We start from the raw sequence: 83,361 nt of genomic DNA, 5'->3' as shown, positions 1-83,361 counted from the left end.
TGGGGGTCCCGGGGGTGGGATCGGGGCGCGGGGGGCCCTGGCGCTTCGACAGCTCGGACGCGAGACGGGCCACGAACGGCGCTCGTAAGACTCGCGCTGTGGTGGCCAGGCTTGTTACGGGAGGTCGCGGGCACAGGCTAGCCGCTAGTCACTCCGCAGTTCGTCCCGTGCGCGGTCGGCGCCGAGTTTCGGCGGGCGAGTCCGGATATGACCTATGACGTCGTGTGCCATCGGCCTGATCCCGAACTGGACGCAGCTTGCCTCGTCCTGCACGGACCCTACGGTTCGTGCAGGACCATCATGCAGGCTAGCCGCGACCAGTGTAGTTAGGGGCCTCGACGGTCATCGTGATGTCGTGCGGGTGACTCTCCTTGAGACCGGCCGCGGTGATCTGCACGAACTGCGCGTCCTGCAGGTGCGCGATGGACTGCGAGCCGGTGTAGCCCATGGCCGCGCGCAGGCCGCCGACGAGCTGGTGGATGACCTGATTGACCGGGCCGCGGAACGGCACCCGGCCCTCGATGCCCTCGGGGACCAGCTTGTCCTCGGCGAGCACGTCGTCCTGGAAGTAGCGGTCCTTGGAGAAGGACTTGGCCTGGCCTCGGCCCTGCATCGCGCCGAGCGAACCCATGCCGCGATAGCTCTTGAACTGCTTGCCGCCCACCAGGATCAACTCGCCCGGCGATTCGGCGGTGCCCGCCAGCAGCGAGCCGAGCATCACGGTGGACGCGCCTGCCGCGATCGCCTTGGCGATATCGCCGGAGAACTGGATGCCGCCGTCGGCGATCACCGGAACACCGTGCGGCTTGCAGGCGGCGACGGCCTCGAGGATCGCGGTGATCTGCGGCGCGCCGACACCGGCGACCACGCGGGTGGTGCAGATGGAGCCGGGACCGACGCCGACCTTCACCGCGTCGGCGCCCGCCTCGACGAGCGCGAGAGAGCCTGCCCTGGTCGCGACGTTGCCGCCGACGATCTGGATCCGGTCGCCGACCTCGGCCTTGATCTTGGTGACCATCTGCAGCACCTGGGCCTGGTGGCCGTGCGCGGTATCCACGATGAGCACGTCGACGCCGGCGTCGGACAGCGTCATAGCGCGCGACCAGGCGTCGTCGCCGACACCGACCGCGGCACCGACCAGCAGGCGGCCGTCGCGGTCCTTGGTGGCGTTCGGGTACTGATCGGTTTTGACGAAGTCCTTGACCGTGATGAGCCCGCGCAGCTTGCCGTTGCCGTCGACGATCGGCAGCTTCTCGATCTTGTGCCTGCGCAGCAGGCCGAGCGCGGCCTCGGCGGTGACGCCCTCCTGCGCGGTGATCAACGGCGCCTTGGTCATCACCTCTTCGACCCTGCGGTTCTGGTCGACCTCGAAACGCATGTCGCGGTTGGTGATGATGCCGACAAGGCTGCCGACCTCGTCCACCACGGGCAGGCCCGAGATGCGGAACCGGGCGCACATGGCGTCGACCTCGGCGAGGGTGTCGGACGGTCGGCAAGTGACCGGGTCGGTCACCATGCCCGCCTCGGACCGCTTCACGGTCTCCACCTGGGCGGCCTGATCGGCGCCGGACAGGTTGCGATGCAGCACACCCATGCCACCCGCCCTGGCCATCGAGATGGCCATCCTGGCCTCGGTCACCGTGTCCATCGCGGAACTGACCAGCGGGGTCCGCAGGCGGATATCCCTGGTCAGTTGGCTGGAGGTCTCCACAGAGCTGGGGATGAGATCCGAGGCGGCGGGCAGCAACAGCACATCGTCGAATGTGAGGCCGAGCATGGCGATCTTGTTCGGATCGTCACCACCCGTAGATGGGCGGACAGTATTCACCCACCCCGCCGGCTCCGCCGGCTGCCGTCCCCTAGCGGTGCGTTCGCCCGATACGGGATTACTCATTCGGATCGACTCCTCCTGGACGTCGACAGCGACCGGCGCCGGTGTCACCGGCGCCGCGCGCAGCTGATGGGATGGACTGGTAGCTCCGGGAATAGTGTCGGGTGCTCGCCGGGGCCTGACACCATGGTATCTGTCCCGCAAACTCGTCGGCGCAGTGAGCCCACCGGGGGATGGCAGGGAGGCGGAGCCGACCGGGGGCGGGTAAGCACCGGGGGATGGCAGGGAGGCGGAGCCGACCGGGGCGGGTAAGCACCGGGAGATGACGGGGAGACGAAGCCGACCCGGGGGTAAGGACCGGGCGATCGTGAAGGGGCGGAGCGTACCGGGGGCGGGTAAGTACGGGGGACGGCAGGGAGGCGGAGCCGACCGGGGACGGGCAAGCGCCGACGAAACTTGCGGCCGACATAGCTGGCGCAGACCACCCTGTTCTGCGTACCGTGGGGATGTGCGTGACCATCTACCACCTGGCTTGCCGCCGGATCCGTTCGCCGGAGACCCCTCCGACCCGTCCGCCGCGCTCGACGCCATCGAGCCCGGTGAGCCGCTGGATCCCCATGAGCGCCTTGCGGTCGAGGAAGATCTCGCCGATTTGGCCGTCTACGAGGCGCTACTAGCGCACCGCGGCATCCGCGGACTAGTGGTGAGCTGCGAAGACTGTCGGCAGGATCACTACCACGACTGGGACATGTTGCGCGCCAACCTACTTCAACTGTTGGTGGACGGCACCGTGCGCCCGCACGAGCCCGCCTACGATCCGACGCCGGAAGCCTACGTCACCTGGGATTACTGCCGGGGATACGCGGACGCCTCGATGAACGAGGCCTTCCACGGCGACGGATTCGACGGATTCGACAACTGAGGTTCGCAGTACCGGACCGATGACGCGTCCCCATGGGGAGCGCGCGTGCAGTGGCATTCAGCGCTGTGATCTTCGACGCACTCGCCGATGGATTTCAGATGCCTGGCCGCCGGAGCACAACACCTCCAACGACAGAAAACCGACCGCCGCTAGGCAATCGGTTCTTGTCTTGTTCGAGATTCTCTCGCGGGTTGCTAGCGCCGCTTGTTACGTCGGAGTCGCCGCGCCGCCGGCGCCGGGCGGTATGACGAACGTGGTGCCCGGATTGCCTTGCGTCGGTACCCGAGTCGGCGGCTGCTGGGTCTGGCCACCGCTGTCCCCGGTCGGCTCGACCACCGTCGGCTTGGACACGGTGGTCGGCGTCGCCTGCGGTGGTGTGGTGGTCGGCTCCACCGTCGGCGGCGGCGTGGTCACCGTCGGCGGAGTCGGCTTGTCCTCACTCGGGGGTGTGGTCGGTTCGGTGGGTTCGGTCGGCTTGTCGCTCGGCTGCGCCGGCTTCGTCTGCAGAATCGTCACCGAGGGATCGACCGGCGGGATCGGCTTCGTCGACGGGCCGGGGCTCGTCGACGGGTCGGTTGGCTTACCCGAGGTGCCCTGATCCAGCTGATCGGCCAAGTCGCCGTAGCCCGCGTCACGCAACTGGTTGACGAGGCGTTGCCACTCCGTCATCAGCTCGTCGTGCCTACCGGCGTTGTCGACCTTGTCGGCGTTCGCCTTCGCCTGCTCCAAGCGCTCCTTGGCCTGCACCGGGTTCTGGCTGATCAGCTTCCCCGCTTCAGTCAGATCGGTGCCTGCCCGTTGCGCCACGGTGCTCTGCGCCGCCTGATTGAAGACGACTTCCTTGAGATTCCACAGCGGATCGCCGGGCTCGGAGTTATACGAGAACGCCGTCATGCCGCCGAAAACCAGTGCCAGTGCCGCCGCGGCCCCGAGGAGCGGGCGAACAAGCCTTAGCCGGTTGCTGCCTTGTGCCCCGTTCCGGAACTGCCGGGCGCCGATCTCCTGGTTGACCGCGGCAACGATCGCATCCAGATCCGGCGCCGCGGTCATCGGCGGAGCGATGAGCTCCGCTCGCCAGTCCGCGAGTAACGTCGCGAGCTGATATTCCTCCGCGCTGTCGGTCCGTACCGGGCCATCGCTGCCGATGGCGTCGATCAACGCGTCGTCGCGGCGTACCGCGGCGATGTCGACCGGACCGGTGTCTCCGGACGCGTCGGCGTAGGGACCGCTGTTTCGCGATCCAAGCCGCGCTTTCCAGTCACCCCGACCGCGCTCGCCATCCCTAGCCATACATTTCACCTGCCCTCGCCACTTGAGACTTCAGTTTCGCGAGCGCCCTGTGCTGGGCCACTCGTATCGCCCCCGCCGTACTGCCCACGGCGACTGCGGTTTCTTCGGCTGACAAACCCATGACCAATCGCAGGATCAGGATCTCTCGATGTTTCTCGGGGAGTGTCGCGAGCAGACGGTTCATCTGCCTGCTCGTCTCCGATTCGAGAGCTCGTTGTTCCGGACCATGGTCGGTGGATATGACATCTGGTACTTCGGCCATTGCCTCCGCCTTGTTACGGGCGGCGTTGCGATGGGCGTCGGCGACCTTGTGCGAAGCGATTCCGTAAACGAAGGCCATGAAGGGCCTGCCCTGGTCTTGATACCTGGGCAAGGCGGTCATCACGGCCAAACAGACCTCCTGCGCAACGTCATCCGCGGAGAGCTGCCCACGCTCCGCGGCTCCGATCCGCGCGCGGCAATAACGCACCACGAGCGGGCGGATCATCTCCAGCACCTGAGCTAAAGCGGATCTGTCGCCCTGCGCAGCCGCAGTGACGGCGAGGTCCAACTCTTCGCCCATGTTCGTCATCGTCAGAGAGATTCCCGGCGTTACAAGTGGCACGGTCGGTGATGACCAGTGCTTCCGCCGAAGCGGCGGAACGGATCTAACAATAGCGATACAGCGCGCGGAACAAGGCAACACGGTCGCCCTTCTACGCACAGGCCCCGCGCAACCTGATGTAGTCCCACTTAAAAGCTTTGCGACGGCTAGGCGCTCGGTTGCACCGCGGTCGCCGGACGAAACCGACCGCCACGTCGGACGATGGTCGCGGCGCAGTCCTCGGCCTCGGCCCCGGCACCCGCGACGCCGAGCCCGTCCCGCAGCATCGCGCTCGCCCAGCGCAACGGCAGCAGGCCGTGTTCACGGCACTGCTCGGCCACCTGCTCGGCGAGCGCGCGCGACCGGTCGTGCTCCCCCGCCACCGCGACCGCCGCGGCGACCAGTAGCCGCGATTTGACCTGATGCCGCACCGACGGCGCACGCTCGGCGAGCTCGAGCGCCGCGGCCGCGTACGTCACGGCAGGCTCGACAGTGCCTGCGGCGAGCGAGGTTTCGGCACAGACCCACTGCCTGCGGATGGCGGGCCGCCAGCCGAGCCGGTCGTCCGGCACCACCTCGGCGGCGCGGCCGAGCAGCCGCCAGGCCAGCGCGACCCGGCCGATGCCGAGCGCGTCGGCCGCGAGACCGGTCAGCGCGTCACAGATCGCGTCGGCGCGGTCGAACGGAAAGCCGGGCCCGGAGTCCACCGTGCGGTCGCCCATCGATCGCACGGAGAGCAGTGCGGCGGCCTGTCCGTCGAAGACTGCGGCGCGGGCGTGCCAGCCGAGCTGGCGCAGCAGCGAACCCTCGGTGCTCGCGGCCAGCGAAAGCACCGTCGGATCGGTGCTGCGGGCGCGGGCAATTCGCAATTCGGCGCGGGCCGCGGCATATCGGCCCTGACCGCCGAGAATCACCGCTCGATACCAGGAACTCAGCGCGTCGGGCGCGGTCGGCAACTCGGCAGCGGCACGCCCGGGGTGCGCGCCGAAGGCGCTCTCGGCGAGTATCTCGAATGCGGTATCTCCGAGCGGAGCAGGTGCGAACACGGCCGAAACTGTATACCGGGCCGGTTCGAGATGGCCGGGAGAAAGACCGGGCCCGACCAACCGGCAACCACTCAGCATTTCTGATCACTATGCGATGTTTCCATCAGGTAAAACTCGTACCGGCAATCACCGAGCGCCCGCGTTCGGAATTCACACGCGTTTCGCGCAATTAACCCCAGCGCCCCGTTTCCGCCATCTCGGATCTGCTCGCCGTACCCGCCGCCGAGCGGGGCTGTGACCGCGCCCACCCGGCCCCCGCCGGGCTCTGATCGGCCCGCTGCCCCCAAAAATGGGATCTACCAGCGGAAATAGGTCTCGAATCGAAGCAGCGGCGAGCCACGTACCACTGGTCAACCGATCAGTATCGCCGGAACCAATGCAAAAAGTAAACAGCTCAAAGGTTAAATTTGGCAGCCTAAGATTTGGGAAACTGCTGCGCCGAACTATTGACGGAATTTCGCGGCTGGACCTAACGTAGCTCATCGCCACGGTCGGCGCCGCGCGAAATTGCAGCGACCGCAACGGGCGAGCACAGGGGCACCCGCCGACACAGCGCAGTGGCCTACCACACTTTTGCAGAACAACTGCTCGACAACGCTGACGAGCTCGCACCACGAGGAGTTCACACAATGCCCATGCCGACCCACCTCCCCGGGCCGAACGCCGATGTCTGGGATTGGCAGATGCGAGGGTCCTGCCGCGGGCAGGACTCCGCCGTGTTCTTCCATCCCGACGGCGAACGTGGCCGAGCCCGTACCGCGCGCGAGATGCGCGCCAAAGAGATCTGCCGGGCCTGCCCGGTACTGATGCAGTGCCGCAGCCACGCCCTCAAAGTCAGCGAGCCTTACGGCATCTGGGGCGGCATGTCCGAGACCGAACGCGAGATGCACGCCCGCCGTAATCGGCGGCGCATGGCGGTGTAGTTGAAATTGTTCCCATCCGCGGGGTGCAGCGCGCCGAATCCCTAGCAAACAACCGGCAGGCAATACGCGGTCACCACCGCTACGCCTGCGGCGGCTACGACCCGAAGCCGCACACCCTGTCGAGCCCTGCGTTTCGCGGTTAGCTTTCGGCGTGTCACGGCGTGTCTCTAGTTAGAGCCACCCGGCGTGTCGAAGTTTTCCGCAAAGTCGCTGGGCCACAGGTGGTTTGCCGACACCCCCAGCCGATGGGATGTCATAGCGACCCGCTACGGTGGTGACCGATGACACAGAATGGAGCGTTGTGACAACGCGGCAGCCGGCCGCAGAGGGCGACTCGTTCCGAAGAGATGCCTTCTTACCCGGTGTGGATTCTGCGGTTACGGCCCGCGCCGCCGAGAGCATCGAACTCGCCGACCTGCTACATCGTTGCGGCGAGTCCGACCAGGAAGCCTTTGCCGAGCTATACGACCGGACGTCCGCGCGCGTCTTCGGTCTGGTGCTGCGCGTCCTGCACGACCCCGGCTACGCCGAGGAGACGACGCAGGAGGTCTACCTGCAGATCTGGCGCACCGCAGCCAGTTTCGACGCCGACAAGGGGTCGGCCGTGACGTGGTTGATGACGCTTGCGCACCGGCGGGCCGTCGACCGGGTGCGCGCCGAGCAGGCACACACCCAACGCGAGGTCGCCTACGGAATCCGAGTCCTCGGTAACGAATTCGACGAAGTGACCGAAGAAGTAGAGCGAAGGCTCGAACAGCAGGCCGTCCTCGATGGACTCGCGACCTTGACCGAGACCCAGCGAGAGGCCATCTCGCTCGCCTACTACGGCGGGCGGACCTACGCGGAGGTCGCGCTGTACCTCGGAGTAGGGTTACCGACCGTTAAGTCCCGAATTCGGGACGGATTGACACGACTCAAAAAAAGTTTGGGGGTGACGTGAGATGAATGAACGCCAGGTCGATCTCGCGCACACCGTCGCGCTCGGATCGATCGACGACGTAGATCACCATGAGGTGCAGGAACTGCTCGACACCGAGGACCCCGCCCTACGCGCGGAGTTCATCACCGAGATCGGGCAGACGAGAGAAGCGCTCGCCATGCTGGCCAGCGCGACAGCGACACCACCGCCCGCCACGCTGCGCACCCGATTGCTCGCCGCCATAGCCGCGGAGCAACCCCCCGTAGCCTCTTGATTTCGTAAAAACGAAGGCCCCCGGACTCGATGTCCGAGGGCCTTCTCTGGTTTCAGCTCAGTGGCTGTGACCGTGGTGGCTGTGGTCGGCCGCCTCTTCGGCGGGCTTTTCCACGATCGCGCTCTCGGTGGTGAGGATCATCCGCGCCACCGACGCCGCGTTCACGACGGCCGAGCGGGTCACCTTCACCGGATCGACGACGCCGTCGGTCAGCAGGTCACCGTAGGTGAGGGTGGCGGCGTTGAAGCCCTCCTTGCCCTCGGCGACCTTGCTGACCACCACGGAGCCGTCGACGCCCGCGTTGGTGGCGATCCAGAACAGCGGCGCCGACAGTGCGGTCCGCACCACCTCGACGCCGGTGGCCTCGTCACCGGACAGCGAGTCGCGCAGCTCGATCAGCGTGGCGGCCGCCTGCACCAGCGCGGAGCCGCCACCGGGCACGATGCCCTCCTCGACGGCGGCCTTGGCCGCGCTCACCGCGTCCTCGACCCGGTACTTGCGCTCCTTGAGCGCGGTCTCGGTGGCCGCGCCCACCTTGATCACCGCGACGCCGCCGGACAGCTTCGCCAGCCGCTCCTCGAGCTTCTCGCGATCCCAGTCGGAGTCGGTGGCCTCGATCTCGCGGCGCAGCTGCGCGCCACGGGCCGCGATGTCTTCCTTGGTGCCGACGCCGTCGACGATGGTGGTGTCGTCCTTGGTGACGACGATGCGCCGCGCCTGGCCCAGTACGTCCAGGCCCGCCTCGCGCAGGTTGATGCCGAGGTCAGGGTTGATCACGGTGCCCGCGGTGACCACGGCCAGGTCGTCGAGGAACGCCTTGCGCCGGTCACCGAAGAACGGCGCCTTGACCGCGACGGCCTTGATCGTCTTGCGGATCGAGTTGACCACCAGAGTGGACAGCGCCTCGCCCTCGACGTCCTCGGCGATGATCAGCACCGGCTTGCCGGATTCGGCGATCTTCTCCAGCAGCGGCAGGAAGTCGGGCAGCGAGCTGATCTTCTCGCGGTGCAGCAGGATGAGCGCATCCTCGAGCACGGCCTGCTGGCTGTCGGTGTCGGTGACGAAGTAGGGCGAGAGGTAGCCCTTGTCGAACTGAACGCCTTCGGTGACAACGAGTTCGGTCTGCGTCGTCGAGGATTCCTCGACGGTGACCACGCCGTCCTTGCCGACGACGGTCAGCGCCTTGCCGACCATCTCGCCGATCTCCTCGTCGCGCGAGGACACGGTGGCGACCTGTGCGATCGCCTTCTCGCCGGACACCGGGGTGGCCGCGGCGAGCAGCGCGGCCGAGACCGCGTCGGCGGCCTTGGCGATGCCGTAGCCGAGCGAGATCGGATTCGCGCCTGCGGCAACGTTCTTCAGGCCGGCCCGCACCAGCGCCTGGGCCAGCACGGTCGCGGTGGTTGTGCCGTCGCCCGCAACATCGTTGGTCTTGGTGGCGACGCTCTTGACCAGCTGCGCGCCGAGGTTCTCGAACGGATCTTCCAGGTCGATCTCGCGCGCGATGGTGACACCGTCGTTGGTCACGGTCGGGCCGCCGAAGGCCTTCGCGAGCACCACGTGGCGACCGCGCGGGCCGAGGGTGACCTTGACGGCGTCGGCGAGCTTGTCGACTCCGCGTTCCAGAGCCCGGCGAGCCTTCTCGTCGAACTCGATCTGCTTTGCCATAAGTCCTATTCCTTGGATTCCAGGGCCGGCCTCGAGCATTCGCTCTCAGCTGAGATGAGACTGCCCCGGTCCCCGCTCAGGGGAACCGGGGCAGCATCATGACGACTCGATCCCGGCGGTCGGGTGAGCATGGAACGTCACCACTCGATCCCGGCTCTCGCCGGAACGACCGCGCGGGGCGCGGGTCACTTGGTGACGACGGCCAGCACGTCGCGCGCCGACAGGATGAGGTATTCCTCGCCCTGGTACTTGATCTCGGTGCCGCCGTACTTGCTGTAGATAACGGTGTCACCCTCCTTGACGTCGACCGGGATGCGGTCACCCTTGTCGGTGACGCGTCCTTCGCCGACGGCGATGACGGTGCCCTCCTGCGGCTTTTCCTTCGCCGTGTCGGGGATGACCAGGCCGGAGGCCGTCGTCGTCTCGGCCTCGTTGGCCTGGACGAGGATCTTGTCCTCGAGCGGCTTGATGTTCACGCTCGCCACGTTGAGCCCTCCACTTTCAGGGGATGTCGTCCGGAACTGTTGTTCCGGACCATCGGTATCAGGTTTTGGTGCTGACCCTGTCGCATAGCCCCGTCGTCGCGGGTGCCGGGACCCCTGCTCAGTAGTCAAAATGCCTGGCAACGCACCGTGCATCGGATGGACGGAAGTCCGGCCGCGCACATCAGCAGTGCCGACTAGCACTCTATACATGAGAGTGCCAGCGCTCAAGGCCGGGATGTGCCAATTTCAGATCGCCACGAACCTCAGTGTTCGCCGACACGCCCGACGCACGCCGGGAGGGGTTTTCAAGCGATCCAGAAAACTGTAACGTTCGGATAACGGATTGTGACACTATTGACGACGGTCGCTGTCCGACCGCTGTGTTCGTCACGAACCGGTGCCGTCGGAGACCAGGGGTTGTCACAGAACGTACGTCGCTACACCGCTCGGCGTCACCGAATACCTCAGCGTGAACCGAAGTTCCGGCGTCATCGAACACCAAGCGTCATAGAAGACACCAGCGCCATCAGAGCTGCACCAGAGAGCTAGCCACACGTGATCCATCGCCGGTCCCCACGACCCATCCGGATAACGGGACCGAACGGGTTTCGAGTCCTGATCGTCCGTCGGCACGCGGCGATCGGGCAGTCCAATCGAGATGGTCGGCGCCACAAGACCATCCGCTCGAAGGGAGGTGAATGAACATGCGAACATCCCTCGGTATCTCGGCCGGGTCCGAGGTCGTGTGCTCGGCGCTGGTCGCCACCGCGTCGAACGGCGCGCAGAGCTTCGACTACCGCGTCGTATCCGCCGACGCGGCCCACTCCGACCTCGGCGATCTCGTCGCGTCCTCGATCGAGCTGATGACCACCCAGCTACCCACGACGCAGCTCGCGCACGACACGGGCTATCCGGTCGGCGCGCGCTTCGCGGGCGCGCAGCCGCGCAATCTGGAATCGCCGACAAGTCGCCCGCCGACCAGCGTCGCCGTCGCCTACCGCAGCAAGGAGCAGGCGCAGGCGATCCGCTCGGCCACCGGCAAGCAGCGCGAACTACGTCTGGTCCCGGAGGGCTCCGCGGCACTCACCTTCCTGCGGCACACCGGCCTGCTCGACCGCTACGAGACCGTGGCCATCGTCGACCTCGGCGCCACCGGGCTCAGCGTCACCGTCGCCGACCAGGCCGACGGCACCGTGCTCCGGTCCGAGCGCACCATCGCGATCAGCGGCAACGCCATCGACGACCTCATCTACCACCACCTGGTCGACCTGCACTACGCCCGGCGCGGCACCCGCCCGAACCGCGGCATGCTGACCAACCGCGGCCGCGCCGCCAAGGAACACCTGTCCATCGCGCCCGCCGTCACCATCGACCACGTCGCGGGCAGGCCGCTCAAACTGAGCAGGGCCGATTTCGAGGAGCTGATCGCCGATTTGCTGCGCGAGACGGCGGTGTTCGCCGCCGCGGTGTTCGCGCGGGCGCCCAAGTTCCCGGAGGCGGTGACGGTGATCGGCGGCGGAGCCAACATCCCCGCCGTGGTCGACACGCTCGCCGGGCAGCTGGACATCCCGGTGTTCACCGTGGAGGATCCCGACGCGGTGATCGCCAAAGGCGCCGCGCTGGTTGCCGATTCGGTGCAGCCGTCGGTGTTCCCGGTGGCCGCGCTCGGCTCCGACGCGCCGGTCGGCACGTTCACCAAGGTGGTCGGCACGCTGGCCGGGGCGATCGTGGTGGTCGGGCTGATCATCGGCTACGGCGTGAAGACCTTCGCACCCACCTCGGACGACGAGATCTCCCCCGCGGGCACCACGAGCAGCGTGTCGCAGCTGCCGCCGTCGCCGGGCAGCATCGTGCCGCCGACCGGAGCGGGCACCGCGACCAGCGGACGGAACCAGGAAAGCACCAATCGTCCACCGGGCGGCAACATTCCGTCGATCACCCAGGACCGAGGCCAGCCGTCGAGCACGCAGACCTCGGCGCCCGTCATCCCGCCGACCCAGCCGACGCTGCGCCCCGACCCGAACCTCCCGGTGATCCCGTTCCCGGAACTGCTCGGCCCGCTGTTCGGCAACACCACCGGCCCGCAGCCGGGTTCGGGCAGCCCGGACAAAAACCGGCCCACCACGCCCACCCCGAAATCGGCACCCACCCAGGCCCCTGCGCAGACATACCTGCCGATGCCGCCCCGGCATAACTCAGACTCGGTCGCCCCCGGCGTCGGAAACCCGTGGCAGCCCGGCGAGACTGACTAACCCGCTCAGCAGCCGCAGCACGTACTTATCCGGCGAGTACGACGAAGGACGGCCCAAGGTAAGCAGCCCCGAAAGCTGAAGACTGTCCAGGTTTTTCCGTGAGTAGTGTGGTCGAGTCGTGTGCCGTACCCGGCTTTAGGTGCACGTCAGGTGCGAGATGTTGCGTTCCGGCGTGGTCCTCTGGCTGTGGTGGCGTTATAGAGATTTTCAAGATCAAGTGAGTCAAATGGTTGCTGCCAGAGATCATTTAGCGACCATTTGACTCACCTCGATGAGCGAGTACCACCTTTTGGCTCCCCTCGATGCACGCCACATGTACTGCACCGGGTTGTTGCCTCCGGGCGCGTGTGCGGTATCGGGTTTCGGCTGATTATCTTGCGGTGACGCCCTGCCAGGCGCTTTCAAACCGGTATCGCAACAAATCCGCACCCTCACTCGGGATCCACACTCGGAGTAGGGCCCTAAAGTCGGTGCGTATCCCGAGTAAGGGTGCGGATTGTGTTGCATGCGTGGGGGTTTGGGGGCCGCACACCGGTTGTGCGACCTGCACACCAGGTGTACTGGGGGTGCGGCTCACACAAAGGGTGAGCGGTTGAGCGTCGACGGTGTTGCGGGGTGGTTCAAGGTTGAGGGGAGTCAAATGGTTGCTGTTGGAGATCAAATGGCGACCATTTGACTCACCTCGAGGGGCTGGGGGCCACCGCCGGAGGTTCAGGTGACTCGGCTGACTGAGACCGGCAGGCCTGGGTCGGTTGCCACTGTGAGCGGGGATGGCTTGGCGCCGCCTGCGATCACGTGGGCGCCGAGTGCGGCGATCATTACTCCGTTGTCTGTGCACAGGCGGGGCTTGGGTACGCGTAACGTCAATCCGGCTGCGGCGCAACGCTCCTCGGCCATTGAGCGGATTCGGGAGTTGGCGGTTGCGCCGCCGCCGAGTACCAGTGTGTCCACGCCGACGTCCTGCGCCGCGCGCACTGCCTTCATGGTGAGCACGTCGGCGACCGCCTCTTGGAAGGAAGCGGCGATGTCGGGGATCGGCAGGTCCTCGGCGGTCAGTCCGCTGCGTTGCGCCGACTCGACGTAGCGGGCGACGGCCGTTTTCAGCCCGGAGAACGAGAAGTCGTAGCGGGCGTCTCGCGGGCCGGTCATGCCGCGTGGAAACGCGATCGCGCGCGAATCCCCACGCGTCGCAGCGGCATCGAGCGCGGGACCGCCGGGGAAGCCGAGACCGAGCAGCCGCGCCACCTTGTCGAACGCCTCGCCCGCCGCATCGTCGACGGTGCTACCCAGCTCGGTGATCGGCTCGGCCAGATCGGTGACCTTCAGTAGATGGGTGTGGCCGCCGGAGACGAGCAGCGCGACGCACGGCGGCATCGGGCCGTGCTCCAGGGTGTCCACCGCGACATGGCCGCCGAGATGGTTCAGCGCGTAGAACGGCACATCCCACGCCGCCGCATAGGCTTTCGCGGCCGCGACACCGACCAGCAGCGCACCGGCCAGGCCGGGGCCGATGGTCACGGCCAAGGCGTCCGGCTTGGCGATGCCCGCCGTGGCGAGCGCCCGGCGCATGGCGGGCACGATCGCCTCGAGATGGGCACGCGACGCGATCTCGGGCACCACGCCGCCGAACCGTGCGTGCTGGTCGACGCTGGAGGCGACCTCGTCGGCGAGCAGTTCACAACTGCCGTCGGCGTGCCTGCGCACGACGCCGACTCCGGTTTCGTCGCAGGAACTTTCGATGCCCATGATGATCACGAGAGGACCTCGTCCGGGAGGGGCAGCGCGCTCAACGCGGGCCTGCGCATGGTGTAGGCGTCGGCGCCACTGGGATGGTAGTAGTTCTTGCGCAACCCGATGATGTGGAAGCCGTGCTTGGCGTACAGCGCGATCGCGGGGGTGTTGTCGGTGCGTACCTCGAGGAACATCGGCCCGCCGCGCTTGGCCGCCTCGGCGAGCAGCGCCTCGAGCAGCAAGGTCCCGATGCCGGCTCGCAGGCAGGCGGGGTCGACGCCGATGGTGTGCACCTCGGCCTCGGGGTGTTCGTCATCACCGAGCAGCGCGACGCCGGCGTAGCCGACCATTCGCCCGTCGTCGTCGCGCGCGGTGATGTAGCGATTGTGCGGTGCGGCGAGCTCCGATTGGAACGCCACCGCGTGCCAGGGATCGTCCTCGGGAAACAGCAGCTGCTCGAGTTCGACGCAACGCTCGATGTCCGCGGTGACCATCGGCTCGATTCGGATAGCCACCGCGGTCACGCTCCCGTCCGGTCGAGGGCGCGGTAGCTCTTCTCGACGGCGTCGGGCCTGCGCAGGTACAGCGGCACCAGCGCGGCGGGCACCGCGCGCCCGAGCAGGTCCGCCGCCGCGGCCTGAACCAGCCCGGCGGGCGAGGGCGTCTCCACCGGAAGCACGGGTAGGTCGAAGAAGTCGACGTGCGAGGCGGATCCGGCGATCACCGTGGCCTGCGCCATATCCACCTCGCTCGGCTTGGCCACGTCCGGCCCCGCGACGCGCATGCCGTCGCGGTAGCGCGCCCAGTACACCTCCCTGCGGCGCGCGTCGGTCACCACGAGCAGTTCGCTGCCCGCTGTGAGGTCGGACACCGCGTCGGCGGCGATCCCGTCGAGGCTGCACACGCCGTACACCGGAATGCCCAGCGCGTCACCGAAGGCCGCGGCCGTCGCCATGCCGACGCGCAACCCGGTGAACGGGCCCGGCCCGATGCCGACCACGACCGCGTCGATGTCGGACCTGGAACGGCCTGCCTCGCTGAGACATTCGAGAATCTGCGGGGTGAGGACCTCGGCATGGGCGCGCGGATCGACGCGCACACGGGCGGCGAGGGTGCGGGTGTCATATCGAGCGACCGATAAGCGTTCGCCTGCGCTGCCCCGTGGCGCGACCGGCATCCGGTCGCCACCGACGGTGGCCGCGCCCGGTGCGGCCTGCTCCAGTTCCACCAATCCCGCTGTCACGGCGGGTGTCGCGGTGTCGACGCTTAATACCAGCATGATTGATCCAACGATACCGGTTGGTAGCTGCCGTCGGTGCGGAGCTACCGGGTAGTTAATCGACCCATTCCCATTCGGCGGTGCGCACGTCCGACTCCGGTTCGCGCGAAAGCAGCACCCGCAGGTGCCGATCGGTCAGATGTTCCACGACGCCACGGCCCCACTCCACCACGACCACCGCCTGATGCAGGTCGGTGTCGAGGTCGAGGGCGTCCAGCTCGTCCAGGTCGCCGCCGAGCCGATAGGCGTCCACGTGCACCAGCGGCACCGCGCCGTCGCGCTCGCCGGCCCGATGCTGGCGGGCGATGATGAAGGTCGGCGAGCTGACCCGGCCCTGCACGCCGAGACCCGCGGCGATGCCCCTGGTGAGCGCGGTCTTGCCCGCGCCGAGCGGGCCGTCGAGCACCACCAGGTCACCCGCGCCGAGGCCGGCCGCCAGCTCCCGGCCGAGCGCCTCGGTGTCGGCGACGGTGGGCAGGGTCCGCTGCTGCCGGTCAGCCACTGGTCGCCTCCGAGGCCTGGGTCGGTTCGCGCACGCCCGCGCGGACGAGCAATCGATCGAGTGCGTCGTTGACGATATCCGGGTACTGCAGGTGCGCCATGTGCGCGGCGCCGATGAGGCGGATCACTTCACTGCTCGGCAGCTCGTGCGACAGCGCAAGCGAGTTGCGGAACGGGATCACCAGGTCGTTGGTGCCGCCGAGGACAAGGACCGGCAGGTGCGCGAGGGTGGGCAGCGCGGCCGATTCGTCGTGCAACTCGATGGCTTTCAGGAATTTCACGATGGTCTCGACCGGCGTCCGATCGATCATCATGGTGGTGAATCGGGACAGGGTGGGACTCACCTCGCCGTGATACGAGCTGACGTGCAGGATCGGCGCGATCACATGTCGCGCCGTGGAACGGCCCGCCTGGACCAGCGCGGGCGCGGTGGTCACGGCCATCCGGAAGCCGTCGATCGCCGGGTTGCGCAGCAGCTGGGTGATGCCCGCCGCGGTGACCTCGGCGGCGGCCGTGGAGAGCAGCGCTACCCCGATCACCCTGGCCTCGAACAGCTCCGGGAATTGCGCGGCGGCGGCCAGCACTGCCATCCCGCCCATCGAATGGCCGACCAGCACCACCCGTCCGGTCGGCGCGCTCGCCGTGATCACCGCGGCGAGGTCGCGGCCGAGTTGGGCGACGGTGCAGCTCGCCGTCTCCGGCGTGCCGGAGCGCCCGTGCCCGCGCAGGTCGAACAGGACGAGGCGCGCGCTTGCGCCCCACCGCTTTTCGAGGTCGCGGCGCTGAAAGTGGAAGGACTCCATGGTGTTGCAGAAGCCGTGCACGAAAATGACCGTGACCGGCGCGTCCGCGGGACCGCATTCGCGGGTGGCCAGGCGAACGCCGTCGTCGGTGAGCACCGCGCCGGAGCGGTCCTCGTCGATGAGATCGAAGTTCTCGTCCCGGTATTCGTCGCGACGGGCAGGCCACAGCACCCTGGCACCAGCCCGGCGCAGCGCGTGTGCCCCGGCCAGCGCGCCGATCACTCCCGCGGTGGCCAAGCCGCCGCGAACCGGGGTGATCCGGGGGCGTCTCACCGGGCACCGCCCACGTAGCGGCGGACAGCTCTGCCGCGCGGGGCGCAGACCACCTCGTAGTTGAGGGTGTCGAGCTGGTTCGCCCAGTCCTCGGCCCGCGGTTGACCCTGACCGCCGCCGAACATGATCGCGACCTCACCCTCGCGGATGTTCGCGGCGTTGTCGCCGAGGTCGACGACGAACTGATCCATACAGACCCGACCGACGTTCGGGTACCGCGCGCCGCCGATCCAAACCTCGAAACGTCCACTCAGCGGCCGGAATACACCGTCGGCGTAGCCGGCGGGGATGAGTGCGACCGTGGTATCGTGCGGGGCGATCCAGGTGTGCCCATAGGAAACGCCCGCCCCGGCGGCGATCTGCTTCACCTGAACGACGCGCGCTTGGAAGGTCATCGCGGGACGCAATCCGAAATCGCCGAGGTCGGGGACCGGCGAGTGACCGTACATCGCGATGCCGGGGCGGACCAGGTCGAAGGCGAGGTCGGGGCGGGTCAGCGTGGCAGGTGTGTTGGCCAGGTGCACCAGTTCCGGTTCCAGGCCGTGTTCCTTGGCGACGGCGATGGCCTCCAGGAAGCGGTCACGCTGCAGGTCATTGGTCGGGTGCTCGGGTTCGTCGCCGCGGGCGAGGTGGGAGAAGATCGCCCGGAAGCGCACCGCCTGCTCGTCGACGAGGGTCCGCAGTTCCGCGAGGGCCTGCGGGTATTCGAACGTCGACAAGCCGTTGCGATTGAGTCCGGTATCCACCTTGAGGGTGACCGTCGGGGCGCGGCCCGTGCTCCTGGCCGCCGCTTCCACCGCACGCAGCTGGCTGAGCGAGGAGACGCCGATCTCGATGTCGGCGCCGATCGCGGCGGCATAGTCCGCGTCGGAGTCGTTGAGCCAGCTCAGGATCGGCGCCGTGATGCCGGCCTCGCGCAGCTGGACGGCCTCGTCGATCGTGGTGACACCCAGTTCGGCGGCACCCGCGGCCAACGCCGCCTTGCCGACCTCGACGGCACCGTGGTTGTATCCGTCGGCCTTGACCACGGCCATCACGGCGGCATCGCCCGCGAGTTCGCGCAGGACGCGCACGTTGTGTGCGATGGCATCCAGATCGACGACAGTCTCCACCTGCGCGTTCACGCTTGTCCGCCTCTCCGGGATTCAGGCCAGACGCGGCGGCCACGGCGGTGGCCTCGGCGGCTAGCGGTGACGCGGCGGGCTGTGGTCAGCCCGTACCCGACGAGTTACCCATGTGCTGTCGAAGTCAGTCGTCACGATTGTTCTTGCTGAAGTCTATTGGGGCGGGGATATCTGGTTGCGGCGAGTTGCCCCGGCCGTGTTCTGCGGCACAGTGGGGCGGACGGTCCTATCACTGAACTCCGCGGAGTAGCGGGCAAGCGGCGAACCTCGAGTCAGACGTCCGAACGGGCCAGGGCGCGAAGGGTGCGGATGGCCGGGCGGATGTGGTCCAGCAGCGGGGTTGCCGAGATGGGCGCGGCGTCGGGGTGGCCTTCGTGCGCGGCGAGGTTGGCGGCAAGAGAGTGCACCCGTGCTGCTGCCGCGGCGGCCCGGCTCGGGCGGTGACCCGCGGCGAGGAGCGCGCCGATGATGCCGGAAAGGACATCACCCGCGCCCGCGGTGGCAGCCCAGGACGCGCCTGCCTCGTTGACCAGAACCGGAGCGCCCGGGGTGGCGACAAGGGTGGCTCGCCCCTTCAGCAGCACGGTGAGCTGCCATTCTTCGGCGAGCGAGCGCACCGCGCTCACCCGATCGTCACCGACCTCCGCCCTGGTTAGTCGCGCGAATTCGCCTGCGTGCGGGGTCAATACGGTCGGGGCCGAGCGGCCGCGAACCAGGTCGGGTTCGGCGGCGAGCATGGTGAGGCCGTCGGCGTCCACCACCACCGGCAGGTCGGTAGCGAGGATCTCGACGAGCCGCTTGTGCGCGTCGGCGTCGGTGCTGGCACCGGGTCCGAACACCCAGGCCTGTACTCGGCCGACCTGCGAGACATGCTCGGTGGCAATGACTTCCGGGAAATGGGCGAGGATATCGGCGGCGCCGGTTCCGGCATAGCGGACCAGGCCGGAGGTCGCCGCGACGACGGCACCGGTGCACAACACCCCCGCACCCGGATACTCGGCACTGCCCGCGCAGACGCCGGTGACGCCCTGGGAGTACTTGTCGTCGGCCGCATCCGGTACCGGCCAGCCCGCGCCGATCGAAGCGGGTTCCAGCGCCGCCAGATTCGGCTCGGGTAAGCGTAACCCGATGGGCACCAGCTCGATTCGCCCGCAGTGCGGTGCAGCCAGCACATGCACCGGCTTGTACGCGCCGAACGCGACGGTGACATCGGCCCGGACGGCAGGGCCGGTGATCGCGCCGGTATCCGGATCCACGCCGCTCGGCAAATCCGCGGCAATGATCGGGACACGCAGCGCCGCAACGAGTTCCGCGGCATTCGGGCGCAGCGCGCCGTGGCCGGAGATGCCGACTATGCCGTCGATCACCAGATCCGGCTCGCCGATCTCGTCGCGTACCCGGCCGCCCGCCTTACGCAGCGCCGCAAGACCTTTCGCATGGGCACGGGCCGGATTCAACAGCACCGCGGTGACCGCGACACCGCGGCGGCGCAGCATCGACCCGGCCCACAGCGCGTCGCCGCCGTTGTCACCGGAACCGACGAGCAGGGTCACCGAGCGTCCGGCGACACCGCCGGTGCGTGCCCGCAACTCGCCTGCGACGACGGTGGCCAGGCCGTACGCCGCACGTTGCATCGGGACGCCGTCCGGAACTCTGGTGAACAGCTCGGCCTCGGCCTCGCGTACTTCGTCGGCGGTGTAATAACCCCGCTGCGTGGACATGGGCGATCCTCCACTTCAGTACCGTCTGTTACGCACCGCACGGCACCGAGAGCGCCGCACAAGCCCGCAACGACAGCAGACTACGCTTGGCGATCATGCCTATGGTCAAGCCCCGTGCAAGGTCTACACAGGTTGTTACCGGTTTCGTGCTGGCAGCGGCGTTGCTGGTCGCCGGGTGCGGCGGTAGCGACTCCGGCGCGGTCGCGACGACCACGAAGCGATCACATCCGACCACCACGACATCGCAGCCCTCGGGCGATACGAAGCCCGCGGCCAGCACGGTCGAGGTGAACGACATGAAGTTCGCCCCCGCCGAAGTCACCGTCAAGACCGGCGACACGGTCACCTGGCACTTCGCTGATAAGGCCCCGCACACCGTGCAGGGCATCGGCGACAAGGCGATGGGCCTCAACAGCCCCATCATCGACAAGGGCGACTGGAGCTACACCTTCACCGTGCCCGGCACCTACCGGTACCTCTGCTCGCTGCACCCGGAAATGCGCGGCACCGTCACCGTGCAGTAGCCGGCCTGCTAGACCGGCCGATAGTGGCGGGCGCGCGGGCCGCGCACGGAACTGGTGTTGAGTGCTTCGACGGCCGCAACCAAAGGTGCCAGCTCGGGGTCGGCAGCGGCTTGACCCAACGCGCTGGAGAGGGCGGCGTCGTGGGTGGGCCTGGCCTGTTCCAGGAGGGTCAGGCCAGGCGGGGTGACGTCTGTGTAGATGCCGCGACGGTCGTCGGGGCACAGATAGCGCTGGAGTAGGCCGCGATCCTCTAGGCGGGTCACCAGCCGCGTCGTTGCGCTCTGACTCAACACGACGGCCTCGGCGACCTGGTTCATCCGCAGGTGACCGCCCGTCCCATCGTGCTGGCGGCTGAGCACCACCAGCAGCGAGTACTCGCGAACGCTCAGGTCGTGGCCGCCCTGTAGGGCCCGTTCGATGTGCGCCTCGATCCGATCGTGCAGCAGCGACAGTGCGTACCAGCCATCGGCCAGGCCGGTCAGGGCGGCATCCGCGGTCATCGCGTTCCTTCCGCGTAGAGGTTGTCCCTCCAGGATAGATGAATACCGCAATAGCCCGCGCTTGCGATTATCACGCGTCTGCAATTATTGTTGACGCCTGTAAGAAACAGGCGCAACTATCGTGGAGGCTCCCGCTCATGCCGCTCGCACTCCTCGCCCTGACGCTCGGGGCCTTCGGAATCGGCACCACCGAATTCGTCGTCGTCGGGTTACTCCCCGACATCGCCGCCACCTACGCGGTATCCATCCCCACCGCAGGGCTACTGGTCACCGGGTACGCGCTCGGCGTCGTGGTCGGCGCGCCGCTGATGACCGGGCTCGGCACCCGGGTCTCGCGCAAGCGGATGCTGCTCGGCATGCTGCTGCTTCTGGTGGCCGGCAACGTATTGTCCGCTGTCGCACCCACGTTCGGCCTGATGCTGACCGGACGGATCGTGGCCGCACTGGCACACGGCGCGTTCTTCGGCATCGGCGCGGTCGTCGCCGGTGCCGTGGTTCGCCCGGACAAGCGCGCCGGGGCGATCGCGATCATGTTCACCGGACTGACCGTCGCCACCATGGTCGGCGTGCCGTTGGGCACCCTGCTCGGCCAGCAATTCGGCTGGCGGCTCACCTTCCTGATCGTCGCGCTGGTCGGCCTGATCGGCCTGGCCGGTATCGCCCTGCTGGTGCCGGAACAGCCCGCCCCGCAGGACGCGCGGCTGCGCACCGAACTCGCCGTCTTCCGCAACCCGCAGGTGCTGCTCGCGATGGCGATGACCGTGCTCGGCTTCGGCGGTGTCTTCGCCGCGATCACCTATCTCGCACCGATGATGACCGAGGTCACCGGTTTCGCGGAAAGCTCGGTCACCTGGCTGCTCGTGCTGTTCGGCTTCGGCTTCTTCCTCGGCAACCTGATCGGCGGCAAGTTCGCCGACCGCCACCTGATGCCGATGCTCTACCTGTCCCTCGGCGGGCTGGCCGTGGTGCTCGCCCTGTTCACCCTCACCGCACACAACAAGATCGCCGCCGCGATCACCGTCGTGCTGATCGGCGCCCTCGGCTTCGCCACCGTCCCGCCCCTGCAGAAGCGCGTGCTCGACCAGGCTTCCGGCGCACCGACTTTGGCGTCGGCCGTCAATATCGGCGCCTTCAACCTCGGCAACGCTATCTCCGCCTGGCTCGGCGGCCTGGTCATCGCCGCGGGTCTCGGCTACACCGCCCCCAATTGGGTCGGCGTCGTCCTGGTCGTCATCGCCCTGGCTCTGGCCGTGTGGTCCGGCGCCTTGGAACGCCGCCCGACCAGCCGAATCCACCCTGCCGCAACCGATTCCCTGGTCCTTGCCTCCCACCCGTGACTCACGCACGAGTGTTCCTGACCCTATGAACAAACGCACCCGAATCGCTGAGCGGTTCGGGGTGCGTCGGTTGAAACGGTTGGGACCGTGGGTTATTCGACGGTGACGGACTTGGCCAGGTTGCGCGGCTTGTCCACGTCGTAGCCGCGGGCCTGGGCTACTTCGGCGGCGAAGATCTGCAGCGGAACCGTCGACAGCAGCGGCTGGAACAGCGTGGGGGCCGTCGGGATCTCGATGAGGTCGTCGGCGAACGGGCGGACCGTGTCGTCGCCCTCCTCGGCGATCACGATGGTGCGCGCGCCGCGGGCCTGGATCTCGCGAATGTTGCTGAGCAGCTTGGAGTGCAGTACCGCGCGCCCCTTCGGAGACGGCATCACCACGATCACCGGCAGGCCCTCTTCGATCAGCGCGATCGGGCCGTGCTTGAGCTCGCCCGCCGCGAAACCCTCGGCGTGCATGTACGCCAACTCTTTGAGCTTGAGCGCACCCTCCAGCGCCACCGGGTACCCGACGTGGCGGCCGAGGAACAGCACCGTCGACACGTGTGCCAGCTCGCGCGCGATCGCCCGCACCTGCGGCGCCGTCTCCAACACCCGCTCCACCAGCTTCGGCATCGCCTCGAGTTCGGCGAACTCGCGGGCCACCTCGTCCGGGTACTTGGTGCCGCGCGCCTGCGCCAAGGCCAGCCCCACCAGGTAATTCGCGGTCACCTGAGCCAGGAACGCCTTGGTCGAGGCGACGCCGATCTCCGGTCCGGCCCTGGTGTAGAGCACCGCGTCGGACTCGCGCGGGATCTGCGCGCCATTGGTATTGCAGATCGCGAGCACGCGCGCCTTCTGCTCCTTGGCGTGGCGCACCGCCTCGAGCGTGTCGGCCGTCTCCCCTGACTGCGAGATCGCCACCACCAGCGTGGAACGATCCAGCACCGGGTCGCGGTAACGGAATTCGCTGGCCAGCTCCACCTCGACGGGCAGCCTGGTCCAGTGCTCGATCGCATACTTGGCCAGCAGCCCGGAGTGGTAGGCGCTACCGCAGGCGACCACGAAGACCTTGTCGAAGTCGCGCAGTTCCTGATCGGCGAGCCGCTGTTCGTCCAGCACGATCCGGCCCGCGCCGTCGGAGTCCACGCTGAAATGCCCGATCAGCGTGTCCGCGACGGCGGCGGGCTGCTCCTCGATCTCCTTGAGCATGAAATAGTCGTGGCCACCCTTCTCGGCGGCGGCCAGATCCCAGTCGATGGTGAACGGCCGAGTACGCGCGGCCGCGTCGTCGCCGGCGAAATCGGTGACCGTGTAGCCGTCGGCGGTGATCACCACGGCCTGGTCCTGACCGAGCTCGACCGCCTCGCGGGTGTGCTCGATGAACGCCGTGACGTCCGAGGCGATGAACATCTCGCCCTTGCCGACACCGACGACCAGCGGCGTCGAGCGCCGCGCCGCGAAGATCAGGTCCGGGTGGTCGGCATGGGTGAAGACCAGCGTGAACGCGCCCTCCAACCGGCGAACCACCGCGAGCGCGCTGGCCGCGAAGTCGCCCGCCGTCGGACCGTCGGCGTAGGCCCTGGCCACCAGGTGCACGGCGACCTCGGTGTCGGTGTCGCTGCGCAGCTCGACGCCCGCGTCCTCCAGTTCCCGGCGCAGCGGGGCGAAGTTTTCGATGATCCCGTTGTGCACGACGGCGACCTTGCCGCTGTCGTCCCGATGCGGGTGCGCGTTGCGGTCGGTCGGCGCGCCGTGCGTTGCCCAGCGCGTATGTCCCATTCCGGTGCTGCCCGCGAACCGCGCCACCCCGATTTCGGCGAGTTCGGCCTCGAGATTCGCCAGCTTGCCCGCCTTGCGTTCCACTGCCAACGCACCGGCACCGTCGACGATCGCCACACCCGCGGAGTCGTAGCCGCGATATTCCATGCGGCGCAACGCGTCAACGACAACGCCGAGCGCGTCCCGGTATCCGACGTACCCCACGATTCCGCACATGGCTCACCAGAGTACTTATCGGATAACGTTCTCGTCGTGTCGGCGTCTGTGAAATCACTCCTGAGCACCCTGACCAGCCGCGGCCCCCATCGGGTGCTGCGCGGCAATTTGGCCATCGCCGGGCAGCCGGGGGTGGTATTCACGCCCGAATCCGGGCTCAACCTGCCCGCCGTCGCGTTCGGGCACGGCTGGCTGACCGGCGCCGCCAACTACCGGCAGCTACTCGAGCACCTCGCGTCCTGGGGTTTCGTGGCCGCCGCCCCCGACACCGAGCGCGGGCCGATCCCGTCACATCTCGGCCTGGCCACCGACCTGCTCACCACCTTGGACATCTGCACCGGTGTGCGACTCGGCGACGGCACCATCAGCGTGCACCCCGACCGGCTCGCCCTGGTCGGCCACGGCATGGGCGCCGGCGCCGCCGTCATCGCCGCCGCCCAGCGCCAGGTAGCCGCGGTCGCCGCACTGTTCCCGGCCCCCACCGCACCGTCCGCGGAAACCCTCGCCCCCGACCTCGACACGCCCGCCCTGATCCTGGCCGGCGCCACCGACCTCGCCTCGGTCAGCTCCAACGCCATCCCCCTCGCCACCGCATGGGGCGGCCCCTCGGTCTTCCGCGCGATCGACGGCGCCTCCCACAACGGCATCATCGAGGGCCGCCGCATGCTAGCCGCCGTCGGCGCAGGCAAACACGAATCCAAAACCGCCCGCACCACCCGAGCCCTACTCACCGGCTACCTACTCGCCACCGTCGCCCGCGACAAGACCTACCACCCCTTCGCCGATCCCGAAGCAGACATCCCCCACACAGCCGTCGTCGACCCCGAAGCCAAAGAAGACAAGCCCGCCCCCAAACTCAAGATCACCCAACTCGCCGGCCTACTCCGCCGATAACACCCACTGCACACCGGTTGTGTGAGCCGCACCCCCAGTACACCTGGTGTGCAGGTCACACAACCGGTGTTCGGCACTCAACTGCCCACGCATGCACCAGAATCCGCACCCTCACTCGGATACGCACCGACTTCAGGGCCCTATTCCGAGTGCGGATCCCCAAGTGAGGGTGCGGATTTGTTGCGATCGGTTTGGGAGCGCCTGACAGGGCGTCGCAACCAGATGATCAGGGCGAAACACGACACCGCACTTCCGGCCCGAGGCAACTACCCGGTGCAGTACACGTGGCGTGCATCGAGGTGAGGCAAATGGTGGTACTCGCTCGTCGAGGTGAGTCAAATGGTCGCTAAATGATCTCTGGCAGCAACCATTTGACTCACTTGATCTTGAAAATCTCTATAACGTCACCACAGCCAGAGGACCACGCTGGAACGCAACATCTCGCACCTGACGTGCACCTAAAGCCGGGTACGGCACACGACCCGACCACACTACTCACGGGAAAACCTGGACAGGTCTTCAGCTTCAGGGCTGCTCACCTTGGGTCGTCCTTAGCCGTACCCATCCGGATAAGTACACCCATCGAGTCCTTCGGTGTGCTGCTCCGATAGGTGCACATATCCCAGGGAATGATCGAGCAATGCTGGGCACGTCGCCTGCCCTCCCCGGCTTTCTCTTCCGCAGCCAGTAATGGGCAACGCTCAAGTCCCAGCGTGAGAACTGGCTGTGGTCCCGTTGAGGGACCTTCCGCAATCGAGGTGAGCCAAATGGTCGTTCTCGCTCATCGAGGTGAGTCATATGGTCGCTTTACAAGATCTTTAAGCGACCATATGACTCACCTCGATGTTGGGTGGCTGTGCGGTGCTGAGCCCGGAGCCAGCAGCGGTCAGATCAGCCAGGTTTCACGCTGATAAAAGGCGGCTTCCTCATCCTCCTGGTCTACCGGGAGGACATCTCGGCTCGCTTTGCGCGCGGCAATCGAGCGGGCAATGGCTTCGCGTTGTTCGCGGGCCGCTGTCTCCAGTCGTTCCCGTTCTTCGACCTCGGCGCGGGCTTTGTCCAGTTCGTCCGAGTGTGCCGAACAGAACTCGCGCATTTCGGCGGCGGCGGCAGCGGTGAGTTCGCGGCTGGTGTCCGCGGTCTTGCGGTTGATCTGCTCGAGCTCGTCCAGCAGTAGGGCCGAGCGGCGACGGCATTCCTCGGCGACACGCTCGATCTCCTCGGCGTAACTCACGATGTCGATTCTCCCCGATCCGCAAGTGGACATCAGCGAGCGGCTCCGTGCCGCCGCTCGACTCCGCTCGGTGAGCGCGGCGCGCACTCCCGCCGCATCCGCACCTAGGCTACCGGCTCACCAACGCACTGCGCCGGGCTCACAACGGACCCGCTTCGGCCAGATCTCCCATCGGGCCCGCCTCCGCCAATTCCGCGCCGCTGTCGAACGGTGCGTCCGGATTCTGTTCGCCCGGCATGCGTTTGGGCTTGTGTTCGCCGTCTTCGCCGCGCCGCATAGGTGGCGGAGTGCCGACCCGGGCGTTCGGTTGGTCGGAGTTCTCCGCAGGGGCATGCGACGGCTTGTCCGGTGCAGGCGCGGTCGGGGTCGAGTCCGTCGGCGCCGACTTTTCTCCTGGCGACGCCGGCGCCGGGCTTTCACCGGGTGACGGCTTTTCCCCAGGCGACCCAGGCGACGGCTGCTGCTCCGCCGGCGCGGACGGCTGCTTTTCCCCGGGCCCCGCCTCATCCTTCGGCTCGTGCACCTCGATGACCGGCATCCCGTGTTCGTCGAGCCGGACGCTGAACTCCTGCGCCTTGCCGTCGGCTTCGGACATCATCAGTTTCAGCTGACCGTCCGGACTCATCTCGAACTTGAGATGCTTACCGGCAACGTCGAATTCGGCCGCGGGCTTGCCGTCCGGCTTTCCGTCGCCGTCCTTGTCGACCTGCGTCGGATCGATAATGCCCTCGACCATCTTCACCGCGTTGTCGACGCCGTCGCTGACCATCCCGGACAGCGAGCTGATCCCAGATTCGACCAGGTGACCGATGCCAGATGTCAACGGTGACAACTGACTCGCCACCTGACTGAGCGCCGGTAGCCCCTCCAACGACGACGTATTGGGAACCGTCGGCGCAGTAGGTGTCGCGGGCGTGCTCGGCGCCGAAGGTATCCCCGTGCTCGCCGGAACTGTGGGCGACGCCGGTGTAGACGGCGACGCAGGTGTAGACGGCGACGCAGGTGTAGATGGCACGCTAGGCGTCGACGGCGAAGGCGCCGTACTCGCGGGAACGACTGGCGCAGCGGGATTTCCGGGCTGAGCGGTCGGCGCGTCATCATCCTTCGGCTGCTGTGGCACCGCCGCCGCCGGACGCGGATAAGCCGTATCGGGAACCTCATTCAGCGCACCGATGAGCGGCTCATAGACGTTCTTCACCGCTTGGTCGGTCAGGTCGCAGGCTGTGCTGAACTTCTGCACCTTGGCCGTGTAGTCGGGTTGAAAAACCTTGTCGAGCCAGTCGCGACACCGCTGCTTGATCCGGTCCTGGTACCCGGTGCCGGGAACCAGCAACACGAGATCGCCCGAGGGCCCGTCCTCGTCGAGTTCCGGGAAGAGGCGGCGCAGCTTGCTGAGCAGGCTGTTCTCGGTGATGTTGCTCCAGGCGATCGACGTGCCCGAGATGATGTCGTCGACATCCTCCGGCGTCTTCCCGTCGATCTTCACCCCTTCGCCGTTTTCCAGAATGTGCAGCACGACATCGGCTTTGATCTTCACGGCGGTCCGCAACGCGGCGATCGAACCGGCCAGTGCTTCCCATGCCGTTTCGGCCGTCTTCCAGTCCGCATCGGCCTGCCCGACCTGCTGATTCAGCATGCGGATCGCGGCGTCGGCGGCCTGTCCCTGCCACAGCGAAGGCAGCGCCTGTGCGGCGACGCGATGGTTGTCCACGTGCGTTCCGGCGTTGTGCAGCACCTCCTGCAGCCGGACCGAGGCGTTATACAGCTTGTCCTCGTTCAGCCCGTTCTGTTCGTAGAAGCGCTTGTGCAACTGCTCGTAACTGGCCAAGGCGGCGGAAGGCGCAGGAAAGGCGCGGTGAAAGCGCGGCTCGAAATACTCGAAGTACAAAAGACTTCGAGACCCGATGTCGAGGTACTCCTTGATCCGCGCGTGTGCGGGAACGGTGAAAACCACGGCTAACCCCTTGCCGTCGACATGCGGGCGTCCGGAAGCTCAGCTCTGGATCTCACGGCCGACCTTCGCGATGTCTCCGGCGGTCTCCTTGACGGTGTCCGAATACCGCACCACCGACGCACCGAGCGCGTCCGCCGTGGTGATCGTCGCCTCGGCCCAGTTCTCCATCCAGTGGGTGATCCGCTCGAAGCCCTGCTGGATCCGCTTGCCGTGCTCGGCGTAGTGCTCGCCTGCATCGGCGGGACCGAACTCGTTCTCGGTCACTTCCCGCGAGAGCTTGGCCACCGCCTGCCCGGATATCCGGAGATCGTTGGCTAGCCGACCCAACTCCCCCGTCTGGACGCCGACCATGCTGTTCGGATCGCCGGTCATCTACGCCCCTCCGTGTTCGCCGAGTGCCGCCATACTTCCTTCGACGCGCCTCGCCGACGTTCGGTTCCATCGAATCCGCGGCGGTCGTGCCGACCCACCGCGGCGACGGACCTACGAGCCGATCTTCCCGTGGTCGGTGCGTACCCACTCCGAGGACCCGTCGGGATGCCGGTGGAATTCCCACGCCGCGTAGTCGCCGTCGTTTTCCACGACCGTGACGTGGTCCGCCAGTCCGTCGTGGTCGTAATCGGTCCAGACCTGCATCGCGTCGCCACCGTTGGTGGTGATGGTGTCGAGCGTGCCGTCACCGTCGATGTCCTGGGTGGGGTGGTGCAATTCGACCGCACCCAGGCCGTCCAGTGACGAGGACGCGTCGATGCCGGGTAGTTCCAAACCCGGCAATTCACCCGAGGTGATCATTACTCCTCCTCAGCGGGACTCGTGGTGCTGTCATCCAATGACCCGACAACAACGCTATCGCTCCATCCTGACATCCACAGGAGCCCGACGCAGCCCCCTGGCCTCACTTCTTCGGCATAAGCAGCCACAGCACCAGGTAGATGATGAACTGCGGGCCGGGCAGCAGGCAGGAAAGCACGAACAGCAGGCGCACGACATTGGCATTCCAGCCGAGGTATTCGGCGATGCCGCCACAGACTCCGGCGATCCACTTGTCGTGGGTGGAGCGGGTGAAACGGCGGGCAGGTGCGGTCATGGTCTTCCCTCTCTGATGATGATCTCTTCGAACTCCACTCTGCCGAGCCGGACGCCGTGCCACATCGGTCCATGGAGCTATGCCGACCCTGATTTCCTACCACCCTGGTTCAGGGTGTTACCCCGAGTAGCCGACCGGTGCGGGATGGGTCGCGCGAACACGGCAGACTTAGGACAGTGAGGAAGCGTCAGCGAGTGAACCAGAGACACAGCGTGCCTGTGCGCACGACGGAGCCGAGCGCCGGCGAGGCGCGGTCGTGAGTACCACTCTGCACGCGCGCGGGCTGTCCGCGGGACACGGCGAACGCACCCTGTTCGACGACCTCGATCTCACCCTGGCACCGGGTGACGTGATCGGCTTGGTCGGCGCGAACGGCGCGGGCAAGTCGACGCTGCTGCGCATGCTCGCGGACCGGCGCACCCCGACCGGCAGCATCACGCTGAGCCCACCCGATGCCACCGTCGGCTATCTCGCGCAGGAGCCCGAGCGGGTGCCCGGCGAGTCGGTGCTCGAATTCCTCGGTCGCCGAACCGGTGTCGCCGAGGCACAGCGGACAATGGACGCCGCCGCGGCGAATATCGCCGACAGCGGCGAAGACGAGTATTCGCCCGCACTGGAGCGCTGGCTCGCACTGGGCGGCGCGGATCTGGACCAGCGCGCTGCCGAGGTAGCCGCCGATCTCGGCCTGATCGCCAGCCTGCCCAACGGCCTCGACACCCCGATGACGGTCCTGTCCGGCGGCCAGGCCGCGCGCGCGGGTCTGGCCTCGGTGTTGTTGTCCCGCTTCGACATTCTGCTGCTCGACGAGCCGACCAACGACCTCGACCTGGACGGCCTCGCCCGCTTGGAGCAGTTCGTCACCGGCGTCCGGGTGCCGCTGGTAGTCATCAGCCACGACCGAGAGTTCTTGGCGCGGACCGTCAATCGGATCGTCGAACTCGATCTGGCACAGCAGCAGGTCGGCAGCTACGACGGCGGCTACGAGGCGTATCTGATGGAACGCGAGATCGCCCGCCAGCACGCGCGTGAGGCCTACGAGGAGTTCGCCGACACCAAGGCGGGCCTGGAGGCGCGGGCGCAGATGCAGCGCAACTGGCTCGAACACGGCGTGCGCAACGCCCGCCGCAAGGCGCGCGACCCGAAGAAGGTCGACTCGGACAAGGCCGGCCGCAAGATGCGTGCCGAGTCCACCGAGAAACAGGCGGCCAAGGCCCGCCAGACGCAACGCCGCATCGAACGCCTCGACGTGGTCGAGGAGCCGCGCAAGGAGTGGGAGCTGCGGATGACCATCGGTGCCGCGCCGCGCAGCGGATCGGTGGTGGCCACGCTGTCCGACGCGACGGTCACCCAGGGCGATTTCACCCTCGGCCCGATCACCACCCAGGTCGACTGGGCCGACCGGATCGTGCTCACCGGCGCGAACGGCTCCGGCAAATCCACCCTGCTGGCGCTGCTGCTCGGAAAGATCAAGCCGCACAGCGGATCCGCCACGCTCGGCGCAGGCGTAGAGATCGGCGAGGTCGATCAGGCGCGCGGCCTGTTCCGCGGGACGCCTTCGCTGGCCGACACTTTCGGCGCGCAGCTGCCGGACTGGCCGGACGCCGAAGTCCGCACCCTGCTCGCCAAGTTCGGCCTGCGCGGCTCAGTCGCGTTGCGCGCCTGCGAAACCCTGTCCCCCGGCGAACGCACCCGCGCCGCCCTCGCGCTGTTGCAGGCCCGCGGCGTGAACCTGCTCGTCCTCGACGAACCGACCAACCATCTGGACCTGCCCGCCATCGAACAACTAGAGCAGGCCGTCGAATCCTTCACCGGCACACTGCTGCTGGTCACCCACGACCGCCGGATGCTGGACACCATCCAGGCCACCCGCCGCTGGCAGATGGACTTCGGCAAACTCACCGAAACCACCTGACGGGCAGGGTCCTTCGGATCAGACCGACGCGACGCGCTTGGCGAGGTCGTCGGCCAGCTGCCTGGCCTGCGCGGGATCGGTGGCTTCCACCATGACGCGCACCAGTTGCTCGGTGCCGCTGGGGCGCAGCAGGACTCGGCCGGTGTCGCCGAGGATGCGTTCGGCTTCCAGCACCGCGTCCCGCACCTCAGGCGCCGCCGCGACCAGCGATTTGTCGCTGACCGGCACGTTCACCAATACCTGTGGCACCGTGTGCAATACGGCCGACAGATCGGCGAGGCTACGCCGGGTTCGCGCCATCCTGGCCATGAGTTTCAGGCCGGTGAGCACACCGTCGCCGGTGGTGCCGAACTGGGGGAAGATGACGTGCCCGGACTGTTCACCGCCCAGCGTGTAACCGCCGCGGCGAAGTTCCTCCAGCACATAGCGGTCACCAACGGCGGTGGTGAGCAAGGTGATTCCGGCTTCGCGCATCGCGATGTGCAGGCCTAGATTGGCCATCACGGTACCGACCAGGGTCTGCTTCGCCAGCTCGCCGGCCTCGTGCATGTCGAGGGCGAGAATCGCCAGAATCGCGTCGCCGTCGACGACTTTGCCGTCGGCATCGGCCGCGAGGCACCGGTCTGCGTCACCGTCGAGCGCCAGCCCCAGATCGGCGCCATGCTCGCGCACCGCCCGCTGCACCGTTTCCAAATGCGTTGAGCCGCAACCATCGTTGATATTGAGGCCGTCCGGCTCGGCATTGATCGCGATCACCGTCGCACCCGCCTCGCGGAAGGCGGCGGGCCCCACTTCGGATGCCGCGCCGTGCGCGCAATCGACCACCACGGTCAGTCCGGACAGGTCCTGTCCGGTCGCCTCGACCAGATGCTCGACATACCGCTCATGGGTGCCCGCGACGCTGTACTGGTCCGGCACGACCTGTCCGTGGTCGCGCGCGCCGGACGCGTTGACCACCCGCCCGATGCCGCGTCCGGTCGGCCGCAGCGCGTTGTCCTCGGCGAGCAGCGCCTCGATGCGATCCTCGATGGCGTCGTCGAGCTTGTGCCCGCCGGCCGCGAAGATCTTGATGCCGTTGTCCGGCATGGGATTGTGCGAGGCCGAGATCATCACGCCGAAGCACGCGTCATAGAGCCCGGTGAGATAGGCGACGGCGGGTGTCGGCAGCACGCCGACCTGCAGCACGTTCACCCCGGCGGCGGTGAGCCCCGCGGTGACCGCGGCCTCCAGCATCTCACCACTTGCCCTCGGGTCGCGGCCGACGACCGCGAGGGGACGCTTCTTGCCACTGCTCAAAATCTGGGCGGCCGCACCCGAAACGCGCAGCGCCAGTTCCGGACTCAACGACTCGTTGGCCAGCCCACGGATTCCGTCGGTGCCGAACAAACGTCCCATACCTCAGCCCCTCATCGGTGGATCCGCAGCGCGCCCGAAGAGGACAGCCCGAGCCACGAAGGGCCTCGAAACGCCGCGGCTTGATCTGCGGCGTACGCGTCAGGCCCGGAGAAGGCAGCCTGGGTAACCGCGCAGGGCTCGCGAACGTCGCCAATTCTATACAGCACGAGAGCAGGCGACCAGCCGTTGCTGGAAGCCTGCTCTCGTACAGGTTGCCCGCCGACCGTACCGCCCCCCGCACCTCCAGGGTGCCGGATGACGGTGGTCGGCGAGGCCAAAATCAGCGCTTCGAGTACTGCGGCGCCTTACGGGCCTTCTTCAGACCGTACTTCTTACGCTCCACGGCACGCGGGTCACGCGTCAGGAAGCCGGCCCGCTTCAGGGCGGGACGGTCGTCCGGGGTGACCTCGATCAGCGCGCGGGCAATGGCCAGACGCAGGGCGCCCGCCTGTCCCGACGGGCCGCCGCCGTGCAGCAGGGCGATGATGTCGAAGCTCTCGGCCCGCTCGACGGTGACCAGCGGCGACTTGACCAGCTGCTGGTGCACCTTGTTCGGGAAGTAGTCCTCGATGGTGCGGCCGTTGAGCACGAAGTTGCCGGAGCCCGGCACCATGCGCACGCGAACGACGGCTTCCTTACGACGGCCGACGGTCTGCACCGGGCGGTCGATCACGATCGGGGCGAAGGTCTCGACTGCGACCTCGGCCTCTTCGTAGCCTTCGCCGTCCTCGACAACCTCGGCGGCGTCGAATTCCTCGACGACGGCTTCTTCGTTGAATTCCTCAGGAGCGGTCACTGGGCCACCTGCTTGATCTCGAACGGAATGGGCTGCTGAGCGGCGTGCGGGTGGTTCGGGCCTGCGTAGACCTTCAGCTTGCCCGCGATCGCGTTGCCGAGCTTGTTCTTCGGGATCATGCCCTTGACGGCCTTCTCCACGAGCCGGTCCGGACGGCTCTCCAACACCTGACCGACAGTGCGCGACTTGAGGCCGCCCGGGTGCCCGCTGTGGTGGTGGATCAGCTTGTCCGCCTTCTTGTTGCCGCTGATGGCAACCTTCTCGGCGTTGATGATGATGACGAAATCGCCACCGTCGAAGTTCGGTGCGTAGGTCGGCTTCGTCTTGCCACGCAGCAGGTTCGCTGCTTGGACGGCGAGACGGCCGAGAACTACGTCAGTGGCGTCGATGACGTACCACTGACGGGTGACGTCACCAGCCTTGGGGCTGTACGTAGGCACAGTGCTTCCCTGTCTGTAGTCGGTGTTGCCGGCCAGGCATGTGGTCGAAGCTCCCGGCGGCCGGTGGAGACCCGGGGTTCGATTGCACGACCGGTTGCCCGGCCGTCCATACGCCAACGAGCCACAATACCAGCCAGGATCCGGCGATCGAAATCGCGTCAGATCTCGATCGGCGGCCCTGGATCGATGGCCCGGCGCGGGCCGGGCAGCAGGAAGCGCAGGGTGTCCACGCCCGGCTGCTTGCAGTCCTGATCCGCGGTCTCCCGGCCGTCGCGCAGACCGCCCGAGTGGCCGCGCGTGGCCGAGATGCCTGGACTGACCTCGTTGGTCACATACGGGGCCAGCGGGCACACGATCGGATCGGCGGCGGCAGGCGCCGGTGCCGCGGTCAAGGTCATCGTCGCCGAGGTCAGCTCGATGCGATCACCGCCGGACGGCAGCGCGACCACCGCGAGCGCGAGCGCGCCGACTACCGTGTGCGCGCCGAACAGGTTGTCCCTCATCTTGTTCCACAGCTTCGGCTTGCGGGGCCGGTCCTCGTCGTCGTCCTCGGACTCCGGCTCCCGCCATTGTCCGTGCCGCCCCTGCTCGGCAGCATCGGACTGCGGCGCCTGATACGACCGCGCACCGGATGTCTGGCCGGGCGGCGGCCCACCCTGCGGCGGACGTCCCTGCTGCTCCTCGGGGTACTGCCCCGGCGGGCGGGTGAAACGACTGCCGAGCTCGGCGAGATTCGGTGGCAGCCGGGGCACCTCGTCGCGGGTGATCCTGGTCGTCGGTTCCTCGCCCTGCGTCGGATAGCCGGGCCCGTACTGCACGGGTGGCACCGTTCGCGGCGGAGACGGATCCATGTGGGGTTGTGGCACGTCCGTTCGGCGCTGTGACGACTCCGCTTGGCGCTGCGCCGACTCGGCCTGCCGATGTGCGGCACCGGCTTGACGCTGCCCGGGGGCGGCCTGCTGCGGTGCGGATTCCGCCCGGTAGTGCCCGGCCGGATCGCGGTACTGCGGTCCCGGATCCTGGAACTGAGTGGGGTCGACCGGTGGCGGTGCGGGTTCGGCATGCCGGCCCGACGGTTCCGGCTCGTCCGCTTCGGTATCGGTCACCAGCAGGTGCGCCGCACCGAGCACGAGCGCGTGCATCGGATGATCGGCGACCTGCAATCGGTGGCCGAGATGGTTCTGGAAGGCCAGCCGCAGCGCGTCGTTGAAGCAGACATTGCCGGACAGCAACACCGTCGAGGTGTCCGCGCCGATCGAACGGGCCGCGGCCATCACCTCGATCACCACGTTGTCCGCGGACCTGGCATCGCGCATCGACTCCATGGTCACCGGCACATCGACCGATTCGGTCGGCTGTTCGTCGTCGCCGTGCACCGCGACGACCAGCACGGTCCGGCCGTCGGAGTACACACCGGTCGCGCCGATGCCGTGCGGCCTGGCCTGGTCCGGCGGATGCACCAGCCCGAGCGCGCGCACATAACCGGACAACGCGACGCTTTCCGGCAGCGGCTCAACGGTCACGTCGAGCTGTTCCACCAGCCCGGCGTACACCTCGACCTTCTCGTCCGGCCAGCTGTCCGGGAACGGCAGCGCCACCAGGTCCGGCTTGCCGCGCAGATGTTTACCGATCGCGGCCAGCGGGTTGTACATCCTGGCCCGGAACACCAGCTCCGCTGGCCAGGTCGCCCCGGCCACCACGATCTGCGGATGCCCGAGGATGTCACGCACGTCGGCGATCGCCATGCCGAGGTCCGGCCGCTGCCGGTCCACGCCGGCGGTGTGCAACCGACCCGACGAATCAGCCAGCAGATACGCCGGCGGTGTCCACATACCTTCCACCTGGACCGGGCGGATCGGTGTGCCACCGCCACCCGCGGCCACGGACACCACATCCCAGCCGAGATGTACCGCCCCTACTCGCACCGTCACAGGCATAAGTGTGCCTGGTGTGCGGCCGAGATGCTTGCCGTTGTCCGGAGCCCCCGGTAGTGGCCGGAAAATCGCTCGCCCGTCACGCCGCCGACGCCTTCAGTCGCAGCCGCCGCCAGGTGAGGACGGCGAGCGCCAGGGTGATCAGCAGCAGCACGCCGACGTCCAAGGCCCAGATGCCCGGCGTGTGCTGCCACAACGTGTCCGGTTGCGCGCTGAGGAACACCTCACGAATGTTCACTGTCGAGGCACCGGCCGCATACCCCCAGCGCGCCGGGAACAACCAGGACACCTGCTCGAGCACCACCCGGCCGGTGACCGGGATCAGTCCGCCCGCCATCACCAGCTGCACCATGATCGCCACCACCAGCAGCGGCATCACCTGCTCGTTCGACTTGGCCAGCGACGAAAGCAGCAGGCCGACAACGACACAGCACACCGCGGTCAACGCGATATCGATATACAGCTCCCCGCTGCCGGAGGACAGCACCGCTCCTTCGCCCGGCCGTTTCTTGCCCGCGAGCACGATGCCGACCAGCACGGCCGACTGCAGCAGCGCGGTGAAACTGAACACCGCGATCTTCGCCGACAGATACGCCGACGGCAGCAATCCGACCGCGCGTTCGCGCTGGAAGATGGTGCGCTCGCCGACCAGGTCACGCACGGTGAGCGTGGATCCCATGAAGCAGGCGCCGAGGATCAGCACGACGAGCAACTGCTGGGTCTCGCCGCCGCCGGTGGGCACAAAGGTGCCGTCCGGCAACGCCTTCAGCGCGCCGCGCTGGAAACCGTCCTTGCCGGGCACCACCAGCGACAGCGCGCCGAGGATGAACGGCAGGATCACCAGGAACGATAGATAGCCGCGGTCGGCCAGGATCAGCCGGATCTGTCTGCGCGACAGCGTCGAGAACTGTTTGCCGCCACTGGATTGCGGTGGTGAGCCCGCAGACCCGTATTGCTGGGGTGGCGGCGGTGGCGGCGGCGCGAACGCCTGCCTGGATCGATAAGCGGCGAACGCCTGATCCGGATTCGCGGCCACATTGGCGAAGATCTCCGCCCAGTCCGTGGTGCCGAGCGCGGCGCCGACACCGGCCGGGTTGCCGCAGTAGGCGGTCTTGCCGCCGGGCGCCAGCAGCAGCACCTGATCGCACATGTCCAGGTGGGCGATGGAGTGGGTGACCACGATCACCACGCGGCCCGCGTCGGCCAGCTCGCGCAGCATCACCATCACCTGCCGGTCCAGCGCCGGGTCGAGGCCCGAGGTCGGCTCGTCCAGGATCAGCAGCGAGGGACCGGTGAGCAGTTCCAGCGCGACCGACGCGCGCTTGCGCTGACCACCGGAAAGCCGGTCCACCCTGGTGTCGGCGTGCTCGGTCAGCGAAAGCTCTTTCAGCACACCATCGATCACCTGTTGCCGGTCGGCCCTGCTGTTATCCGGCGGCAGCCGCAGCTCGGCCGCGTAGCCGAGCGCCTGGCGCACGGTGAGCTGCCGGTGCAGCACGTCGTCCTGCGGCACCATGCCGATCCGGGAGCGCAGCGCCTCGTACTCCGCGTGCAGATTGCGGCCCTCGAAGGTGACCACGCCGCCGGACGGCCGGGTGGTGCCCGCGATCAACCTGGACAGCGTCGACTTGCCCGCGCCGGACGGACCGATGAGCGCGGTCAGCGTGCCCCGGCTGGCCTGCATATTCACATCGACCAGCAGCTGCTTGTTGCCCTCGACGGTGAACGCGACCCCGTGCACCGCGAGCCCCTGCTCGGCCACCGGCTTCTGCCGTAGCACCAAAGTGCCCTGCTGGACAACGAAGTCGATGTTGCCGATGGTGATGATGTCGCGCTCGCGCAGCACCGCCTGCTGCTGGCGGTGGCCGTTGACGAAGGTGCCGTTCGCCGAGCCGAGGTCCTCGATGGTCAGCCCGTCGGAGGCGGCCAGCAGGCGCGCGTGCTTGCGCGAGGCCAGCGGATCGTTGACGACGATCTGGTTGTCGGTGGTGCGCCCGATCGTCAGGCCACCCGCGGGCAGGCGGTCGGCCCTGGCGATCGCCGCGGTCGAGGCCCTTGCCCGCACCGGCGGCATGTTCGAGGTGTCGGCGCGGGTGGTCAGATTGACGTTCACCTGCGGCTGCGCGTCCTGCGGCGGCTGATAGGCCGGGCGCTGGAACTGCTGGGCGGGCCGCTGACCCGACTGCGGCTGGCCCGGCATCGGCTGCTGACCCGACTGCGGCGGCCGCACCGAAGGGCGCTGCGGGGGTAGTGGATTGGCGGGCAATAGATGGAGTAGCGGGCCACTGATCGCATCACCGAGCCGCACCTGCGTCGGCCGATCGATCGACACCGGTTGCGCGAGTCTGCGGGCATCGACGAACACGCCATTGGTGCTTCCGTTATCGGACAGCACCCAGGCGCTACCCTGCCAAGTGAGCGTCGCGTGTACCCGCGAAACCAGCGGGCTGTCGACGAAAAGCGTCACCTCCGGCGCACGGCCCATGGTGACCTGCTGGTTCGAATCGAAGACTCGTTCGTTTCCATCATGGCGCACGGTGATGGTCTGCGCCCCCGGTGAAGACATGCAGCGGATACTATTCCATCACCCGGACATCGGCGGTGCCCCCGACGCGCCTTTTGCCCCGATCCGGCGACCGATGAGAACGTGATACCGGCCGATTTAGGGGGAGCTTTGCCGAAAGTCCGTGCGACGGCGATCATTACCGCCGCGCTGATCGTTGTGGTGCTGGTCGCGGGCTGCACCCGGCTGGTGGACGGCCGTGCCGTCTCCATTTACGACGACCCGTTCAAGGTGGCAGGACTGCCGACCACCAGCGGTCCGAGCGGCCCGCGAGAAGGTGTGCCGGACAGCTCGCTCAAGGCCACCAATGGCGACGGCAGCCCCGAAGACACTCTCGCCCTCAACGCGGTCGACGACATCCAGAGCTACTGGCACGCCGAATTCGGCAAGGAATTCCAGAGCGGCGATTTCAAGCCGGTCGACACGCTGCTGTCCTGGAGCGCGAAGTCGCCGCGCGGCGATGCCCGCGAATTCTGCAAGGAGACCACCTTTCACCTGGTGAACGCCGCGTACTGCCGGTTGGACAACTCCATCGGCTGGGACCGCTCCGTGCTGCTGCCCGCGATGATCGACACCTTCGGCAAGATGGCGGTGGTCATGGTGCTCGCGCACGAATACGGGCACGCGGTGCAGACCATGGCCAGGCTCGTCGGCGCCAAAGATCCGGTGATCGTGAAGGAACAGCAGGCCGACTGCTTCGCGGGGGCGTTCATGCGCTCGGTCGCCGAGGGCAAGTCCAAGCACTTCACCATCAACACCTCCGACGGCCTCAACTCCGTTCTCGCCGCCACCGTGGCCATCCGCGACTCCGACCCGAGCGACCCGGAGAGCGTGCACGGCTCGGCCTTCGAACGCGTCACCGCCGTGCAGATCGGATTCACCGACGGGGCGAAGGGCTGCAAGCGCATCGACATGGACGAGATCAACCAGCGGCGCGGCAACCTGCCGAAGGACTTCGGCAACGACACCGGTCGCGGCGAATATGCCATCGAAAAGAAAAACCTCGTCGAGCTCACCAAAGCTCTCGGCGCCGTCCTCCCCACCAAGCCCTCGCCGACCTACGACTACTCCGGTGCGAAGATCGACTGCACCAACGGTGCCGTCACCGAGCCGGTGTCCTATTGTCCCGCCACCAACACGATCGCCACCAATATTCCCGCCCTCGCCGAGCGAGGGGCCTCCAACTGGGACGTCGATGATCCGCTACCGCTCAAGGTAACCGGCGATTACAACGGGTACATCGTCTTCATTTCCCGATACACCCTCGCGGTACAGCGGAACCATGGCCAGCAACTCGTAGGAGCTAAAGCCGGTCTACGGGCCGCGTGTTTGTCGGGCGTGATCACCGGCAAACTCGCACAACCAGGCCGCCCGGTGTCGCAGGGCGACATCGCGCTCTCCGCAGGCGATCTCGACGAGGCGGTGTCCGGTCTACTCACCGATGGACTGGCCGCCAGCGACGTGGACGGACAAACCGTCCAAAGCGGATTCTCCAGGGTCGACGCATTCCGGGCAGGTGTGCTGAACGGCGAGAACACCTGCATGTCGCGTTACTCGTAGCTACGCTGGATTCATCAGCGCCGATCAGGGGGTACGCAGATGAAATCGACGTTAGCCAAACTACTTTCACTCACGGGCATTGTCATCGCGATCGCAGGCATCGAAGCCGTACCTGCCCAAGCGATCGCACTGGTCTTCGACACCGAAGCTGAATGCGAGCAGTTTCGTGCCGACCATCGAGACACATACCCAGACGGATGGTGCAAGCATCACGCATGGCCGGACGATGCCTACTATCCGAAATGGCAGTTCAATCCGCACTAAAATCGCACCGGGACCTCAGCCGCCGAAGGGTGGCGGCGCGGTGTGTTCGAAGCGCAGGACGCGGTTGCCGAGCATCACCTCGGCGCCGGGGACCAGGACCATGGATTGGTTGGGGGCCAGGCGAATCCAGTCGCGGTAGCCGGGCAGCCGGGTGCGGGTGCCGTTGGTGGAACCGCGATCCACCACGGTGACATCCCAATTCAAGAGGTGGATCTCGGCGTGGGCCCGGGACATGCCGCCGGAGGAGTCGTCCACCCGCAGCGGGACCAGGCCGCGCTGCGCGGCGTCGGAATGTTCTGGGTCGCGGCCGATCACGGCGTCGGCGGCGAGCACGTAGGTCATGCCGTCGTCGAGGATCAGCATGCCGAGCGGCGGGCGAATCACCTCGATCAGCGCCTGGGTCTGGTCCACCGGCATGCCGCACACCGTGCAGAACGCCGCGCGCGGATCGCTGGGATGCGCTCTGGCGCACTTGAATCCCATCACCTTGACGGTGAGTGCGGTGGCCTTCGCCGTCGCCTCCAACCGCCGCTGCAGTTCGGGATCGGGCGGCGGCGCCGGGCTCGTGCCGCGCACCTCGGTATGCGCCTGATGCGCGTCCTGGCCGGGCCTGTGCGCGTCGGTCGATGGGTGACTTCCGGTGTGCGGCCGCGCTTCTTGCTGACCTTGGGTCGGCGGGTCCTGGTCGATACGCGCGGTCGGCAGCCGCTCCTCGTCGTCGCGCCGATGCGTTCCTTCGCGCGACAGTCCCGACAGCGCCCTGGTCTTCACCTCGCCGGACCAGATGATCGCGCCGCCCGCCTGCGCGATGCCCTCGACCAGCCAGCCGATGCCGCGCTGCGCGGGCAGTTCCGGGATGCGGCCCTTCGCGTCGTCGACGAACAACGCGACGGCCCGCGCGGGCACCCCGGCCACCCGGTCCACCGTGAATGCCGCGTCGCTGCCCCGATGCCGCTCGACCGTGCCGTCCCCGGCAAGCACCGCGGTCACCGCACCGTGCAGAAATATCGCCACCCCACCGTTTTCCGCGGTGGACAGGATGCCGAAATCGATCGGCTCCCCCGGACTGATCTGCTCGGCGTCCTTCATCAGCCACCGGGTGGCCTGGCGTGCGATCAGCGCCCCCGGCCCATTCGGCTCGTGCCCGGTCGCCTCGCGCACCAGTTCGGCCAACGATTCCAGGGCAAGCGCGGCGGGTGAATCCTGCGTCAACCTGCCCTGTCCGCGATGCCCGACCACCACCACCGCCCCGGCGACACGGACCACCGCGTGACCACCGACGACGACCTCGACCTGCCGATCCATCAGAGGTATCGGCCTGTACCGAGCACGCGGTCCGGGGTCGTCGTCACACGAACCAGGGTATTGCAATCCCACAACTATCGACCCCCCTCCCAGGCGTCCGTCCGGTAACTTCAGTGGCAGCACGTGAAGAAACGAGGACCCGTCATGGTTCGGACATCGCGAATCGCGCTTGCCGCGTCGTGTATCGCATTGACTGGTCTGCTGGCCGGGTGCGGCGGCGTGCGGGGCGCCGCTACCGCGGGCGAAATCGACGTACGCCAACTGGAAGTCGGCAGCTATGCGGTCGACCACCACCAGTACAACCAGGACCCCGGCGACAAGGCCGCGGTCTGCTGGAAAGCGAAGGCGCACACTACGACACGCTCGGCGCACCGAAGGACGTGCCGGGCGCGAAATGCCTGCAGCTCAATAGCAAAGGCAATCCCGATCGCGAATACAAGTTCCGGTGCTACGTCTCCTACAAGCGTTATGTGGGTGTCGTGACCAGCGACAAGGAGCCGGACGTCCGGCAGAAAGTGGCCGCGGAGTACGCGCTGCTGGCGAACAGTCTGTGAGACGGACCCTGAACGTTGTGGCCGGGTGTCGCGCCACCTGGTGACGTAGGATTCCGCGGGAACCACAGTCGTTAGGGGAGGATGTTGCAACTCAGCGCGAGGACGACGCCGCACAGAACGGCGTATGCCCTGGTCATGGCGGCAGCATTGGCGTTCGTCAGCGGTGGGTGCGAGTCTGCTGAGCAGCCTGCGGACCACCCGGCACCTTCCGTTGATCTCGGTAAGCTCGACGTCGGGAATTACGACACGAATCCGCGTCAATTGGGGGTGGTGAAAAGTCTCGAGCAGGCTCGGATAATCGAAGCGGAGCGGCTGGGCAATTTCGTGCCTGCGCCGCGAGACATCGACCCCCGGTTCGTGCACAGCAATCCGTTCGTCGCAACGGTCTTCACCGACCCGAAGTTCGCCCTGGGCAGGATCATGGCTATCGACCGGTTCGCCGAAGCTGCACCGGACTTCGTCGCAGGTTTCCAAGCCTTCGGCCGAACCGCCGAAGGTCCCCGTGGCGTCGATTTGATGAACGCGGTCATGATCTTTCCGGACGAACAGAAGGCCGCGGACGCCGCTGTGGCACTGGAGCGGGTCGATCACGAGGCCAGCGATCGCAATACCACCGTAGCCATACCGAAATACCCTGCGGCGCGTGCGCACTGGCAACCGAACCAGCAGTCGATCGGATCCTGGTATGCCACCGGCAAATTCGTCGTCTACACCTGGATCTACGACTACCTGAAGATCTTTCTGGAAAAGGTCGACCTGCCCGCATTGCTTGCGCTGGTGGAGAAGAGCCTCGACACGGTGGTTCCGTCCATCAGCAAGTTCAACCCGACCCCGCCCGACAAACTCATGAGCCTGCCGATCGACCTGGACGGCATGCTCAACCGCACCATCGCGCGGCCGACGGAAGATGCGTGGCTCAATCCACCCGGCGCGTACCAAGCCCGCACCGCGCTCCATCTCGTCAATGACCCGGCCAGCACCCTCAGCGCCATCGAGAAAGCGGGCGCCGACAGATACGCGACGAATGGCGTCGATCTCTATCGAGCCCGCGATGCCGCCGCAGCCGAGACGCTGCAGCAAGACATCAGTGGTCTGACGAAGCGGTTCAAGAAATCCGACTCCCCGACGAATCTGCCCGCAGCCCAGTGCCGCGAGTACATCGGGCGGGGAAACTTGGCGATCCGCTTCTATTGCTCGGTATCCTACGACCGCTATGCCGCGTTCTCTGCGTCGCACCAACTGCTGGACGCGCAACAGCGGATCTCCGCCGAGTACACGTTGTTGGTGAATACCCGATGAAACGCGCTTCCGTCCCGCCATTCGCCGTGTTGCTGGCGGCGAGCCTCACCGCGTGCGGATCAATCATGGCCGGGACCTCGCATCCCGCCGAGGCCGACATTCGCACACTCGATACCGGGTCCTATCTCACCGAGCCGCTCAATGCGCATGATGACGACTACCTGCCCGATTTAACCAGCATGCCGCATGTCGCCGCTATGCGATTGTCGGACTATGTGCTGCCTGCCTACGAAATCGATCCGAACCTGAAATTCGGCCAGCTGCCCAACGAGATATCCCGTGGTCTGCCACCCGATGAGCTGGGTAACGAAGACGATATGAAGCCGATCGCCGAACGGAACAAACTACTGTTCGGGTTCCAGACAACCGGTTTCGATCAGAAAACGTCGATCGTCCCATCCAGCTGGCCGATCAAGACAACACAGCACGCGACGGCGATCTCGACCATGGTCATGCAGTTCCCCGACTCCGAGCGTGCCGCCGCCGCGGCCGCCGAGTTCTATGACGCGGATCTGAGCGCCAACAGGGAGCACAACCAGCCGGTAGCACTGCCGAAATACAATACCGCCCACGCACATTGGCGGCCTGGCACACCATTTCTGCGAACCACCCTCGCCCGTGGCCCTTATGTCGTCGCCTTTCTCGTGTCCACCAGCGAGCCCGACCTGAACGCACTCACCGCGCTCGCCGAAAAGTCCTACGACACACAGCTTCCCGTGCTGGACCAACTGAATCCACTCACTGATGAAGAACTTTTCCAACTGCCATGGGACCCCGATCATCTGCTGAGCCGCGCGTTGAATCCGATCAAGGTCGAGATACCCGCGATCGGCAGCCAGGCACTCTACAATTTGCGCGGCATCATCCAGTACGCCGACGACCTGAGTATCGCGAAGCAACGTTTCAGCGCGATGAATGCGGATCGGTTCGCCGTTTCCGACGGCACGATCGTGGCCCGCACACCAGACTCGGCTGCGGCGAAGAAGATTGTTGCCGAAAAACTTACTCCTGCACCAGTAGCACGCGATGCCGATGCTCCACCGAATGTGCCGGATTCAACCTGCGTCGAGAACAAACGCGACCCCAACGACTTCGACATCAAAAGATATACATGCGTCGTCGCCTACCGCCAATACGCGGGATTCGTGACCGGTAACCAATTGCTCGATGTCCAGCAACGCGCCGCCGCTCAGTACGCAATCTTCGCGAACAGCCGCTAATGCGACGCACCCAGCCCACCCCGAGCGGTCCAGTATGCTGCCGCGTGGGGAGGACCGACTCAGGAGATTGTGGATCATGGCGATAAGCCCCGGCACCATCGTGGGCGGGTACCGCGTCCAGGGCGTGCTCGGCGCGGGCGGCATGGGCACCGTCTACCTGGCCAAACATCCCAGTCTGCCGCGCATGGACGCGCTGAAGGTGCTCAGCGGCGAACTCAGCAACGACCATGAGTTCCGCACTCGCTTCGAGCGGGAGGCCAATCTCGCCGCAGGCCTCGACCATCCGAACATCGTCTCGGTGTACAACCGCGGTGAAGAAGACGGTCAGCTGTGGATCGCCATGCAGTACGTCGACGGCACCGACGCGTCTGCCGAGCTGGCCCGCGACAAGCATTCCATGAATCCGCTTCGCGCACTACGCATTACCACCGAGGTCGGCAAAGGCCTCGACTATGCGCACCGAAAAGGCTTGCTACACCGCGACGTAAAGCCTGCCAACTTCCTGCTCTCCTCCACCGAGGGCGACGAAGAACGCGTCCTGCTAACGGATTTCGGCGTCGCCAAGTCCAACGACGACACCACCGAACTCACCCAGACCGGTAGCTTCGTCGCCACCATCGCCTACGCTCCGCCCGAGCAGCTGGTCGGCGGCCACCTCGACCACCGGGCCGATATCTACAGTCTGGCCTGCGCCTTCTTCAAGCTGCTCACCGGCCGAAACCCCTACCCCGCAACGCAACCCGCGCTGGTCATGATGGGGCACCTGCACGAGCCGCCGCCGCTCGCCACCGCGGTGGATCCCCGCCTGCCCGCCTCCATCGATCGTGTCTTCGCCAGGGCGATGGCGAAAAACCCGACCGAGCGTTTCAACACCTGCCGCGAATTCACCGACGCGGCCGCGAGCGCGCTGACCCCGGGCTACACCCCAGCCCCCATCAGTACCTCGCCTACCTATCCCGTTCAGTCCTACGATCCACGACCGAATACCGATCCACGCGTTACTTTTTCGGGACCGCAGACGCTGGCAGCCGTACCTGCGAACTCGCGCAAGCGGTGGGTCATCGGAGCGGGTGTCGGTGTCGTCGTTGTCGCACTGGCAGCGGGTCTCGGGATCTGGGGGCTCGGCGGTAGCGACAAACCCGGCACCAACACCGCCGTCGCCACCACCGCGGCGAGCTCTACTGCCGCCGTGAGTGCGTTGCCGTCGATCGAGCAGGCCCGCGCCACCAATCCAGCCTTCCGTGGCAAGACCATCACGGTGGTGGATGTGCCGCACTCTTCCGGTTTCAACAAAGAGGTCTCGATCTTCCTCGGCGGCACCGCACAGTCGAAGTTCCTCGAAGACTTGGGCTTTGTCTACAACTTGAACTACGTCGCGCAGGGTGGCGAGCCATCGCCGCGAGCGATGCCGGGGTCAGACTCGCTGCAGGTGGGGCCCGACAGCTACGTCCTTGCCGTTCGGACCGACGAGGAGGCCGGCGGTGGCGGGCTGCGCGGTCTGCCGTATCAGGTCGCGGGTACTCGGGCTACCGTCATTCCGCTGGACGATCCTGAAGCCGTAGCCGCCTTTCGTAATTGGACTCCTGGCTCGGAGCAGGTGCTGCTCGACAAGCTGGTCCCGCTGCTGCAGAAGCGGATCAAGTAGCCCGAGCGGCGTCGCGGGACGACGGTCCCGGGTGTTATGTTGCCGACTGCGATACGTCGCCGCCGCAGGCTGGATCAGCGCGCGCACGTATACCCGGGGGGATCACTGCGCATTGCTCGTCCTCCTGCTCGCCGGCCGATGGAGGGAACGATGCGGAGAGCACTGAGAACACTGGCCGCCGGACTGGCCGTCCTATCGGTGGGCACAGCGGGATGCGGGTCGGACTCCCCGCCGTCGCCGCCCGCAGCCGATATCAGCCAACTCGACGTCGGTAGCTACGCGACCGCACCACGCGAGATCGGCAAACCCGGATTCGATCGCGCACGTCTGAGCGAAGGCCAGCGCCTCGCCAGCTTTGTCCCAATGCCGATGGACATCGACCCACGGTTCGCCATCCACGCTCGCCCCGATATCAACTCGATTTTGGGATTCATCGAAACCATATGGACACTCGGGCTTTCCAAAGACATCTTCCGCGCGAGTGCGCCGGGCTTCACAGCAGGTTTCTACAGTTCCGGGTATTCCGACGAAGATGTGTTGATTGCCACGACCCTCAAGAACACTGTGCTGTTGTTTTCTGACCAGCAGGCCGCCACCCTGGCCGCTGCGGCGCTCGCACCGGCCGTCGCCGCGGCGGAAGGGGCGAGCGAACCGGTCACCATCGGCAAATATCCGGACGCTCGCGCGTTCTGGAAACCGGGTAAGCAGGAGCTGCACTCGTTTCAAGCGAGCGGGCAATACGTCATCTACACCACGATCAAGGACCAGGCCAAGATCGTGCTCGACACCACCGACCTACCCGCCATGGTCGCGCTTGCGGAGAAGAGCATCGATACGGTCGGCACCCGGCTGCGCCAGTTCCGCCCGACGCCGCCGGACAAGCTGACGGATATCCCCCTTGACCACGACGGCATGCTCGGGCGCACACTTCCGCGACCGAACGAAGACGGTTGGCGCAACCCTCCCGGCCTGTACGACCGCACCGGCGCGCTGCATACAAGCAGTGCAGCCGTATCGGACAAAAAGCTGTTCGAGGAAGCCGGGGTCGACTGGATGGCGAACAACGCCGGGCTTCTCTATCGCGCGCAGAATCCTGAAGGTGCGCAACTTATTCGAGAGCGCCACAGCGCATCGAGCAAGCTGTTTCGCCGGATCGATCCGCCGAAGAATCTGCCCGATGCGCGCTGCCTCGAGTTCCGCGCGAAGAATGTGCTCGTCCCTAGGTTTTATTGCGTAGCGGCCTACGACCGCTACACCGCGGAGGTGTGGTCGGATCAACTGATCGATGTGCACCAACGGATCTCGGCGCAGTACGCGATTCTCGTGAAGGCGAAGTGAGCCCATGGTCAACAGAAGTGTCCGACTTACCGCGGCTACCGCCATACTGCTGACCATCGCCGGGTGCGGTTCATCGGCAGTCGGCTCACCGAAGCCGGGCGAGATAGACGTCCGCACCCTCGATGCCGGGAAGTACTCGACGGAGCCGTTGGATACCTACGAGGAATACTCGCACTCGCTGCGCAGAGGAACCTCACTGGCCGTCTCACGCCTGGCCAACCATGTAGTGACCGGTATCGACATCGACCCCAAGCTGCGATACGGCACCGGCGTCCAGGAGATCACCAAACCCGACGACGTCAAGAACGCCTTGGCGGAGCAGAGCGTATCGATCGCGGCGCAGCACAAGATATTGTTCGGGTTCGCTTCCGGCAGTAGCGATTTCCTGCCGGAACCTGCGGTTGCCGTGCCGTCGGACTCGACACTCACCACGGTGACCGTCATGCAATTCCCGGACCCCGAGTCGGCCGAGCGGGCGGCGGTCGAATTAGAAGACGCCGATTTCGCCGTGTCCCCAGAGCAGAACGAGCGCGTGCAGCTCCCGAAATACCCACTGGCGCATTCTCATTGGCGTCCAGGAACGCCAACGATCGGATCGGTCATCGCGCATGGAAACTATGTGGTCAATACGTTCATCTCCACATCCCAGCCCGACCTAGCCGCCCTGACCGGCCTTGTCGAGAAGGTCTACGCGGCACAGCTACCGATGCTCGACACACTCACGCCGCTGTCGGCCGAACAGGTCCTGCGATTGGACTTCGACCCCGAGGGCGTGATCCGACGGGTCCTCAATCCGACAAAGATTGCCGTTCCCGACGTCGGCGGACTCGCGGCATACGAACTGCAAGGATTTCTGCACTGGCAGACCGACCGTGCAGCGGCGAAGAATCTTTACGCAAACGGGGACCGCTTCGTCTTTTCGGACGCCTACTCGGCGACAACGAACAGCTATACCAGAGGAATCGCGCAAAGTTTCGGCAAGGGGATCAGCAGATTCCTGGATGGAGCCATCGTCATCCGAGCCCGGGATATCGACTCGGCGCGAGCGCTGTGGTCGACGATTCTCGACGCACCGGATACCGGCCAAGCACCGCCGAAGGTTCCGGACAGCAAATGCGCCGAGCATCCGACAACCAGATATGTCAAAGACTGGATATGCGCCATTCAGTACCGCAACTACGTCGGCTATGTGTGGAGCACCCAACTACTGGATGCCCAGCAGCGCGCGGCCGCGCAGTACGCACTGCTCGCCAACAGCCAGTAGCGCACTGCACTGTCAGACTGACGGCTTTCCTGCCGATATACCTGCAATCTGCTGTAGCGGGAGCCATAGTGGTTGGGTAAGGTATACGCAGCCAGCCCACTCGCCAATCAAGACATCAGCGAGCAGGGGGAAGGAGGGGAGCCGAGCGCTGGCGTTGCAAGCATGCCAAGATGACTACGTCCGTGGCCTGACGAGCGGGCTACACCAAGCCCCGACAGCACGGACGAGCAGGGCAAAGGACGCTGGGGTCTGATCTCCGTAGGGGGAGATCCAAAATTTCTCGAATCGGATGGAACCGATCAGACCTATCGAGCGTCCAATCAGATGTACAGGCCAACTGGGGGCTTCTGCCGTTGGCCGAGACGGGAAACCGAGAAGGAGCCGAAATGGCAGGACAGCTCGAAGCGAACAACGAGATCATCGAGAAGTTCGCACAGAACTGCAGGGATCGTCACATCGCTCTGCAGAACGCGATCACCGCGCTGAACACGAAGTCGGATGACACCACCGCGACCTGGAAAGGCCAGGCCCGGGGCGCGTTCGATTCGCTCATGGACAACTACTTCGCCCAGGCGCGCAAGCTGAATGACGCACTGGACCAGACTGCCGACAAGCTCACGAAGGCCGGCAAGGCGTTCGCGGCGCAGGACGAGCAGTTCGCCCAGCAGGTGGCGCAGCAGGCTTCCAGCCTGACGCTTCCCTGATCGATCAGCCGAACCACCAGATACCAAGGAGGAGCCCCAGATGACAGCGAACGATCCAAGCACGATTTCCTCTAACTTCGGAGCGGTCGAGGCTGGCGCCCAGTCCATCGTGTCCGAAGCGAAGAACATCTCGAGCATGCTCGAGGACTTCCACAAGCAGGTCACCGACTTCGTGACCAACTACTGGAAGGGTGACGCCAACGACGCGTTCGCCCAGCTCCAGACGCAGTGGAACACGAGCGTTACCCAGCTGAACGCCACGCTGGAGACCGCCGGTCGGGCAGTCAGCTCCGGCAACACGGATCTGCAGAGCACCGACACCAGCCTCGCAGGCCTTTTCTGAGATCCTGTCTCGGCCAATTCGGGCCCCCGGCAAACTACTTGCCGGGGGCCCGGATTATGCGTGGTCCGAACGTAGTCATGAATGCCGACGTAGCTCAATAGGGTGGTACCGCAAGCCTTTACCGGAACGAAGCAAGGCTTGCACTACTGAATAACGCGGACCGAACTGCCGAAGTTCTCGCACGTAGTCGACAAAGACTGCCAGTCGTTGTCGGCATATTGGCAGCCGACGCTGACCTGAATCCCATACTCCAGCAGCACATGCCAGCGGACTGTGGAGCCATCGCCGGGGCGTTCGGTGTAGGCGAGGGTGGAGCGGCCGCCGTAAACAACGTCGCGCTTCAGGTCGGACATCACACCGGCTGGGCGCTGGTTCATCTGGGTCTCGAGCTTCGCCGCGACCTGCTCGTAGCTCGCGCCCGGCGCAACCGGGGTTTGCGTCACGGTGACACGTAGGCGAGCGCCGTCGTCCGGGGACAGATCCACTCGGGATTTGCCGTTGGCATCGGGGGTCGACGCAATGTGCCAGCCATCCGGGGTCTGAAAGCGAATGCGGCCATAGGTTTCCGGCCCGGTAGCGGTGGTGGGTGGGGCGGTGCTACTCGGTGCCGATTCGCTGCTCGGGGGTGGAGTGGAGCCCGGTGCGGCGGTTGGGTTGTCGTCAGATCGGTTCAGGAACACGACCCCTCCGACGATAGCGGCGGCAACCACAATCACCGCGGCGATGGCGGCACCCACATAACCGAGACCGCTACGGCGCGGCCGTTGAGCGGCGGCGCGTTCGCGTAGCGGCTGCATCCACTCGGTCTGTGGCAGCGCGGACGGTAATTCCGCCTGGTAAATCGGTTCGGTCTGGTGGCCGCGGATGAGCTCGGGCCCGGTGAGTGCTCGCAGCCCGACGCCCGGCCCGCACCGCTGCTGAACGGCCGTGCGGAGGAGTTCGAGTTTCCCGACATCGGTGACACCCACGGTTTGGGCGAGGTCGGCGGGCTGGCCGTCGAGTAGCCGATCGATCAACGCGCACAGTGCGGTGAAGCCGGGCGATTCTGGAAGTACCTCGGCGAGCGCGAGAGTTGGCGCGTGCTCACAGGATTCGATGTGCACACCCTGATGGCTGCGGATGACCGTGGTTGCCGTGGTGGTGAGGGCACCGAACTCCAGTACCAGCGTGCGACGACTGTGGCTGGTACCCTCGTCCGCCGCGACGGCCCGCACCGCGAGTTCCTCGAACACGACGTCCGCCGTGAAGCGACGCGCCGCCTGGTCGAGCACGGAGCGACGCGACGCACCCCATTCGGTCGGACAGATCAGGGTGATCCGCTCACACGGCGCGGCGACCCGCAGGTTCTCCAGCACGGCGGCGAATATCGCGGTCAACCCGTCGGCGACAGACGGGACGCGCGGCAGCAACGCGACCGCCTCGGCGGGCAGGTACTGCACCGCCGAACTAACCTGCGTCGGCGGCGTCAGCGACTCACCTACCACCAGGTCGAACCCGTTGCTGCCCAACACGATCGAGGGCGCCACGTCCCAGTGCGTCGTCGCGCCACGCGCCCAGACGCGCGTGTCGGTGACCACGAGCTCGACGGTGGACATCAGGTTGTCGGCGGCATCCAGGCCGTCTGAATCAGACCCTCGAAATTCTTAGCGACATAGGTGCCGCGCCCTGGAGGCATCAGGCTCGGCCGCGTCGTACCCATCAGCACACCCTCGTCACGGCTACAGCTCATGATCAGACCGGCCGCGGTGAGGTCCTTCATCCGCGCCAGCGTTGCCTCGAACATCGCGCGGCCCGCGCCACCCGAGCGCCGGGCGATGATCAGATGGAAGCCGAGGTCACGAGCGTGCGCCAGCTGTTCCAGCAACGCCTGAACCGGGTTACCACTGGACGTGGCCACCAGGTCGTAGTCGTCGATGATGACGTACAGCTCGGGTCCGCTCCACCATGAGCGTTCCTTCAACTGCTGCGGCGTCACATCCGGGGCGGGCGAGCGATTTTCGACATACGCGGCGAGATCGACCATGTTCTGGGTGAACTGGGGCGCGGTCGAACCATATCCGGCAAGGTAGCCCTCCGGCACGATGCCGAGCATGGAACGCCGATAGTCGCCCATGATGATCCGCGCTTGGTCCGGGGTGTTCGACGCGCAGATGCTCTCGACGATGGAGCGCAACAGCGTTGTCTTGCCCGACTCGGTGTCGCCGATGATGATGCAGTGCGGAGTCACGTTGAAGTCCAGGTAGACCGGGGCCAGCTCGGCTTCGTTGATACCGAGCGGGAACCGCATGCACTTCACCGAATGGTCGAGCTGCGATGGCCAGTTCCCGGCCAGGTAGAGCAGCTGCTCGCGCGGCAGTTCCTCGGGCAGCATGCGCACCGGCGGGGCCGGGCGGCCCGGAGTCAACCGGGCGATGGTCGCGACCGCGTCGCCGACCGCCTGGCCGAGATCGCTCGGGTCCGAACTGCCGTCGATGCGCGGCAGACCGGTCAGCATGTGCAAGGTGTCCGGCGTCATACCGCGGCCTGGGCGGGCCTGCGGAACCATCGAGGCGAACTTGCGACCGAGATCCGAATCCATCGGATCACCAAGGCGCAGTTCGATTCTGGTGGCGATCTGATCCTTCAGCGCGGGCCGCGCCTCACGCCAGCCCGCCAGCGCGATGACGATGTGCACGCCATACGACAGACCCTGCACGGCCAGGTTCATGATCGTCTGTTCGAGCAGCTCGAAGTCCTGGCGGATGGAGCCGAAGCCGTCGATCACCAGGAACACATCGCCGAACGGATCCTCGTGCGCACCGGTCGCGGCCGGGCTGCTGGCCGGATCCATGGCGCGCAGGCGGCGGAACTCGGTCATCGACTCGATGCCGAGCTGCCGGAACCTGGCCTCGCGGGTACGCACGATGGTGGTCATTTCGGCGACGGTCCGCCGGACCTGGTCGCCGTCCAATCGGCTTGCGACAGAACCGACATGCGGCAGACCCTGCAGGCTCATCAGCGTGCCACCACCGAAGTCGAGGCAGTAGAACTGCACCTGCTCGGCGGTGTGGGTGAGCGACATGGCCATGATCAGCGTGCGCAGCGCGGTCGACTTGCCGGACTGCGGGCCGCCGACGACGGCGACATTGCCTCGGGCACCGGACAGGTCGACGACCATCGGGTCACGCCGCTGGTCGTAGGGCCGGTCGACGATGCCGATCGGCGCACGCAGCGTGGCCACCGCGGCGTACTCGCCGGTGAGGATGGAGCGCGGGATGAGCTGGTCGAGCGTCGGCGCCTCGTCCAAAGGCGGCAGCCAGATCTCGTGCGCGGGGCGGCCGTGGCCGTTGATCCGCGAGACCAGCATGTGCACGTTGGAGACCTGTTCGCCGTCGTCGCCCTGCTGTTCACTCTCGGTCGGCTCGGCGGGCAACGGGACCCGGTCGATCGCCCGGAAATCCACGTGCGTGGCGGTGAACGGCCGCGCCTTGATGTCGATGTCGCCGGATTGGGTGGCGACGGTGATATCACGCTGCGAGCCGCCGCCGACGTACGGGCCGGAAACGTAGGAGGCCTGGAACCGGACGATCTCGCCGGAGTCCGACTTCAGGTAGCCGCCACCGGGGTTGTTCGGCAGGTTGTAGGCGTCGGGCACGCCGAGCACCTGACGGGATTCGTTGGCGGAGAAGGTCTTCAGGCCGATCCGGTAGGACAGGTGGCTCTCCAGGCCCTTCAGCTTGCCCTCTTCGAGGCGCTGCGAGGCGAGCAACAGGTGCACGTGCAGCGAGCGGCCGAGGCGACCGATCATCACGAACAGTTCCGCGAAATCCGGGTGCTGGGTGAGCAATTCGGAGAACTCGTCGAGCACCACGAACAGCGCGGGCAGCGGATCGAGGTCGGCGCCCGCCGCGCGGGCCTTCTCGTATTCGGAGACGTTGGCGAAGTTGCCCGCGGCGCGCAGTACTTCCTGGCGGCGGTTCATCTCACCGGCCAGCGCGTCCTTCATACGGTCGACGAGGTCGGCTTCTTCTTCCAGGTTGGTGATGACGGCCGCGACGTGCGGGACACTGTCCAACCCGAGGAAGGTCGCACCACCCTTGAAGTCGACGAGCACCAGGTTGAGCTGGTCCGGCGAGTGCGTGGCGAGCAGGCTGAGCACCAGGGTGCGAAGGAACTCCGACTTACCGGAACCGGTCGCGCCGATGCACAGGCCGTGCGGGCCCATGCCGTTCTCGGCGGCTTCCTTGATGTCGAGTTCGACGGGCAGGCCGTCGGCGCCGACGCCGAAGGCCACCCGCAGCCGCTCCCTGCCGTAGCGCGGGCGCCACGCGTGTTCGGGGTTGAACATGCCGATATCGCCGAGGCCCATCAGCTGACTCCAGGTCGAAATCACCTCGGAGTCATCGGTTTCCACGTCGCTGCTGCGCTGGGTCGCCGCGCGGTACGGCGCGAGCCTGCGGGCCACCTGCTGCGCCTGCTGCGGGCTGATCCGGTCGATCAGCGCGAAGCGCTCCTGGTTGCCGGTCGCGCCACGGCCGACGCACTCGCCGTTTTCCACGATCATCTTGATGCCGCGCGACACCGCCAACCGCGGCGCGTAGCCGCACAGGTCGATGATGGTGACGCCCTCGTAGCCCGATTCGCGCAGCTGATCGTCCTCGGCTTCCAGCAGGCCGCCGTCGACGATGATCACGATGTGCACCATGTTCGCGTTGGCAGGCTGGTTACGCGAGTACCTGACCCGGTTGCCGAGCAGCGGCTGCAGGCCGGCCATGGCTTCCCGGATGGAGCCGTAGAACATGCGCTGGGTGCCGATGCCGTCCTGCGCGTCGGGATGCTGGGTGTGCGGGAGCCACTTGGTCCACTCCCATTCGCGCGCGGTGTCCGGACCGCAGACCACCGCGAACAGCACCTGGTCCGGTGCCTGGAACATGCTGAGCTGCAACAGCATCGCGCGGGTCATGTCCCTGGCCTCGACGCGGTCGCCGTCCAGCGCGATGGTCGCGAAGCCCTTGACCGCGATCGCGGTCGGCAGGTCGGGCACGGTCGAGTGCGCGCGCACGAAGCGGCGCAGCGAGACGGCCGCGATCGGCTCGAGCTCTTCGACCGGTCCGGTCTCCGGCGCGACCAGGCGGGTCGCCAGCCGTTGACCGCCGACGCCGATGCGGGCGTGGCAGAAATCCTTGTCGCCTGCTCGGCGCTCCCACATGCGGCTGGTGCCCGCGAGCATCCAGATCAGGGTGGGTTCGGGATGGCTCCACTCGACCGAGGCGCGCTGCTGGGTGGCCGTGGTGTCGACGTCGCGGCGCACCTGGTCCAGATAACGCAGATAGTCCTTGCGGTCCTCGTTCGCCTCGGCGGCCTTGGCACCCTTGCCGCCGCCCTGGCCCGCGAACATGCCGACCATCGAGAACATCATCATGAGCGGGAACATCATGCTCATCGGATTCGACCCGATGCCACCGCCCTGGGTGAACATCAGCGCCATCATGCCGACCATGCCGACGATCATCACGACCGGCATCAGCTTCATCAGCAGGCTGCCGGGGGTTACCCGGGGGATCTCGGGCGGCGGCTGCAGAGTGACCTCGCCACCAGGCGATCGCGGCATCTCCCGACGCGCCCGCCGCTGAAACCGGACGGTACTCATTCCGCCGCCTCGCTAGAGCTCGGTTCCCTCATGGTGCGAGAATCCCCCTCCTCGACTGCTGTGATTCCGGCTCAGTGTAGAGGCCGTCGCCGACATGTCGTACAGTTCGACCAGCATTCTGCTGCCCGAACCGTGGGTTCGCAAACTCGACGTAGGGTCTCGGGTTTGCGAAAATACGAGGTAGAAGACGAGTTGGGGGAAGCTTGACGCACGCGCGACTTGACCACATCGATGAAAACTCCTCGCACGGCATCGTGCGCGCACCGGATCTTGCCCGGGTGACCATCCTCGCCAAGCACACCCAGGTGGATATGGCGATCCCGGTGGACGTGCCTGTCGCGCTGGTGATTCCGAGCGTCGTCGACATGGTCGCACAGCACAGCCGCACCAACGACTTCGACAACGAGGGCGAGCGCTTCGAGCCGGCCGAGTGGGTGCTGGCGCGGATCGGTCATCCCCCCTTCTCCAATTCGCTCAGCCTCGGCGAGCACGGTGTCCGCGACGGCGAGCTGCTCATGCTGGAGAGCGCCTCGCACACCGCGCCGACGCCGCTGTTCGACGACATCATGTACAACGTCGCGATCGCCGACACCGACCATTACCGCAGCTGGACCCCGAAGGTCGCGCGGATAACCGGTTCGGTGCTCGCGGCGCTCACCATGCTCGTCGGCTGTCTCGGGCTGCTGCTGTCCACCGGTTCGCTGCCCTACTGGGTCAGCGGTTCGGTCGCCTTGGCCGTGACGATCCTGCTCGTGGTCGCCGCCATGGTGCTCAGCCGCATGTACGGCGACACCTCGACCGCACTTGTCCTCGGCGGCTGCGCGCTACCGACCGCCTTCACCGCGGGCATGCTCTACGTGCCCGACCACTACGGCTGGCCGAACCTCCTGCTCGGCTCGGTATTGTTCGGCGCGACAGCGGTATTGGCGTGGCGAGTCAGCGGCGTCGGCCTCGCGCTGTTCATCGGTGCAACCACCCTCGCGGTCTACGCGGTACCCGCCGCCCTGGTCGGCCTGCTCACCGCGCAGCCGGAACGCGCGATCGGCGCCGGTGCCGCGGCGCTCGGGCTCGCCGGTCTCGCCATGGGACCGCGGATCTCCATGCTGCTGGCCAAACTGCCACTGCCGCCGGTCCCCTCGCCCGGCACCCCGATCGACCCGACCGAAGACGACCCCGACGATCACCGCGCCCTGCCCACCATGGAGGCACTGCGGGTGAAGTCGGAACGGGCCCGCATGTACCTGGCCGGCCTGGTCGCCGCCACCACCGTGGTCACCGTCGTCGGCGCACTGGCCGCCACCGACCCGATGGCCGACGACCCCTACTGGCAAGGCATCGGCCTGGCCATCGTGTGCGCCGCGGTCCTGATGTTCCGCAGCCGCACCTACGCAGGCGCCGAACAAGCCGTCGTCCTCATCGCGGGCGGCGCCGGCATCGTGCTGATCATGTTGGTAGGAGCCGGTTTCGAGATGGAACAACCCCTCGCGGTCTTCGGCGCCGCGATGGTCATCCTGATCGCCGCCCTCATCCTCGGCATCATCATCCCCAACCAATCCGCCACCCCACCCATGCGCCGCGGCGTAGAACTCCTCGAATACGCCTTCGTCGCCGCCGTCCTCCCCCTCGTCTTCTGGGTAGCCGGCCTCTACTCCCTCGTCCGCGGGCTGTGAACCGGATCCTGCGCACCAGCGCCGCGGCGACGGTGCTCGCACTGAGCATGTCGTTCGGGTTGGGCGCGAGTCAGGGTGTGGCGTATGCGGATCGGCCGCCGCCGGTGGACCCGACGTTGCTGCCAGCGGGCGACCCCGCCGCGCCGCCGGACAAGACAGAGCAGAAGTCCAACGCGCCGTGCGTAAGTACCCAGCAAGGCGGGGCAGGCCCTACCACTCCGATACCGCAGATGGCCCTCAATCTGGACACTGCCCAGAGGTTCTCCCAGGGCGCAGGTCAACTTGTCGCGGTCATCGATACCGGCGTCGTGCGCCACCCGCGCCTACCCGACCTCGACGCTGGTGGCGATTATGTAGCTGAAGGCGGTGACGGTACCAGCGACTGCGACGCACACGGCACCGTCGTCGCAGGCATCATTGGCGCAAAACCCGTGGCCGGCCAAGGCTTTTCCGGGGTAGCGCCCGACGCACGGATCCTGACAATTCGGCAGAACAGTGGGCTGTTTCAGAAGGCGGGCCGGACAGGCGAACAGCGACCCGAGGATGGGCCGGACGGGTACGGCCCAATATATACGCTCGCGTCCGCAGTCCGGCGGGCGGCGGACCGAGGTGCGACGGTAATCAATATCTCTCTGGTCCTATGCGCAGAACGTTCCCATAACCTCGATGACGGACCGTTGGGGGCCGCCCTCCGATACGCCACTCTCGAGCACAATGCCGTTGTCGTGGTGGCTGCGGGCAACAAGGAGAAGGCGTGCAATGCAGGCAACCCCGATGTCGATCCCGTCAACCCGCGCGGTGATCTATGGAAGAACCTGAACACCAACATCACGCCTGCTCGGTTCGATGATTATGTCCTCGCCGTGGGTTCCATTGACAAGAACGGGCAACCATCGAAATTCACCGTGCCCGGTCCCTGGTTAGGCGTGGCAGCACCCGGTGAGGACATCGTGTCACTTGATGCCCGCGGCACCGGCACCATCACCGGATTCGTGAACGAGCAGCAAGGGGTTACACCTCTACAAGGCACCAGCTTCGCTGCGCCGTACGTCGCCGGTGTCGTCGCGCTCGTGCGCGCTCGCTTTCCCGAACTGAGCGCACTCGAGGTGATCAAGCGCATCGAGGCCACCGCGCATGCACCCGCTGAAGGTTGGAATCCCTATGTCGGCTACGGCGCGATAGACCCGGTCGCCGCCTTGACCGACGAGGTTCCGCCCACCCTGCCACCGAAACAAGCGACCAGCCCCAGCAGCATGCAGCTCGCGGTCCCCGCGCCCACACCACCCCCGGACAACCGAGCTCGCAATATCGCCCTGATCGGCAGCGGCACCGTCGCCATCCTGCTGATCCTGGGCATGCTCGCATCCTTCCCGATCCGCCGCCGATTCGGCATCTCCGGCGACGATATGTAGCAGTAGGGCCTAAGCGAATTTCGCTGAGGCCCTACCTGTATTCGTAATCGCTACTGCGCGAACGTCATGGGAGACGCGTAGTACTCACCCGTATCTGCCTTGTAATCGCAGTTCCAGTACGGCCTCTGACCGTAAGCATTGAGCTCATTTATGCAATCCCATTCTGTGGCAAATGGCCCAGTGCTCATCGGGGGACGCTGAGCAACCGCCTGCCCGCCAGCGATGGCACCGACTCCCCCAATCGCCGCAGCGATCATGGATATAGACGCGATCGCCCTCATTGCGTTCTTCATCGTTTCCCTCTTCAGTTGCCCGAGCGACTGTCTCGCTCGGAATTCGGCTGAACCTCAGCAGCAGGTCGCCTGAACGCCCCTGACTACGCCGTCCCCACCCGAAACTTGTTCTGACACTTGGTATGACGCAGCAAGATCGCGATCGGTTCCATCGATTCGGGGAATCTTTGGTCCGATCGGCGCAGCGGAGGTTTCGCCAAGGCACTCGGCGCGGCTCGGCGACTCATGCGAGCTGACTGGATATCGGGTGGGGTGCAGGTAGCGTCTGCACGGCAAACCGCGGTACACAGGGTGCCGGATCCGAATCGACGCAGGTAGTTCCCATGGCGCAGCAAGAGCAAGCAGTCAGCAGCACGTCCGTCGCGAAGGGACCGAGCCGCCGCCAGGCGTGGGAGCGTGTCACGGGTGTGCCGATGGTGCTGCTCGCGGTGCTGTTTCTCGGCGTCTACGCCTGGTTCGTGCTGGACACCGGCGCCTCGCCACAGTTGGATGCCTGGCTCGGCCGGGTGGACGTGGTGATCTGGGTGCTGTTCGCGGTCGACTTCGTGATGCGGCTCGGGTTGTCTACTCGCCGTTGGGAATTCCTGCGCACGCATCCGGTGGAGCTGTTGATCGTGATTGTTCCGCCGTTTCGGCCGTTGCGGTTGGTGCGGGCGGCGGTGCTGGTGCTCGGCACGTTGAATCGGCACACGTTGACGCACCGCACCCGGCTGGCGGTGTTCGTCGGCACCAGTTCGGTGTTGATCCTGTTCCTGTGCAGCCTGGCCTTTTTCGACGCCGAGTACGGCGTCGAAGGCAGCAAGGTGCTGAATTTCGGTGACGCACTGTGGTGGTCGGCGGTCTCGGTCACGACGGTCGGTTATGGCGACGTCTACCCGGTCACCGTCGAGGGCAGGTTGATCTCCCTGGTGTTGATGACCTTCGGCATCGGCATCATCTCCTTCGCCATCGGCACCACCACCAGCTGGGTGATCGATCAGCTGAAGACCGTCGAGGAGTCCGCCGACCGCACCGATAGAGAGATCACGGTGCTGGTCGAGGAGATTCGGGCGTTGCGCGCCGAGATCGCCGCACTACACGCGAACGACGCCGCGAAAACCTCGAATTCCGTTGGCGCGGACGGTCTCTAGTCGACTACTTCGCCGACGCGATCGGCTGCTTGGCCGGACTCGGATCGGGGGCTACGCCGTCGTGGGCGACCATCGCTTCTTCGCGACCCATGGTCGGCCCGCCGGCGAGTAGACCGACGATCGGCCATGGCGCGGGCTCTGGCGTCACGCCACCCTCGGTGTCCATACCGAGCGCTTTCGCCGCATCCTTGTTTTTGATGCCGAAGCGCACGCCGGTGTCGGAAATGTAGAACAGGCTGTCCTTGCGGCGGCTGTCCGGTTCGATGCCGGTGGTTTGGACGAAGGCGCCCGAGCCCGGCTTGAAGTACACCGAGTCGACGTTGTCGCCCTTGCCGTCGGCCTGCGCGAGCGGGACCAGCTTGGCGCTGCTCGGCATCGGCAGATCGCTGGCGTCGATCACGGCCAGTTCGGCACGCACGGCGACGTCGGTGTTGCCCGCCGCGCCGGTGATCGGCTTCCACGACAGGCAGCTCACCGGGCGAGAGCTGGTTTGGATGATCGTGGGCGCGACGTCCGGGTAGGTGTCCACTTTCAACGCCCTGGACGGCTGCGCACGAGCCGCCTCGAAATCGCCGATGGCCGTACCGTGGTCCGCGCTCGGCTGCGAACTGCGGATGATCGCGGCGGTCAGCGGGCTGATCGGCTGCAGGCCGTCGCGCAGGATCACGGCGTTCTGATCGGCCTTGCCTGCGACCTGAACCACCGTGCCGATCTTCAGGTTGTTGATCGGGTAGCTGGGCGTCCCGCCTGGATCATCGATCTTCGGCGGCATGATCTGATTCACCTCGGGGATGGAGTTCAGTAGCCCTTCGCTGATCGGCCGCGGGGTCGCGCCGCGGATCTTCAACGGAACGGTGACGGACGGGTCGGTCATGTCGACGCGCGCCCGCGTGTTGTTCCACACCAGGTAGGTGGCGTCTTTGCCCTTCACCAGCAGGCCTTGGTCGCGGCCCATGGCCGACGCTTTGTCGCTGAGATCGAGGTCGCCGATCAATACCGAGGTGGTGCGGTCGTCGCTGCCATCCGTCTTCAACGAATCGCAGACGGTCCAGCTTCGCCCCTTGCCCGCCTTGTCGAAGATCAGCGAACTGGGCGCACCCGGGATGCCGATCAGCTGGCCGCGCGGCTTCTTGCCGAGCTCGGAATCCTTGACGATCGTCGGCTTCGACGAATCGTCAGCGGCCAATCGGGCCGAGGCAAGGTTGAGGGTGGGGTAAACGACGTTGTCGATCTGCACATAGACGCCGCCGGATTCCTTCGCGATCAGGATCTTTTTGTCGCCGATTTTGTCCTGCGGGCGCAACAGCGCGAGTACACCGCAGCCTGCCAACACGACGATCGCCAAAACCAGCCCGGCCGCGTAGGCCCGCGACTGCGAACGCATCGGGTCGTGCAGCATCCGCACGTCCCGGCGGACCAGGGCGTGCTCCATCCTGCGAACCAGAAAGCGGTAGCCGCTGACCTGCCACCGAGTGGTGGGTTTTGAAGGCATTATTCCTCCCCCGAACAGTGCTCACGTTCGCGCAACACAGTACAGTTCCCGAGGACTCTTGTTCAGCTCGGCCACTACAAAACGGCCGACACCGGGTACTTGGGGGACGACGATGGCGGAACCTGCCGGGGCGGGACCACGGCCGCTCCTTGGCCGAATCTCGCTGCAGAATCTGTTGATTGCACAGGTCATCGGCTTTATCGCAGGCGTGGGGGCATTGCTCGCCGGGCTGCGGCCGTTGATCGCGCTCGGGGTGGGCATCGTCGTCGCGCTGATTCCGCTGATCCCGATCGCCAAGCGCACGGTGTTGGACTGGATCGCGACCTGGTGGCGCTACCTCACCAAGCGTGAGTACGAGATCGGCCAGACCGTCGACTACCGCGGCACGGACGGGCGCTCACTCGGGCTGTACTGGGAGGGCAGCCGAGTGGTCACGGTCGTCGAGGTGCTCGCGCCTCCCGGCGGGCTGACCAGGATCGCCCGCAACACCGTGCACGCCTCACACCTGCTTCCGCTGCCGGAATTGGCGAAATGCCTGAGCCAGCACGACATCCTGCTGAGCGGCATCGACATCGTCAGCCACGGCCACCGCAGCAGGTCGGGTACGCCGGCAGGCAAGATCTACGAATCGCTGCTCGGGCCGCTGCCCGCCACCGCGCATCGCACCGTCTGGTTGGCGATCGGTTTCGACGCGGTGGCCTGTCCGGAGGCGGCGGCGCGACGCGGCGGCGGCGCGGAGGGCGCTTCCCGCGCGGTCACCATCGCGACCCAGCGCATCATGCGCGCGCTGGAAGACGCCGACTGCAATGCCCGCATCCTGACCGCGCCGGAAATCCGCAAGGCGGTCCTACAGATCACCAGCGGCTTCGACCCGCGCACCCTCGAACATCGTTGGCGCTACGCCGAAATCGGCAACAGCGTGAACATCGGCATGGCGGTCGACCCGAAGCGGCTCGGCTCGGATCTGCTCGCGCAGCTGTGGGTGGCGCCGTCGCGCGGCACCACGGTGGCGGTGCGGCTGCGGCCGGGTAGCTCGGCGGAGACGGTGAGCATCGGCGCCGGGTGGCGACTGACCGCGCGGGAACTGCCGGAGCGCAGCAAGCTGTCCGGCATGGTGTCGATGCACGGGCGGCACCGCGACGGGCTGCTCGCCCATCTGCCGCTCGCCGTGCCCGGCGTGGACGCGACCGTCCCGATGAGCGAATACCCGATCGACCTGATCGACTCGCTGCACCTGCCGTCCTCGGGCTGCGGTCAGTTGATCGGCTCGGACGATGAGGGCAACGGCGTCGCGGTTCGTATCGTCGGCGCGGGCATCTCGACCGTCTACGTGGCCGGAGAGCTGTATCTCGCACAGCAATTGGTGTTCCGCGCGCTCGCGGTCGGCGAACGCATCCTGATCCGCACCGACCGCGCGCACGCCTGGGAAAACCTGGTCACCACCATCGGCAACCCCGAGCGGCTCACCCTCGCGGTCGAAACCCACCAGTCCGACGCGGGTTTCACCGCAACCGTGGTGGACGGCGTCCTCGCGCCCGCCCCGCACGCCGGTGTCACCACGATCTACGTCACCGGCGACCCGATGGGCTGGCCCTCCACCCGCCCCGACCTCTCCCTGCACCAGCCCCAAGCGATCGGCAACCACGTCATCCTGCGCACCGGCGCCGCACAGGTAGACCTCACCCTCGTCTCCATCCCCCGCGAAGCCACCTACATCGGCCACCCCCGCGGCCGCCGCGTACCGCAGCATCAATAGGCACCCTGATCGACGCGCCATGCACGATTCGTGCGTGGCGCGTCGCTCTTTGCAAAGCAAGTTCATCGCCAGAGCGATTGGTGCGTGACGGTCAGCCGGGGTAGGGGTCGGTGGTTCGGGCGGTGCGCAAGGTTCTTGCCCACCAGGACAGTTGGCGGAGCATGCGGGTGGTGGCGTCGATGGCGGCGCCGTCTCGGGTTTCGCCTTCGGCGTCGAATTGGCGCTTGGCCTGGTGGAAGCTGACGGTTTCGCGGATCGAGACCATATGGATTTCGGCGACGACCTGACGTAACTGTTCCACGGCGCGCAGGCCGCCGGAGAGTCCGCCGTAGGAGACGAAACCGATGGGCTTGGCGCGCCATTCGTGTTTAGCGGTGTCGAAGGCGGTCTTCAGAGACGCCGGGTAGCCGTGGTTGTATTCGGAGGTGATCGCGACGAAGGCGTCCGCGGCGGCGAGGCGAGACCGGAAAGCCACGGCCTCGGGGGCCTCGGTGAGATCGGTCGGCAAGTGAGTATCCGCCAGATCTATGACGCCCGTGTCGAACTCGGGGTGCGCGCGTACTGTGCGCAGGAACCAGTCGGCGACCACCGGAGCAAAACGCTCCGGACGCACGCTGGCCACGATGACCTCGAGCCGCAACGGAGTGTCCACCGCGTGAGCGTAACGGGCGCGGCCGGACGGAGTCCGTCAATAGACTGCGCGTGGCCGAGTGAATGCGGCAATGCGTGGCGGGTCCGAAAGGAAAACGAAATGATCCTGGTAACCGGTGCGACCGGAAACATCGGCGGCGAACTGGTGACGGCGCTGAGCCAGTCCGGGACGCAGGTGCGTGCGCTGGTGCGCGATCCGGCGACGGCCACGCTGCCCGCAGGCGTCGCGGCGGTGACCGGCGATCTGAACCGGCCGGAAACCATGGCCGATGCACTCGACGGAGTCAGCGCGCTGTTCCTGCTGCCCGGCTACGACAATCAGGGCGATCTGCTCGACCGCGCGAAAAAGGCTGGTGTGCAACGGATCGTGCTGCTGTCCAGCGCATCGGCGGCCCTCCATGACATGGACAACGCGGTCTCGCGCTACATGACACTGTCCGAGCAGGCAGAGCGCGAATCCGAACTGGCATGGACCTTCCTGCGGCCGCGGTCGTTCATGTCGAACGCCCTGCGCTGGCTACCGCAGCTCGCAGCCGGCGACGTGGTGCGGGTGCAGTTCCCCGATGTCCGGGTCGGCGCGATCGACCCCGCCGACATCGCCGCCGTGGCCGCCCTGGCCCTCACCGGCGACGACCTCGACGGCCGGATACTCGAGTTGACCGGCCCGCAGGCGCTGCTGCCCGCCGACCAAATCGCGGTTCTCGCGGCACTTTTGGGCCGACAGCTTGTCGCGCACGGGCTCACCACCGCGGAGACCAAAGCAGAGCTGGAAGCAACCATGCCGCAGCACTACGTCGACGCCTTCCTGAGCTTCTTCGCCGACGGCACGCTGGACGAGGAGACGTTGTACCCCACGGTGCGCGACGTCACCGGCCGTGCACCGCGCACCTTCGAGCAGTGGGCGCACGCGCACGCCGCCGACTTCGCCCGCTGACCCCGCGGCCGGGACCCACAGTACCGCCCGCACCATCGAATCAGGCACGATATGCACTGGCTATCAGCCTGACCGTGGCATAGTGTTCGACTCGGGAGGGGGATTCGTGATACTCGGGCGCTGGCTGCTCATCGAAACGCTCGGACACGTCGATACCTGGTCGCTGCTGGCGGTCGACACGGCACCGCGGGAGTGGAAGTCGTTCCAGCGCGCGGTATCCACGCGACTACAGCCCCTCGTCGCCACCGCCTACACCACCGGTTCGATCGTCGATCAGCAACTGCCGCAGTCCCGGCACAACTGGTCGGGCCAGCGCATCCTGGCGGTGCCGCTGCACGGGCCGGACCACCGGGTGCACGCGGTCCGCCTCTGGGTTGGCGCCGGCGATCCGCCGCCGCCGGTGGGCGTCGCCGCGTTCGGTGTCGACGCGCGCGCCCGCCGGATCGAGGCCCTCCCGCACGATCTCGGAGCACATTTCGAGCACGACCGCATCGTGTGGATCGGCGCCGAATCCTTCGAACTGATCGAAAGATTCGACGGCGCACTCGATCTCGTCACCACGCTGGCCAGATCCGCACCCGGCGACCGGTGGCTCGATACCGCGACCGTGCGGGCGCCGACCGGACCGCGCACGCTGCTGCTCGCCGCTCGTAACCCCGACGAAAACCGATACCACTGGGTCGGCCTGGCCGTCGACGTCACCGACAGTGTTGCACCGCAACGGAAATCATTCGAGGCCGCGACCCTGGACCTGCTGCGTGGCGCACAACCGAACCTCTACCTCGCCATCGTCGACCTGGCCCAGGTGCGGCTGATCCGATGGGTCACCGACCCCGTTCCCGGACTGCGCTGGGGTCGTGGCACCGACGAACGCACCGTGCCGCACCCGGCCGATCGAGAGCGAATCATTGTCGCCCGCAACGACATCCGATCCGGCGCGGAACGCGTGACGCTGACCGGAATGCGCCTGGCCACCGACACCGGCGATTGGCTGGTGGCCGACCTTGCGGTGTCACCGCTGCCCGGTGGGACCACCGGCACGCCCGAGTTCGCGTTGGTTCAACTGGATATCATCGAGCGCCCACCAGCCCCGTGAGCCGTCAGCCACCCGCGGTGGCCTCCACCGCGGCAGTCACGCCTGTCGCCGGAGCCGCCTGCACCGGAGCCGCAGTGAACTCGGCAAAACCCTGACCCGGCGCCACAGTCGCGGTGAAACCCAATGCCCGCCTGGCCCGTTCGGGGTCGGCAACGAAATGCCGCACGTCGCCGATCCGATATTGCCCGGTGACCACGGGTGCGGGCCCGCCGCACGCCTTGGCCATGATCGAGGCGACCTCCCACAGCGTGATCGGCCGCCCGGACGCGATATTCAGCGGCACGAAGCCGGGCAACGCCCGCTCGACCGCCGCGAGCATGGCCGCGGCGACATCGCGCACGTGCACGAAATCCCGTACCTGCCCGCCGTCTTCGAATACATGCGGCGCGCGACCTTCGTTCAGCGCGGCTTGCACCTGGCCGACCATTCCGGCACGCGCGCCGTCGCCGTAGACCTGATGCAGGCGCAGCGCGGTCACCGCGCCGCCGACGTTCAATCCCCAAGCGAAGGCGTAGTTTTCCTGCGCCACCTTGCTCGCGCCGTAGCTACCGCGCGGGCGCAGCGGCGCGTCCTCGGTGACCGGCTCCCAGGTGAGCACGTCTCCGGTACGCGGAGCCCGGTGATCGAACAGGCCGCGATCCATATCCGCGCGCCTGCGCAACCCCGGGAAGAACGGCCCGCCGCGCACGCTGCGGTAGCGGCCCTCGCCGTACACGGTGATCGAGGACGCGAGCACCAGCCGACGCACCTTCGCTTGCTCCATCGCACCGAGCAGCGCCGCGGTGCCCAAGTCGTTGTGTGTCGCGAAGTCGGCCGGGCCCGCGCCCGCGGTGACCGCTGCTAGATGACAGACGACGTCGATGCCCGCAAGCAGCGGCACCAGCGCGTCGGCATCGCGCACGTCCACCCGCGAAACGCCCGCAGGCGGCTTTGCGTCCGGCCCGTGCACGGCGTCGAGCATCAGATCGATGCCGACTACCTCATGCCCTGCCGAAGACACGGCCTTGCACACGTGTGTTCCGAGAAAACCGGCCGCGCCGGTAACCAGCACTCTCATTCACCGCACCTTTGTTCGGCACCCCGCATGGGTCACGGTAGCTCGAACGGCAGCGACACTCCGGTATGAACGCGGCACCGATCGCAGGTGTCGGTCTCGGTGACCGCGGCCAGCGAGCGGCGGATCAGGGCCTTGAACGGGCCGAGGTTGCGCTTGAACTCGGCGAAGACGTCGATCGCGTGCACGCCGCCGCCCTCCTCCAGCCCCGCATCGAGGTCGGTCACCAAAGCGACTGCGGCATAGCACATCTCGAGTTCCCTGGCGAGCACAGCCTCGGGATGTCCGGTCATGTTCACCAGGTCCCAGCCCTGTCCGGCGAACCAGCGGCTCTCGGCCCTGGTGGAGAACCGGGGGCCCTGCACCACCACCATGGTGCCCGCGCCCTTCATCGGCAGCGTGTCGTCGGCGGATTTGATCGTCGCGGTGCGCAGCTCGTCGCAGTACGGGTCGGCAAAGGAGACGTGCACGCCACCACCGTCGAAAAAGGTCTGCGGGCGGCCGGAGGTGCGGTCGACCAGCTGGTCCGGCACCGCCACCGTGCCGGGGCCCCAGTCCGCGCGCAGGCTGCCCACCGCGCACGGCGCGAAGATCCGGCGCACGCCGAGCGAACGCAGCGCCCACATGTTGGCCTGGTAGGGCAGGGTGTGCGGGGCGAATTCGTGACTCTTGCCATGCCTCGGCAGGAAGGCGACCGGGCGCCCCTGCACCTCGCCGACCGCGATCGGCGCGCTCGGCGCCCCGTAGGGGGTTTCTACCTCGACATTGGTCGCCTCGTTGTCGAAGAAATCGTAGAAGCCGCTGCCGCCGATGACGGCGAGCGCGGGCTTGGCATGCGAACTCATGCACCAATTCTCTCGTCTCGGCACGCCTGTCGCGCGAGGGGGACCGAGCTCCGGGCGCACAGCGGGCCGCAGATCGCAAGCGTGACCCGGCGGACCAGGCGCTGACCTGACAAGTCGGCGACAGAACTGTACCCTAGGGGGGTATGAATTCCGGTCCGGCCGCAGACCGGCAGCCAGCGAGGAGACACGGTGACAACCACCCCACAGGACCCCACCGCGCACGATCACGCCGCGCACGGCTACATCACCGCAAAGGACGACTACCTCAAGCGGCTGCGCCGGATCGAGGGGCAGGCGCGCGGGCTGCAGCGGATGGTGGAGGAGGAGAAGTACTGCATCGACATCCTCACTCAGGTCTCCGCGATGACCAAAGCGCTGCAGGCGGTGGCGATGGGGCTGCTCGAGGACCACATCAGTCACTGCGTGGTGGACGCCGCGGTAGCGGGTGGGCCCGAGGCCGAGGCGAAGATCAAAGAGGCCACCGACGCCATTGCCCGCCTGGTCCGCTCCTGACATCGCCGCACGCCCTTTGACATAGGCGCGTGTTAGTGCGGCGGGTCGGTGTGCGGGAAGTCAGAGGGTGTGCGGCTAGTCGCTATCAGCCGTGCCAGCGGCGATAAACATCGGCGGCACCGGGGTGCAGCGGGACGGGCGCGGTGCCGATGAGGGAACGGCCGTCCAGGAACTGCGTGCCCGCCGCCTCGGTGGGCACCAGCGAATCGGCTTGGTACACCAGTAGTTCCACGATCGATGCGGCGACATCGTCGGGCATGGACGCGGCGGCGAGCAGGTAATTCGCCACGCCGATGGTGTGCACGGCGACACCGCCCGGATACGCGTCGGCGGGTATCTCCACCCGGTCGTACACCGGACCGAATCGCTCGCGCATCGGCCCGGCCAGGTCGCCCATGTCCACCAGCCGCATGCGTTCGGGGATCTCCAGCACGCTCGTCGGCACGCCACCCGCCCAGAGCAGCGCGTCCGCCTCCCCCGCGATCAACTCCGCCATCGCCGCTCGCAACGGCCGGTGCGAAACCTGCACGTCTGACTCGGGATTCAGCCCGGCCACCCGAAGGATCCGGGCGCCGGTCAACGCCGCTCCGGACCCGTCGGCGCCCAGGCTCACCCGGGTGCCGCGCAGCGCCGCGACGCTCCCGATCGAGCTGTCCGACCGCACCACGAGCTGCAGATAGTTCTCGTACACCCGGCCGAGCGCCAGCATCCGATCCGTGCTGTCTCCGACCGAATCCGACAGTGCCAGTGCGGCATCCACCTGCCCGCGGGCCAGCATCGTCAGGTTCTCCTGCGATCCCGACGTGGTAACCCGCTCGATCCGTACGTCCCCCGCCCGGGCCGCCGCAGCGGCCAGCAATCCCGTGAACGCGTAATAGAACCCGCCGACCTCACCCGAAGCCAGCCGCACCAGCGGCCCGTCGCCGCTCGGCCCGCATCCGGCGACAGTAGCCGCGGCCACGCCGGTCAGTGCGAGAAACCCCCGCCGTCCCATCATCGCCACGCCACCCCGCATTCGCGCCCAGGGCCAAACCCTGTCCGCACCAACCAGTTCCACTCCGCGATGCGCGCTCGGCGAACGCGGCACGCCAACCACTTCCAGCTCACGATCGCTCCGTCACAGGCCGCCTGATCTGCATAGCGAAACTGTGCAAGACGTTCGCCGTCACGGCGAACGTGCCGCATCAACCAATTCCAGCGCTCGATCATGCGGACTCCGCCGCGGGCAGCCTGAGGTGCACGGCAAGGCCGTGCGGGTGCACCGATGCCACGGTGAGGGTGCCGCCGCAGGCCTGAGCGAGGGCGGCGGCAATGGGGAGGCCGAGGCCGGAACCGCCGCTTACGGCCGTCGAGCCGCGAAAGAAGCGGGTGCTGAGCCGGTCGATCTCGTCGGCGGGAACACCGGCGCCATCGTCGTGGACCGTGAGGGTGACCCAGCCGGGCTCGACGGCGACAGTGAGGTTGGTCCTGGCTCCAGTGCCCGCGTAGCGGCACGAATTGCTCAGCGGCACATCGAGAATTTGCGCGAGCACGTCGGCGGACACCGCGACGTCGGCGTGTTCGATCGATGGGCTGACGTGCAGTTCCTGGCCCGCGGCCGCATACGCCGAGAGCCACGCGTCGAAGCGATCGGCGACCACCTGCACCGCGTCGCAGTGATCGTCGACTTCCTCTCCGGCGATATCGAAAGCGGCGGGAGTTTCGGCGGAGGCAAGCGCGAGGAGGCCGTCGAGCAGCGCGGTCAGCCGCTCGACCTCCGCACCGGCGCTACGGAATGTGTTCGCCGCGTTGCCCGGTACCGCGTTCTCGAGTGAGTCGAGTCGAATCATCAAGGCGGCCAGCGGGTTCCGCATAGCGTGCGCGGTGTCGGCGACGAGCTGGCGTTGCGCGTCCGCCGAGTCGGCGACCGCGAGCGCCATGGCGTCGAAAGATTCCGCGACGGCACGCATTTCGGGCGGACCGCCGTGATGCCTGGCGATCGACACGGGATGCTGTGCGGCAAGCGTCTCGACGCGCGGCTTGGGCAGCGTCGCGGTCAGATCGGCAACCGCGTGCGAGAGCGCGGCGAGCGGCCGCAACACCCAGCGGCTCAAAGTCAGTGCCAGCAAGGTGAACAGGGCCATCGCGACCGCGCCGCCGAGCACGATCAACGCCCAGGTCCGCGCGATATCGGCGCGCGCACGCGCGGTCGACGCCTCGATCACCACGGCGCCGTTCACCTGCACCCCGGTGCCGACCGGACGCGCGATGAGCATGGTCGGCGCGCCCCACGGCGTCAGCTGGTTCTCCGCGTGCGGTCGTTGATTGCGCCGGGCCGCCACCACGGCGGCGCCGATACCGGGATCGGCCAAGTTCGCTCCACCGTTGGCGGTTGTCGCGCCCTTGGCATCGACTACCAGCACGTTTTCGCCATACAGCTCGTGATAGCGACCCACCTCGTCGGACAGCGCGCGACTGTCTCCCCCGGTCGACGCGGCGGCGGCGAGAGTCGCGAACCGGTCGGCGTCACCGGAGCGGGCGAGCACCAACTGCTGGGTCCGGCTCGTCGCCACCGTCAGCGACAGCGGGACAGCGAACGCCAGCACCGCGATCGCGGCGAACACGGTCAGTGCGATGAGTAGGCGACGCCGCATGGCCTGCCCCCGGTCACTGCCCCCACCGATACCCGTAGCCGCGAATGGTCGTGATCAGGCCCGGCCGATTCAGCTTGGCGCGCAACCCCGTCATGTGCACGTCCAGCGATCGCGAGACCGCGACGAACGCGTCGCCCCAGATCCGATCCATCAGCTGCTGGCGGCTCACCGCGGCACCCGGGCGCTCCACCAGCGCCTGCACCAATTCGAATTCCTTCTGCGTCAACGCGATCGGCTCGCCGCCCACCTCGACCGCGCGCGCCTGCAGATCCACCCGCACATCCCCGGTGACCACCACCTCCTGCGTCGGTTGCGCCGCCGTGGCCGCGCGCCGGGTGACGGTCTCCAGCCTGGCCATCAATTCCGCGATGCGCGGCGGCTTCACGAGGTAGTCGTCCGCGCCGCCGCGCAGCCCGCGCACGATCGAGCGTTCGTCACTGCGCGCGGTCAGGATGATCACCGGCACCTGACTCACTTCGCGCAGCTGCCGCAGGATCTGCAGTCCGTCCGCATCGGGCAGGCCGAGGTCGAGAATGACCGCGTCATAACCGCGGTGCGCCGTCAGCAGATCCGCGCCGCGCCGTTTGCGCTCCGCCCGGTGCCCCCGGGCGTTCAGCGCCTCGACCAGCGCGTCCCCGACGCCGTCGTCATCTTCGACCACCGCAAGCCGCACGCGCCGATCGTCCCACAGCGGGCCGATCGGCGCGGGTGCCGGGCGGTCAGTCACGCATGCCGGGCCAACCGGCGGGCCGGCTCGGCGTCCGTGGCGGTGGCATGCTCGGTATCGATGGCCGACGAAGCCGAGGTCTCCCGCATGAACAGGTAAGTGACCAGCGAGACGAGGATGCACCCCGCGACGTACCAGAAGTACACCGACTCGTGGCCTGCCTTCTTCAGCGACAGTGCGATCGTCTCCGCCGTACCGCCGAAGATGGCGACGGTCAGGGCGTAGGGCAGGCCGACGCCGAGTGCGCGAATCTTGGTGGGGAACAGCTCGGCCTTCACGATGGCGTTGATCGAGGTGTAGCCGGTGACGATGACCAGCGCGCCCATCATCAGCGCCCACGCCGCGATCGGGTTCTTGGTGTGGCCGAGCAGCGTCATGATCGGCACGGTCAGCACCGTGCCCGCGACACCGAAGAAGATGAGCAGCTTGCGCCGTCCGATCCGGTCGGACAACGCACCGGCCAGTGGTTGCAGCACCACGAACACCAGCAGCGCGATGAAATTGATCCAGGCGACGGTGTCCTCGGAGATGCCCGAGGTCAGCTTCATGTACTTCTGCATGTACGTCGTGAACGTGTAGAACGCCACCGTGCCGCCGAGCGTCAGACCGACCACCAGCAAGCATTCGCGCGGGTACTGCATCAGCATTCGCAGCGAGCCACGCTTCGGCTCACTCGCCGCCGTGATCGCGCCGCGGCCGGTGACCGACGGAACGGACTCGGCCGCCACCGCCTCGAACTGCTCGGACTCGTCCATGCTGCGCCGCAGCCACATCACGATGAGCGCGGCGGCCGCGCCGATGACGAACGGGATGCGCCAGCCCCAGTCGTACATCTGGGACTTGTCGAGGAACTGCTGCAGGATGATCTGCACACCCAGCGCGATGAGCTGGCCCGCGACCAGCGTCACGTACTGGAAGCTCGAATAGAACCCGCGCTTGCCCGGTGAGGCGACCTCGGACAGATACGTTGCGCTGGTTGCGTATTCGCCGCCGACGGAAAGCCCTTGCAGCAGCCTGGCCAACAGCAGCAGCACCGGCGCGGCGATACCGATCGTCTGATATCCGGGGGTCAGCGCGATCAGCAGCGAGCCGCCCGCCATCACCGTCACCGACAGGGTCAGCGCGGAACGGCGGCCGTACTTGTCGGCGTATTGACCGAGCAGCCAGCCGCCGAGCGGGCGCATGAGGAAGCCGACCGCGAAAACGGCCGCGGTGGACAGCAACTGCGCGGTCGGGTCGCCGGACGGGAAGAACGTTTTCGCGAAGTAAATGCTGAACGCTGCGTAGACGTACCAGTCGTACCACTCGACCAGGTTGCCGATCGATCCGCGAAGCACGTTCGCGACGACCCGCCGCTCGCTCACGGGCTTTGTCGTAGTCACAAGATCTCCTTCTTCGACGCATCAGCGCGTCAGCCGAGATCGAGTGTGTCTGCTGTCACAGCCGCAAGGGAACGGTCCAGGCCGCTTCCTTACAGTCCCTTAGGAGTGTTGCCCGGTAGGTCACGGAGGTACCCGTCGTCCAAGCGCTGCAGGGACGACGGGCATTCCGGAACAACTGATCAGCAGCCGTCGTGGACGTACTCCAGCCCGTCGGCGTAGCCGACCGGGTATGCGTCGCCCTCATGGCTAGAGGTAACCCATTCGTCCTTGTGTGCAGGCACGCAGTACGTCTGATCGGGGAACCACGGACGGGTGATGTTGATCGTGATGTCCTGATCGCCGCAGTTGTTCCACCACAGCGCACCGCCGGACTCTTCATGGAAGCCACACGCGGAAGCTGCCCGAAAACTGTTGGCCGGGATGGCTTCCGCCGACGCCACCCCGACTGAACCGCCAAGACCGGCGGCCATGATGATGAGGCCGACGATCAGTTTCCCAGATGATTTCCCCATTGATATTCCCCTCCATTTTTCTGAGTCTGTTTGACTCTTGAAGGGTTAGACGGCGCCGAGATCCGTTCGGTTCCATACATTCTCGAAAAACTTCCGGCCATCGATCACCCTGCGGGCGCCAAATCATCAGCGCCACCTGACCTTTGACGCAAGAACGCACCCCGCACGAGGCGACCTCGTGCGGGGTGCGAAGGGCTTGCGAATGCGGGGGCGCTCAGCTGTGGTTGTTCAGCAGCGGAGCCAGGGTGCGGAGGGCGGAGATGTAGTCCTCGTTCAAGACCTGGACCGCGACATGGTTGCCGCCTGCGTCGAGGTGGGCGTTGAGCTGGGCGACAACCTGCTCGGGGGTGCCGTGGGCGATCACGGCGTCGAAGACGCGGCCGCCGGGGGTGGCCAGTTCTTCGTCGGTGAAGCCGAGCCTGGTCAGGTTCGAGGCGTAGTTGGAGAGGCCGAGGTAGAAGCCGACAATGCCGTCGGCGAACGAATGTGCTTGTTGCGCATCGTCGGTCAGGACGACCTTGTGCTCGGTGGCGATCCACGCGTCCGGGCCGAGAGTGGCACGAGCCTGTGCGGTGTGCGTGGACGGAACGAAGTAGGGCAGCGGGCCCGCGGAGCGCTCGGCGGCCAGCTTCAGCACGCGCGGGCCGAGGGCGGCGACGGCGCGGCGCTCCACCGGGACGCCCAATTCGTCCAGCTCGTCGAGGTATTCGACGAGTGCGTCGTAGGGCTTGCGGTATTCACCGGTGTGTTCGGGATGACCCGCGCCGACACCGAGCAGGAAGCGGCCGGGGAACCGCGCATCGATCCGGTGGAACGACTCGGCGGCCTGCTTGGCGGGCGAGGCCCAGATGTTCACGATGCTGGTTGCCACATTGATGGTCTCCGTCGCCGCGAGCAACGGCTCGACGGTCGACAAATCGGCGGGCGGTGACGACCCGAGCCACAGCGTTCCATAGCCGGATTTCTCCAGCTCCTGCGCGTCTTCCGGGGTGAAGAGGTTGTACGCCCGCCACACACCGAATCGTCCGAGACCCTCGATTGTCATGCCTTCCGGAACCACCGTGCCGCCGTTCCTATTCCGCACCGCGGAGCGCGAGGTTCAGCTGCCGCAACAGCCTTCGTCGGACGGCACCGTGCGCACTTCTCTGGTCTGCGCGTTCCTGGCGGCGAGGTCCGCGGCGGCGGGGTAATCGACGGCGACCAGGCTCAGGCCGTGCGCGGGGGCGACGGTGACCGAGCTGGAACGTTCGGTTTCGGTCAGCAGCCCGCCGACCCAGTCCGGCGTGCGGCGGCCCTCGCCTGCCGCAAGCACGGCACCGACCAGGCTGCGGACCATGGACCAGCAGAAAGCGTCCGCGCTGACGTAGGCGGTGAGCAGATCGCCATGCCTGGCCCAGTCGAAGCGCTGCAGTTCACGGACCGTGGTCGCGCCATCGCGGCGACGGCAGAAGGCGGCGAAGTTGTGCAGGCCCAACAACTTTCCGGAGGCCGCGCGCATGGCATCGATATCGACGTCGTGGCGGCAGGCGACGATGCCGCGCGCCTGCAGCGGTTCGGCGCCGTAGGCCGCCGTGGTCAGCCGGTACACGTAGTGCCTGCGAATCGCCGAGAAGCGAGCGTCGAATTCGGGCGGGGCGATGCGAATCTCCTTGATCCGCACATCCTTCGGCAGGAAGCGCGCCATCCGATGCACCAGCTTGTCCGTGTCGACCTCGGCTGCCGTATCGAAGTGCGCGACTTGCCCTTCGGCGTGCACACCGGCGTCCGTGCGGCCTGCGACGGTGAGCTGCACCGGTTCCCGCAACACCTTGCTCAGCGATTCCTCCAGCACACCCTGCACGGTGCGCAGCCCGGGCTGTCGCGCCCAACCGGTGAAATCGGTTCCGTCGTAACTGATGTCGAGCCGAAAACGGCGCGACGGACCCTCGGCAGGCACCGAGTCCTGCTCTGGCCCAGCCGAATCCGACGACAGCATCGAGTCCTCCGCGCTCACTTCGATCTCCTGGTCAACGAACGAACCCGCCGACCCGCATAGCGGGCGGCGGGCTCGTTCGAGAACTCCGACGCGAGCGTCAGGCGTCCTTCTTGTCCTCAGCGGCCTCATCGGCAGTCGGCGCCTCGACCTCAGCGGTCTCGGTCTCGGCAGCTGCCTCGGAGGCGGTCTCCTCGACAACCTCAGCGGCCGGAGCCTCTTCGGTCTTCTTGGACGACGCGACCCGGCGAGCCCGGTCGGCCTCGTTGGTCACGGTCTTCTCGCGGACCAGCTCGATGATGGCCATCGGCGCATTGTCACCCTTACGCGGCAGCGTCTTGGTGATGCGCGTGTAGCCGCCCTCGCGACCCTCGAACGAGGGGCCGATCGTGGCGAACAGCTCGTGCACGACGTCCTTGTTGCGGATCACCTTGAGCACCTCGCGACGGTCGGCAAGGGTGCCGCCCTTCGCCTTGGTGACAAGCTTCTCGGCGTAGGGGCGCAGCGCCTTGGCCTTGGACTCGGTGGTCGAAATACGACCATGCTCGAAGAGCGCCGTCGCCAGATTGGCGAAGATCGCCTTCTGGTGCGACGCCGACCCGCCGAAGCGAGCACCCTTCTTGGGCTTGGGCATTGTTTGTTCTCCTTGTGTGAGGCCGGGCCGGGGTGCCTACCCCAGCGGCCTAGAGCTGTTCGGTCTCGGCGTAGTCCTGCTCGCCACCGTCGGTGTCACTGAACGTGCCGCTGTCGCTCCACGTTCCGGTGCTCGCGTCGTAACCCACCACAGACGAAGGATCGAACGACGCCGGGCTGTCCTTCAGCGAGAGGCCGAGCGCGTGCAGCTTGACCTTGACCTCGTCGATGGACTTCTGGCCGAAGTTGCGGATGTCCAGCAGGTCCGACTCGGTGCGGGCAACGAGCTCGCCCACGGTGTGCACACCCTCGCGCTTGAGGCAGTTGTAGGACCGGACGGTGAGGTCCAGGTCCTCGATCGGCAGACCGAACGAGGCGATGTGGTCCGCCTCGGCCGGCGAAGGGCCGATCTCGATGCCTTCGGCTTCGACGTTGAGCTCACGGGCCAGGCCGAAGAGCTCGACCAGGGTCTTGCCCGCCGAGGCGAGCGCGTCCCGTGCGCTGATGGAGTTCTTGGTCTCCACGTCCAGGATCAGACGGTCGAAGTCGGTGCGCTGTTCGACACGGGTGGCCTCGACCTTGTAGGTCACCTTGAGCACCGGCGAGTAGATCGAATCCACCGGGATCCGGCCGATTTCCGCACCGGACGCCTTGTTCTGCACGGCGGGGACGTAGCCGCGACCGCGCTCGACAACGAGCTCGATCTCCAGCTTGCCCTTGTCGTTCAGGGTGGCGATGTGCATGTCCGGGTTGTGGACGACGACACCGGTCGGCGGCACGATGTCACCAGCGGTGACGGTGCCGGGGCCCTGCTTGCGCACGTACATCGTGACCGGCTCGTCCTCTTCCGAGGACACGACCAGACCCTTGAGGTTCAGGATGATGTCGGTGACATCTTCCTTCACGCCGGGAACGGTGGTGAACTCGTGCAGCACGCCGTCGATACGAATGCTCGTGACCGCGGCCCCCGGGATCGAGGACAGCAGGGTACGCCGGAGCGAGTTGCCCAGGGTGTAACCGAAACCGGGCTCGAGCGGTTCGATGGTGAACTTCGAGCGGTTCTCGGCAACGACCTCTTCGGTCAGTGTCGGACGCTGTGAAATCAGCATTTAGGATCATCCTCCTGTTTGGGCGCCCGCTATTTGACGCCTCGTTTAAGGGGTTGTGTGAATCCACCGATTCGATGGATCCACACCGTGTAGCAGCGTGTTACTTCGAGTAGTACTCGACGATCAGCTGTTCCGAGAGCGGCACATCGATCTGGGCGCGCTCGGGCTGCTGGTGCACCAGGATCCGCAGGCGGCCCGGGATGACCTGGAGCCAGCCGGGAACCGGACGGTCGCCGACGGTCTCGCGCGCGACCTGGAACGGCAGCGTGCTGAGCGACTTCTCCTTGACATCGATGATGTCGTACTGAGTCACCTGGAAGCTCGGAACGTTGACGCTCCGGTTGTTCACGGTGAAGTGACCGTGCGAGACCAGCTGGCGAGCCTGACGACGGGTACGGGCCAGACCGGCGCGGTACACGACGTTGTCCAGGCGGCACTCGAGCAGACGCAGCAGGTTGTCACCGGTCTTGCCCTTGAGGCGGTTGGCCTCTTCGTAGTACCGGCGGAACTGCTTCTCCATGACGCCGTACGAGAAGCGAGCCTTCTGCTTCTCCTGCAGCTGGAGCAGGTACTCGCTCTCCTTGATCCGCGCGCGGCCGTGCTGGCCGGGCGGGTAGGGGCGACGCTCGAACGCCTGGTCGCCGCCGACGAGGTCGACGCGCAGACGACGCGACTTGCGGGTGATGGGGCCTGTATAACGTGCCATTTGTTATCTGTTTCCTTTCCCGCTAGACGCGACGACGCTTGGGCGGACGGCAGCCGTTGTGCGGCTGGGGGGTGACATCGGAGATCGTGCCAACCTCCAGGCCTGCGGCCTGCAGCGAACGGATCGCGGTCTCGCGGCCCGAACCCGGGCCCTTCACGAAGACGTCGACCTTCTTGACGCCGTTCTCCTGCGCCTTGCGGGCAGCGTTCTCGGCGGCGAGCTGCGCGGCGAACGGGGTCGACTTGCGCGAACCCTTGAAGCCGACGTGGCCCGAGGACGCCCACGAGATGACGTTTCCGGCCGGGTCGGTGATCGACACGATGGTGTTGTTGAACGTGCTCTTGATGTGCGCGTGGCCGTGCGGGACGTTCTTCTTTTCCCGGCGACGCGACTTCTGGGTCTTCTTGGGGCCGGAGGCCCTGGACTTCGGAGGCATCGGTTATCCCCTACTTCTTCTTGCCGGCGACGGTGCGCTTCGGGCCCTTGCGGGTGCGCGCGTTGGTCTTGGTGCGCTGGCCACGCACGGGCAGGCCACGACGGTGGCGCAGGCCCTGGTAGCAGCCGATCTCGATCTTGCGACGGATATCGGCCTGCACCTCGCGGCGCAGGTCACCTTCGACCTTGAGCTCGGGCGAGCTCTCGATGTAGTCACGCAGCTGCGTCACCTGATCGTCGCTGAGGTCCTTGCTGCGCAGGTCCAGGCTGATGCCGGTGGCCGCGAGGATCTCCTTGGAGCGGGTACGGCCGACGCCGTAGATGTAAGTCAGCGCGATCTCCATGCGCTTTTCGCGCGGGAGGTCAACGCCCATGAGACGTGCCATGTGGCAGGTTCCTTAGCTGTTGCGGAGGTCTGCTCCCTGTCCGTCCCCTCGTCTTATTGGGGCACCGGCCTCCGTACCGGTGGTTGGCGCACACGCCTTCCGAGTGAACCCGGAATACCGCAGCGTGCGGCTGGAGCTGGGAGTTCTTCTGTAATTGGCCAAGCCGATCAGTGATCGGTGCCCGGCTGGTGATCGGTGGGAGTTACCTCCCGCTTGATCAGCCCTGGCGCTGCTTGTGGCGCAGGTTGTCGCAGATCACCATGACCCGACCGTGACGGCGGATCACCTTGCACTTCTCGCAGATCTTCTTGACGCTCGGCTGAACCTTCACGTCCGTCCAATCATGTTGTGGTTCACACAGGTGTGAACACAGTTTTTCCCCGACCCACTGGTCGGGGAAGTCTGTTGTGCCGCTCTTTCGAGCGACAATCCACCCTACCGGGCGTAGCTTTCGCCTTGTCGGGCCAGGTCCAGGTCGTACTCCTGGACGGCGAGCTCCCTACCCTGTCGGGCACGGCACCTAGCCGGGGGTCCGGGGGCGAAGCCCTCCGGGCGGGGCGTGGGGGTTGCACCCCCACAAAGCACCATAAGTAATCGACACCGGCGAGCGCTCTCCGCGAGCAGACCTCCCCGTCGATTACTTATACCGGTAGACGATCCGGCCGCGCGACAGGTCGTAGGGCGACAGCTCGACGACCACACGGTCCTCGGGGAGGATACGAATGTAGTGCTGCCGCATCTTCCCGCTGATGTGCGCGAGAACCTTGTGACCGTTCTCGAGCTCGATCCGGAACATCGCATTGGGCAGCGGCTCGACAACTCGACCCTCGACCTCGATGGCCCCGTCTTTCTTCGCCATGTCCTCCGCGATCCCGGTTACGCTCAACCTGGTTTGTTTGGCTTGTTTCTGCTTACATGGATCTGTCGGTCGAAGCGACCGGCAGGCACACAAACAGTCGGCGCATAGGTGCACCGCCGCTCCAGCTTACCGGCACCGGATGGTTCCGGCAAAAATGCCCCCTGTCAGCATCGGCCGCCGGTAGTCTTTCCGCCCCGATCAGAGCATGGAATCCGGGCCCTCGAGCCCTAGGCCTCCTGCCCCGCTGCGATGTACGGACGTCGCGTAAACTGACCGCTGTCCAGGTAACAGGGTCGAGCAAGGTCGAGGGGGATCCCGTGAGCGAGCGCAGCGAGCGAACCCAAGATGCAGCGCCCTCGGGCACAACGGAGCCGAGCGCAAGCGAGGTGGAGTTGTGAGCGAGCAAACCCCAGACGCGCACCCGGGCACAATGGAGCCGAGCGCTAGCGAGGCGGAGTTGTGAGTCGTAATAATGACGGCCTCCCCATGCTGCCGCCGTGGCTGTCCGAGAGCGATGTCACGCAGGTCGGCTATGAAGCGCCGGTACAGAACCTTCCCTCCGACGATGTAATCGAAGAGGGGCCTAGCCGCAGACGCGGGCGTCCAGAGAAGCGCGGTAGACGCTGGGGTCGCGACAAGAACAACGAGCAGCCTGCCGAAGAGCAGCAGCCTGCGCAGCGTGGTCGCGCGCCGGAACCAGCACCGCGTGCGCCGGAACCAGCACCGCGCGGGCCGGAGGCGCCGCAGCCCGATTCCCCGCGCGACGACCCGTGGCGTCAGCCGGGTTTGGACGCGTACGTCCAGCCGCGTCCCGATGACGCATGGCAGGCCGGGCCCCCGCAGCGGATGGAACCGCCGGCGGCGCGCACCGAGGCACCGCCACAGCGCACCGAGGCACCCCCGCAAGGGTTGCCGACCCGGAACCCGGGACCGCCGCCCCCGGCCTTCCAACCGCTCGGCAGGCGAACCGCGGCCGAGCCGCCCGCATCGGAGGACCTGACCACGCGGCATCGGCCCGCCCGGCCCGATCTGCCGCCACCACCGGCTCTTCCGGATCCACCGCCGCAGGCGTCCACGGCCATTCCGGACGCGCCGCCGACCGACGTGCCGCAAGCACCCGCCGAGCGTCCGGCTCCACCCGAGTCCGCCGGGCCGCCGCCGTGGTTGGCCGGGCCGAGGCCCGAGCAGCCGGCGACGGCCCCTGCGGAGCCGCCCCGTCATCCGCCGTTGCCCGATCCCCCAACGTCGCAGAGCAATCCGCCGGTCGACCGGTCGGCAGCGCCGCCCGCTGATCAAGCGCGACTCGATGCGCCTGCCCGCGGCGCCGATGGTCCACCGCAGCGCGGACAAGAACCACCTGTCCCGAGCCGGGAACCCCAGACACCACGCGACGCCACAGCGGCACAACGCCCGGGCCCCGCAACGGCTCCGGTGGCGCCGAATCAGAGCCGCACACCCGGCGACGGTGTGGTGCCGAACGAGCGGCCAAGTGCCGCAACAACTCCGGAGCCGGTCATGGGACCGCAGGGGCGCGTGCCGGATTCAGGAACTGTGCACGGTGCAGGTGCGACACCGCCTCCCGGCACTCCACCGGATCAGGAACGTCCGAGCCGAGCACCGGCTGCGAGTTCGATACCGTCGAGCGCGACCGGCCAGGAGCACGGACCGGCGGCGCCCGGCGACACCGGCCCGCTCGACGTGCCACAGCCTGCGCGCCCAGACCGTCCGGCCGCCGAGCAAGGCCCGAACGGGACGGCAGGGCCGCAGCCGCCCGCGTGGCTGACCGGGCAATCGGCACCGGATGGCGCCGAGCGACCGGGATCCGGTCAGCCGCAACGCGACTCCGGGCGACAGGCACCCGACTGGGTGCCTTCGTCCGACGCCGGAACGACTCGGACTACAAGCAGTGGACGGCATCGCCTGCCTTCGGAAATCGCGGCGCAGCAGGGCGCTATCGACGAGTTCGGTCGGCAAGCACCGCAGCCGAACGACTTCGCACAGCCACCGGCCGGTCCGTATGCACCGGGCGGCCCGGCTGGCTACGCATCACCCACGACCGGAGGCCAGGCACCGGGCAGGGAGCAGCAAGGCCCGCCCGCCCCCGCCGAGCCGTGGCGCAATGCGGCGGCGCCGGTGTGGGCAGACGAACCCGCCGCTGCGACTCCGCCCGTCGGTGGGCAAGCACCGGGTAACGAACGGCCTGGTCCGCAGGCACCCGGCGAACCCTGGCGCAACCAAGGGACACCGGCAGCGACAGGCGAAACCGCCGGTCGGACACCACCTTTCGCAGGTGGACAAGCACCGGGGAGCGAGCAGCAAGGCCCACAGGCACCTGGCCAACCTTGGCGCAACCAAGGGACACCCGCACCAACCGACGAAACCGTTGGCCGCACACCACCATTCGCAGGCACGCAAGCACCAGGTAGCGAGCAGCAAGGCCCACAGGCACCCGGCCAACCTTGGCGCAACCAAGCTACACCGGCGCCCACCGACGAAACCGCTGGCCGCACACCACCATTCGCAGGTGGGCAAGCGCCGGGCAGCGAGCAGGTCGGGCCGCAGCATGTCGAGGCACCGTCGCGTGCGCCCGGCGGGTTTGCCGGACCGCAGGTGGGTGGGCAGGCTCCGGGCGGAGTTTCGCAGACACCGCCTGCGCCACCCGGACAGTGGGGGCGGCCGCCAGGACAGTTCCCGCCCGGTGGGCAGCACCAACCGGGTGTGCAGTATCAGTCCGGGCCGCCGCCTTCATTGGACGACGTGCCGATGCGGCGGGCCAAGAAGTCGCCGGGCACCGGCTGGCGCAAGGCCGTGCATCACGTCTCGGGTGGCGCGATCAATCCGGGCCTGTCCGCGGAGGAGATGCGGCTGCAGGAACTGGTCGCGCGGATCAGGCAACCGGTGCGCGGTGACTACCGGATCGCGACGCTGTCGCTGAAGGGTGGCGTCGGAAAGACCACCACCACAATGGGTATCGGTTCGATCTTCGCGTCCATCCGGGGCGACCGGGTGATCGCGGTGGACGCCAACCCCGACTTCGGCACGCTGTCCCAGCGGGTGCCGCTGCAGACCAGGTCCACCGTGCGTGACCTGCTGCTCGACCCGTCGATCCAGCGCTACTCCGATGTCCGCAGGCACACCTCCCAGGCCACCAGCCGACTCGAAGTCCTTGCCAGCGAACGCGATCCGGCGGCTTCGGAGGCGTTCAGCGAGGAGGAGTACCGTGCGGTCGCGCGAATCCTGCAGCGCTTCTACAACATCATCCTGACCGACTGCGGCACCGGACTAATGCACTCGGCCATGTCGGGCGTGCTCGATCTCGCCCACTCGCTGGTGCTGATCTCCTCCCCCGCCATCGACGGAGCCCGCAGCGCCGCAGCGACTTTGGACTGGCTGTCGCTACACGGACACGACCACCTGGTCCGCAACGCGGTAGTGGTAATCAACTCCCCCCGCGCCGGATCACCAAACGTCGGCATCCAACAGCTACGGGAATACTTCCTATCCCGCTGCCGCGCAGTCCACATCATCCCCTTCGACCCCCACATGTCCGAGGGCGCCGAAATCGACCTCCACCGCCTCCACAAGCAAACCAAGCGCGCCTACGTCGAACTCGCCGCCACCATCGCCGACGATTTCGCCACCGACCACCGCCGCTACCAACCCTGAAACACCCCCGTGTCACATCGTCACGTGACACCGGGTCACCCACCACGTCCCCGAAGATCCGCACCCCCACTCGGGCTCCGCACTCAAATTAGGGCCCTAGACCCAGGCGGATTCAAGGAGTTAATGCAACACCCCTGATCAGGGAGTGTTATGGCGCCTCGTGTGTCGCGTGTTGTGTTGGGTCGGTTCTGGGGTTTGG

At 66.8% G+C, this 83,361-nt stretch carries 73 protein-coding genes; 27 read left to right on the top strand and 46 right to left on the bottom strand.

What is annotated here, in order from left to right:
- Positions 1–307: 307 nt before the first annotated feature.
- Positions 308–1,777, bottom strand: coding sequence for an IMP dehydrogenase (guaB, locus tag ACIA8C_RS26145; protein ID WP_396995728.1), 1,470 nt, complete (start codon positions 1,775–1,777; stop codon positions 308–310).
- 562 nt (positions 1,778–2,339) lie between these two features.
- On the opposite strand from guaB, the gene ACIA8C_RS26140 reads away from it, so the two are divergent.
- Complete coding sequence (locus tag ACIA8C_RS26140; protein WP_022567296.1) at positions 2,340–2,753, top strand: DUF5319 domain-containing protein; 414 nt, start codon at positions 2,340–2,342, stop codon at positions 2,751–2,753.
- Between the two features lie 207 nt (positions 2,754–2,960).
- Here the strand turns inward: ACIA8C_RS26140 and ACIA8C_RS26135 are convergent, their stop codons facing one another.
- The 3 genes from ACIA8C_RS26135 to ACIA8C_RS26125 form a co-directional block, all read right to left on the bottom strand.
- A complete protein-coding gene (locus ACIA8C_RS26135) occupies positions 2,961–4,043 on the bottom strand; it encodes an anti-sigma-D factor RsdA (protein WP_397139063.1) in 1,083 nt (360 codons plus the stop codon).
- A complete protein-coding gene (locus ACIA8C_RS26130) occupies positions 4,036–4,614 on the bottom strand; it encodes a sigma-70 family RNA polymerase sigma factor (protein WP_357386413.1) in 579 nt (192 codons plus the stop codon). The genes ACIA8C_RS26135 and ACIA8C_RS26130 overlap by 8 nt, the downstream gene beginning before the upstream one ends.
- A 179-nt stretch (positions 4,615–4,793) precedes the next feature.
- Positions 4,794–5,672 (bottom strand): hypothetical protein, encoded by an 879-nt coding sequence (locus ACIA8C_RS26125; protein ID WP_397139061.1) that lies wholly within the window; start codon positions 5,670–5,672, stop codon positions 4,794–4,796.
- A 629-nt stretch (positions 5,673–6,301) separates the two neighbouring features.
- Between ACIA8C_RS26125 and ACIA8C_RS26120 the strand changes: the two genes are divergently transcribed.
- The 3 genes from ACIA8C_RS26120 (at position 6,302) to ACIA8C_RS26110 (ending at position 7,788) form a co-directional block, all read left to right on the top strand.
- Positions 6,302–6,595: a WhiB family transcriptional regulator gene (locus ACIA8C_RS26120; RefSeq protein ID WP_014981828.1), complete on the top strand. Its 294-nt coding sequence runs from the start codon at positions 6,302–6,304 to the stop codon at positions 6,593–6,595.
- 364 nt (positions 6,596–6,959) lie between these two features.
- Positions 6,960–7,535 (top strand): sigma-70 family RNA polymerase sigma factor, encoded by a 576-nt coding sequence (locus ACIA8C_RS26115; RefSeq protein WP_396995546.1) that lies wholly within the window; start codon positions 6,960–6,962, stop codon positions 7,533–7,535.
- A 1-nt stretch (position 7,536) separates the two neighbouring features.
- On the top strand, positions 7,537–7,788 hold the full coding sequence (locus ACIA8C_RS26110; protein WP_397139059.1) for a hypothetical protein: 252 nt from the start codon (positions 7,537–7,539) through the stop codon (positions 7,786–7,788).
- Between the two features lie 57 nt (positions 7,789–7,845).
- Here the strand turns inward: ACIA8C_RS26110 and groL are convergent, their stop codons facing one another.
- Together groL and groES are read right to left on the bottom strand one after the other, a co-directional pair.
- Positions 7,846–9,456, bottom strand: coding sequence for a chaperonin GroEL (groL, locus tag ACIA8C_RS26105; RefSeq protein ID WP_397139057.1), 1,611 nt, complete (start codon positions 9,454–9,456; stop codon positions 7,846–7,848).
- Between the two features lie 185 nt (positions 9,457–9,641).
- Positions 9,642–9,941 carry a co-chaperone GroES gene (groES, locus tag ACIA8C_RS26100; protein WP_014981824.1) on the bottom strand — a complete coding sequence of 100 codons (300 nt, stop codon included), beginning with the start codon at positions 9,939–9,941 and terminating at the stop codon, positions 9,642–9,644.
- 704 nt (positions 9,942–10,645) lie between these two features.
- On the opposite strand from groES, the gene ACIA8C_RS26095 reads away from it, so the two are divergent.
- The gene (locus ACIA8C_RS26095) at positions 10,646–12,193 is read left to right on the top strand and encodes an Hsp70 family protein (RefSeq protein ID WP_397139055.1); all 1,548 of its coding nucleotides are present in this window, start codon (positions 10,646–10,648) and stop codon (positions 12,191–12,193) included.
- Between the two features lie 711 nt (positions 12,194–12,904).
- On the opposite strand, the gene tsaD is transcribed toward ACIA8C_RS26095, so the two are convergent.
- The 7 genes from tsaD to ACIA8C_RS26060 all read right to left on the bottom strand — a co-directional run bounded on the left by tsaD (position 12,905) and on the right by ACIA8C_RS26060 (position 19,625).
- Positions 12,905–13,948: a tRNA (adenosine(37)-N6)-threonylcarbamoyltransferase complex transferase subunit TsaD gene (gene tsaD / locus ACIA8C_RS26090; RefSeq protein WP_397139053.1), complete on the bottom strand. Its 1,044-nt coding sequence runs from the start codon at positions 13,946–13,948 to the stop codon at positions 12,905–12,907.
- Positions 13,945–14,439, bottom strand: coding sequence for a ribosomal protein S18-alanine N-acetyltransferase (gene rimI, locus ACIA8C_RS26085; protein ID WP_397139051.1), 495 nt, complete (start codon positions 14,437–14,439; stop codon positions 13,945–13,947). The genes tsaD and rimI overlap by 4 nt, the downstream gene beginning before the upstream one ends.
- 5 nt (positions 14,440–14,444) lie before the next feature.
- Entirely contained in the window at positions 14,445–15,203 is a 759-nt protein-coding gene (gene tsaB / locus ACIA8C_RS26080; RefSeq protein ID WP_397139049.1) for a tRNA (adenosine(37)-N6)-threonylcarbamoyltransferase complex dimerization subunit type 1 TsaB, read from the bottom strand.
- Positions 15,204–15,258: 55 nt separating this feature from the next.
- The gene (gene tsaE / locus ACIA8C_RS26075) at positions 15,259–15,705 is read right to left on the bottom strand and encodes a tRNA (adenosine(37)-N6)-threonylcarbamoyltransferase complex ATPase subunit type 1 TsaE (RefSeq protein WP_397139047.1); all 447 of its coding nucleotides are present in this window, start codon (positions 15,703–15,705) and stop codon (positions 15,259–15,261) included.
- Positions 15,698–16,780 carry an alpha/beta fold hydrolase gene (locus ACIA8C_RS26070; protein WP_397139044.1) on the bottom strand — a complete coding sequence of 361 codons (1,083 nt, stop codon included), beginning with the start codon at positions 16,778–16,780 and terminating at the stop codon, positions 15,698–15,700. Before ACIA8C_RS26070 ends, tsaE begins: the two co-directional genes overlap by 8 nt.
- A complete protein-coding gene (gene alr / locus ACIA8C_RS26065; protein WP_397139606.1) occupies positions 16,777–17,925 on the bottom strand; it encodes an alanine racemase in 1,149 nt (382 codons plus the stop codon). The genes ACIA8C_RS26070 and alr overlap by 4 nt, the downstream gene beginning before the upstream one ends.
- Before the next feature lie 251 nt (positions 17,926–18,176).
- Positions 18,177–19,625 (bottom strand): NAD(P)H-hydrate dehydratase, encoded by a 1,449-nt coding sequence (locus tag ACIA8C_RS26060; protein ID WP_397139042.1) that lies wholly within the window; start codon positions 19,623–19,625, stop codon positions 18,177–18,179.
- Positions 19,626–19,720: 95 nt separating this feature from the next.
- Between ACIA8C_RS26060 and ACIA8C_RS26055 the strand changes: the two genes are divergently transcribed.
- The gene (locus ACIA8C_RS26055) at positions 19,721–20,149 is read left to right on the top strand and encodes a cupredoxin family copper-binding protein (RefSeq protein WP_397139040.1); all 429 of its coding nucleotides are present in this window, start codon (positions 19,721–19,723) and stop codon (positions 20,147–20,149) included.
- Between the two features lie 8 nt (positions 20,150–20,157).
- Here ACIA8C_RS26055 and ACIA8C_RS26050 read toward each other — a convergent pair whose 3' ends face one another.
- Positions 20,158–20,649 (bottom strand): MarR family winged helix-turn-helix transcriptional regulator, encoded by a 492-nt coding sequence (locus ACIA8C_RS26050; RefSeq protein ID WP_397139038.1) that lies wholly within the window; start codon positions 20,647–20,649, stop codon positions 20,158–20,160.
- Between the two features lie 137 nt (positions 20,650–20,786).
- Here ACIA8C_RS26050 and ACIA8C_RS26045 point away from each other — a divergent pair, with 137 nt between their 5' ends.
- A complete protein-coding gene (locus ACIA8C_RS26045) occupies positions 20,787–21,986 on the top strand; it encodes an MFS transporter (RefSeq protein WP_397139036.1) in 1,200 nt (399 codons plus the stop codon).
- Between the two features lie 92 nt (positions 21,987–22,078).
- Here ACIA8C_RS26045 and glmS read toward each other — a convergent pair whose 3' ends face one another.
- Complete coding sequence (gene glmS, locus ACIA8C_RS26040; RefSeq protein ID WP_397139034.1) at positions 22,079–23,962, bottom strand: glutamine--fructose-6-phosphate transaminase (isomerizing); 1,884 nt, start codon at positions 23,960–23,962, stop codon at positions 22,079–22,081.
- Between the two features lie 36 nt (positions 23,963–23,998).
- On the opposite strand from glmS, the gene ACIA8C_RS26035 reads away from it, so the two are divergent.
- Positions 23,999–24,856: a dienelactone hydrolase family protein gene (locus ACIA8C_RS26035; RefSeq protein WP_397139032.1), complete on the top strand. Its 858-nt coding sequence runs from the start codon at positions 23,999–24,001 to the stop codon at positions 24,854–24,856.
- Between the two features lie 886 nt (positions 24,857–25,742).
- Here the strand turns inward: ACIA8C_RS26035 and ACIA8C_RS26030 are convergent.
- The 5 genes from ACIA8C_RS26030 to ACIA8C_RS26010 all read right to left on the bottom strand — a co-directional run bounded on the left by ACIA8C_RS26030 (position 25,743) and on the right by ACIA8C_RS26010 (position 29,131).
- Positions 25,743–26,090, bottom strand: coding sequence for a hypothetical protein (locus ACIA8C_RS26030; protein ID WP_397139030.1), 348 nt, complete (start codon positions 26,088–26,090; stop codon positions 25,743–25,745).
- A 139-nt stretch (positions 26,091–26,229) separates the two neighbouring features.
- Positions 26,230–28,044 (bottom strand): hypothetical protein, encoded by a 1,815-nt coding sequence (locus ACIA8C_RS26025; protein WP_397139028.1) that lies wholly within the window; start codon positions 28,042–28,044, stop codon positions 26,230–26,232.
- A 39-nt stretch (positions 28,045–28,083) separates the two neighbouring features.
- On the bottom strand, positions 28,084–28,416 hold the full coding sequence (locus ACIA8C_RS26020; RefSeq protein ID WP_397139026.1) for a hypothetical protein: 333 nt from the start codon (positions 28,414–28,416) through the stop codon (positions 28,084–28,086).
- Positions 28,417–28,527: 111 nt separating this feature from the next.
- Entirely contained in the window at positions 28,528–28,836 is a 309-nt protein-coding gene (locus tag ACIA8C_RS26015) for a DUF6802 family protein (protein ID WP_397139024.1), read from the bottom strand.
- A 103-nt stretch (positions 28,837–28,939) separates the two neighbouring features.
- On the bottom strand, positions 28,940–29,131 hold the full coding sequence (locus ACIA8C_RS26010) for a PspC domain-containing protein (protein ID WP_396995566.1): 192 nt from the start codon (positions 29,129–29,131) through the stop codon (positions 28,940–28,942).
- Positions 29,132–29,387: 256 nt separating this feature from the next.
- Between ACIA8C_RS26010 and ACIA8C_RS26005 the strand changes: the two genes are divergently transcribed.
- Positions 29,388–31,043, top strand: coding sequence for an ABC-F family ATP-binding cassette domain-containing protein (locus ACIA8C_RS26005; protein WP_397139022.1), 1,656 nt, complete (start codon positions 29,388–29,390; stop codon positions 31,041–31,043).
- A gap of 18 nt (positions 31,044–31,061) precedes the next feature.
- Here ACIA8C_RS26005 and glmM read toward each other — a convergent pair whose 3' ends face one another.
- The 5 genes from glmM to ACIA8C_RS25980 all read right to left on the bottom strand — a co-directional run bounded on the left by glmM (position 31,062) and on the right by ACIA8C_RS25980 (position 38,174).
- On the bottom strand, positions 31,062–32,438 hold the full coding sequence (gene glmM, locus ACIA8C_RS26000) for a phosphoglucosamine mutase (protein ID WP_397139020.1): 1,377 nt from the start codon (positions 32,436–32,438) through the stop codon (positions 31,062–31,064).
- 280 nt (positions 32,439–32,718) lie between these two features.
- Positions 32,719–33,234, bottom strand: a complete 516-nt coding sequence (rpsI, locus tag ACIA8C_RS25995) for a 30S ribosomal protein S9 (RefSeq protein WP_397139018.1) — start codon at positions 33,232–33,234, stop codon at positions 32,719–32,721.
- Positions 33,231–33,674: a 50S ribosomal protein L13 gene (gene rplM / locus ACIA8C_RS25990; RefSeq protein WP_135234871.1), complete on the bottom strand. Its 444-nt coding sequence runs from the start codon at positions 33,672–33,674 to the stop codon at positions 33,231–33,233. Before rplM ends, rpsI begins: the two co-directional genes overlap by 4 nt.
- A 158-nt stretch (positions 33,675–33,832) precedes the next feature.
- Entirely contained in the window at positions 33,833–35,611 is a 1,779-nt protein-coding gene (locus ACIA8C_RS25985) for a hypothetical protein (RefSeq protein WP_397139016.1), read from the bottom strand.
- Positions 35,612–35,687: 76 nt separating this feature from the next.
- The gene (locus tag ACIA8C_RS25980; RefSeq protein ID WP_397139013.1) at positions 35,688–38,174 is read right to left on the bottom strand and encodes an FHA domain-containing protein; all 2,487 of its coding nucleotides are present in this window, start codon (positions 38,172–38,174) and stop codon (positions 35,688–35,690) included.
- Between the two features lie 108 nt (positions 38,175–38,282).
- Here ACIA8C_RS25980 and ACIA8C_RS25975 point away from each other — a divergent pair, with 108 nt between their 5' ends.
- A complete protein-coding gene (locus ACIA8C_RS25975; protein ID WP_397139010.1) occupies positions 38,283–39,731 on the top strand; it encodes a metallopeptidase in 1,449 nt (482 codons plus the stop codon).
- A gap of 39 nt (positions 39,732–39,770) precedes the next feature.
- Positions 39,771–39,995: a hypothetical protein gene (locus ACIA8C_RS25970; protein WP_397139008.1), complete on the top strand. Its 225-nt coding sequence runs from the start codon at positions 39,771–39,773 to the stop codon at positions 39,993–39,995.
- Positions 39,996–40,010: 15 nt separating this feature from the next.
- On the opposite strand, the gene ACIA8C_RS25965 is transcribed toward ACIA8C_RS25970, so the two are convergent.
- A complete protein-coding gene (locus tag ACIA8C_RS25965) occupies positions 40,011–41,300 on the bottom strand; it encodes an FHA domain-containing protein (protein WP_397139006.1) in 1,290 nt (429 codons plus the stop codon).
- A gap of 380 nt (positions 41,301–41,680) precedes the next feature.
- Between ACIA8C_RS25965 and ACIA8C_RS25960 the strand changes: the two genes are divergently transcribed.
- From ACIA8C_RS25960 to ACIA8C_RS25925, 8 genes are all read left to right on the top strand, one after another.
- Positions 41,681–41,854 carry a hypothetical protein gene (locus ACIA8C_RS25960; protein WP_397139004.1) on the top strand — a complete coding sequence of 58 codons (174 nt, stop codon included), beginning with the start codon at positions 41,681–41,683 and terminating at the stop codon, positions 41,852–41,854.
- Between the two features lie 84 nt (positions 41,855–41,938).
- Entirely contained in the window at positions 41,939–43,153 is a 1,215-nt protein-coding gene (locus ACIA8C_RS25955) for a hypothetical protein (RefSeq protein WP_397139002.1), read from the top strand.
- Complete coding sequence (locus ACIA8C_RS25950; protein ID WP_397139000.1) at positions 43,150–44,373, top strand: hypothetical protein; 1,224 nt, start codon at positions 43,150–43,152, stop codon at positions 44,371–44,373. Before ACIA8C_RS25955 ends, ACIA8C_RS25950 begins: the two co-directional genes overlap by 4 nt.
- Positions 44,374–44,449: 76 nt before the next feature.
- A complete protein-coding gene (locus ACIA8C_RS25945) occupies positions 44,450–46,018 on the top strand; it encodes a serine/threonine-protein kinase (protein ID WP_397138997.1) in 1,569 nt (522 codons plus the stop codon).
- 198 nt (positions 46,019–46,216) lie between these two features.
- Positions 46,217–47,356 (top strand): hypothetical protein, encoded by a 1,140-nt coding sequence (locus ACIA8C_RS25940; protein WP_397138995.1) that lies wholly within the window; start codon positions 46,217–46,219, stop codon positions 47,354–47,356.
- Between the two features lie 4 nt (positions 47,357–47,360).
- Entirely contained in the window at positions 47,361–48,620 is a 1,260-nt protein-coding gene (locus ACIA8C_RS25935) for a hypothetical protein (RefSeq protein ID WP_397138993.1), read from the top strand.
- 386 nt (positions 48,621–49,006) lie between these two features.
- Positions 49,007–49,324 carry a WXG100 family type VII secretion target gene (locus tag ACIA8C_RS25930; protein WP_397138991.1) on the top strand — a complete coding sequence of 106 codons (318 nt, stop codon included), beginning with the start codon at positions 49,007–49,009 and terminating at the stop codon, positions 49,322–49,324.
- 40 nt (positions 49,325–49,364) lie between these two features.
- Positions 49,365–49,667, top strand: coding sequence for a WXG100 family type VII secretion target (locus ACIA8C_RS25925; protein ID WP_379286841.1), 303 nt, complete (start codon positions 49,365–49,367; stop codon positions 49,665–49,667).
- Positions 49,668–49,810: 143 nt separating this feature from the next.
- Here the strand turns inward: ACIA8C_RS25925 and ACIA8C_RS25920 are convergent, their stop codons facing one another.
- Together ACIA8C_RS25920 and eccCa are read right to left on the bottom strand one after the other, a co-directional pair.
- On the bottom strand, positions 49,811–51,244 hold the full coding sequence (locus ACIA8C_RS25920) for a type VII secretion-associated protein (RefSeq protein ID WP_397138988.1): 1,434 nt from the start codon (positions 51,242–51,244) through the stop codon (positions 49,811–49,813).
- A gap of 17 nt (positions 51,245–51,261) precedes the next feature.
- Positions 51,262–55,296 (bottom strand): type VII secretion protein EccCa, encoded by a 4,035-nt coding sequence (gene eccCa, locus ACIA8C_RS25915; protein ID WP_397138985.1) that lies wholly within the window; start codon positions 55,294–55,296, stop codon positions 51,262–51,264.
- Positions 55,297–55,499: 203 nt separating this feature from the next.
- Between eccCa and eccD the strand changes: the two genes are divergently transcribed.
- The 3 genes from eccD (at position 55,500) to ACIA8C_RS25900 (ending at position 59,801) form a co-directional block, all read left to right on the top strand.
- Positions 55,500–56,966 (top strand): type VII secretion integral membrane protein EccD, encoded by a 1,467-nt coding sequence (eccD, locus tag ACIA8C_RS25910; RefSeq protein WP_397138982.1) that lies wholly within the window; start codon positions 55,500–55,502, stop codon positions 56,964–56,966.
- A gap of 47 nt (positions 56,967–57,013) precedes the next feature.
- Positions 57,014–58,378 carry a type VII secretion-associated serine protease mycosin gene (mycP, locus tag ACIA8C_RS25905; RefSeq protein WP_397139604.1) on the top strand — a complete coding sequence of 455 codons (1,365 nt, stop codon included), beginning with the start codon at positions 57,014–57,016 and terminating at the stop codon, positions 58,376–58,378.
- Positions 58,379–58,994: 616 nt separating this feature from the next.
- On the top strand, positions 58,995–59,801 hold the full coding sequence (locus tag ACIA8C_RS25900) for a potassium channel family protein (RefSeq protein WP_397138979.1): 807 nt from the start codon (positions 58,995–58,997) through the stop codon (positions 59,799–59,801).
- Positions 59,802–59,805: 4 nt separating this feature from the next.
- Here ACIA8C_RS25900 and eccB read toward each other — a convergent pair whose 3' ends face one another.
- Complete coding sequence (gene eccB / locus ACIA8C_RS25895; RefSeq protein WP_397138977.1) at positions 59,806–61,293, bottom strand: type VII secretion protein EccB; 1,488 nt, start codon at positions 61,291–61,293, stop codon at positions 59,806–59,808.
- A 112-nt stretch (positions 61,294–61,405) separates the two neighbouring features.
- Here eccB and eccE point away from each other — a divergent pair, with 112 nt between their 5' ends.
- On the top strand, positions 61,406–63,049 hold the full coding sequence (eccE, locus tag ACIA8C_RS25890; RefSeq protein ID WP_397138975.1) for a type VII secretion protein EccE: 1,644 nt from the start codon (positions 61,406–61,408) through the stop codon (positions 63,047–63,049).
- A gap of 91 nt (positions 63,050–63,140) precedes the next feature.
- Here the strand turns inward: eccE and ACIA8C_RS25885 are convergent, their stop codons facing one another.
- Positions 63,141–63,701, bottom strand: a complete 561-nt coding sequence (locus tag ACIA8C_RS25885; RefSeq protein WP_397138973.1) for an NADPH-dependent FMN reductase — start codon at positions 63,699–63,701, stop codon at positions 63,141–63,143.
- 99 nt (positions 63,702–63,800) lie between these two features.
- On the opposite strand from ACIA8C_RS25885, the gene ACIA8C_RS25880 reads away from it, so the two are divergent.
- Complete coding sequence (locus ACIA8C_RS25880) at positions 63,801–64,634, top strand: NAD(P)H-binding protein (protein ID WP_397138971.1); 834 nt, start codon at positions 63,801–63,803, stop codon at positions 64,632–64,634.
- Between the two features lie 82 nt (positions 64,635–64,716).
- A complete protein-coding gene (locus ACIA8C_RS25875) occupies positions 64,717–65,730 on the top strand; it encodes a GAF domain-containing protein (RefSeq protein ID WP_397138969.1) in 1,014 nt (337 codons plus the stop codon).
- A gap of 4 nt (positions 65,731–65,734) precedes the next feature.
- On the opposite strand, the gene ACIA8C_RS25870 is transcribed toward ACIA8C_RS25875, so the two are convergent.
- Together ACIA8C_RS25870 and ACIA8C_RS25865 are read right to left on the bottom strand one after the other, a co-directional pair.
- A complete protein-coding gene (locus ACIA8C_RS25870; protein WP_397138967.1) occupies positions 65,735–66,787 on the bottom strand; it encodes an NAD-dependent epimerase/dehydratase family protein in 1,053 nt (350 codons plus the stop codon).
- 32 nt (positions 66,788–66,819) lie between these two features.
- Positions 66,820–67,629 carry an S-methyl-5'-thioadenosine phosphorylase gene (locus ACIA8C_RS25865; RefSeq protein WP_397138965.1) on the bottom strand — a complete coding sequence of 270 codons (810 nt, stop codon included), beginning with the start codon at positions 67,627–67,629 and terminating at the stop codon, positions 66,820–66,822.
- 189 nt (positions 67,630–67,818) lie between these two features.
- Here ACIA8C_RS25865 and ACIA8C_RS25860 point away from each other — a divergent pair, with 189 nt between their 5' ends.
- Positions 67,819–68,142: a metal-sensitive transcriptional regulator gene (locus ACIA8C_RS25860; RefSeq protein WP_397138963.1), complete on the top strand. Its 324-nt coding sequence runs from the start codon at positions 67,819–67,821 to the stop codon at positions 68,140–68,142.
- An 85-nt stretch (positions 68,143–68,227) separates the two neighbouring features.
- Here ACIA8C_RS25860 and ACIA8C_RS25855 read toward each other — a convergent pair whose 3' ends face one another.
- From ACIA8C_RS25855 to infA, 14 genes are all read right to left on the bottom strand, one after another.
- The gene (locus ACIA8C_RS25855) at positions 68,228–69,139 is read right to left on the bottom strand and encodes a TAXI family TRAP transporter solute-binding subunit (RefSeq protein WP_397138961.1); all 912 of its coding nucleotides are present in this window, start codon (positions 69,137–69,139) and stop codon (positions 68,228–68,230) included.
- A 208-nt stretch (positions 69,140–69,347) separates the two neighbouring features.
- Positions 69,348–70,775, bottom strand: a complete 1,428-nt coding sequence (locus tag ACIA8C_RS25850; protein WP_397138959.1) for a sensor histidine kinase — start codon at positions 70,773–70,775, stop codon at positions 69,348–69,350.
- Positions 70,776–70,788: 13 nt separating this feature from the next.
- The gene (locus tag ACIA8C_RS25845; RefSeq protein WP_397139602.1) at positions 70,789–71,448 is read right to left on the bottom strand and encodes a response regulator transcription factor; all 660 of its coding nucleotides are present in this window, start codon (positions 71,446–71,448) and stop codon (positions 70,789–70,791) included.
- Positions 71,449–71,498: 50 nt separating this feature from the next.
- Positions 71,499–72,884 carry an MFS transporter gene (locus tag ACIA8C_RS25840; protein ID WP_397138957.1) on the bottom strand — a complete coding sequence of 462 codons (1,386 nt, stop codon included), beginning with the start codon at positions 72,882–72,884 and terminating at the stop codon, positions 71,499–71,501.
- A gap of 179 nt (positions 72,885–73,063) precedes the next feature.
- The gene (locus ACIA8C_RS25835) at positions 73,064–73,396 is read right to left on the bottom strand and encodes a DUF6355 family natural product biosynthesis protein (protein ID WP_397138955.1); all 333 of its coding nucleotides are present in this window, start codon (positions 73,394–73,396) and stop codon (positions 73,064–73,066) included.
- Between the two features lie 214 nt (positions 73,397–73,610).
- Complete coding sequence (locus ACIA8C_RS25830; RefSeq protein ID WP_397138953.1) at positions 73,611–74,441, bottom strand: LLM class F420-dependent oxidoreductase; 831 nt, start codon at positions 74,439–74,441, stop codon at positions 73,611–73,613.
- A 54-nt stretch (positions 74,442–74,495) separates the two neighbouring features.
- Entirely contained in the window at positions 74,496–75,371 is an 876-nt protein-coding gene (truA, locus tag ACIA8C_RS25825) for a tRNA pseudouridine(38-40) synthase TruA (RefSeq protein WP_397139600.1), read from the bottom strand.
- Between the two features lie 97 nt (positions 75,372–75,468).
- Positions 75,469–76,002: a 50S ribosomal protein L17 gene (gene rplQ, locus ACIA8C_RS25820; protein ID WP_397138951.1), complete on the bottom strand. Its 534-nt coding sequence runs from the start codon at positions 76,000–76,002 to the stop codon at positions 75,469–75,471.
- Positions 76,003–76,051: 49 nt separating this feature from the next.
- Positions 76,052–77,110 (bottom strand): DNA-directed RNA polymerase subunit alpha, encoded by a 1,059-nt coding sequence (locus ACIA8C_RS25815; protein WP_014981770.1) that lies wholly within the window; start codon positions 77,108–77,110, stop codon positions 76,052–76,054.
- Between the two features lie 100 nt (positions 77,111–77,210).
- Positions 77,211–77,816, bottom strand: a complete 606-nt coding sequence (gene rpsD, locus ACIA8C_RS25810) for a 30S ribosomal protein S4 (protein ID WP_357386299.1) — start codon at positions 77,814–77,816, stop codon at positions 77,211–77,213.
- A 22-nt stretch (positions 77,817–77,838) separates the two neighbouring features.
- On the bottom strand, positions 77,839–78,252 hold the full coding sequence (gene rpsK, locus ACIA8C_RS25805) for a 30S ribosomal protein S11 (protein ID WP_040731638.1): 414 nt from the start codon (positions 78,250–78,252) through the stop codon (positions 77,839–77,841).
- Positions 78,253–78,262: 10 nt separating this feature from the next.
- A complete protein-coding gene (rpsM, locus tag ACIA8C_RS25800; RefSeq protein WP_379286811.1) occupies positions 78,263–78,637 on the bottom strand; it encodes a 30S ribosomal protein S13 in 375 nt (124 codons plus the stop codon).
- Positions 78,638–78,854: 217 nt separating this feature from the next.
- Positions 78,855–78,968, bottom strand: coding sequence for a 50S ribosomal protein L36 (gene rpmJ, locus ACIA8C_RS25795; protein ID WP_011207363.1), 114 nt, complete (start codon positions 78,966–78,968; stop codon positions 78,855–78,857).
- A gap of 306 nt (positions 78,969–79,274) precedes the next feature.
- A complete protein-coding gene (infA, locus tag ACIA8C_RS25790) occupies positions 79,275–79,496 on the bottom strand; it encodes a translation initiation factor IF-1 (RefSeq protein ID WP_003418601.1) in 222 nt (73 codons plus the stop codon).
- Between the two features lie 459 nt (positions 79,497–79,955).
- On the opposite strand from infA, the gene ACIA8C_RS25785 reads away from it, so the two are divergent.
- Positions 79,956–83,162, top strand: a complete 3,207-nt coding sequence (locus tag ACIA8C_RS25785) for an AAA family ATPase (RefSeq protein ID WP_397138949.1) — start codon at positions 79,956–79,958, stop codon at positions 83,160–83,162.
- The last annotated feature ends 199 nt before the right edge of the window (positions 83,163–83,361 follow it).

The organism is Nocardia sp. NPDC051321 (assembly GCF_044455225.1).
Taxonomy (GTDB): Bacteria; Actinomycetota; Actinomycetes; order Mycobacteriales; family Mycobacteriaceae; genus Nocardia.
Note: the sequence above shows the minus strand (reverse complement) of the source record. Positions and strands in the feature narration are given on the sequence as shown.

Bases quoted from the DNA above. Each gene is read 5' to 3' on its own strand.
- ACIA8C_RS26120 (WP_014981828.1), top strand. From the start codon at position 6,302: ATGCCCATGCCGACCCACCTCCCCGGGCCGAACGCCGATGTCTGGGAT.
- eccCa (WP_397138985.1), bottom strand. From the start codon at position 55,296: ATGAGTACCGTCCGGTTTCAGCGGCGGGCGCGTCGGGAGATGCCGCGA.
- ACIA8C_RS25930 (WP_397138991.1), top strand. From the start codon at position 49,007: ATGGCAGGACAGCTCGAAGCGAACAACGAGATCATCGAGAAGTTCGCA.
- ACIA8C_RS25945 (WP_397138997.1), top strand. From the start codon at position 44,450: ATGGCGATAAGCCCCGGCACCATCGTGGGCGGGTACCGCGTCCAGGGC.
- ACIA8C_RS26060 (WP_397139042.1), bottom strand. From the start codon at position 19,625: ATGTCCACGCAGCGGGGTTATTACACCGCCGACGAAGTACGCGAGGCC.
- ACIA8C_RS25865 (WP_397138965.1), bottom strand. From the start codon at position 67,629: ATGAGTTCGCATGCCAAGCCCGCGCTCGCCGTCATCGGCGGCAGCGGC.
- ACIA8C_RS25980 (WP_397139013.1), bottom strand. From the start codon at position 38,174: ATGTCTTCACCGGGGGCGCAGACCATCACCGTGCGCCATGATGGAAAC.
- eccB (WP_397138977.1), bottom strand. From the start codon at position 61,293: ATGCCTTCAAAACCCACCACTCGGTGGCAGGTCAGCGGCTACCGCTTT.
- ACIA8C_RS26050 (WP_397139038.1), bottom strand. From the start codon at position 20,649: ATGACCGCGGATGCCGCCCTGACCGGCCTGGCCGATGGCTGGTACGCA.
- ACIA8C_RS25950 (WP_397139000.1), top strand. From the start codon at position 43,150: ATGAAACGCGCTTCCGTCCCGCCATTCGCCGTGTTGCTGGCGGCGAGC.
- rpsM (WP_379286811.1), bottom strand. From the start codon at position 78,637: ATGGCACGTCTCATGGGCGTTGACCTCCCGCGCGAAAAGCGCATGGAG.
- truA (WP_397139600.1), bottom strand. From the start codon at position 75,371: ATGCTGTCGTCGGATTCGGCTGGGCCAGAGCAGGACTCGGTGCCTGCC.
- ACIA8C_RS26010 (WP_396995566.1), bottom strand. From the start codon at position 29,131: ATGACCGCACCTGCCCGCCGTTTCACCCGCTCCACCCACGACAAGTGG.
- ACIA8C_RS26020 (WP_397139026.1), bottom strand. From the start codon at position 28,416: ATGACCGGCGATCCGAACAGCATGGTCGGCGTCCAGACGGGGGAGTTG.
- rpsD (WP_357386299.1), bottom strand. From the start codon at position 77,816: ATGGCACGTTATACAGGCCCCATCACCCGCAAGTCGCGTCGTCTGCGC.
- ACIA8C_RS26055 (WP_397139040.1), top strand. From the start codon at position 19,721: ATGCCTATGGTCAAGCCCCGTGCAAGGTCTACACAGGTTGTTACCGGT.
- ACIA8C_RS25850 (WP_397138959.1), bottom strand. From the start codon at position 70,775: ATGCGGCGTCGCCTACTCATCGCACTGACCGTGTTCGCCGCGATCGCG.
- infA (WP_003418601.1), bottom strand. From the start codon at position 79,496: ATGGCGAAGAAAGACGGGGCCATCGAGGTCGAGGGTCGAGTTGTCGAG.
- eccE (WP_397138975.1), top strand. From the start codon at position 61,406: ATGGCGGAACCTGCCGGGGCGGGACCACGGCCGCTCCTTGGCCGAATC.
- ACIA8C_RS25870 (WP_397138967.1), bottom strand. From the start codon at position 66,787: ATGAGAGTGCTGGTTACCGGCGCGGCCGGTTTTCTCGGAACACACGTG.
- ACIA8C_RS26095 (WP_397139055.1), top strand. From the start codon at position 10,646: ATGCGAACATCCCTCGGTATCTCGGCCGGGTCCGAGGTCGTGTGCTCG.
- ACIA8C_RS25815 (WP_014981770.1), bottom strand. From the start codon at position 77,110: ATGCTGATTTCACAGCGTCCGACACTGACCGAAGAGGTCGTTGCCGAG.
- rpsK (WP_040731638.1), bottom strand. From the start codon at position 78,252: ATGCCTCCGAAGTCCAGGGCCTCCGGCCCCAAGAAGACCCAGAAGTCG.
- ACIA8C_RS26045 (WP_397139036.1), top strand. From the start codon at position 20,787: ATGCCGCTCGCACTCCTCGCCCTGACGCTCGGGGCCTTCGGAATCGGC.
- ACIA8C_RS26015 (WP_397139024.1), bottom strand. From the start codon at position 28,836: ATGATCACCTCGGGTGAATTGCCGGGTTTGGAACTACCCGGCATCGAC.
- ACIA8C_RS25985 (WP_397139016.1), bottom strand. From the start codon at position 35,611: ATGCCTGTGACGGTGCGAGTAGGGGCGGTACATCTCGGCTGGGATGTG.
- groL (WP_397139057.1), bottom strand. From the start codon at position 9,456: ATGGCAAAGCAGATCGAGTTCGACGAGAAGGCTCGCCGGGCTCTGGAA.
- ACIA8C_RS25835 (WP_397138955.1), bottom strand. From the start codon at position 73,396: ATGGGGAAATCATCTGGGAAACTGATCGTCGGCCTCATCATCATGGCC.
- mycP (WP_397139604.1), top strand. From the start codon at position 57,014: ATGTCGTTCGGGTTGGGCGCGAGTCAGGGTGTGGCGTATGCGGATCGG.
- rplQ (WP_397138951.1), bottom strand. From the start codon at position 76,002: ATGCCCAAGCCCAAGAAGGGTGCTCGCTTCGGCGGGTCGGCGTCGCAC.
- ACIA8C_RS25900 (WP_397138979.1), top strand. From the start codon at position 58,995: ATGGCGCAGCAAGAGCAAGCAGTCAGCAGCACGTCCGTCGCGAAGGGA.
- glmM (WP_397139020.1), bottom strand. From the start codon at position 32,438: ATGGGACGTTTGTTCGGCACCGACGGAATCCGTGGGCTGGCCAACGAG.
- ACIA8C_RS25830 (WP_397138953.1), bottom strand. From the start codon at position 74,441: ATGACAATCGAGGGTCTCGGACGATTCGGTGTGTGGCGGGCGTACAAC.
- ACIA8C_RS25935 (WP_397138993.1), top strand. From the start codon at position 47,361: ATGGTCAACAGAAGTGTCCGACTTACCGCGGCTACCGCCATACTGCTG.
- ACIA8C_RS25925 (WP_379286841.1), top strand. From the start codon at position 49,365: ATGACAGCGAACGATCCAAGCACGATTTCCTCTAACTTCGGAGCGGTC.
- ACIA8C_RS25855 (WP_397138961.1), bottom strand. From the start codon at position 69,139: ATGATGGGACGGCGGGGGTTTCTCGCACTGACCGGCGTGGCCGCGGCT.
- ACIA8C_RS26110 (WP_397139059.1), top strand. From the start codon at position 7,537: ATGAATGAACGCCAGGTCGATCTCGCGCACACCGTCGCGCTCGGATCG.
- ACIA8C_RS26135 (WP_397139063.1), bottom strand. From the start codon at position 4,043: ATGGCTAGGGATGGCGAGCGCGGTCGGGGTGACTGGAAAGCGCGGCTT.
- ACIA8C_RS25880 (WP_397138971.1), top strand. From the start codon at position 63,801: ATGATCCTGGTAACCGGTGCGACCGGAAACATCGGCGGCGAACTGGTG.
- ACIA8C_RS25970 (WP_397139008.1), top strand. From the start codon at position 39,771: ATGAAATCGACGTTAGCCAAACTACTTTCACTCACGGGCATTGTCATC.
- tsaB (WP_397139049.1), bottom strand. From the start codon at position 15,203: ATGCTGGTATTAAGCGTCGACACCGCGACACCCGCCGTGACAGCGGGA.
- ACIA8C_RS26130 (WP_357386413.1), bottom strand. From the start codon at position 4,614: ATGACGAACATGGGCGAAGAGTTGGACCTCGCCGTCACTGCGGCTGCG.
- guaB (WP_396995728.1), bottom strand. From the start codon at position 1,777: ATGCTCGGCCTCACATTCGACGATGTGCTGTTGCTGCCCGCCGCCTCG.
- glmS (WP_397139034.1), bottom strand. From the start codon at position 23,962: ATGTGCGGAATCGTGGGGTACGTCGGATACCGGGACGCGCTCGGCGTT.
- ACIA8C_RS25965 (WP_397139006.1), bottom strand. From the start codon at position 41,300: ATGGATCGGCAGGTCGAGGTCGTCGTCGGTGGTCACGCGGTGGTCCGT.